This window comes from Cryobacterium sp. TMT1-2-2 (assembly GCF_004403505.1).
Lineage (GTDB): Bacteria > Actinomycetota > Actinomycetes > Actinomycetales > Microbacteriaceae > Cryobacterium > Cryobacterium flavum.
Genome location: NZ_SOGS01000016.1, coordinates 112783 through 228125, shown reverse-complemented (window position 1 = coordinate 228125; position 115343 = coordinate 112783). Strand labels below are relative to the sequence as shown.

General features: G+C 66.1%; 102 protein-coding genes, 2 tRNA genes, 1 pseudogene and 1 riboswitch (2 of these 106 only partly in view). Of the genes and pseudogenes, 56 read left to right on the top strand and 49 right to left on the bottom strand.

The window, feature by feature from the left end; genetic code table 11:
* Positions 1 to 275, top strand: the end of a protein-coding gene (locus tag E3T35_RS10970) for a class II fructose-bisphosphate aldolase (protein WP_134379083.1). Its footprint begins 559 nt before the window's first position; 275 of the gene's 834 nt are visible here — the last part of the coding sequence; the start codon falls outside the window, past its left edge; the stop codon is at positions 273 to 275.
* Position 276: 1 nt separating this feature from the next.
* On the opposite strand, the gene E3T35_RS10965 is transcribed toward E3T35_RS10970, so the two are convergent.
* The 4 genes from E3T35_RS10965 to E3T35_RS10950 form a co-directional block, all read right to left on the bottom strand.
* A complete protein-coding gene (locus tag E3T35_RS10965; RefSeq protein ID WP_134345240.1) occupies positions 277 to 1113 on the bottom strand; it encodes a carbohydrate ABC transporter permease in 837 nt (278 codons plus the stop codon).
* Positions 1110 to 1934, bottom strand: coding sequence for a carbohydrate ABC transporter permease (locus E3T35_RS10960; protein WP_241988815.1), 825 nt, complete (start codon positions 1932 to 1934; stop codon positions 1110 to 1112). The genes E3T35_RS10965 and E3T35_RS10960 overlap by 4 nt, the downstream gene beginning before the upstream one ends.
* Before the next feature lie 167 nt (positions 1935 to 2101).
* Positions 2102 to 3406, bottom strand: a complete 1305-nt coding sequence (locus E3T35_RS10955) for a sugar ABC transporter substrate-binding protein (protein ID WP_241988814.1) — start codon at positions 3404 to 3406, stop codon at positions 2102 to 2104.
* A gap of 47 nt (positions 3407 to 3453) precedes the next feature.
* Positions 3454 to 4689 carry an aminotransferase class V-fold PLP-dependent enzyme gene (locus E3T35_RS10950; RefSeq protein WP_134345237.1) on the bottom strand — a complete coding sequence of 412 codons (1236 nt, stop codon included), beginning with the start codon at positions 4687 to 4689 and terminating at the stop codon, positions 3454 to 3456.
* A gap of 228 nt (positions 4690 to 4917) precedes the next feature.
* Between E3T35_RS10950 and E3T35_RS10945 the strand changes: the two genes are divergently transcribed.
* The 8 genes from E3T35_RS10945 (at position 4918) to E3T35_RS10910 (ending at position 14630) form a co-directional block, all read left to right on the top strand.
* On the top strand, positions 4918 to 5607 hold the full coding sequence (locus tag E3T35_RS10945; RefSeq protein WP_134345236.1) for a FadR/GntR family transcriptional regulator: 690 nt from the start codon (positions 4918 to 4920) through the stop codon (positions 5605 to 5607).
* 173 nt (positions 5608 to 5780) lie between these two features.
* The gene (locus E3T35_RS10940; protein ID WP_134345235.1) at positions 5781 to 7082 is read left to right on the top strand and encodes an ROK family transcriptional regulator; all 1302 of its coding nucleotides are present in this window, start codon (positions 5781 to 5783) and stop codon (positions 7080 to 7082) included.
* A gap of 29 nt (positions 7083 to 7111) precedes the next feature.
* A complete protein-coding gene (locus tag E3T35_RS10935; protein WP_134379077.1) occupies positions 7112 to 8389 on the top strand; it encodes a sugar ABC transporter substrate-binding protein in 1278 nt (425 codons plus the stop codon).
* A complete protein-coding gene (locus tag E3T35_RS10930; protein WP_134345233.1) occupies positions 8386 to 9348 on the top strand; it encodes a carbohydrate ABC transporter permease in 963 nt (320 codons plus the stop codon). Before E3T35_RS10935 ends, E3T35_RS10930 begins: the two co-directional genes overlap by 4 nt.
* Positions 9341 to 10183, top strand: coding sequence for a carbohydrate ABC transporter permease (locus E3T35_RS10925; RefSeq protein WP_092339186.1), 843 nt, complete (start codon positions 9341 to 9343; stop codon positions 10181 to 10183). The genes E3T35_RS10930 and E3T35_RS10925 overlap by 8 nt, the downstream gene beginning before the upstream one ends.
* A gap of 13 nt (positions 10184 to 10196) precedes the next feature.
* On the top strand, positions 10197 to 11186 hold the full coding sequence (locus tag E3T35_RS10920; RefSeq protein WP_134379075.1) for a Gfo/Idh/MocA family protein: 990 nt from the start codon (positions 10197 to 10199) through the stop codon (positions 11184 to 11186).
* The gene (locus E3T35_RS10915; RefSeq protein WP_134379073.1) at positions 11183 to 12304 is read left to right on the top strand and encodes a Gfo/Idh/MocA family protein; all 1122 of its coding nucleotides are present in this window, start codon (positions 11183 to 11185) and stop codon (positions 12302 to 12304) included. Before E3T35_RS10920 ends, E3T35_RS10915 begins: the two co-directional genes overlap by 4 nt.
* Positions 12305 to 12416: 112 nt before the next feature.
* Positions 12417 to 14630: an acyltransferase family protein gene (locus E3T35_RS10910; protein ID WP_134379071.1), complete on the top strand. Its 2214-nt coding sequence runs from the start codon at positions 12417 to 12419 to the stop codon at positions 14628 to 14630.
* A gap of 42 nt (positions 14631 to 14672) precedes the next feature.
* Here E3T35_RS10910 and E3T35_RS10905 read toward each other — a convergent pair whose 3' ends face one another.
* Entirely contained in the window at positions 14673 to 15299 is a 627-nt protein-coding gene (locus E3T35_RS10905) for a flavin reductase family protein (protein ID WP_134345229.1), read from the bottom strand.
* Positions 15300 to 15382: 83 nt separating this feature from the next.
* On the opposite strand from E3T35_RS10905, the gene E3T35_RS10900 reads away from it, so the two are divergent.
* The 7 genes from E3T35_RS10900 (at position 15383) to E3T35_RS10870 (ending at position 23364) form a co-directional block, all read left to right on the top strand.
* Entirely contained in the window at positions 15383 to 16150 is a 768-nt protein-coding gene (locus E3T35_RS10900; protein ID WP_092339174.1) for an HAD-IIB family hydrolase, read from the top strand.
* 224 nt (positions 16151 to 16374) lie between these two features.
* Entirely contained in the window at positions 16375 to 17430 is a 1056-nt protein-coding gene (locus E3T35_RS10895) for an acyltransferase family protein (protein WP_166789924.1), read from the top strand.
* A complete protein-coding gene (locus E3T35_RS10890) occupies positions 17427 to 18344 on the top strand; it encodes an alpha/beta hydrolase (RefSeq protein WP_166789923.1) in 918 nt (305 codons plus the stop codon). Before E3T35_RS10895 ends, E3T35_RS10890 begins: the two co-directional genes overlap by 4 nt.
* Before the next feature lie 105 nt (positions 18345 to 18449).
* A complete protein-coding gene (locus E3T35_RS10885; protein WP_134379065.1) occupies positions 18450 to 19925 on the top strand; it encodes a polysaccharide biosynthesis tyrosine autokinase in 1476 nt (491 codons plus the stop codon).
* A gap of 87 nt (positions 19926 to 20012) precedes the next feature.
* Positions 20013 to 20999, top strand: a complete 987-nt coding sequence (locus tag E3T35_RS10880) for a glycosyltransferase (RefSeq protein WP_198421021.1) — start codon at positions 20013 to 20015, stop codon at positions 20997 to 20999.
* Between the two features lie 23 nt (positions 21000 to 21022).
* The gene (locus E3T35_RS10875) at positions 21023 to 22105 is read left to right on the top strand and encodes a polysaccharide pyruvyl transferase family protein (protein ID WP_134379063.1); all 1083 of its coding nucleotides are present in this window, start codon (positions 21023 to 21025) and stop codon (positions 22103 to 22105) included.
* Positions 22102 to 23364, top strand: a complete 1263-nt coding sequence (locus E3T35_RS10870; protein ID WP_134379061.1) for a glycosyltransferase family 4 protein — start codon at positions 22102 to 22104, stop codon at positions 23362 to 23364. The genes E3T35_RS10875 and E3T35_RS10870 overlap by 4 nt, the downstream gene beginning before the upstream one ends.
* Here E3T35_RS10870 and E3T35_RS10865 read toward each other — a convergent pair.
* From E3T35_RS10865 to E3T35_RS10795, 16 genes are all read right to left on the bottom strand, one after another.
* On the bottom strand, positions 23359 to 25272 hold the full coding sequence (locus E3T35_RS10865; RefSeq protein ID WP_134379059.1) for a right-handed parallel beta-helix repeat-containing protein: 1914 nt from the start codon (positions 25270 to 25272) through the stop codon (positions 23359 to 23361). The two genes, E3T35_RS10870 and E3T35_RS10865, sit on opposite strands and share 6 nt — an antisense overlap.
* 503 nt (positions 25273 to 25775) lie before the next feature.
* Positions 25776 to 27179: a right-handed parallel beta-helix repeat-containing protein gene (locus E3T35_RS10860; protein WP_134379057.1), complete on the bottom strand. Its 1404-nt coding sequence runs from the start codon at positions 27177 to 27179 to the stop codon at positions 25776 to 25778.
* A 562-nt stretch (positions 27180 to 27741) separates the two neighbouring features.
* A complete protein-coding gene (locus tag E3T35_RS10855; RefSeq protein ID WP_206750659.1) occupies positions 27742 to 28728 on the bottom strand; it encodes a glycosyltransferase family 2 protein in 987 nt (328 codons plus the stop codon).
* A 47-nt stretch (positions 28729 to 28775) separates the two neighbouring features.
* Entirely contained in the window at positions 28776 to 29825 is a 1050-nt protein-coding gene (locus E3T35_RS19290; RefSeq protein ID WP_166789921.1) for a polysaccharide pyruvyl transferase family protein, read from the bottom strand.
* Positions 29822 to 31051 (bottom strand): glycosyltransferase, encoded by a 1230-nt coding sequence (locus tag E3T35_RS10850; protein ID WP_134379053.1) that lies wholly within the window; start codon positions 31049 to 31051, stop codon positions 29822 to 29824. The genes E3T35_RS19290 and E3T35_RS10850 overlap by 4 nt, the downstream gene beginning before the upstream one ends.
* Positions 31048 to 33963: an oligosaccharide flippase family protein gene (locus E3T35_RS19285; protein ID WP_166789920.1), complete on the bottom strand. Its 2916-nt coding sequence runs from the start codon at positions 33961 to 33963 to the stop codon at positions 31048 to 31050. The genes E3T35_RS10850 and E3T35_RS19285 overlap by 4 nt, the downstream gene beginning before the upstream one ends.
* Positions 33960 to 34997: a GDP-mannose--glycolipid 4-beta-D-mannosyltransferase gene (locus tag E3T35_RS10840; protein WP_134379051.1), complete on the bottom strand. Its 1038-nt coding sequence runs from the start codon at positions 34995 to 34997 to the stop codon at positions 33960 to 33962. The genes E3T35_RS19285 and E3T35_RS10840 overlap by 4 nt, the downstream gene beginning before the upstream one ends.
* A 112-nt stretch (positions 34998 to 35109) precedes the next feature.
* Positions 35110 to 36549, bottom strand: a complete 1440-nt coding sequence (locus E3T35_RS10835; RefSeq protein WP_134379049.1) for an O-antigen ligase — start codon at positions 36547 to 36549, stop codon at positions 35110 to 35112.
* Positions 36550 to 36692: 143 nt separating this feature from the next.
* Entirely contained in the window at positions 36693 to 37259 is a 567-nt protein-coding gene (locus tag E3T35_RS10830; RefSeq protein ID WP_134345217.1) for a YdcF family protein, read from the bottom strand.
* Complete coding sequence (locus E3T35_RS10825; protein ID WP_134379047.1) at positions 37256 to 38350, bottom strand: acyltransferase family protein; 1095 nt, start codon at positions 38348 to 38350, stop codon at positions 37256 to 37258. Before E3T35_RS10825 ends, E3T35_RS10830 begins: the two co-directional genes overlap by 4 nt.
* Positions 38351 to 38397: 47 nt before the next feature.
* The gene (locus tag E3T35_RS10820) at positions 38398 to 39276 is read right to left on the bottom strand and encodes a hypothetical protein (protein WP_134345215.1); all 879 of its coding nucleotides are present in this window, start codon (positions 39274 to 39276) and stop codon (positions 38398 to 38400) included.
* A gap of 46 nt (positions 39277 to 39322) precedes the next feature.
* The gene (locus E3T35_RS10815; RefSeq protein WP_134345214.1) at positions 39323 to 39796 is read right to left on the bottom strand and encodes a VanZ family protein; all 474 of its coding nucleotides are present in this window, start codon (positions 39794 to 39796) and stop codon (positions 39323 to 39325) included.
* A 30-nt stretch (positions 39797 to 39826) separates the two neighbouring features.
* The gene (locus tag E3T35_RS10810; protein ID WP_134379045.1) at positions 39827 to 41320 is read right to left on the bottom strand and encodes a DHA2 family efflux MFS transporter permease subunit; all 1494 of its coding nucleotides are present in this window, start codon (positions 41318 to 41320) and stop codon (positions 39827 to 39829) included.
* A 135-nt stretch (positions 41321 to 41455) separates the two neighbouring features.
* Positions 41456 to 41529, bottom strand: a tRNA-Pro gene (locus E3T35_RS10805).
* A 63-nt stretch (positions 41530 to 41592) separates the two neighbouring features.
* Positions 41593 to 42585: a metallophosphoesterase gene (locus E3T35_RS10800; RefSeq protein WP_134379043.1), complete on the bottom strand. Its 993-nt coding sequence runs from the start codon at positions 42583 to 42585 to the stop codon at positions 41593 to 41595.
* Positions 42582 to 45203, bottom strand: a complete 2622-nt coding sequence (locus tag E3T35_RS10795; protein WP_134379041.1) for a transglycosylase domain-containing protein — start codon at positions 45201 to 45203, stop codon at positions 42582 to 42584. The genes E3T35_RS10800 and E3T35_RS10795 overlap by 4 nt, the downstream gene beginning before the upstream one ends.
* 50 nt (positions 45204 to 45253) lie before the next feature.
* Here E3T35_RS10795 and E3T35_RS19280 point away from each other — a divergent pair, with 50 nt between their 5' ends.
* Together E3T35_RS19280 and E3T35_RS10790 are read left to right on the top strand one after the other, a co-directional pair.
* Positions 45254 to 45421, top strand: coding sequence for a DUF4177 domain-containing protein (locus E3T35_RS19280; protein ID WP_166789918.1), 168 nt, complete (start codon positions 45254 to 45256; stop codon positions 45419 to 45421).
* 2 nt (positions 45422 to 45423) lie between these two features.
* A complete protein-coding gene (locus tag E3T35_RS10790) occupies positions 45424 to 45894 on the top strand; it encodes a RidA family protein (protein WP_134379039.1) in 471 nt (156 codons plus the stop codon).
* Positions 45895 to 45900: 6 nt separating this feature from the next.
* Here the strand turns inward: E3T35_RS10790 and E3T35_RS10785 are convergent, their stop codons facing one another.
* Both E3T35_RS10785 and acs read right to left on the bottom strand, forming a co-directional pair.
* Positions 45901 to 47130 carry an acyltransferase gene (locus E3T35_RS10785; protein ID WP_166789917.1) on the bottom strand — a complete coding sequence of 410 codons (1230 nt, stop codon included), beginning with the start codon at positions 47128 to 47130 and terminating at the stop codon, positions 45901 to 45903.
* Between the two features lie 197 nt (positions 47131 to 47327).
* On the bottom strand, positions 47328 to 49301 hold the full coding sequence (gene acs / locus E3T35_RS10780; RefSeq protein WP_134379037.1) for an acetate--CoA ligase: 1974 nt from the start codon (positions 49299 to 49301) through the stop codon (positions 47328 to 47330).
* A 763-nt stretch (positions 49302 to 50064) separates the two neighbouring features.
* Between acs and E3T35_RS10775 the strand changes: the two genes are divergently transcribed.
* From E3T35_RS10775 to E3T35_RS10755, 5 genes are all read left to right on the top strand, one after another.
* Positions 50065 to 51021 (top strand): TadA family conjugal transfer-associated ATPase, encoded by a 957-nt coding sequence (locus E3T35_RS10775; RefSeq protein WP_370449150.1) that lies wholly within the window; start codon positions 50065 to 50067, stop codon positions 51019 to 51021.
* 42 nt (positions 51022 to 51063) lie between these two features.
* Positions 51064 to 52083: a type II secretion system F family protein gene (locus E3T35_RS10770; RefSeq protein ID WP_134345207.1), complete on the top strand. Its 1020-nt coding sequence runs from the start codon at positions 51064 to 51066 to the stop codon at positions 52081 to 52083.
* Positions 52084 to 52168: 85 nt separating this feature from the next.
* The gene (locus tag E3T35_RS10765) at positions 52169 to 52372 is read left to right on the top strand and encodes a DUF4244 domain-containing protein (protein ID WP_092339129.1); all 204 of its coding nucleotides are present in this window, start codon (positions 52169 to 52171) and stop codon (positions 52370 to 52372) included.
* A complete protein-coding gene (locus tag E3T35_RS10760) occupies positions 52353 to 52709 on the top strand; it encodes a TadE family type IV pilus minor pilin (protein ID WP_198421020.1) in 357 nt (118 codons plus the stop codon). Before E3T35_RS10765 ends, E3T35_RS10760 begins: the two co-directional genes overlap by 20 nt.
* Positions 52706 to 53122, top strand: a complete 417-nt coding sequence (locus E3T35_RS10755; protein ID WP_134379033.1) for an Rv3654c family TadE-like protein — start codon at positions 52706 to 52708, stop codon at positions 53120 to 53122. The genes E3T35_RS10760 and E3T35_RS10755 overlap by 4 nt, the downstream gene beginning before the upstream one ends.
* Positions 53123 to 53135: 13 nt before the next feature.
* On the opposite strand, the gene E3T35_RS10750 is transcribed toward E3T35_RS10755, so the two are convergent.
* Complete coding sequence (locus tag E3T35_RS10750; protein ID WP_092339125.1) at positions 53136 to 53372, bottom strand: hypothetical protein; 237 nt, start codon at positions 53370 to 53372, stop codon at positions 53136 to 53138.
* A gap of 206 nt (positions 53373 to 53578) precedes the next feature.
* Between E3T35_RS10750 and topA the strand changes: the two genes are divergently transcribed.
* The 6 genes from topA to E3T35_RS10720 all read left to right on the top strand — a co-directional run bounded on the left by topA (position 53579) and on the right by E3T35_RS10720 (position 60885).
* Complete coding sequence (gene topA, locus E3T35_RS10745; protein WP_134379031.1) at positions 53579 to 56572, top strand: type I DNA topoisomerase; 2994 nt, start codon at positions 53579 to 53581, stop codon at positions 56570 to 56572.
* The gene (tmk, locus tag E3T35_RS10740; protein WP_233197358.1) at positions 56569 to 57189 is read left to right on the top strand and encodes a dTMP kinase; all 621 of its coding nucleotides are present in this window, start codon (positions 56569 to 56571) and stop codon (positions 57187 to 57189) included. Before topA ends, tmk begins: the two co-directional genes overlap by 4 nt.
* A 75-nt stretch (positions 57190 to 57264) precedes the next feature.
* On the top strand, positions 57265 to 58467 hold the full coding sequence (locus E3T35_RS10735; protein WP_134379029.1) for a DNA polymerase III subunit delta': 1203 nt from the start codon (positions 57265 to 57267) through the stop codon (positions 58465 to 58467).
* A gap of 92 nt (positions 58468 to 58559) precedes the next feature.
* On the top strand, positions 58560 to 60095 hold the full coding sequence (locus E3T35_RS10730) for an alpha/beta hydrolase (protein ID WP_134379027.1): 1536 nt from the start codon (positions 58560 to 58562) through the stop codon (positions 60093 to 60095).
* Positions 60096 to 60124: 29 nt separating this feature from the next.
* A complete protein-coding gene (locus E3T35_RS10725) occupies positions 60125 to 60763 on the top strand; it encodes a TetR/AcrR family transcriptional regulator (protein WP_134379025.1) in 639 nt (212 codons plus the stop codon).
* 46 nt (positions 60764 to 60809) lie between these two features.
* A tRNA-Thr gene (locus E3T35_RS10720) sits at positions 60810 to 60885 on the top strand.
* A 633-nt stretch (positions 60886 to 61518) separates the two neighbouring features.
* Here the strand turns inward: E3T35_RS10720 and E3T35_RS10715 are convergent.
* Positions 61519 to 61947: a GNAT family N-acetyltransferase gene (locus tag E3T35_RS10715; RefSeq protein WP_134379023.1), complete on the bottom strand. Its 429-nt coding sequence runs from the start codon at positions 61945 to 61947 to the stop codon at positions 61519 to 61521.
* A gap of 123 nt (positions 61948 to 62070) precedes the next feature.
* Here E3T35_RS10715 and E3T35_RS10710 point away from each other — a divergent pair, with 123 nt between their 5' ends.
* Both E3T35_RS10710 and E3T35_RS10705 read left to right on the top strand, forming a co-directional pair.
* Positions 62071 to 62559 (top strand): hypothetical protein, encoded by a 489-nt coding sequence (locus E3T35_RS10710; protein ID WP_134379021.1) that lies wholly within the window; start codon positions 62071 to 62073, stop codon positions 62557 to 62559.
* 145 nt (positions 62560 to 62704) lie between these two features.
* Positions 62705 to 62959, top strand: coding sequence for a GNAT family N-acetyltransferase (locus E3T35_RS10705; RefSeq protein ID WP_241988813.1), 255 nt, complete (start codon positions 62705 to 62707; stop codon positions 62957 to 62959).
* 149 nt (positions 62960 to 63108) lie between these two features.
* Here E3T35_RS10705 and arsM read toward each other — a convergent pair whose 3' ends face one another.
* Positions 63109 to 63873, bottom strand: coding sequence for an arsenite methyltransferase (gene arsM, locus E3T35_RS10700; RefSeq protein ID WP_134379017.1), 765 nt, complete (start codon positions 63871 to 63873; stop codon positions 63109 to 63111).
* A 95-nt stretch (positions 63874 to 63968) separates the two neighbouring features.
* Between arsM and arsD the strand changes: the two genes are divergently transcribed.
* Both arsD and arsA read left to right on the top strand, forming a co-directional pair.
* Positions 63969 to 64343 carry an arsenite efflux transporter metallochaperone ArsD gene (arsD, locus tag E3T35_RS10695; protein ID WP_134379015.1) on the top strand — a complete coding sequence of 125 codons (375 nt, stop codon included), beginning with the start codon at positions 63969 to 63971 and terminating at the stop codon, positions 64341 to 64343.
* 20 nt (positions 64344 to 64363) lie between these two features.
* Positions 64364 to 66118, top strand: a complete 1755-nt coding sequence (gene arsA, locus E3T35_RS10690) for an arsenical pump-driving ATPase (protein ID WP_134379257.1) — start codon at positions 64364 to 64366, stop codon at positions 66116 to 66118.
* A gap of 10 nt (positions 66119 to 66128) precedes the next feature.
* Here arsA and E3T35_RS10685 read toward each other — a convergent pair whose 3' ends face one another.
* Entirely contained in the window at positions 66129 to 66398 is a 270-nt protein-coding gene (locus E3T35_RS10685) for a hypothetical protein (protein ID WP_134379014.1), read from the bottom strand.
* 48 nt (positions 66399 to 66446) lie between these two features.
* Here E3T35_RS10685 and E3T35_RS10680 point away from each other — a divergent pair, with 48 nt between their 5' ends.
* The 6 genes from E3T35_RS10680 (at position 66447) to E3T35_RS10655 (ending at position 73233) form a co-directional block, all read left to right on the top strand.
* A complete protein-coding gene (locus tag E3T35_RS10680) occupies positions 66447 to 67829 on the top strand; it encodes a DHA2 family efflux MFS transporter permease subunit (protein WP_134345196.1) in 1383 nt (460 codons plus the stop codon).
* Complete coding sequence (locus E3T35_RS10675; protein WP_134379012.1) at positions 67826 to 68812, top strand: Gfo/Idh/MocA family protein; 987 nt, start codon at positions 67826 to 67828, stop codon at positions 68810 to 68812. Before E3T35_RS10680 ends, E3T35_RS10675 begins: the two co-directional genes overlap by 4 nt.
* 32 nt (positions 68813 to 68844) lie before the next feature.
* Positions 68845 to 70323 carry a D-alanyl-D-alanine carboxypeptidase/D-alanyl-D-alanine-endopeptidase gene (locus E3T35_RS10670; RefSeq protein WP_241988812.1) on the top strand — a complete coding sequence of 493 codons (1479 nt, stop codon included), beginning with the start codon at positions 68845 to 68847 and terminating at the stop codon, positions 70321 to 70323.
* Positions 70324 to 70342: 19 nt separating this feature from the next.
* A complete protein-coding gene (locus E3T35_RS10665) occupies positions 70343 to 70933 on the top strand; it encodes an isochorismatase family protein (RefSeq protein WP_134379010.1) in 591 nt (196 codons plus the stop codon).
* Positions 70930 to 71661, top strand: coding sequence for an alpha/beta fold hydrolase (locus tag E3T35_RS10660; RefSeq protein ID WP_241987740.1), 732 nt, complete (start codon positions 70930 to 70932; stop codon positions 71659 to 71661). The genes E3T35_RS10665 and E3T35_RS10660 overlap by 4 nt, the downstream gene beginning before the upstream one ends.
* Before the next feature lie 129 nt (positions 71662 to 71790).
* Positions 71791 to 73233 carry an aldehyde dehydrogenase family protein gene (locus tag E3T35_RS10655; RefSeq protein ID WP_134345193.1) on the top strand — a complete coding sequence of 481 codons (1443 nt, stop codon included), beginning with the start codon at positions 71791 to 71793 and terminating at the stop codon, positions 73231 to 73233.
* Between the two features lie 51 nt (positions 73234 to 73284).
* On the opposite strand, the gene E3T35_RS10650 is transcribed toward E3T35_RS10655, so the two are convergent.
* Complete coding sequence (locus E3T35_RS10650; RefSeq protein ID WP_134379008.1) at positions 73285 to 74814, bottom strand: plasmid pRiA4b ORF-3 family protein; 1530 nt, start codon at positions 74812 to 74814, stop codon at positions 73285 to 73287.
* Here E3T35_RS10650 and E3T35_RS19810 point away from each other — a divergent pair.
* Positions 74783 to 75226 (top strand): annotated as a pseudogene (locus tag E3T35_RS19810) (GMC family oxidoreductase N-terminal domain-containing protein); the annotation flags it as partial. The gene E3T35_RS10650 and the pseudogene E3T35_RS19810 overlap by 32 nt on opposite strands.
* Positions 75227 to 75396: 170 nt before the next feature.
* Positions 75397 to 75747 carry a GMC oxidoreductase gene (locus tag E3T35_RS19805; RefSeq protein WP_241987739.1) on the top strand — a complete coding sequence of 117 codons (351 nt, stop codon included), beginning with the start codon at positions 75397 to 75399 and terminating at the stop codon, positions 75745 to 75747.
* Between the two features lie 62 nt (positions 75748 to 75809).
* Here E3T35_RS19805 and E3T35_RS10640 read toward each other — a convergent pair whose 3' ends face one another.
* From E3T35_RS10640 to E3T35_RS10605, 8 genes are all read right to left on the bottom strand, one after another.
* Positions 75810 to 77156, bottom strand: a complete 1347-nt coding sequence (locus E3T35_RS10640; protein ID WP_134345191.1) for an MFS transporter — start codon at positions 77154 to 77156, stop codon at positions 75810 to 75812.
* Between the two features lie 304 nt (positions 77157 to 77460).
* Positions 77461 to 78222, bottom strand: coding sequence for an IclR family transcriptional regulator (locus tag E3T35_RS10635; protein WP_134345371.1), 762 nt, complete (start codon positions 78220 to 78222; stop codon positions 77461 to 77463).
* A gap of 26 nt (positions 78223 to 78248) precedes the next feature.
* Positions 78249 to 79073: an HpcH/HpaI aldolase/citrate lyase family protein gene (locus E3T35_RS10630; protein WP_134379006.1), complete on the bottom strand. Its 825-nt coding sequence runs from the start codon at positions 79071 to 79073 to the stop codon at positions 78249 to 78251.
* Complete coding sequence (hpaH, locus tag E3T35_RS10625) at positions 79058 to 79843, bottom strand: 2-oxo-hept-4-ene-1,7-dioate hydratase (protein WP_134379004.1); 786 nt, start codon at positions 79841 to 79843, stop codon at positions 79058 to 79060. Before hpaH ends, E3T35_RS10630 begins: the two co-directional genes overlap by 16 nt.
* 12 nt (positions 79844 to 79855) lie before the next feature.
* On the bottom strand, positions 79856 to 80932 hold the full coding sequence (gene hpaD / locus E3T35_RS10620; RefSeq protein WP_134379002.1) for a 3,4-dihydroxyphenylacetate 2,3-dioxygenase: 1077 nt from the start codon (positions 80930 to 80932) through the stop codon (positions 79856 to 79858).
* Between the two features lie 139 nt (positions 80933 to 81071).
* Positions 81072 to 82586, bottom strand: coding sequence for a 5-carboxymethyl-2-hydroxymuconate semialdehyde dehydrogenase (gene hpaE, locus E3T35_RS10615; RefSeq protein WP_134345187.1), 1515 nt, complete (start codon positions 82584 to 82586; stop codon positions 81072 to 81074).
* 2 nt (positions 82587 to 82588) lie between these two features.
* On the bottom strand, positions 82589 to 83296 hold the full coding sequence (locus E3T35_RS10610; RefSeq protein ID WP_134345186.1) for a GntR family transcriptional regulator: 708 nt from the start codon (positions 83294 to 83296) through the stop codon (positions 82589 to 82591).
* The gene (locus E3T35_RS10605; protein WP_134379000.1) at positions 83284 to 84735 is read right to left on the bottom strand and encodes a fumarylacetoacetate hydrolase family protein; all 1452 of its coding nucleotides are present in this window, start codon (positions 84733 to 84735) and stop codon (positions 83284 to 83286) included. The genes E3T35_RS10610 and E3T35_RS10605 overlap by 13 nt, the downstream gene beginning before the upstream one ends.
* A 279-nt stretch (positions 84736 to 85014) precedes the next feature.
* Between E3T35_RS10605 and E3T35_RS10600 the strand changes: the two genes are divergently transcribed.
* The 7 genes from E3T35_RS10600 to E3T35_RS10570 all read left to right on the top strand — a co-directional run bounded on the left by E3T35_RS10600 (position 85015) and on the right by E3T35_RS10570 (position 92489).
* Positions 85015 to 86496: an NAD-dependent succinate-semialdehyde dehydrogenase gene (locus tag E3T35_RS10600; RefSeq protein ID WP_134378998.1), complete on the top strand. Its 1482-nt coding sequence runs from the start codon at positions 85015 to 85017 to the stop codon at positions 86494 to 86496.
* Positions 86497 to 86749: 253 nt separating this feature from the next.
* Positions 86750 to 87304 carry an RNA polymerase sigma factor gene (locus E3T35_RS10595; protein WP_241987737.1) on the top strand — a complete coding sequence of 185 codons (555 nt, stop codon included), beginning with the start codon at positions 86750 to 86752 and terminating at the stop codon, positions 87302 to 87304.
* Positions 87291 to 88118: an anti-sigma factor gene (locus E3T35_RS10590; RefSeq protein ID WP_134378996.1), complete on the top strand. Its 828-nt coding sequence runs from the start codon at positions 87291 to 87293 to the stop codon at positions 88116 to 88118. The genes E3T35_RS10595 and E3T35_RS10590 overlap by 14 nt, the downstream gene beginning before the upstream one ends.
* 102 nt (positions 88119 to 88220) lie before the next feature.
* Positions 88221 to 89531 carry a DUF4397 domain-containing protein gene (locus E3T35_RS19800; RefSeq protein WP_241988811.1) on the top strand — a complete coding sequence of 437 codons (1311 nt, stop codon included), beginning with the start codon at positions 88221 to 88223 and terminating at the stop codon, positions 89529 to 89531.
* Positions 89532 to 89605: 74 nt separating this feature from the next.
* Positions 89606 to 90469 carry an RNA methyltransferase gene (locus tag E3T35_RS10580; RefSeq protein WP_134378994.1) on the top strand — a complete coding sequence of 288 codons (864 nt, stop codon included), beginning with the start codon at positions 89606 to 89608 and terminating at the stop codon, positions 90467 to 90469.
* A 9-nt stretch (positions 90470 to 90478) separates the two neighbouring features.
* Entirely contained in the window at positions 90479 to 91663 is a 1185-nt protein-coding gene (locus E3T35_RS10575; protein WP_134378992.1) for a thiolase family protein, read from the top strand.
* A gap of 43 nt (positions 91664 to 91706) precedes the next feature.
* The gene (locus E3T35_RS10570) at positions 91707 to 92489 is read left to right on the top strand and encodes a 3-hydroxyacyl-CoA dehydrogenase (RefSeq protein ID WP_134378990.1); all 783 of its coding nucleotides are present in this window, start codon (positions 91707 to 91709) and stop codon (positions 92487 to 92489) included.
* Here the strand turns inward: E3T35_RS10570 and E3T35_RS10565 are convergent.
* Together E3T35_RS10565 and E3T35_RS10560 are read right to left on the bottom strand one after the other, a co-directional pair.
* Positions 92449 to 92793: a transcriptional regulator gene (locus E3T35_RS10565; protein ID WP_134378988.1), complete on the bottom strand. Its 345-nt coding sequence runs from the start codon at positions 92791 to 92793 to the stop codon at positions 92449 to 92451. The genes E3T35_RS10570 and E3T35_RS10565 overlap by 41 nt on opposite strands.
* On the bottom strand, positions 92790 to 93641 hold the full coding sequence (locus tag E3T35_RS10560) for a hypothetical protein (protein ID WP_134378986.1): 852 nt from the start codon (positions 93639 to 93641) through the stop codon (positions 92790 to 92792). Before E3T35_RS10560 ends, E3T35_RS10565 begins: the two co-directional genes overlap by 4 nt.
* Positions 93642 to 93795: 154 nt before the next feature.
* Here E3T35_RS10560 and E3T35_RS10555 point away from each other — a divergent pair, with 154 nt between their 5' ends.
* Positions 93796 to 94101, top strand: coding sequence for a hypothetical protein (locus E3T35_RS10555; RefSeq protein WP_134378984.1), 306 nt, complete (start codon positions 93796 to 93798; stop codon positions 94099 to 94101).
* The gene (locus E3T35_RS10550) at positions 94101 to 94394 is read left to right on the top strand and encodes a hypothetical protein (protein WP_092339055.1); all 294 of its coding nucleotides are present in this window, start codon (positions 94101 to 94103) and stop codon (positions 94392 to 94394) included. Before E3T35_RS10555 ends, E3T35_RS10550 begins: the two co-directional genes overlap by 1 nt.
* Here the strand turns inward: E3T35_RS10550 and E3T35_RS10545 are convergent, their stop codons facing one another.
* From E3T35_RS10545 to E3T35_RS10535, 3 genes are read right to left on the bottom strand one after another with little or no spacing between them, the layout of a single operon-like run.
* A complete protein-coding gene (locus E3T35_RS10545; protein WP_134378982.1) occupies positions 94395 to 95426 on the bottom strand; it encodes an agmatine/peptidylarginine deiminase in 1032 nt (343 codons plus the stop codon).
* Complete coding sequence (locus E3T35_RS10540) at positions 95423 to 96394, bottom strand: nitrilase-related carbon-nitrogen hydrolase (protein ID WP_134378980.1); 972 nt, start codon at positions 96392 to 96394, stop codon at positions 95423 to 95425. The genes E3T35_RS10545 and E3T35_RS10540 overlap by 4 nt, the downstream gene beginning before the upstream one ends.
* A 57-nt stretch (positions 96395 to 96451) precedes the next feature.
* Positions 96452 to 97894, bottom strand: coding sequence for a helix-turn-helix domain-containing protein (locus tag E3T35_RS10535; RefSeq protein ID WP_134345672.1), 1443 nt, complete (start codon positions 97892 to 97894; stop codon positions 96452 to 96454).
* 178 nt (positions 97895 to 98072) lie between these two features.
* Here E3T35_RS10535 and E3T35_RS10530 point away from each other — a divergent pair, with 178 nt between their 5' ends.
* Positions 98073 to 99923, top strand: coding sequence for a phosphoenolpyruvate carboxykinase (GTP) (locus E3T35_RS10530; protein ID WP_134378978.1), 1851 nt, complete (start codon positions 98073 to 98075; stop codon positions 99921 to 99923).
* A 194-nt stretch (positions 99924 to 100117) separates the two neighbouring features.
* A complete protein-coding gene (locus E3T35_RS10525; RefSeq protein ID WP_134378976.1) occupies positions 100118 to 103162 on the top strand; it encodes a glycoside hydrolase family 38 C-terminal domain-containing protein in 3045 nt (1014 codons plus the stop codon).
* Between the two features lie 89 nt (positions 103163 to 103251).
* Here the strand turns inward: E3T35_RS10525 and E3T35_RS10520 are convergent, their stop codons facing one another.
* Complete coding sequence (locus E3T35_RS10520) at positions 103252 to 105177, bottom strand: ABC transporter ATP-binding protein (RefSeq protein ID WP_369827307.1); 1926 nt, start codon at positions 105175 to 105177, stop codon at positions 103252 to 103254.
* Between the two features lie 67 nt (positions 105178 to 105244).
* Between E3T35_RS10520 and E3T35_RS10515 the strand changes: the two genes are divergently transcribed.
* Genes E3T35_RS10515 through E3T35_RS10505 form a run of 3 tightly spaced genes read left to right on the top strand, consistent with a single transcriptional unit; the run spans position 105245 to position 107882 of the window.
* Positions 105245 to 106186 (top strand): ABC transporter ATP-binding protein, encoded by a 942-nt coding sequence (locus E3T35_RS10515; RefSeq protein ID WP_134378974.1) that lies wholly within the window; start codon positions 105245 to 105247, stop codon positions 106184 to 106186.
* Positions 106183 to 107046: an ABC transporter permease gene (locus E3T35_RS10510; RefSeq protein WP_134378972.1), complete on the top strand. Its 864-nt coding sequence runs from the start codon at positions 106183 to 106185 to the stop codon at positions 107044 to 107046. Before E3T35_RS10515 ends, E3T35_RS10510 begins: the two co-directional genes overlap by 4 nt.
* A gap of 11 nt (positions 107047 to 107057) precedes the next feature.
* A complete protein-coding gene (locus E3T35_RS10505) occupies positions 107058 to 107882 on the top strand; it encodes an ABC transporter permease (protein ID WP_241988830.1) in 825 nt (274 codons plus the stop codon).
* 53 nt (positions 107883 to 107935) lie between these two features.
* On the opposite strand, the gene E3T35_RS10500 is transcribed toward E3T35_RS10505, so the two are convergent.
* From E3T35_RS10500 to E3T35_RS10470, 7 genes are all read right to left on the bottom strand, one after another.
* A complete protein-coding gene (locus E3T35_RS10500; protein ID WP_134378970.1) occupies positions 107936 to 109288 on the bottom strand; it encodes an MFS transporter in 1353 nt (450 codons plus the stop codon).
* A gap of 142 nt (positions 109289 to 109430) precedes the next feature.
* Positions 109431 to 109787, bottom strand: coding sequence for a hypothetical protein (locus E3T35_RS10495; protein WP_134345678.1), 357 nt, complete (start codon positions 109785 to 109787; stop codon positions 109431 to 109433).
* A gap of 33 nt (positions 109788 to 109820) precedes the next feature.
* Complete coding sequence (ribH, locus tag E3T35_RS10490; RefSeq protein WP_104089679.1) at positions 109821 to 110297, bottom strand: 6,7-dimethyl-8-ribityllumazine synthase; 477 nt, start codon at positions 110295 to 110297, stop codon at positions 109821 to 109823.
* Positions 110297 to 111556: a GTP cyclohydrolase II gene (gene ribA / locus E3T35_RS10485; RefSeq protein WP_092339034.1), complete on the bottom strand. Its 1260-nt coding sequence runs from the start codon at positions 111554 to 111556 to the stop codon at positions 110297 to 110299. Before ribA ends, ribH begins: the two co-directional genes overlap by 1 nt.
* On the bottom strand, positions 111553 to 112200 hold the full coding sequence (locus E3T35_RS10480; RefSeq protein WP_134378968.1) for a riboflavin synthase: 648 nt from the start codon (positions 112198 to 112200) through the stop codon (positions 111553 to 111555). The genes ribA and E3T35_RS10480 overlap by 4 nt, the downstream gene beginning before the upstream one ends.
* 7 nt (positions 112201 to 112207) lie before the next feature.
* Complete coding sequence (gene ribD / locus E3T35_RS10475) at positions 112208 to 113242, bottom strand: bifunctional diaminohydroxyphosphoribosylaminopyrimidine deaminase/5-amino-6-(5-phosphoribosylamino)uracil reductase RibD (RefSeq protein ID WP_241988810.1); 1035 nt, start codon at positions 113240 to 113242, stop codon at positions 112208 to 112210.
* A 90-nt stretch (positions 113243 to 113332) separates the two neighbouring features.
* Positions 113333 to 113469: riboswitch (FMN riboswitch) on the bottom strand.
* Between the two features lie 59 nt (positions 113470 to 113528).
* Complete coding sequence (locus E3T35_RS10470) at positions 113529 to 114503, bottom strand: sugar-binding transcriptional regulator (RefSeq protein ID WP_370449326.1); 975 nt, start codon at positions 114501 to 114503, stop codon at positions 113529 to 113531.
* 110 nt (positions 114504 to 114613) lie between these two features.
* Here E3T35_RS10470 and E3T35_RS10465 point away from each other — a divergent pair, with 110 nt between their 5' ends.
* A protein-coding gene (locus tag E3T35_RS10465) for a glycerol-3-phosphate dehydrogenase/oxidase (RefSeq protein WP_134378966.1) crosses the window boundary here: on the top strand, positions 114614 to 115343 show its 5' portion. Its footprint extends 1013 nt past the window's final position; the window shows 730 of its 1743 coding nt (coding positions 1-730); its start codon is at positions 114614 to 114616; its stop codon lies off the right edge, out of view.

Here is a 115343-nt window from a genome sequence, read left to right as displayed (position 1 = left end):
ACTACAGCTTGATCGCGCGACTGCGGGCCGCTCTCGACGTGCCCTTGGTCCTGCACGGGTCATCCGGCATTGCCGATGAGAACATCGTGAAGGCGATTCGAGCCGGCATGACCAAGATCAACGTCTCGACGCAGCTGAACAAACACTTCACCGAGGCGATTCGCGGTTATCTCGCCGCGAATGCCGCGGTTGTTGACAGCCGCAGGTACGGGGCAGCCGGACGTGCCGCCGTTGTACAGGAAGCAGCCCGCCTGATGCGACTTTTCGCCGCGTAGGTTATCCCTTGACCGCCCCAGCAGTCAGCCCCTGCACGATGTATCGGCTGGCGAAGGCGAACAAGACCATGGTCGGAATGATCGTCAAAACCGCTGCCGCTGACATCGAGCCCCAGTCGATGTTGAAGCTTGAGATGAACCCATTCAGGGCAGTCGGAATCGTCTTGTTTTGGTCACGGTTCATCAGCGTGACCGAGAGAAACAACTCGTTCCAGCAGTTTACGAAATTGAAGATGAACGCGGCGACGATCCCGGGCTTCATAACGGGAACGATGACTCTGAAGAGTGCGCCCAGCCGGGAGCATCCGTCGATCATTGCCGCTTCTTCCAACGCATCCGGCACGTTGGCGAAGAACCCGCGCAGCATCACCGTGCAAAACGGTATGCAAATCGCGATGTAGACGAGCACGAGTCCGAACTTATTGTCGACCAACCCCAGCTGCGACATCATCAGGTAAAGCGGGCCCAGGGCGATGAACGCCGGGATCATCTGGGTGACCAGAAACGCCATCATCAGCGCGCCCTTGCTGCGAAATTCGAACCGGGCAAGGACATATGCCGAGAGCAAAGAAATGAGCGTCGCGACGGTGGCGGCCACCGCAGCGATCACGAGGCTGTTGGCAAGATAGGTGCCGAACTGCGCCTTGCTAAAGAGGTTCACGTAGTTCTCGAGCGAGAAGACTTCTGGCCAGTAGGTCAGCGGAAAGCTGAAGATCGCCCCGGGGCCTTTGAACGACGTGATCGTGATCCAGTAGAGCGGAAAGATCGTGATGACGAGCCAGATCGCGAGAAAAACGATGCGAATGGTGCGGGCCAGCCTGGTTTCCCTGTCGATCATGTGATGACCGCTTTCTTCTCGCGAATCGCAAGGAGATAGAAGATGGAGAAGATAAGCAGGATCCCCACGACAATGAGTCCCAGAGCGGATGCCTGCCCGTAGTCGCCGCGTTGGGTCGTCGCAATCATCCAGGTCGTGATGATGTGGGTCTGATTCGCTGGACCGCCGCCGGTCATGCCGAAGATGATGTCGGGAAAGTTGAAGATCCAAATCACACGCAGCAGAACCGTCAGCGCGAGCGTGGTGCGAATGTAGGGAATGGTGATCTGAAAGAGAGTTCGCGTTTTTCCTGCACCGTCGAGGGCTGCGGCCTCGAAGAGCTCCTCCGGAACGGATTGAAGAGCTGCAAGGATCATGATCGTGAAGAATGTAACGCCGTACCAGACGTTCGCGATGATGATGGCGACCATGGCCGTCGTGGGGTCAGCGAGCCACGGTATCGCTTGATCGGTGAGGCCGACTTTCGACAGTAGGTCATTGATCACGCCGAATTCACTGTTGAACATCCACCGAAACAAGATGCCGATCAGAAAACCGGAGATCGCCCACGGGAAAAAGATCAGGGCTTGGTAAAGTCCTCGAAAGGCAAATTTACGTCGGAGCCAAAGCGCGAGAGCAAAACCAATCACGAACTGCGGCACGAGAGAAGCCACGACCCAGACGACTGTATTTCTCAGCACGGTGTAGAAGACCGGATCGGTCAGAATCGCCGCGAAGTTTTTGAATCCCACCCAGGAGGTGTCGGTGAGATTGCTCAGGTTCCAATTGCGGAAGGCCATCTGGCTGCCCGCGATCATCGGGTAATACACAAAGATGATCACGAATATCAGGGCGGGGGAGAGAAACGCCAGAATAGTCAGGCTTTTGCGAACGGTGAAAGTGCGCCGTTGCGAACGTCGTGTTCCCGGGTCCGGCCGTCGTGGAGCGTTCGGCGAATTCGCCGCGCGCTCCAGTGTTTCGGTACGTGGAGACGTCATAGAAGTTCCGCCTAGGCGTTCTTCCACTTTTCGACCCAGTAGGCATCCCAGCTGGCGAGAAGTTCCTTCTGAGTCATCTGGCCGATGAGCACCTGCTGTAGTTCAGAGTCGGACTTCTGGATCCAGTCGGTCCACCATGAAGAATCGCGCGGCTGGACTGCAGTGATGTAGGTATCGGGATTCTCGTTCATGGTTACGTAGCTGGCCCACGCGCCGGTCTTGTAGAAGTCGCTGTCTGCGGCGTCCTTCAGAATGGGAACGAGGCTGTTCTTCTGCGTGAAGGTGGCCGACGCATCGCCTTCCGACAGGAAGGAGATCAACTTGGCCGACTCGGCCTTGTGCTCGCTGGACTCTGCAGTGCCCCAGCCGGCGGTGGCCATGGGCTGAATCGCCTTACCCGTCGGTCCGGTCGGCATCGGGGCCGTTGTCCACTGATCGACGCTGATCGACTGCGCTTGTTCGAGGGTCGCGATTACTTCCGGATCCTGTAAGAGGAATCCCGTGGAACCGTTGGCGAACCCCTCCACCATTTCTGGGTACCCCCAGGCGACCGACGAGGGTGGCGACGCATTCTCGAAGAGAGCGAAGTAGGTCTCGAGGGCGTCAGCAGCTTCTGGCGCGGCAAAGATCGTGCTGCCGTCGGTGAGCTTGAAAGCATTGTCCTGGTCGATCTGGTCGGCTACGTAAGCCTCGATCGCCAGTACAACGTTAGTATTGCCGTTCTTGCCGCCGCGAAAAGCGTAGCCGAACTGACTCTTCGACTCGTCCTGCAAGGCCGTGGCCTGCGTGAGAAGTTCGTCCCAGCTGGTGGGTGGTGCCGAGAAGCCGGCCTCCTTGATGAGGTCGGTTCGGTAGAACAGGCTCGCACCATAAAAACCGTAGGGAATGTAATAGGACTTGCCGTCCGCGTTGGTCGCGTACTTGGCAGCGTTCACGGTCAGGTCGTCCCAGCCGGCCCAGCCGGCAAGTTCATCGGACATGTCGGACAGCCAGCCGTTGGTGGAAAACGGTCCAACCGTGATGTCGCGCACCTCAAGAACGTCGACCCCGGTACCAGACTGAAGCATCTGCTGAATCTTCTGGTCGGCCTGCTCGGTGGGAGGGGAGATCAATTCCACGGTAATTCCGGGGTTCTTCGCTTCGAAATCTGAGATCAGACCCTTGAGTACGTCGGTTCGGGCCGGGTTGGTCAGGCTTTCAACCATCTGCAGGTTGACGGTGCCATCCGCAGCATCCGAGGCGGCAGAGCACCCCGAAAGCGCCAGGGCCGTAGCGAGCCCCAGGCCGATCCATGCACACGTTTTCTTGTGAATCACAGCATTCCTCTTTTCATTGAGATCGGACGATTCTTGAGGCCAACGCCCTATGGCGATGGTGTAGCAGAAGGGACCTGGGCCCATTCGGTGAGTGCGGCAACGCAGTGCTCAACGAAATAGTCAAAGTCGGCAGCAGTGTTGTAGACATGCACCGACAAACGGAAGTAGCCGATCCCGCCGAAGCTCGTAAAGGCACCTTCGACGCCCAGTTCACGTAAGACTCGATCGCGGAGCGCGTCCGCTTCGTCGTGGGTCGTGGCGATCCCGTCGGGCAGACGAACGAGTCTGAGCGCGTTGACCGGCATGCCGACATCTACGTGATGGTCTTCGCCGGTAATCGCACCAAAAGCAGCGGTGATGGTCTCTTCGGCGTAGTCCGCAAGATCCGACATGTAGGTGCGCACGGCATCCCATCCCCAAGTTCGCCCGATGAAATCCAGGGCCGTCGTCGTGGCGAGGTAGCTCGTGAGGTCTAGGGTGCCTTGAGTGTCGAAGCGGTCGGGGAAGGGTTCGGTAGCGCCCCAGGAATCAATGAGTGGATATAGCTCAGCCGCCAGTGGGCCCCGGGCGACCAGAACGGATGTGCCGCGCGGGGCGCAGCCAAATTTATGAAGATTCCCGATCCAGAAGTCACAATCCAGCTCATTGAGCGGGTCCTCGTACAGCCCTGGCACGTGCGCTCCGTCGACGAGGAGCGGGATTCCACGACGGCGCGCCTCGCGGGCGACGGATTGTACCGGCAAGAATCGGGCGGTGGGAGAAGAAATATGGTCGACAATAATCAGCCCGGTGGCAGCGCTGAGTTCGGCCACAATGGCCTCATGAGCCTCGGCTGCGGTGGCATCCAGCGGAATATGCGCCGTACGTACCGTGCCGTTCCAGCGGCGGGCCAACCGCTCGGCACCCATGGTGACAGCTCCGTACCCGTGGTCGGTGACGACGATCTCCAGTCCGATCTTCGCCGGAAGGCTGGAGAAGACCACGCTTGCTCCGGCACTCGCATTGGGCACGAGGGCGGTGTCGTTTTCGCTTACGCCGAGAAACTTGGCAACTTCGCGACGGGTGCTTTTCACCATGGCCGGCAGCGCTGGAAACCACGCCACCGGGTTGGCATCCATCTGCGCGCGGAGTTGATTCTGATGTTCCTGGGCGACGACGGGCACAGCACCAAACGACCCGTGGTTGATGTGGATGGTTCGTGGATCGAGAGACCAGGCGGCCCGGGCTGGACGGCCGTCCGAAAGTGTCAATCCACGCGGTGGCGCGACTGGAGAGGTCAGCATGTGCTTCCTATTTCAATGTTCGTGGCTCGCAAACCATGACAAGACGTGTGATGACTCTCTGGATCACCCCACTTTCATGGCTGTTTTCAGGACTCTATCGGGATTGTTCCAAAAAGTCATCAGATGAGTTGAGATAAAGTGTTGTCGGGTGAGGAACGTGTCAGCTCGCCTCCGGCTTAGAATTAGGTGGGGTTATCGGTAGTGGCGATTGGACGAAAGGATCCACGCATGTCGGCAGTAGACATCGCGTTCCACGGATTGCGTCACATGATCGCGTCCGGACGTCTCGGCGCTGGAGAGAAATTCCCACCGGAGACCGCTCTCTTGAGTGAACTCGGCGTATCGCGCGGGTCTCTTCGTGAAGCAGTGCGCATGCTGTCGGCCCTGGGCGTGATCGAGTCACGGCATGGGTCGGGAACATACGTTTCTCAGTTGCGTCCCGAGGAAATCATGGGGAGTTTGGCGCTGACCGTCGACCTTCTGCCGCTGTCTGGACTCTTGGACATGTACGAATTGCGAGGTGTCCTCGAGTCGCATACTGCGGCCCAGGCGGCTGCTCGAATAAGCCCGGAGCAAACCGCGGAGCTTTTCGACTTGGTCGAGGCCATGGAGGCCGCCGCCGACCCCGAAATTGCCCCCGAGCTTGATGCTCAATTTCACGCGTTGATTGATCGGATCAGTGGCAACCCCACGCTGACCGTTCTGCTGGGCGTCTTTCGCGCCCGTTCGCGCGCCTATCAACTGTTCGCGCTGCCGGAAGGCGCGGAAATCCGGCGCGTCAGCGACCATGGCCATCGGACCATCTTCAACGCAATCGTCTTGCACGATCCTGCTGCGGCATCTGCCGCCGCGGCGTCCCACGTGGCCCAAACGGTCGAGTGGCTGCGCTTTTATCAGCCGGCCGTGCGCACTCCGTAGCGGGTCGCCCTCACTCCGCATTCCACCGTTGCTGAGTGGAATATTGCAGCGCGCCGCAGCCAGCAACGGTGCCCGAGTCGTTGACAACACCGCGCCAACGTGCCTACTCTGAACTCAGACGTAATTATGCAAATGACTTGCATAATGCTCACTACGAGGTGAGGGGGACCGCCATGGCACTGCATGAACGTGAAATGCTGGCCTTTCGCCGGCGCAATTCCGCCGCCTGCATCGGCGCCCTGCGCGACCACGGCGTGCTCACGGTCAGCGAACTGGCCAGCCTCACCGGACTCTCCCGCCCCACCGTCGAGTCGATCGTCGCCGAATTCGAAACCAACGGCCTGGTCACACACGAGCAGCAGACCACCACCGCAGCCAAGGGCCGTCCCGCCCGCCGCGTCGCGTTCAACGCCTCCGCCGGCTACGTCGCCGGCCTCGACCTCGGCCTGCACCGGGTTACCGTGCTGGTCAGCGACCTCGCCGGCACCATCGTCGCCACCGCCCTGCACGACATCACGACCGACATCACCGGCTCCGAACTCCTCGCTCTCGCCGCCGCGACCCTGAAACGCGCACTCGCAGAACTCGACGCCAGCAGGCTCACCTCCGTCACGGTGTGCATTTCGGGCATAGTGGATGCCTCCGGCCGCGTTCTGCAGAGTAACGTACTGCCCGAATGGAACGGCCTCGACCTCGCTGCGAGCCTCAGCGAACAGCTCGGCTGCCAGGTGTCCGTCGAAAACGATGTCAATATGGCCGCCCTCGGCGAACTGCACGCCGGCGCGGCACAAAACGCCGACGATGTCGTCTTCATCATGGTCGGCCACCGCGTGAGCGCCGCCATCATCCTCGGCGGAGCGTTGCACCGCGGCCGCAACTTTGCCGCCGGCGAGGTCGGCGACCTCGAATCCACCGGCTGGGGCTACCAGGACGTGCACGAGACCAGCGTGCTCGGCGCGTTCCTCGGCCAAAGCCCCGAAGACGTCTTCGCGGCAGCACAGGTCGGCGACCCCGACGCCCTCGAGCTGGTCACCCGGTTCGCGCGCCGCATCATCCGCGGTATCGCGGTCGTCGGGCTGACCGTCGACCCCGACCTCATCGTGATCGGCGGCGGGCTGTCCGCCGGGCCGGTGTTGCTCGGCGCGCTGCAGGCTGAACTGGCCCTGCTGGTCACCCGCAGCACGCAGCCGCCGCTCGTCTCCTCGGCGCTCGGCCGCACCGGCGTTGCCCTCGGTGGCCTCGTGCGCGCCCTCGAAGTCGTCTCGGAGCGGCTCTACGGCGCGAAAGACATCGCCGTGCCGCGCTTCAGCCTGCCCGCCATCCCTGTCACAGAAGCGGATGCCGAAGCCGCCCGGCCCGAATCAGCCCGGCCCGACCCGACCACCTTCGGCGCCCGCCTCGCAACCCACGCGGCCAGCGCGAACGGCAGCAGCTCGAACGCCAACACCGGCACCGCCACCCACCCACATTCCTGACCATCCATTAAACACGGCAGGGGAACCCAATGAGAAAAATCACCAGACTGGCGCCGCTCGCGCTGGTCGCCGCGCTCGCGCTGACCTCGTGTTCGGCACCCGTAGCATCCGATGAAGCCGTCACCGCAGACTCGGTAGCATCGATCAGCTACGCCATCTGGGACGAAAACCAGATTCCGGCGCTCGAGGCGAACATTGCCGCGTTCAACGAGATTTACCCGAAGATCGAGGTGAAGATTGACATGACCCCGTGGGCGCAGTACTTCACCAAGCTGCAGACCCAGGCGTCCGGCGACACCCTGCCCGACGTGTTCTGGATGAACGGCCCCAACTTTCAGCTCTACGCCGCCAACGACCAGCTCGAACCGATGACCGACCTCATCGACGACGGCGATGTCGACCCGGCCAACTACGTCGAGGTGCTCAACGACCTCTATTCCTTCGACGGTGTGCAGTACGGCATGCCCAAGGACTTCGACACGGTCGCACTCTGGTATAACAAGGCGATTCTCTCCGAGGCCGGCGTCGCAATTCCCGACGAAACCTGGACCTGGGACGACTTCGCTACGGCCGCCAAAACCGTCAGTGACACCCTCGCCGACCAGGGCGTCTACGGCGTCGCGACCGGCCTGACCGGCGGCCAGGAGGGCTACTACAACACGATTCTGCAGGCGGGCGGCAGTATCCTTTCTGAAGACGGCACGTCCAGCGGCTACGACGACCCGAACACGATTCGCGGCCTGCAGTTCTGGGCTGATCTCATTGCCGACGGTTCCAGCCCAAACCTGCAGCAACTCTCCGACACTCCTCACAACGCGTGGTTCACCAGCAGCAAGACCGCGTTCTTCTGGTCCGGCACCTGGAGCGTCGCCGAACTCGCGTCGGCAAGCAACACCCTCGACCTGAACGTGGCCCCGCTGCCTCAGGACGAGAAGCAGGCCACTGTCATCCACGGCCTCGCCAACGTGGTCTCGGCGGGCAGCGAGCACAAGTCGGCCGCACAGGCTTTTCAGGCTTACCTCGGCAGCGAAGAAGCGCAGACCCTGCAGGCCGAAATGGGAGCGGCCAACCCCGCCTTCATCGGCGCCGGCCAAGCCTTCCTCGACTCGGTCGAGCACTTCGACCTCGAGGTGTTCATCGACGAAGCCGACAACTATGCCTACCCATTCCCCATCTCGAAGGACACCGCGGCTTGGACCACGATCGAAAACGAGCTGCTGCCGCAGGCCTTCTCCGGCACTCGCACCGTTGAAGATGTCGCTGACGAGCTCGCCACTCGAATGAACGAAGCGCTGGCCAAGGAATGACCCTGCGCACCGGGAGCGCGGTCGGCGAGAGCCGTGCTCCCGCCGACCTCCCGGTGCCCGTAGCAACAACACCGCAAAAGAAGCCAAAGGGCTTCGACGGCTACTGGCCGTGGCTGTTCGTGCTGCCGACCCTGCTCGGTGTGCTCGGCTTCTACATTTGGCCGATCATTCAGACCGGCTACCTGAGCTTCACCGAAACCGGCCCGTTCGGCGGCGAAGAATTCGTCGGCATCGACAACTACCAAACCATGCTGGCCGACGGAAACGTGGCCCAGGCCCTGATCAACACCCTGATCTACACGGTCATCGTGCTGGCCGGCATTCCGATCGCGCTGCTCATGGCCAACCTGGTCAACCAGCCCGGCCTGCGCTTCGCGTCGTTCTATCGCGTGCTGTTCTTCATGCCCTACATCGCGATGCCCACTGCGGTCGCCCTGGTCTGGCGCATGATTTACAACGGTGATTTCGGCATCCTGAACTGGATGCTCTCGCTCGTCGATATCGATGGCCCGTACTGGACCTCGACCCCCGGCTTCGCGATCGTCTCGGTCGGCGTTGTCGGTATGTGGGCGTCGCTCGGGTTCGGGATCATCATTCTCGGTGCTGCCCTGAAAAACATCTCACCGGAGTATTACGAGGCGGCGCAGCTCGACGGCGCCACCAAGTGGAAGCAGTTCACCTCGATAACCGTGCCGCTCGTGACGCCGAGCCTGTTCTTCGTCACGATCATCTCGGTGATCAACGGGTTTCAGCTGTTCGACCTGCTCTACGCCATCATGGGCCAGTACAACCCGGCCCTGGTGCAGAGCCAGTCGCTGGTCTACATCTTCTACAACCAGGCCTTCATTCAAAACGACAAGGGCTATGCCGCGGCGATCGGCATGGTCATTCTCGTAACGATCGGCATCGTCACCTTCTTCCAGTTTCGGATGCAGAAAAAGTGGGTGAACTATGTCTAAACAGTCCCTCTCCCCGGCCCAGCAGGGCGCGAACAGCGTGCGCACCCACCTGGTGCTCGGCATCATCGGCTTCATTATGGTGTTCCCGTTCATCTGGCAGCTCGTCATCTCGCTCTCCACCAACGACCAGGTGATGAGCGTGCCGCCCACCTTCTGGCCGGGCGACCTGCAGTGGGGCAACTTCGTCGACGTCTTCACCAAGCTGCCGTTCTTCGACCAGTTCGGCGTCTCGGTCGGCATCACCGTCATCCGCGTGATCGGCCAGGTCGTGCTGTGCTCGATGGCCGGCTACGCGTTCGCCCGTATGCGGTTTCGCGGCCGCGGAATCTTTCTCGGCGTCATCCTCTCGATTCTCATGGTGCCGCCGCAGGTGTACCTCATTCCGCAGTTCCAGATCATCCAGAACCTCGGCCTGCTCAACACCATCATCGGCATCGCCCTGCCCGGCATCTTCAGCGCCTTTGGCGTGTTCCTGATGCGGCAGATCTTTCTCGGCCTGCCGATCGAACTCGAAGAAGCCGCCCGGCTCGACGGCGCCAACCCGGTCCAAATCTTCTACAAGATCATGCTTCCGCTAGCCACCCCGGGCATCAGCGCCCTGGTCATCATCACGACCCTATGGTCGTGGAACGACCTGCTCTGGCCACTCGTGGTCACGACCTACGCCGAGAAAATGCCGCTATCGGCCGGCCTGGCGACGCTCGCCGGCAGTATCACGACCGATTACCCGGTCATGATGGCCGCGAGCGTACTCGCGATGGCGCCCGTGCTCATCCTCTTTATTGTTCTGCAGCGTCGCGTCGTCGAGGGCCTCGCCTTCAGCGGCTCGAAGTAGCACCACCCCTTATATGTCTGGACTTCTCGTGAACATTGGCCTCATCGGTGCCGGCGGCATCACCCACGTGCACATTCCGGCCTGGCTCGCCCTCGGCGCGCGGGTCACCGTGTTCTCGCTCGAGGGCGGCGCCGAGGTCGCCGCGCAGTACGGCATCACCGCGGTCGGCTCACTCGATGAGCTGCTCGACGCGTGCGACGTGGTCGACATTTGCACTCCCACTCCAACGCACTATCGCCTCGCCGAACGCGCCCTCCGCGCCGGCAAACACGTCATCTGCGAAAAGCCCATAGCGCTCCACCCAGCGGATGCCGCCGCTCTCGCCGAGCTCGCCGCCTTCGTCGGCAAGCAGCTGCACCCGGCCCACGTTGTGCGCTACTTTCCCGAGTACGCTCTGGCCCGAGGCGCCGTCGCCGCCGGAACGATCGGCGAGCCGGCCATTTTGCGGTTCAGCCGCATCGGCGAGTTTCCCACCTGGGCGAGCTGGTTCGCCGATGAGGAACAGTCCGGCGGAATCGTGCTGGACCAGATGATCCACGACCTCGACATTGCCCGCTGGATCGCCGGCGAGGTCACCGAGGTGTACGCCGTGAAGTCCGTGGGCGACGGATGCGAGACCGCCCAGGTCGTGCTCACCCACGAAAGCGGCGCGCTCAGCTACGTCACCGGAGTCTGGGGCGCGCCCGGCACCACCTTCGCCACGTCCTTCTCGATCGCCGGCTCGACCGGGGTGCTGAAGCACGATTCCCGAGCGGATGCCTCGCTCCGCTTCGACCTCGGCGCGCCCGTCGCCGGCACGCAGTCTATGCGCCCGGACACGTCGCTGGGCGAAAGCCCGTACCTGAGCGAACTGCGGGACTTCGCCGCCGCGACCCTGGGGGGACCTGCCCCGCGGGTCAGCCTCGCCGACGCCACCCGCGCGGTCGAACTAGCCGCCGCCGCGAACGCGTCGATCGCGTCCGGGCGAAGCGAGTCCGTCGTGCGTGAGGCGGTGGGGGCATGAGAGCCGTCGCGAATGCCCGACCGAACGCGTCCGTGCAACCGACCTCCTCGTTGTCCGAGCAAGCCGCGTCGAGCGCGGTCGCGCCGCAGCATCCGTTGTCTGAGCGCCCCCTGCGCGTAGCCCTGATGTCGTTCGCCCACGTGCACGCCGCTGGCTATGCGGCACTGCTACAGTCGATGCCGAACGTCGAGTTGCGCGCCTCCGACCCCGACGGCGGCAACGAGCCGGCCGAACGGCGTGGCCGGGGCCTAGCCGACGACCTCGGCGTCAGCTACGTCGACAGCTACGCCGAACTGCTCGCCTGGCAACCCGACGCCGTCATCGTGACGAGCGAAAACGCCCGGCACCGTCCGTTGGTCGAAGCCGCAGCCCTGGCCGGCGCGGCCGTGCTGTGCGAGAAGCCGTTGGCCACGACCCTGGCGGATGCCGTCGCCATGCAGGCTGCCTGCGACGCGGCCGGCGTCACGCTGATGACCGCTTACCCGGTGCGGTTCTCGCCCGCCTTCGCCCGGCTGCGCGAACTCGTTCAGGCCGGTGGGCTGGGCGCGCTGCTCGCGGCGACCGGCACGAACAACGGTCAGATTCCGGTCGGGAACCGGGCTTGGTTCACCGACCCGGCACTCTCTGGCGGCGGTGCAATAGTCGACCATATCGTGCACGTTGCTGACCTGCTCGATGCCCTGACCGGGCTGACAGCCCAGTTCGTGCGGGCAGTGTCGAACCGCATTCTGCACGCCGACAAGCCCGAGGTTCGCGCCGAAACCGGGGGACTAGTCACGATCAGCTATGCTGGCGGCTTCGTCGCCACGATCGACTGCTCCTGGAGCCAGCCCGACAACGCGCCGACCTGGGGCGGACTGACCCTTCAGGTGGTCGGCACGCGGGGGATCGCGGACATCGATCCGTTTGCGCAGCACGTGGGCGGCGTCGGGGCCGATGGGGCCGTGTTTCTCGGCTACGGCAAGAACACCGACGAACTGCTCCTGAACGAGTTTGTGCACGCGGTGCGTGCCGGGCGGGCGGGGCAGCCCGACGGGGCCGCGGGCATCCGCTCGCTGAAAATCGTGCTTGCCGCGCAGGAGTCGGCGCGCACCGGCGAGGTTGTGTCAATCAGGTAAAACTCGGCCGACAGGTTTGCCCCGATAGCTGAGCTTGCGTCATAATCGCAAGGCGTGCCCGAAAGTCGGGCCGAACAGGTACCAGTTCCGAAACCCGAGTCGGAGGCTATACATGTCCGTTCAGTCCACCTTGGAGCGCCACGAGCGCGCACCCGACCCGGCCGGGTCCACCGGCGGAAAGTCTGCCACGCGCACCTTTCGTGGCGACATCGAGGGCCTGCGCGCGGTCGCCGTGATCGTCGTCATCTTCGATCACCTGCTCGGCTGGCCCTCCGGCGGATTCATCGGCGTCGACATCTTCTTCGTCATCTCCGGTTTTCTCATCACGAGCCTGCTGCTCAAGGAACATGCCCGCACCGGCCGCATCTCCCTCGTCGACTTCTACCGCCGCCGCATCCGCCGCATTCTGCCGGTCTCGCTCCTCGTACTCGTCGTCACCGTGGCCATTGGCTACCTGCTGCTGCCCGGCGCCCGCGCCCTCAGCACCCTGTGGGACGGCGTCTACTCGGCCCTGTTCGTGGCCAACTGGCACTTCGCCGCCGTCGGTACCGACTACCTGCAGGCCACCAACGCCGTCTCCCCGCTGCAGCATTACTGGTCGCTCGCGGTCGAGGAACAGTTCTACTTCGTCTGGCCGTTCCTGCTCATCGTGATCTTCGCCTTCGCCGGCCGCCGCACTCTCAGCGCCAGAGCCCTGATCACGACGGTTGCCGTCACGACCGGCGTCATCACCCTCGGATTTCTGGCCTGGAGCTTCTTCGAAACCTCGACCAGCCCGGCCATCGCCTACTTCTCCACCGGCGCCCGCGCCTGGGAACTCGGCATCGGCGCCCTCCTGGCCGCAGCCGCTCCCGGCATCGCCAAGCTGCCGGCTCTGATGCGCCCACTGCTCGCCTGGCTCGGCCTGGCTCTCATCGTTGCCAGCCTGCTCCTGATCAGCCGCGATTCGCCGTTCCCGGCGCCGTGGGGGCTGCTGCCCGTCGCGGGAGCCGCCCTGGTCATCGCCGCTGGAATCGGACAGCCCGAGCAGCGCCTGCTGTTTCTGCTGACCAACCCGGTCAGCCGCTATGTCGGAAAAATCTCCTACTCCCTCTATCTGTGGCACTTTCCGGTCGTGATTCTGCTCGCCACCGTCTTCGCCACCGACTCACCGGTCTACCTGCCACTCGCCGTGGTACTCATGGTGGCCCTGTCGGTGTTCTCCTTTCATTTCGTCGAGGACCCCATCCGCCACTCGCTCTGGCTCGAAACTGCCCAAACCCGAAAGCGAGAACGGATGCTCCGCCCCGCCACCACACGCCACTTCGGCATCACCCCAGCCCAAGCCTGGATCGGTGCCCTGGTCGTCGTGACCCTCGTCATCGTCTCGGTGTCGTTCATCGCCCTGAAGGGCGGAACGTCCTCCACCCCGCAGGCCGACCCGGCCCCGGTCGGCGCGGACGTCGGTCCCGAAACGCCCGACGCACCGGCTACCCTCTTGGCCACGCGGCAGTCCGACATCGCCGCAGCACTGGCGTCGACCGCCTGGCCGGCGACCACCCCCGCTTTCGGCGCCCTCGGCGACAGCTCCGGCGCCCCGGAATGGGTCGACGACAACTGCCTATCGGTCAGCGAGAAGAACGCCGCGGGGTGCGTCTACGGAGACCCTGCGGCCGCCAAAACCGCAGTTCTGCTCGGGGACTCCATGGCCATCAGCTACATGCCCGCCATCCGCGCCGCCCTCGAACCGCTCGGCTACAACGTGCAGTCGCTGACCATGTTCTCCTGCCCGGCCGTCAACATCTCGGTGGCGCCCAAGAACGCCTCCGACGCCTCGGCCGCCACCTGCGACGACCACCACTCCTGGGTCTACAACGAGGTCGCGCGGCTCTCGCCCGATCTCGTGATCATGTCGAGCCTGGCCGGATCCATCGTGCGCCTGGCCAGCGGCAACGAGGGAGTTGCAGCCCTCACGGAATGGCAGACCGCGACCGCCGACACGATCACGGCCCTGCAGGGGGCGACCGACCACGTCGCTGTGCTCTCCCCGCCGCCGGCCAGCACGCCGTTCGCCGAGTGCAAGACCCTCACGAGCGCCCCCGCCGACTGCACCTACAGCCCCTCGAGCCTCTACCAGAAGGTGGTCGCGACCGAGCAGGGAGCCATCGAAAAGTTCGGCGACTTCGCCCAGTACGTCAACGTCGTGCCGTGGCTCTGTGTCGACAACACCTGCCCGGCTTTCATCGACAACACGCCGGTCTTCTTCGACGGCCAGCATTTCGTGCGCGAGGCGAGCAACCAGCTCGGCCCGCTGCTGGCGGAGGCCCTGTTCCCGCCGGCCGCCTAGCCGCTCGGCGCGCGCATCCGCTTGGGCCGCGTCACCCCGTGGTCAGTGCTCGCGCGGCCGAAACTCGCGCGGCCACTCGCTCGCGCGAATGCGGCGGATCTCCTTGACCTCACCGATCGTGCCCCACTCGTCGAGGCCCAGGCGCGACAGCGGCCGCAGCTTGTCGATGAGCGGATGCCCGGCCTCGTCGACCACGTTGGTCGCGATGGCAATGTGGGTGACCTCGCCGAAAACGAGAGTGCAATCACCCATCGACAGCGTGGAATGCAGACGGCACTCGATCGCCGCGGGGGACTCGGCAACCCGCATGGCGGCCACGGTCGCACTCGGCTCGCGGGTGAGCCCGGCGCGATCGAATTCGCTCTCCTCCGGCCCAAAATCGGTGCCGGTGGCGTTGACTTCCGCAAACAGCGACTCCGGCGTGAAGTTCACCACGAAATCCCCGGTCGCGATGATATTGCGCACGCTGTCCTTTACCCCCACCGAGGTGAACTGCACGATGGGCGGCGAAACGGATGCCACGGTGAAGAACGAATGCGGCGCCAGGTTGTCGACACCCTCCGCCGACCGGCTCGATACCCAGGCGATCGGCCGCGGCACCACGAGCGAGTTGAGCAGGCGGTAGAAGTCGCGGCGGGGCAGGGTCTCTGGGTCGAAGTCAGTACGCATCCGCTCAGGCTAACAACTCGTTTAGCCCGCGTGGCCGGCGCCGCGCCCGGCCGGTAACCGGCCCGCGCCGATAGAGTGGCCTGATGCCTACTCTTCCCCGCCTGGTGGCCTTCGACCTCGACGATACGCTCGCGCCGTCCAAGTCCGCGCTCGACCCGACCATGATCGACCTGCTCGTGAAGCTGCTCGGCGTCACCGAGGTCTGCATCATTTCCGGCGGCCAGTTCGGTCAGTTCCAGGCCCAGATCATCGACAACCTGCCCGAGATCAGTGCAGAGAAGCTCGCCCGGCTGCACCTCATGCCCACCTGCGGCACCCAGTACTACCGGAGCGACGCCCAAGGCTGGACCCAGGTCTACGCCGAGAATCTCAGCGACGACCAGAAGGCGCGGGCGCTCCAGGCCGTCGAGCAGACCGCCCGCGACCTCGGGTACTGGGAAAGCGACACGTGGGGTCCGATCCTCGAAGACCGCGGGTCGCAGATCACCTTCTCCGCGCTCGGCCAGGCTGCTCCGGTTGCGTCCAAAATCGCCTGGGACCCGACGGGCGAGAAGAAGAATGCCCTGCGGGAAGCCGTGCAGGCTCTGCTGCCCGACCTCGAGGTACGCTCCGGCGGGTCGACATCCGTTGATATCACCCGGCAGGGCATCGACAAGGCCTACGGCATGAAGCGCCTGGCCGACCTCACCGGGGTTACCCTCGACGACATGCTGTTCGTCGGCGATCGCCTCGACGAGAACGGAAACGACTACCCGGTCAAGGTTCTCGGCGTGGAGTGCGTTGCCGTCGAAGGCTGGCCAGACACGGCCGCCCTGCTCGATGACCTGATTCCCCGCTACGTAGCCGTCTGAACCGCCTCCTGAGGCGCTCTACGTTGAACGCCCGGCATAACTCCTGCGATTTCTGACCTCCGAAACGTACTTTCGCATGTTTCCGGGGGTGCGCCGTCGGGCCCGGCGCGAATTGCAGGAGTTATGCCGAATGGCGTGGTGTGAGGGTCGGGTTATGGGTCCGCAGCGGCCCGACAACCGAGGTCGAGATACCATCCTGAGTTTTTCTCGTGTACATTTCGCTTGTGAAAGAGATACGGGCGGAGAACCGCGAGTGGATCAACTTCGCCAAGGGCGCGGCGATCATTCTCGTCGTGCTCTACCACTCGTCGCTGTTTCTCAACGACCTCGGCCTGGCCGGCAGCACGCCGCGACTGCGCCTCGTGCTCAGCTACTTTCCGATGCCGGTGTTCTTCTTCATCGCCGGTCTCACCGCACGGCGCATGCTCACCTGGAACTTCAAGGATCTCTGGCGTCGCCGCCTGCTCACCCTGGTCTACCTCTACCTGCTCTGGTCGGTCATCCGGGTGGTCTTCTACCTCGTCGTGCCGCACCTGCGCGGCACGGAGCGATCCCCGACCGACCTGGTCAACATCGCACTCCTCCCGGTCTGGCCCACGAGCAGTTACTGGTTCATCTGGGCTCTGGCCATCTTCACCCTGCTCGCCTGGCTGCTGCGTAAACTGCCGGTCCCGGCGCAAATCGGGCTCGCCGGGGCCGTGGCCGTGCTGTCGACCACGCCGGGAGTGCTCGACCTCGACAACGTCGGCTGGGACCGCGTCGCGGCCAATTTCATTTTCTTCATCACCGCGGTCTACTTTCCTCACGCCGTCTACCGCTTGGCGGCTCGGGTACGGGTGTGGCACGCCATCGTGCTCGTGGCCGCGTATATCGGCCTCGCCGTGCTGCTCGTGCCGCTGCACCTTTCCCGAGTTCCCGGGCTGATTTTGCTCGAAAGCGCGGTCGCCGTGGCGATGGGCGTGGCCTTGGCCACCCTGCTCGTGCGCGTGAAATGGCTGAACTTCATGAACACCCTCGGCCAATACAGCTTTCAGATCTACCTGCTGCACCTGTTCCTCGTGGCCGGCGCCCTCGCGCTGCTCGCGCCCTTCGCCGAATCACCCTGGCTCGAACGGGCCGGCAACGCCCTGCCGTTCCTGCTCGCGGCCATCGTGCTCGTCGCCTCGCTCTACCTCGCCAAGCTCCTGCGCCGGTTCTCGTTCCTCTGGGTCAGCCTGTTCCGCAAACGCCAGACCACATCGGTCTCGCGTCGGGCTCATCTGAACGGAGACCTGTTGTGAAGAAATCTCGCCTGATCGGGGCATCCGCTGTACTGCTGGCCGCTGGCCTGCTGCTCAGCGGATGCTCAGCCACCCCCACCAGGCCAGTCACCGACGCGCACAGCGACTCGGTAGCGCTGCAGAACGACCTGCAATACGGTACCGCCCGTGGCCAGAAGCTACTGCTGAACGCCTGCCTGCCGAAGGGCAAGAAGAGTCCCATTGCGGCCATGATCCTCATTCACGGCGGCGGCTTCGACAGTGGCACCAAAGACTTCGGCGGCATGACCGCACTCTGCTCAGAGCTGGCCGACGGCGGCATCGCCGCCTTCTCGGTTGACTATCGCCTGGCCCCGCGATTCGCCTACCCGGCCCAGGTGAACGATGTCACCGACGCGCTCGAATGGTTGCGGGAACCCGCCCAGGTCGCTGAGTTCGGCATCGATCCCGAACGCATCGGATTGTTCGGCAGTTCGGCTGGTGCGATCATCGCCGCCTCGATCGGTACCAACGGCACCGGCAGCCTCACCAGTGGCGACCGGGTCGCGGCGGTCGTGGCGATGTCGCCGGCGGTCGACCTCACCGAGAACGGGCTCCTGCTCGGCGACCCGTCAAAAACGGCGATCGCCTCTATTCTGCAATACCTCGGCTGTTCCGACTTCACCGACTGCCCGAATTCCCGCGAGGCGTCGCCGTTGTACTCGGTGGACAAGACCGACCCGCCGTTTTACATCGCCATTTCAAAAAAAGAACTTGTTCCCGTCGAACAGGGGGAGGCCATGGCCCTCGCGCTCAAAGCGGTCGGTGTACCGGTCACTCTCGACGTGAAACCCGGTAAACGACACGCATTGGAGCTCCTCGACGAGACCACGCGCGCGAGTATTCGTCAGTTTCTGATCGACAATCTAGTTAACTCCTCGTCACGGACTGATTAAATCCTCAATACTGACGGTCCAAAAGTGAGGATTTTTATGCCAACATAGGTTTCTGTCATCGTGCACCCGAAGCACGATGCGTCGATCACGCGGGGAGAAGTGCCCATGGAACTGAAACGACTGGTTCGAATACTCCAAAAGCGATGGATTCTCATTGTTGCTTTCGTCCTGCTCGGCGTGGTCGGTGGAGCAGCAGCCGCGCTGATCACCCCCGTGCAGTACCAGGCCTTCACCCGCGTGTTCGTGGCCGCCCAGATTCAAACTGGCTCAACACCCGGTGACCTCGTGCAGGGCAACAACTTCGTCGTGCAGAAGCTGCCGTACTACCTTGACGTCGCCACGAGCCCCCGTGTGCTCGACCCGGTGATCGCAAGCCTTGGCCTCGATGAGAGCGCGGTCGACCTGGCCAAGCGGGTCACGGCCACCACCCAGCCCGGCTCAGCGGTCATTGAGATCGCAGCGCTTGCCTCCACAGCGGATGCCGCCCAGCAACTCGCGCAGGCCGTCTCGGAGAGTTTCACCGACGTCGTCATCAACCAGCTGGAGAAGCCCGCTGACGGCGGTGCCAGCCCGGTCACGGTCGGCGTGCTCGACCCCGCAGTCGCCCCCGACCACCCCGCGCTGCCTCAGCTCTACCTCAACCTCGCCGTCGGACTGCTGATCGGGCTGCTGGTCGGACTAGTCACCGCGCTCATCCTCGGGCTGCTCGACCGCCGCATCTACAACCGCGACGACATCGAACGACTCACCGTCGTTCCCATGCTCGGCGGTATTCCGCTGGAAGCGCGCGCCAACCCGATTATCTCGCCCGACGGTGCTTCCACCGCCCGCGCTGAGGCGTTTCGGGTGTTGCGTACCAACCTCGAGTTCGCCGACGCCGACACCGGTCGTCGCAGCCTCGTCGTGACCTCTTCCGTCTCGGGCGAGGGCAAGACCACGACGCTCGTGAACCTGGCCATCGTGCTGGCCGAGAGCGGTGCGACCGTCGCCGTCATCGACGCCGACCTGCGCACGCCCCGGCTCGCCGATTACCTTGGCCTCGACGCCGATCGTGGCCTGACCGAGGTGCTCCTCGGAGACGTGCAGCTCAAGGAATCCCTGCAATCGTGGGGTACGCAGCATCCACTCACCGTCTTGTCGTCGGGCAAAATTCCCACGAACCCGAGCGAACTGCTCGGATCGACCGCCATGGGCACCGTGCTCGACGTGCTCAGCAGCAGCTACGACTACGTGCTCATCGACGCCCCGTCGGTACTCGCGGTGACCGACGCTGCCGTGCTCAGCCGCTGGACCGGCGGCACCATCCTGGTCGTCGGCGCGAACCGGGTGCGCGAACCCGAGCTGCTCGCCGCCTTCGACGCCCTCGAAGCGGTCGGCACGACGCCCCTCGGTGTCGTGCTGGCCATGGTTCCCACTCGCGGTCCCGACGCGCTCGTGCAGGGCGCCGGGTTCGCGGCTACTTCCCACCCGGCACCCCGTGCCACCACCGCGATCGACGCGGAGACGAACGACGCGAGTCGCTCGACCCCGCCCGCCAGCGAGTCTGCCCCGGCAGACACACCCACCCGCGTCACCTGGTAGATCCACCCGTTCCATTTACGTGTGGCGCACGTTCGAAGACGCACGTTCGAAACAGTTCCGCAAAGGCTTTACCCGAAGGGAGCCTCAGTGTCCGTGCACTCGTCTAACCCCATCGATTCGTCGCCCTCCCAGCAACGAAAGCTTCTGCTCGTCGCCTCCACCGGCGGGCACCTGGCCCAGCTGGTGCGGCTGGCGCCCGGGCTGGGCGCGTCGCCCAGTTCGCTCTGGGTCACCTTTGATTCCATGCAGAGCCGGTCATTGTTGGCCGGCCAGCGCCGCATCCATGTGCCGTACGTGCGTCCCCGCGACTACCTCGGAATGATGCGCGCGGCCGGCATCGTTCGCCGTGTGCTCAGGCACGAAACGTTTGAGGGGGCAGTGAGCACCGGCGCCGGTCTCGCCGTCGCGGCGCTGCCTCAGGCCGCGATCAGCGGCGTGCCGAGCCTCTACATCGAGAGCGTCTCCCGCGTCGAGGGACCATCGCTCAGCGGGCGGATGCTCGCCGCCAGCCACCTGGTCAGCGTACGCACCCAGCATCCAGCCTGGGCTACCAACCGGTGGCGAACGCACCCGAGCGTGCTGTCCACCTACCATTCGTTGATTCGGCCAGCGCCGGAGCGCCCCAGCCTGTTCGTCACCCTCGGCACCATCGAGGGTTACCGCTTCGACTCCCTCGTCGACGCCGTGCTGGCCAGCGGCCTGGCCGATGAGCGCACCGTCTGGCAGCTCGGTTTCACCACCAAGCGCACCGACCTTCCCGGCCAGGTGCACCAGATGATGCCGACCGCACAGTTCGTCGATGCGGCCCTGAACTCCGACGTCGTGATCACCCACGCCGGTGTCGGCACCTTCATGGGACTGCTCGAAATGGGCATTTTTCCGGTGCTCGTGACCCGCCGCAAGCACCGCGGTGAACACGTCGATGACCACCAGATGCAGATCGCGGAGCTCGCCGAATATCTCGGCGTCGCCCGAGCCGTTGACTCGCCCGACCTCACGGCCGACGTCATCCGCTTCGCTGCCGGCCGTGCCATCGACACCGGTGTGCGCATTCCGCTGCCCAGCGACCGATGAGCCAGGGGAGCTCCCCCCAGCGGATGCTGCGCGACATCTTCGTGCCCGCCCGCGGCCAGTACGACAACATCGGCGATATTCTGCTGCGCCGCCAATTGCTCGACTGGTTGCGGGCGAGCGGCCCGCTGCACGTCTATGTCGGCGAGGCGCCTGACGGGTATGCCGAGGGGCTCGGTCTCACCCCGGTCGACGTGCAGTATCGTTCGTTTCGCCGGTGGTATGCCGCGGCGCTGGCCAGTGCGGCCCGAGGCCGGGCCTCGTACGTGTTCAAACCGGGCGAGATCCAGCTGACCCTGATCGGCATGAAAGAGCACCTCGCCATGTTGCCGGTGCTCGCACTCGTGCGTGCCCGACACGGTCGCGTCGCCCGGGTCGGAGTGGGCAGCCGAAACTTCGCACCGCTGCCGCGAGCATTGATGGGGCCGTCCATCGCACTGTCGAACGTGTCGTTGTGGCGGGATGCGGCGACGGCCGGGTATCTCGGGCAGGGCAGCATCATGCCCGACCTGGCCTTCGCCGGCAGCAGCGCTGATTCAAGCGGCGCTGATGCCGGCGGTACCGCCGGCCGCGACGTGCTCGTCGTGTCGATGCGCTCCGATCTCGAATACCCGAGCGCCGCCTGGCTCGCCGGGGTGCGTGCCGTCGCGGCCGACAACGGCCTGCAGATCTGGTGCGTCACCCAGGTGTTGCGCGATGACGACAAGTGCGGCCAACTTGCCGCCGACCTCGGCGGCTCGGCGCTGCGCTGGAACGGCACCGGGCATGACGAGCAGGAACAACGCCTGCGTGCCCTGTATCGGCGGGCGGCGCTCACCGTGAGTGACCGCCTGCACGTGCTCGTCGGCGCCCTCACCGAGGGGGCGGTTCCGGCCGCGCTCCTGGTCGACGCCAAGTCAGACAAGATCGCTCGGCATTTCGCCGCCGCCGGACTGCACGACGTGAGCATTGTCAGCGCGGGCCTGGCTGCCGCCGAGATCGCTGCACGGCTGCAGAATCTGCTGGGCCGTCGCACGGCTATTCTGGCCGGCCTGGCCGAGGCCCAGGACGAATTGCAGACCGTGCGCCGGCTGCTGGACCAGGTGCTGCGCGACGAGAGCGTGCGGTGAACCTCGCCGAAGCGGGCGACACGGGTCCGATCAACACCGTCTCGAACGACGTCGAGTCCGACGATGCCGTGGTCGTTGCAGCCGAGTCCATCGATTCTGAACCGGGCGACACCGAACCGATCGAGACCGAGCCGATCGCCATCGTGCACTCGTCCCCTGCAGCGGTCAGTGCCACCAGTTCCACGTCCATTCCCGGACCGACCCGTGTTTCGTTCGCTCCGGCTGCGCAGTCCGAACGCCTGCTCGCCGTGCACATCGGGCGCAGCGGCGAAGTCGCCGGCGGTATGAGTCAGGTCGTCAATGGCTATCTGGCACATTCTTTCGCTGACTTCGATCTGCGCATGGTCTCGTCGCGGGACGGCAGTGGCGGGGTACGAGCAGCTGGACTGGCGGCATCCGCTTTTTGGAAGGTGCTGCGCCTGTCCACGCCCGAGCGCACCGTGGTGATCGCGCACCTGTCGCAGGGCGGATCCTTCGCGCGCGAAGGCGCGCTGCTGGCCCTGGCCCACGCGCGCGGGTTCGCCACGGTCGCTCAGCTTCACGGCAGCTCCTTCGCCGACTTTGCCGAGAAACGGCCCGGCCTGGTCGGGCGTGTCCTGCGGGCGGCCGACGTGGTGCTGACCCTGTCCGCCGAGTCGCGGGCCGCGGCCGCCGAGTTCGTACCGCTCGAGCGCGTCGTGCTCGTGCCGAATGCCGTCGCCGACGGGGCGCGGCGCGAGATCGAACCGCTCGTGGTCTTCGGCGGTGCGGTCAGCACGCGTAAGGGCGTCGATGTGCTGGTCGCGGTCTGGCAGCGGCTTGCGCCGCAGCATCCGTTCTGGAAACTGGTCATTGCCGGCCCCATCGTCGACCAACCCGCAGTGCCGCTGACCCGCGGCGAATTCGTGGGGGCGCTCAGCCACGAGGCACTGATGAAGCTGCTGGAGCGGTCGGCGATCGCCGTACTGCCCTCCCGCGACGAGGCGATGCCCATGTTCATTCTCGAAGCAATGGCCCGGAGGAACTGTGTTGTGGCGACGCGGGTCGGCGGCGTGCCGGCCGTACTGGCGAACGGTGTGGGCATGATCGTGGAACCCGGCGACGCCGACTCGCTCGAGGCAGCCCTGCGGCACGCGATAACGGATGCCGCCTGGCGCGCCAAAAAGGCGGATCTGGCCAGATCCGCCTTTGAGACTACCTATTCGGCGGCCGCTGTCTTTCCGCTGGTCGAGCGCAGCTGGCAGGCTGCGCTCGACCGGCGAGCAGAACGTTTGTTATGAAATGCAGGCCTGGTTCGAGAAGCCGGAACCGGCGGCCGTGACGGTGTTCGAGCAGTAGACCTTGGTGCCGCTGGCACCCTTGCTGCCCTGCTCGTGCACGAAGAAGCCGTAGCCGGCGGCACCGACCGGGGCGGTGTTGCCGAAGAAGACGTTGCGCAGTCCCCAGCCGGCGACGCTTCCGTTGACCGCAAAGCCGTGCATGGTGCTGTTCTTGCCGGTGTTGTTGTAGATGCTCCAGTCGTTGCCCTTGACCTTGACCCATTCCTCGGCGCGCGGCATGGCGTTGGAACCGTCGATGACGTTGTCGCGGATGATGCCGTTCGACGTGCCTTCCTTGACCTCGATCGGCTGGGCGCCCGTCAGGCTGATGTTGTTGGCCATGAGCAGGGTGCGGTCGGTGTTGTCGGGCTGGCAGTTGGTCTGAGCGCACCAGTTGGTGTCTGAGGTTCCGATGTAGATGCCCTCGCCGTAGAACGGGTCGCGCTTTCCGGTGTTCTTGATGGTGTTGCCGACGATGGTGTTGTCGGTGCTGAAGGCGCGAACGTGAACGCCCTCGTAACCGATGTTGTCGACGAGAGTGTCGGCAACGGTGACGTGGTTGCTGCGGATCACGCTGATGCCCTTGAGGCTGTTGGTGACGGTCATGCCGGCTACCACGAGGTTGGACGAGTTGGTGATCTGAATGCCGTGGTTGTCCTGGATACTGCCGACGTTGATCACGGCGCTGCGCGGTCCGCAGACCCAGATCGGGTTGGAAGCGGTTCCATTGACGGTCATGTTGATCTGCGCGTTGTAGGTGCCGGGGGCCAGCTTGATGACGGTTCCGGGCTGGGCCTGGGCGAGCGCGGCCATGAGCTCCCTGGCCGTGGCCACGTTCACGGTGGCAGCGGGGCAGTCAGCGTAGCGGTGGGTGCTGATCGGAGCCGGGGTCGGCGCGGTGCTCGGCACGGCCGACACGATGAACGCGTCGACGATGCTGCTGGTACCGGTGGAGCGGGCATCCTTCTGGCCGGTGCGGGTCACCGTGATGGTGTGGGTTCCTGCCGAGAGGCTCGTGGTGCTGAACGCGTTCTGCTTGTAGGCCGTGGTCGCCGAGTAACCGTTGACCGTGGCAACGGTCTGGCCGTCGATCGCGATGGTGCTCGTACCCGAGCTGCTGGTCAGACGGGTGATGAAGGCAACGCTGGTGCCCTGAAAGGTGAACGCGGCGCTGCCTGAGGTCGTGGTGAACTGCACTCCGCCGCCCGAGTCATTGGCCGAGCCGGAGGTGCGCCAGGTACCGGCATACGAGACCGATGCCGAGGCGCTGTCGAAGGTGGTCGAGCCGGCCGGGGCCTGTACCGGAGCCGTGGTAGCAACCGGAGTCGAGGTGGGCTCAGGGGCCGGTATCGTCGTCGTGCCTGCCGGGACCAGGGTGACGAAGGCGTCGACGATGCTGCTGGTTCCGGTCGAACGGGCATCCTTCTGGCCGGTGCGGCTGACCTTGATGGTGTGCGTTCCGCTGGAGAGGTTCGAGGTACTGAACAGGCTCTGCTGGTACTTCGTCGAGGCTGAGTAGCCGTTGACCGTGGCGACGACCTTGCCGTCGATGGCGATGTCACTGGTGCCTGAGCTGCTGGTCATACGTGTCACGTAGGCCACGGTTGACCCGGTGAAGGTGAGTGAGGCGCTCGACGTGGCCCCGGCGTACTTGATCGATGCGCCGTTGTCGGACGGCGAGCCCGTCGTGAGCCAGGTGCCGGAGTACTTGACCTGCGAGGAACTACTGTCGACCACCGTGGTGCCGGCGGGCGCAGTGGCGGCGGAGGCTGAGGCGACGCTGACGGGGATCATCGCGGTGAGGGGAACCAGCGCGGCGATGGCGACGGCGGCGATGATGGCGCGGCGTGAGATGCGGGGGAACAGCATTGTGGACCTTCCGGAAATTCATGGACAGTTGGTGGCGTCCATGAACCCGGGGGATTCCGACGCACATGATCTTCGTGAACTTCGGCTTCGTGCTGCCGTGATCACTTTGTCAATTAGCAGTCTGAACTGCTGCGCGTTACCCGTGTGTAAATGGGTTTGTGGGCGCAATCTGAGCGGATGCCTCGCCTAGCCTCGCGCGAGCGCGCGCGGGAGGGCTCGGGGTGCTCCCGTGCGGCCGGATGGCCGAAACTGAAAAGACCTCGACGATTTCGCCCTGATCAGTGCTATTGCCCATTGTGGGCTATGCCCCGCAAACGGGGGCGTGTCCTGCGGGCCCCCGAGCGGGGTAGCCGCGGCGCGGCATCCGTCATTCCTGTGAAAGTGCCTAGAGAAAATATGAAACTGTTGAGTCTTTTGTCAACCTCGAAAATCGTGAAGCTGAGCGCGCGACAAACGGCCCTCAACGCGCTCCCTGAGCGCATTGAGGGCCGTGAGAATTTCGGCTATCGAGTGCAGGCGATGTTGGAGAGACCTTCGCCAGCGCGGGTGACCGAGTTCGAGCACGACACGTCGGTGTCGCTCGACCCCTTGGGGCTCTTCTCGTGGATGAAGAAGGCAAAGCCGCCGGCGTTCACCGCCCCGGAGTTGCCGGTGAAGGTGTTGCGCAAGCCCCAGCCGGAGACGCTGCCGTTGACTGCGAATCCGTGCAGCGGGCTGTTGGAGCCCCGGTTGCCATCGATGGTCCAGTCGTTGCCCTTGACCTTGACCCACTCTTCGGCATCGCTCATGGCATTGGCGCCGTCGATCACGTTGTCGCGAATGACGCCGTCTGACGTGCCCTCCTTGACCTCGATCGGCTGGGCGCTGGTGAGGCTGATGCGGTTGGACAGCACCCGGGTGCCGTCGGTTCGATCGGGCTCACAGTTGGTCTGGGCGCACCAGTTGTTCTCCGAGGTGCCGATGTAGATGCCCTCGCCGAAGGATGCGTCGCGCTTACCGGTGTTCGAAATGGTGTTGCCGACGACCGTGCTGTCGGTCGTGAAAGCGCGCAGGTGGATGCCCTCATAGCCGATGTGGTCGATGCGGGTGTCGGCGATGGTCACGTTCGTGCCGCTGATTACGCTGATGCCCTTGAGGCTGTTGGTCACGGTCATGCCCGCGATCACGAGGTTGGAGGAGTTCTTGACCTGGATACCGTGGTTGTCCTGGATGCCGCCAACGTTGATCACGGCGTCGCGCGAGCCGCAGACCCAGATCGGGTTGGAGGCGGTGCCGTTGGCGTGCATGTCGATCTGGCCTCTGTAGGTACCGGGGGCCATCCTGATGACGGTGCCGGGCCGTGCGCGGTCGACGGCCGCCATGAGCTCGTCGGAGGTATGCACCGTCGTCGTCGCGGCGGGGCAGTCGGCATAGCGGTGCACTCCGGTCGACGGCGCGAGCGCGGGGACGGGCGCGGGTTCCGGAGCCGGGGCCACGCTGGTCGTGGCGTTCACGACGAAGGCGTCGACGATGCTGTTGGTGGCGCTCGAGCGGGCATCCTTTTTGCCGGTGCGACTGATCTTGATGGTGTGGCTGCCGCTCGACAGGGTGGTCGTGCTGAACGCGGTCTTCTGGTGCACTGTTCTCGCGGAGTACGCATTCACCGTGGCGACGACCTTGTCGTCGATCGACACGGTACTCTTGCCCGAGCTCGTGGTGGTGCGGGTGATGAAGGCCACACTGGTTCCCGTGAACGTCATCGACGCGCTGCCCGCACTGAACTGAAACCGCACGGAGCCACCCCGGTCGGCGGCATCGCGGGTGCTGCGCCAGGAGCCGGTGTAGGCGATCTTGGTCGAGGAACTGTCGATGATAGTTCGGGCCGGTCCGGCGGCGGCGGCCTCGATGCCCGGGATGGGGGCGGTCATCGGGACCAGAATAGCCACGGCGGCCGCAGTGAAGGCGGCGACAGTAGTCAGAGCGTGGCGAGTGGATGCGCGCGGGTGGGGGAGTGTGCGGGAAGTCGGCGTGCGGTCAGCCGGTGTGCGTTGGGGGCGGTTGCGGAACAGGTGCACGGTGGAGTCCTCCGGAGAGTCAGGGTCGCGAATGGACAGCTGGTGCGCGAGCGGCGCGGATGCTGGCAGAGCCGTATCGCAGAGCCGTATCGCAGGGCAGGCGCGGGTGAATTCTCGCCCGAGAATCGGTTCGTCGATCTCTGCGATTCGGTCAGGTTGGAGATATTCCGGTGATCTGTAGCGGGCGAGTCTTTCGACGGTTCGCTTCGTGCCGGATGCTGGCCGAGTCGTTGGGGTGCGATGCGTATTCAGCGTTCGAAGACCGAGATCGTAGGGGACTATTCGGATTGAACTGTGGTCCCGAGCCTATCGAGAGCCAAAGTCGAATCCGTTTCACTTTCCTGTGAAAACGCCCAGAATGGCGCCCCTCCGCGTGACGTCTCTGCGCAGCTCGCCCGCTGCAGCCTCCACAGGCTCAGCGCTCACCCTGCTCGGCGGCCAGGCGCAGCACCCGGCGGTGCAGCGGCACACTGACCTTCGCCGAGCCGGCCAGCGCGAGGCGCTTCCAGTCGCCACGACGCGCAGCGAGCAGCACCAGCCGCCAGGTGAGCCGGGAGCGCAGCTCGGCGACGATCTCGTCGCGTTCGTCGGCGTCGTACGGGCCGCTCAGGGCGTCCTTCAGTCCGGAGAGCAGCACGTAGCGCAGCCGAAAGTACCCGTACGAGTTCGATCCGATGATGCGGGTGTCGAGGGTGATCGCCGCAGTGGTGACGGCCTGCTCCACCAGCAGCAGCGACTCCGCTCGGCGCGACCCCGAGCGGATGATCGACCCACCGCGCACGACGTAGGAATACAGCACGTCACTGATGACGGCCACGTGAGCGGCCGCAGCGAGCAGTTGGGCGACCATGGCCAGGTCGGAGTGCACCCGGGCCGGGGTGAACTCGATCTCGCGCGTGAGCTCCCGGCGGAACAGCTTGTTCCACAGGTGCCCGGTGAGCTCGCCGTCGAGCAGCATTCCAAAAGCCTCGGCGCCGCTGATCGGACCATTCAGCGGCGGCGCAGCTAACGGGCGCCGCTGGCCGGGATAGACGTATTCGGCGCCGCAGACGATCACGTCGGCGCCGGTCGCCCGGGCCGCCGCCACGAGTTTCTCGAGCGCCGACACCGCCCAGTCGTCATCACAATCGACGAACCACAGAAATTCGCCGCGGCTCTCAGCCACCGCGCGGGCCCGGGCGCGGGCGACTCCGCCGTTCTGCTCCTGTCGAAAATACGAAACGCTGGCGTGGGCGGCTGCAGCCCGCGCGCCGATCTGGGCCGTCGCATCCGTTGATCCGTCGTCGACCACGATGATCTCGACCGACCCGGCGGCGGAAACGGTGAGCGTCTGCTGCAGCAGGTTCTTGATGGCGTCTTGAAGAAATTCCTCCGCGTTGTAGGCCGGAACAATGACGCTCACGACCGGATGCGCGACCGCCTCTGACCGCCCGGCGGCGTGCCCCCCGTTCACGCCGTGAGCTTTCGAATGGTGTCGGTCAGCTCCCGCAGAGAAGCGCGGGCCTCCACGACGTGGCGCAGGATCGGCTCCCGGCGGCTGATCACGTCGCGAGACCGGCGCTCGAGCGCCGCCGGGTCGGGCAGCGTCCAGCCGATCGTGGCGCCCTTGATGCCGACCGCGTCGAGGGTGCGGGCCGCCTTCGACGGCCCAGCGTCAGCGATCACGAGCGGCAGTACGCCCTCGGTCAGCCCGATCACGGCGGCGTGCAGCCGGTCACTCACCACGAGCAGCGACCGCTGGTACACCTCGCGCAGGCGAAGCTCCTGTGTTGCATGGTCCGGGCCGTCCCAGACCAGGGCGGTGCCGCCGAGTGAGACCGCGAGTTCTTCGGCGAGTGGCCCGTCGCGTTCAATCTGCGACACGGTGACGATCTCGAGCCCGAGAGTGTCGGCCAGACCGCGGAGCGCCGCGAGCCAGGCCGCGTCGGGGCGTCGCCCGTTGTAGCGCACCGAGACGGCGAGCAGCGGGCGATCCGCGGTGGACGCGATCAGGTCGGCATCCGCTGCTCCCGTGGCGAAGGCCCAGTCGGGAGCGATACGGCCGAGCCCCATCGCGGAACGGCTGTAGGCGTCGCGCCAGGCCACCAGGTCGCACAGGCGCAGGGTAGCCGCTACCGGAATGCGCCAGCCGGTCTTCTGCCGCACGCCGAACCCGGCGTGCACGGCATGGCCGCCGCGCAGCCGGTTGAGCGCCAGGTGTGGCGCCAACCGCAGATAGCGCAGCGCGTAGGCACATTGCAGCTCCATTTCGCCGGCGTTGAAGGCATACACGGATGCCTCCCGCAGCGTCGACCGCGAAATCTCTCGTCGCCACTCGGCGCTGGTGCGGTAGACCCGGTCTTCGTCGTGCAGGCCGAGCCCACTCAGATAGGCATCCGATCGGGCGCCCACGAACACCTGCAGTTCGCCGGCCCCGCGCAGCGCCTCGAGAAAGGCCCGCCGCAACACGGTGTCGCCGACATTGTCGATCTGGCCCATGGCCGAGGCGAAGATTCTCATGTGCGCTCCACAACCCGCAGCAGCACTCGTTCCAGGTCGGAGCCGCTGGCTTCCTCCGAGAATCGGGCCAGCCAGGGTTCGATGTTGTCGAGCGGCAGCTCGGCTGCCCGCAGGATGGCGTCGGCGAGGTCAACCGGATGAGCGGACAGCGCGAGTTCCCCCGTGATACCGGGCACAATCGCATCCGCTACCCCGAGTGCCCCCGACACGGCGACCGCCGGATAGCCGGCCGCCGCGGCCTCCACGAGCACATTGCCGAAGCCTTCCCGGCTCGAGGTGAGCAGGGCCACCGCGTTGTCGCCGAAGTGGTCGAACCAGTTCTCGACCCAGCCGCGGTGGTGAAAGACGACGTGCTCCTGCCGGGCCGCGGCCTGCACGTCGTCGAGCAGCGGGCCGCCGCCGAAGGAGACGACCTCGACGGCCACGCCGCGACGGGCGAGCTCCGCTGCGGCCGCGATGGCGAGCAGCGGACGCTTCTGCGCCACCAGCCGGCAGGCCAGCACGATTTGAATGCCATTGGCCGACCCCGGCCGGCGTTCGGATCGCTCCAGGATGGTGGTGCCGCCCGCTTCGGCCGGAGCGGTACCGTCACCACTCACCTCGACCCGCGCCGCGGTCGTACCCGGCCCGCGCGGGGTTCCGCGCAGCTTCGCGGTCGCCGGGTTGGCGACGACGGTGATGCGGTCGCCGCGCACCCCGAAAGCCGCGACCATTTCCGCGGCGACCGGATGTGAGATGGCGATCACGTGGTCGGCCCACCGATACAGGCGCTTGGCGAACCAGATCTTCACCCGGTGGGCGAGGCCCGATCCGGGCAGTCCGAGCGACACCAGGTTGCGCTCGCTCACCAGCACGCGCGGCCGCAGTCGCACCGGAATCAGGCGGGCTGCCGTCAGCAGCACCAGATTGGGGTGCGCCTGCAGGGAGATCGCCACGTCGGGCTGCCAGTCGAGCAGGCGGCGGCGCAGCGCGGAGGCTTTTCGCACATGGCCGTGCTGGGCAGAGAGTGAAATGGCTTCAACCCCGTCAGGCAGGTACTCCGGCTTCACCTCGGCGGCGGTGAGCACGACGCTGACCTCGTAGCCCTGGTCGGCGAGCCAGCCCATCCAGGTGCGGGCTACGAATTCTGCCCCGCCACCGTGCAGTGACGGAATAACAAAAAGGATGCGGCGCAGGGCTGGGTGCCCGCGCGCATAGTCGGGCGGGGTCGGTGAGGAGAGTGTCATGCGGGGCCTTGTCTGTGGGGAGTCGGGCTCGGGGCCGTCAGGGCAGGGGAATGGGAACGCGTTGCACTCGGCAATCCCGAAAAGTTCAGGGCGGCCAGGCGCTGCACCTCGGGCAGCCGCGCGGCAAGCCGATCGCGATAGCTCTCTCGCTCGGCCAACACGGCCAGGGCCACCGGGATCATGCGCTCGGCTAAGCCGACGCCCGGTTCGACGCACAGTTCCTGCGTGTCAAAGAGCCGCATCATGCCGGCGACCTTGCCCTGGGTTGACAGGGCAACGGCGGGCACCTCGTGGAACATGGCCTGCACGGCCAGGTGCATGCGACCGGTCAGCACGATGTCGGCGCCGGCGCACAGCCCGCGCACTTCGGCCGGGCTGAGCAGCCGGTTCACCAGGACCACTCCGGAATCCGTCAGCCCGCCAGAGGCGGCCAGCCGGTCGAACACGGCTCGGCAGGCGGCCGCGTCGTCACCGCTGGTGCGCACGACGTGCGGCAGTAACACCACGCGGAGCCCCGCCTCTAGCAGTGCGGTGACGATTCGGGCGTACTCCGTGGTCTGGTCGAAGCTGCGGCCAACCAGCGCGCTCGCGTTGACCACGGCGTACCGGGCCGGTGTGGCCCCGAGATATTCCGTCACGGCCAGGCTACAACTGGTGCGGGCGGCGAACACGGCGTCGGCGACATCCACCACGTTCTCGAAGCGATCGGTGCGGGCGCGCTCGCTGGAGACCGGGTCGCGCAGCTGCAACCGCGTGCCCATCCGGCCGGCCCGGGCGAGCGACCGGCGCACTCCCGCATTGGCGTGGCCGTTCCAGCTGAAGCCGAGAATGCGCGCTTCGACGCCGATGCTGCGGGCCAGGCTGGCAACATCCGCTCGGCGCGACGAGGCGCGCACGCTGTAGGCGCCGTCCATGATGTCGGCGCCGATCACGGTCAGCGACCGGGCTCCGTCGAGTACCGGAGCCAGCAGGGCCATGGCCTGGCGGTGTACCCGTCCGGTACCGTAGATCAGGTGCGGAATCGGTACGAGCTGCGCCCGCGAGGCATGCTGCGTGGGAATCCGTACGTCCGCCGGCCGGCGCACGAGCACCTGCACCGGTCCCTCCACGTTCTCAAGAAAAGCTTCGACCATGGCTTGGTCGCCGATATTGCCTTCGCCGGGCGGTGCAACGAGAACATGCCACCGCTGGGCGCGCAGATCGAACGGGCGCAGCTGGTTGGTCGCGTGTTGCAGCGCAGCGCGGTCGCGCAGATACGGCAGAGCGGATGCCGCGGCCAGGCCGTGCACGACCCGGTCCAACCGGCGGATGATGCGCAGCCGGGTGCGGCCGGCCGTGCGGTTCCGCGCCGGGATGCGGGCGGGGGACAGCTGGTCGGTGTCGATATCAACGCTGGGGCTGCCCGATTTCGACGCCTTCGCGGTGCGCAGAAAGCTGCGGGCCTGGGTGATCGAGCGCACATCGCGGCGAAAAATCGGCCAGATCAGCATGACCAGGCCGATCGCGGCGAGCAGCGCGACTCCGCCGAGGGCGACGCGCGCGAACGGAAGCTCGATCGGAATCCACTGCACGGCGGCCCAGCTGACGCCGGTGGCGAAACCGTAACCGAGAATCGCGCGCACGCCAGCCAGGAACATGGCCCGCGCCGGCGCATCCGTTACCCGGCTGATCCACCAGAGGCCGATCGGCCAGATCAGCGCGACGCCGATCGAGTACCCGGCGGCGACGCCGTAGACGCCCCAGAGCGAACCGACCAGCACGAAGGCCACCAGCAACGGCCGAGTGGTGAGGGCGAAATACAGGTTCTGCTTGGTGGCATCCTTCGACAGGAACACCCAATAGGTGGCGTAGGCGGCGGCTTCGAAGAACCCGGCGACGGCAAGAATCTGAAAGATCGGTGCGGAACCCAGCCACCGGCTGCCGAGCGCGATGCTGATGATCGGCAGGGCCTGGGCGCAGGAGAAGGCGAGCACGATGGTGACCGCGTGCAGCATGATCGTCTGCCCGAGCAGAATGAACCGGTCGTACTTGGGCGGGTCGTCCTGCAGCCGGGCCAGCACCGGCAGGGCCACCCGGGTGGACGGACCGTTGATCTGGTTGAGCGGCAGCAGCAGCAGCTGGAACGCCCGGTTGTACAGGCCGAGCGGGCCGGCACCGAGGGTGGCACCGATCACGATCGTGTCGGTGTTGCGACTGGCGTAGCCGAGCAGCTGGGTACCGGCCAGGTTCGACCCGAACACGATCAGGTGGCGCATGGGCGCGGCGCGGTGATACCAGCCGGGAAACCAGGTGGTGACCGGAATGAGAATGATGATGGTGAGAATGCCCTGGCTGATCTGCTGCCCGGCGAGAGCCCAGTAGCCGAAGCCGTTCAGGGCCATCACGATACCGACGAAGAGGGCGCCGACCTGCGCGCCGATCTCCGACCCGGCCAGGGCCACGAAGTGAAAGTTGCGGTTGAGGTCCGCGCGAAATTGGGTGGCCAGGCCGTTGAGCAGAAACGTTCCGGCGAGCACCTGGGTGAGCAGCACGAGCCGGTCGTCGCCGTACAGGGTGGCGATGAGCGGGCTGAACAGTACCGCGAGCAGCATGAGCGCGAGCCCGATCAGGCTGTTGATCCAGAACAGGTTGTCTTTTTGGTGCCGGCTGAGGTCGCGCACCTGAATGGCGGCCGACGACAGCCCGAAGTTGCGCAGCACCTCGCCGACGCCGATGATGGCAGCGACCGAGGCGACGAGGCCGTAGTCGCTCGGGGCGAGCAGCCGGCCGAGCACGACGATGCCGCCGAGCTGCACGCCGATGCGAATGAGCTGGCCGACCAGGGTGGTCGATGCTCCGCGCCCCGCGGTGCGGCCGAGTCCGGCGGTCGAGCGGGGTTTCTCGGGGGTTCCCGGCTGAATCGTGGCGGTCAATGGATGCTCCGCCCGGCAGCCACGGTGCGACCGGTCAGTTGCAGGGCCCGCAGGTAGGTGTGATAGCTCTGCAGGCCGAGCGTTTTCCAGTCGCGCCCGGAGAGCTGCGGGCGCGGTCGCGGGCCGGCCGCGCGCATCCGCTCGAGGGTGCCGAGCAGGATCTCCGGAGTGAGGTCGCCCTCGTAGAGGTAGATCCAGTCGGGGCCGACCTCCTCGGACAGCGCCTGGTTCGAGGGTGTCGACGGCACGAGAACCGGTCGATCGAGCGACAGTGCCACGAGCAGCACGCCCGAGTTGTGCATTTCGCGGTAGGGCAGCACGACCAGTTCGGCCCCGCCGACCTCGATCACCAATTCCTCGTCGGAGACGAAACGCAGCACGGAGCTGATCCTCGCATCGCGGGCGGTTTCGGTGCTGATGATCTCACCCAGCCCGCTCGACGGCCGGCCGACAATGCGCAGCGTCAGGTCGGGCCGAGGCAACGCTCGGAACACCTGCAGCAGCGTTTCGACACCCTTGTACGGGCGGATCAAACCAAAATAGAGGATGCGCCCCGTCACCGAGTCTGGCAGCGGCATGCCGTTGAAACGGTCGCGATAGTGGCCGTGCAAAATGGTGACCGCCCGGGACTCGGGCTCGACCGGTGTGGTGGGGTTGAGCCGGATTACGAGGGCCGTGCGAGCGTCGAGCGCGTCCAGCGCGCGAGTTTCGGCATCGTGACCGGCCTCGTGCGGGGTCAGGTTGTGCGCGGTGCGCACGATCGGAATGCGCTGCAGCTTGGCGCGCAGCAGCAGGGCGTACAGCGCACCGCGGCGCAGCCGGGCCTTCAGCGGCCTCGGCGCGCGGATGAGCAGCTCCGGCCAGTGCACGTGAAAGACGTCATAGCGGCCGAGCAGCGCGGTGCGCCAGGAGAAGAATCGCATGGTCACCGCATCGGGAGCGCCCTCGACGACCTGGTTGACGTACCGGGTGGTGCCGTCGGGCGGACTCAGCGATTGTAAAACTGTCAGGTGTCCATTAAATGCTGTCATCATGCCCATTCCCCTTACGGGCCGGTGAAACGGATCGGCTAAACAGAACGGCTAAACGGATCAACTCAAACGTGAGAATCTGTCGGTTTAGCGTAGCGTGCACGGAGCTCCTGCGTCAGAGTCGTGCATACCCCCGTTTGGGGCGCACGGATGCCCGCCGCGCGGTGGGTGCGCGGCCGGATTCGAGCGGGCCGGCGGCATCCGCTCTGCTGGGATTCAGCGCCAGAATCAGCAGCAGGCCCAGCAACAGGTGCATCGGGCGCAGCGCGTCGATCGCGTTGAAGCCGGCGATGCACACCGTGTACGCCATCAGGGCGGCGGCAGCGCCGACCGCCCGACGGGTCAGAGCGTGCGCGACGGCCGAACCGATCATCAGCAGGAACAGCACCAGGCCGGGCAGGCCGATACTGATGAGCAGCTGCAGCAGCGAGTTCTCAATGGTGACCTCGTTGAACAGACGCCCGGTGATGCCGGAGGTGCCAGGGCCCGACCCGATCCAGCCGGTGAGATTCGCGGCCTGCACCGACACCCACACGCCGAGGTCGCGGGCCTGCGAAGAGAGCTCGGCTTCGACGGAGTTGTTGCGAGCGGTGAAGGCATCGAACTGGAACAATCCCACCACGGCAATGACAAAGAGCCCGGCCAGCAGGGCGAATTTGCCCCAGCGCTTTTCGCCGCGCAGCACGAGCGACACCGCGTAGGCGAAACCGATGGCGATGGCAGCGGCGAGAATCGCCCCGCGCGAGACGGTGGCGACCAGGCCGAGGCCACTGAAGACGGCGGCGGCGAGCGCGGGCTTGGAGTTCTCCCGCAGCCAGATGCCAATGGCCAAGGCGCAGGCGACGGCAAAAAACAGGGCCGCGAAGAGCGGATGCCCGAATGACGCGTCGGCCCGATACACCGACCAGTGCTGGTGGTCGGTCAGCCCGAGCACCGAGAACAGGGTGCCCCAGATCGGGTTGAAGCGCAGAACCCCTTCGACGACCGCGTAGGCGCCGAGCCAGGCTCCGAGCAACAGCCAGGTGCGGCGAATCCAGTACGCCTCTCGGGTGCTGGTTCCGATGCATAGCGGCAGCAGAACGGCGGCACTGAAACTGATCATCCAACCCAGGCTCGCCTGCAGGTCGGTGGTGCGCGCGAGGGTGAACAGTGTCCAGACCAGAAACAGCAGGGCGAAGTAGCGGGTGGCCGACCGGAAGGGGGCCGACGGGGTCGCGGAGCCGGCATCCGTTTTCGTCGGCAGCAGGCGTCGAATGGCCCAGATGACGATGATCATGGTGGTCAGCGGCAGAGCGCCGATCGGGCCGTCCTGCGGCAGGATGCGCGCCGGAATCAGCGCGAAGGTGACGAGCGCGACGGCCGGAAGGATGTGCGCCGGCAGCAGGAACAAGGTGACGACGGCGGCAAAGGCCAGCAGGGTGAGTGGAATCAGAATGATGCCCACTGTGGTGATGAATCGGGGCAGCACGACGCTGGACACAATGACGAACAGTGCGGCGAGCACGACCAGGACGACCGGCGTGCTGCTCAATCGGCGCAGGGTGGAATCGAACATCGGCCGCCTCGGGTAGTAGTGGCGCAGTGTTGGCGCAGTGAATAGTTCGGGTATTGCGCAGCACTATTGGTGCGAATAGCCGCAACGATAACACGTGAATTTTCCTCAGCGCCAGCCGAACGGTGTGAAAATCGGAATTTGGGTCAGCACGGCGGTGTGACAAGGGCCTTCACGAATCCGGCGCTCTGGTAGACGAACTGGTAGGCCCACTTGACTGGATCCATCGGCTGTGCGGCACCGATCATGGCGAGTTCCCCCGCGTAGCACCGGCTGATCTGCACCCGGGCCCGGCTCACGTGATAGCTCGAGGTGACCACGATCACCCGGTTCCAGCCGCGTTCGGTCGCAAACGCCGCGATGGCCTCGGCCTCACCGCGGGTCGTCGTGGGGTGCGGATCGAAACACTCCACGGTAATCGCCGTGCCCGGTACCGGCACCGCTCGCGCACACAGATTCGCCGGTCGGGTATCACCGCCGAACGCGTCGGAGATGAAGATCTTTCCGCTGTAGCCGGCCTGGGCGAGGTGCACGGCCTTCGCCACCACGGCGGCGCTGCCGAGTCCGCCGAGCACGACGATAGCGTCGGCGGCGACCGGTTGGTCCTCGCGCGGAAACATGACCGTTCGCGTGGTGACGGCCAGGAAGCCCACGGTCAGCAGCACGAGGCCGGTGAGCACGATCAGCGCGCGCTGCCGACGGGGGTGCCTCACTCGCTGCGCGGCAGCATCCGCTCTGCTGGTCGGGATTTCACCGCCGCGACCGGAGGGCGACCGGAGAACCAGGTCGGCACGGCGAATCCGTAGCGCAGCACCGGGAGGTCGCGCACCAGGCGCCAGAACAACAGCGAGGCAGCGACGGCGCCTCCGGCGACGATCAGGGGCAGCGCCGGGGCGAGGCGGTCGAGCCAGGCCTGGCCGCGCGCGAGCAGCAGCAGGCTGGTGATGGCGGAGACGAAGAGAACGTGCACCACGTAGATCGGCAGGGTGTTGCGGCCCACATAGGTCAGCCAGTTGAACGCGCGAAAGCCCACCAGAAACCGGGCCAGGAGCAGGCCGGCCCCGAGGGCGGCGAGGCTTACCACGACGAGCGTGCCGGTGATGAACGGCACCCGGGCGTCGACGGTGAGAATCACTCCGGCCAGCACGAGGAAGCCCGCACCGAAACCGAGCCCGAGCGAGAGAGCGCCGAACCGGCTGGGCCGGTCGACGAAGGCCAGGATCCATTCGCGCAGGTAGCAGCCGAGCAGAAAGAACACGAAGTAGCGGCCGATTCCGTTCCAGGCGATGTTGCCGGTGTCGGCACGGGCGAAGAACAACACCGACAACGCGGCGGCAACACCGATCTGCACCCGCCAGTCGACGCGATTGCGCATCAGTTTCGCGGCCACGAAGAACAACGCGAGGGCGTAGAGAAACCAGAGGCCATTGCTCGGGCGCACGGGGGCGAGCAGCAGGTCGATCGGGTTGGTCTCATCGAAGCCCGCGGGGTTCGGCAGCAGCGAGAAATACGCGAAACGGATGACCGTCCACAGCAGCAGCGCCCACACCAGCAGGCTCAGCCGGGTACGCCAGAGCGCCGGCCAGGTGCGTTTGATGATGGAGCCGGCAAACAGCCCGGAGGCGAGGAAGAACAACGGCATGCGAAACACGATGAACATCAGGTTGATCTTGTTCCACAGCTCGGGGGCCAGGCCGGAGAGAACTGTCCACTGCACGGCATGCGCCAGGGCCACGAGCAGAATGGCAATGCCCTTGGCACCGTCGACCCAGTCGACCCGGGTGTGATCGATTGTGCTGGCCACAAGTGCCTCCCTGCTAGACCGTCCGGTGTCTCAGACCGACCACGGTGTTATACCGACCACTGGGCGAAGGTTTTGATCATGTCGGTGTGGGCGAAGCCCGGCGTTTCGTGGCCGAGCGTGTGGTACATCACCTGGGTGTCGGCGGCGACGAGCTTGATCTTGTTGACCAGGGCGAGACCGTTTTTGCTCGGCACGACGACGTCATCGGGGTGGGCATCATCGGAGACGAGCACCTTGACCCGGCTATTGGTCCACGGTGTTGCGCTGATGCGCGCCGGGTTGGTGCCCTTGATCAGGGTGGGGTCGTTGCTGTAGGCGTCGCCGACGTGCGCCTGATTCTTGGTGTCGTAGGCGTAGAGCCACTCGTTGTCATAGAGGCCGTTCACCATGTACAGGCCGCGAATGTAGGGGATGAGCTTCTTGCCGTAGGTGTAGCAGGCCAGCGACCCGCCAAAGGAGGTCGCGCGCAGAAAATTGCGACGCACGGTGTAGAGCGAGTTCAGGTAGGTCCAGGCGTTCTTCTGAGCAGTCGTGGCGATGGAGTTGGTGTACTGGGTGCCGCCGGCATTGATGCAGATGGCGATGCTGTTCTGGTCGACCACCAATTCGCCCGGGTATTTGAAGCCGCCGTTCAGCGCGTTGTGGGAGCTGGAGGCCGCGTGATAGAACCACACGGCACCGATGGCGGCGGTCGAGTTCATCGAGATTGTCTGCGGAATGAACAGGCGGGCACGATCGCCGCCGATGTCCACCTCAACGTTGTCGTAGAGCTTCCGTCCCTTCTGGGTGAGCACATTCGACAGGCGCGACACCTCCCCGGGTAGTTTCGGGGCGGTGGCAGCGAACGCGGCGGGTGCGCCGAGCGCACCCAAGCCGAGCGTGGCTGCGCCAGCAGTTGACAAAGTGAGAAACTCTCGACGCTTCATTCTGCCGAAGGTAGCAGAGAGAAACGACGAGGTCCAACCCGAAATGTTAGCGAAGGTGGATCGGGTGGGGCGTCTGGCGCGGTCCGAGGGCGAATCGCAGCACGACGAGCGCGAGACCCGTGCCGAGTAGTGCCCCGAGACTGTTGGCGACAACGTCGTTCATGGTCGCGAACCGTTCCGGCAGAAAAATCAGCTGGCCGAGCTCGATCATGGCGCTGATCAGGGCGCCAGCCACCAGGCCGAGCCACCAGCGGCGCGCTCCTGCGAGCACGACGACGAGCAGGCCGACCGGAACGAACAGCGCGATGTTGGCGGTGAACTCAATGGTGTCGTAACCGAACCGGTTCGGAATCCCGTGTGCGTGCAACCAGGTCACGAAAGCCCCGATTGATCCGTGCATGTCGCGGTCGACCGGCGTGGGCCAGAATGCGATAAGCGCGAGCAGCACCAGGTAGACCAGCGTGATCCACAGGGCACCGCGGCGCAGCAGGCTGTGCCGACGTCGTCGAATCACGGTCATGTCAGGTCCTGCATACTCGTCAACTCTGCCTTACCCGGCGGCAGCGGCCGGGCCGTTGCCGGCGACGCGTTTCGGCAGGGCAAAGACGAGCACGAGCGCGAGCAGGGCGAACCCGACGCTCACCGCCATCGCCATGGTGGCGCTGTGGGTGAAAGCCGTGGCGAGGGCATCCGCTCCAGGGCCGGTCACGGTCAGGGTTCCGAAGAAGACGCTGCCGATCACGGCGATACCGACCGCGCTGCCGACGCGCTGCATCACGCCGACCACGCCGCTCGCGCCGCCGGCCTCGGCGCGGTCGACGGTCGCGACGATGAATGACACGTTCGGGGCGATGAAGAATCCGCTGCCGAGGCCCGCGATGAACAGAGGCGGCAGCAGGTGCCAGTTGGTCAGATCGCCCGGGGTGGTCAGGAGCATGACCAGCCAGATCCAGGTCAGGCCGATCGTGACGAAGGCAACGCCGACCACGAGAATGGTGCGTCCGAGGCGTTTGGCCAGTCGGTCGCTCTGTGAGGCCCCGAGAATCGTGCCGATCGCGAAGGGGATGGAGACCAGGCCCGACTCGAGGGCGCTGTGCCCGAGGCCAGCCTGCCAGAGGATGGAAATGGTGAAGAAAATGCTGGTGAACGCCGCGAAATAGACCAGCGCGAGAATGACACCGCCGGTGAAGGCCGGGTGGGAGAACAGGTGCGGAGGCACGAGCGGGCTGCCGCTGCGCTTGGCGACGGACACCTCCCAGGCACCGAACGCCACCACGAGCAGCACGCCGGCCGCCAGGGTGAGAAAAGTCCAGAGCGGCCAGCCCTGGTCTTGACCCTCGATCAGCGGCACCAGGAGCGCCACGAGACCGACCGAGATGAGCACGAGTCCCAACCAGTCGATGCCCGCCCGCGAGCTCCGGGTCTTCTCAGGGAGCGCGGCGCCGCCGGGCAGGAGAAAGACCGTGGCGATGAGGGCGAGAACACCAATCGGAAGGTTCACCCAGAACACCAGTCGCCAGCCGTTCTCCACACCGAAGGCTTCGATGATCAGTCCGCCGACGATGGGGCCGAGGGCCGTCGAGACACCGATGACCGAGCCCATGATGGCATAGGCCTTGCCACGGGACAGCGGCGGGAACATCAGTTGGATGACGGCGGTCACGGCTGGCACGAACATGCCGCCGGCCAGGCCCTGAATGACCCGGGCGACGATGAGCTGCAGGTCGTTTTGTGCGAGTCCGCAGGCGAGGCTCGCCAGGGTGAACAGGGCCAGGCCGGTGAAGAAGACCCACTTGTGGCCGTACCGGTCGCCCACCCGGCCCGCCGGAATGAGCGCGAGGCCGAAGGCCAGGGCGTAACCGGAGATGATCCACGACAGGGTGGCTTCGCTGGCATCGAGGCTCGTGCGGATGCTCGGCAGCGCCACGTTCACGATGGTCGTGTCGAGCAGGGCCATGAACATACCGGCCAGCAGCACGATCAGGGCCTGCCAGGCGCGGCGGGGAACGACGGAAGTTGTTGGGGTGGCTGGCGTAGAAGTCATGCGCGAGATCCTTTTGCGCCGGTCTCCCGGCGATCCTCGGCAGGAGTGACGCTGATGCCGACAGGCGATCCTACAACAAAACCCCCACTCGATTGGAGTGGGGGTTTTGTGATGTTTCTGCTGATTTTACTGCTGTCGGGGTAACAGGATTTGAACCTGCGACCTCGTCGTCCCGAACGACGCGCGCTACCAAGCTGCGCCATACCCCGATGGCCCGTGGGCCTCCATCAGTATAGGCGCTCCAAGCCTCCCGCGACGAATTGAGTCGGCAGTTAGGCTGCGGTCAGGGTCAGCAGGGTCGCCTCGGGCGGGCAGGCGAACCGAACCGGCGCATAAATCGAGGTGCCGAGACCGGCCGAGACGTTCAAAAAGGCGGTGCGCAGGCCGTGGTTCCACAGGCTCAGACCCTTCACCTGGCGGCGCGGAATGTCGCAATTGGTCACGAGCGCTCCGAAACCGGGTACGCAGACCTGACCGCCGTGGGTGTGGCCGGCCAGAATGAGCTGGGCACCGTGGTTCACGAACGAATTCAGCACGCGTTGGTAGGGCGCGTGCGCCACGCCGACCGTCAGGGTGGAGCGCGGGGCAGCGGCTTCTTCCGGGTCGGGCCAGACGTCATCGCCGAGCGGATCGTTGGCCCGCAGGTCGTCGATCGCGCGAGTGATCAGGTCGAGCCGGTCTCGGCCGATGTGCGGGTCGTCGACGCCGAAGAACTCCACGTGGGTGCCGTTGAGGTCGAGAGCCTCGGCGGCGTTGTTGATGTCGGTCCAGCCAAGATCGGCGAACACCCGGCGGAGGGCATCGGTGTCGAGCTCCTCCCGGCGCACAGTACGCCGGCTGGACGGCCCGCCGAAGTACGTGAACGGGTTCTTCAACTGCGGACCAATGTAGTCGTTGGAACCGTTCACGAACACGCCGGGAATTCCCCGGAACGGTGCCAGGGCATACTCGATGCCCGTGACGCCGTCGTCATGCCCGAGATTGTCGCCGGTGTCGACCACGAGATCGGGCTTCAGGGCGGCGAGACTGCGCACCCACTCCTGCTTGTTCTTCTGCCACGGAGCCATGTGCAGATCGGAGAGGTGCAGCACCCGGATGGGCGCCGATCCCGGCGCGAGCACCGGCACACTCACCTCACGCAGGGTGAACCTGGTGCGCTCCACGAGCGCGCCCCAGGCGAAGGCGGCCAGGCCGATGGTGCCGGCCGCCGCGAGCGATGTGCCGACGAGCCGCCCGCCCTCGCCCAGGCGACGGAGCGCGGTCATCCGTTCTTCTTATCGGGGGCGGCCGTGGCGGGGGCTGGCTCGGTGTATTTGCCGATGACGATCGTCACCCCGTCGCCGGGACGGCCTACCGCGCCGACCCCCGGCTGGATTGCCATGACCTTGCCGTCTTGCGCCTTGTCGGCGGTGGCCTCTTCAGTCTTGGCCACGCTGAAACCGTAGGGAGCGGCCGTCAGAGTGGCGCGGGCATCCGCTTCGGTCTTACCGATCACCGCGGGAATCACCACTCCGGTGCCGTCACTCGAGAAAGCCGTGACGGTGGCACCGCGAGTGGATGCCGCACCGCCGGCCGGATCCGTGTTGGCCACGGTACCGGCGGGCATCTCGGAGCTGGTCACGCCGCCGTCGACGAACAGGAACCCGGCCGCCTCAATGGTGGTCTTGGCTTCAGCCATCGATTTGCCGCGCACGTCGGGCACCGGAACGGCGACCGCGTTGATCACGCTGGACGAGGCCTCGGGGAACTCGTCTCCGCCGTACTTCGCGTTGGCGGCCGACATGATCTTCGGCCAGATGGTGTGCCGCACGTTTGAAGCCTGCTTCCCGAAGAAGGTGTGGGTGCGCTGGTTCTTCCAGTTCGACCCGCCCACGTTGACCACGCCGACGACGGTGGCCACCTGGGTGGTGGCACCGCTCATCCAGGTGTCCTTGGCGGAGTCAGTGGTTCCGGTTTTACCGATCATGGGCAGTCGGGGAGAGGTAGCGCCGTTAGAGGAGCGCGCCGTTCCGTTCGTCATAACCGTCTGCATGGCGTACTGCATGCCGGCGGCCACTGCGGGCTCGACCGACTGGGTGCAGGTCGATTTCGGAATCGGCAATTCGGTGCCGTCGGAGCTGAGCATCTTCGTAATGGCGATTGGGCTGCAGGTCATGCCGTTGTTGGCGATTCCGGCGAAGGCCACCGCCATGGTCAGCGGGGCGATCTCGTTGGTGCCGATCACTGACGAGGCACCCTGGTCGAGGACAGATCCGTCGGCGCGGTGCACGCCAAAGTTTTCGGCGGTCTTGCGGATTCCGCAGAGATCGAGTTTCTTGGCCATGCCGATAAAACCAGTGTTGATCGAGCCTGTTGTCGCCTGCAGGGCAGAGTAGTTCGGGTTCGATTCGCTGCTGCCGCCGTCGTTACGGGGGTTGAATGGCGGGCTGTCGTTGTCGTAGTTCTGCACCCCGTTGCAGCTGTCCTGGAAATTGCCCCAGTTGGACTTGCGCCGGGAGTCGACGCGCTCGGTGAGCGCGTGACCTTCCTTGAGCCACTCGGCCAGGGTGAACACCTTGTAGGTAGAACCGGGCTGGAACCCGTTCGATCCGCCATAGGCGTGGTCGGTGTTGTAGTTGAGGCTCGTGTAGTTGGTACCGGTTGCCTGCACGGCCGGATCCTGGCTGTAGTCCTTGTTTTGGGCCATCACGAGAATGGCTCCGGTGCCGACCTTTACGCTCGACACCACGCCGCCAACGTTCCAATCGTCGACAACCTTCGGAACGCTCGCGTTGAGTGCGGCAACCGAGGTTGCCTGCAGATCAACGTCAAGGGTCGTGTACACGTCGAACCCGCCGCGGGTGAAGTTGTCGATGCGTTCTTCTTCGGTCGCGCCGAAGGTCGGGTCGTTCTTGAGCACCTTGGTCACGTAATCGCAGAAGAACGCGTTATCGCCGGCGGTCTGGCAGCCGGTGCTGGGTACCGTGATGACCGGCTCGATCGGCGCTGCGATGGCAGCGTCGTAGTCCGCCTGCACGATCTTGTCGTACTTGAGCATCTCGTCGAGTATGTAGTCCCGCCGCACCTTGTTGGCAGCGTAGCCGTTGGCCGCGCCGTTCGTTTCGCTGTCGGGGTGGTCGAGCTGAAACTTGACCGGGTTATTCACGATCGCCACCAGGCTCGCCGCCTGCGGCAGGGTCAGATTGAGTGCGGTCGTGTTGAAGTAGTAGTTGGCTGCGGCTTCAATGCCATAGACCGTTCCGCCATACCCGGCAATGTTGAGATAGCCGCGAAGAATGTCTGCTTTTTCGTACTTCTTCTCGATGCCGATGGCGAGGCGCATCTCGCGCAGCTTGCGGTCGGCGGTGGGCTTGGTGGCATCGGCGTAGCACGACTTCGCCGCATCGGCGTCGGTCATCACCTCACACTTTTGAATGAGCACGTTCTTCACATACTGCTGCGTGATCGATGAGCCACCGCGGGTGCCGCCGCCGGCCAGGGTCTGCACGGCACCGTTGAAGCTGGACTGAATGTCCACACCGCCGTGCTCCATGAAGCGCGGGTCTTCACCGGCAATCGCGGCATCCTTGGCGAACTGGCTGATCGCGTCAGAGGCGACGTCTACCCGGTTCTGCTCGTAGAACGAGGCCAGAAGTACGCGGGTACCCACCGGATCCTCGGAGTTGGTCGACGCGTAGATGTTGCTCTTCTGGGAGAGCCGATCGATGGAGAGATACTCGGGCAGGCTGTCGAACACGTTGATGGTGTTCGTAGCGGCCATACCGGACAGGGCAACGGCGGGGGCGACGGCGGCGGTCACGAGAATGCCGGCAACGGCGCTCATCCCGACGAGACCCAGGAAACCCCCCAGAGCCCCGCTCACGGTTCGATTTTTGGCAGACATACACTTGAGCGTAAGCGACAAATCTGAATGACCGCCTCAATAGGAGACTTATGCCCGCCTGGGAGTACCTCACAACGCCGTTGATGATCCATAACACGGCCGCTATTTTGAACAACTGGGGCACTGACGGGTGGGAACTCGTGCAGGTTGTCCCCGGCCCCGAAGGCGGCCTGGTTGCCTATCTCAAACGCCCGCTCGCCGGCAAGGAAGAGGCCTAAGCGTGGCGAAGATCGAAGCCCGACTGGCCGAACTGGGTCTTGAATTGCCCAGCGTCGTACCGCCGGTCGCCGCCTACCTGCCCGCCGTGATCAGCAACGGGTTCGTCTATACCGCCGGCCAGCTGCCCATGGTGTCCGGCGCGCTGCCCGCCGCCGGCAAGGTCGGTGACGGTCACGGCCTCGTTCCCGCCGCTGACGCCCAGGAATATGCCCGCACCTGCGCCCTCAACGGCCTCGCCGCCATCAAGAGCGTCATCGGTTCGCTCGACCGCATCACCCAGGTGGTGAAGGTCACCGGCTTCGTCGCTTCCGATCCGTCATTCACCGGCCAGCCGACCGTGGTCAACGGAGCCTCCGACGTTCTCGTGGAGATCTTCGGAGACATCGGCCGCCATGCGCGTTCCGCCGTCGGCGTCGCGGTGCTGCCGCTCGACGCTCCGGTTGAGATCGAGTTCGTCGTCGCGTTCGCCTAACCGCCGTTATCTGCGCGGCGCGAGCCGGAGCATCCGCTCTGAAACGGATGCCCCGGCTCGCGTTCCGTAGACCTGCGCCGGTCGCTCGACCCACCGGGTCATCGCTTGCGCCATCAGCAGGCTGAGCGGCACCGACACCAGAGCGCCCAGCCACCATCGACCCGGTCCGGCGAGCAGTGCGAAGGCCACCACTATCGGAAAATGCACGAGGTACAGGCTGAAGCTGATCGAGCCCAGCCAGGTGAGTAGTCGGCGCGGCCAGTGCCCGCTGAGCCGCGGCCCGCTGACCCGCTGCGCAGCTGGCCAGAACGCCACGGTCGCCACGATCACGAACGCGCCGGCCACTCGCAGCGACAGGGTGACGTCGCTCCACGCGCCGTTGGTCAGCGGGCGCAGCATCCAATAGGCCACGAGCAGGAACGGGCCGAGCGCGGCCAGCGCGAATCCGAGCAGGCGGCCGCTGGCCCGTTCGGCCAGCCGCTCGCTGCACCGCTGCAGTTCATCAAAGTTGGCAGCGAGCAGGGCGCCGAGCGCGAACGGCGGCAGGTACATGAGCGCCTGAGTGGTCGTGACGTAGCCGAGGCCGGCGAGGGCACACCAGAAAGCGGCCCAGAGCAGAACACGGCGCACCGGCGCGCTGACCAGACTGCGGGTGAACGCGGCGAGGGCGACGAACACCGGCAGCAGCAGCGAGAACCACATTTCCCAGACCAGGGACCACAGGGGCGGGTTGATGTCGGGGCGCCGGGTCTCTCCAATGATGCTGGCTTCCCGCAGCAGATTGCCAAGGCCCAGGTCTGGTGTGTCCTGCCGGGCCAGCCACGGTCCGCCTGCCGCGCCCACCGTGCGCGGCACCAGCACGATCCAGATGACAGCGAGGCCCACCGACACCAGCACGGGTACGGCCAAACGGATGACGCGGCGCACGTAATAGGCCACCCAGTCGTACCGCGCGCCGTTCCAGCGGGCAGCCAACGGGGACCGCACGAGCACGAAGCCGCTCAGCACGAAGAACACCAGCACGAACTCGGGGCCGGCCAGCAACACCTTGAGCGGGGACAGGGTGGTCCACCAGCCAACGGAGTACACGGTCACGCCGGCACTCGACTCGTAGGCTGCAGCGATCTGCGGCACCGTCATCGACACGTGGTGCACCAGCACAACAACGGCGGCCACCCCGCGCAGCGCATCCAGCCGGCCGAGGCGACCGCGCCCGGGTGTCGCGGCTGAAGTCATGTCCACACAGTAGGGCCCCTTGCTGGTTCCCGGGCGGGAGCCTGCACAACTCCTGCAATTTGTGGGGGTCGCGCGAAGCATCCGCGTGAAATCAGGGGCCAGATCTGCGGCGGCGGTGAATTGCCGGAGTTACGGTGCCGGGGGAACGGCAACGGCCGACTTCCGGAGGGAAGACGGCCGTCGCTGGTGTTCGCTGGCTACTTCTTCATCTGCGAGGTGATGGTGTTCATGACCATCGTGTCGGCGAGGGTCGTGACGTCGCCGACGTCGCGTCCCTCGGCCGCGTCACGCAGCAGACGGCGCATGATCTTGCCGGAGCGGGTCTTCGGCAGCTCGTCGACGATGTAGATGTCGCGCGGGCGGGCAATGGCACCGATCTGCTGGGCAACGTGCTTGCGCAGAATATCGACGATGTCCTCGTGCGAGGCAATCTCAGCCTGGCTGAACTTGATCACGACGAACGCGACGACCGCCTGACCGGTGGTCTCGTCGGCGGCACCGACCACAGCGGCTTCGGCCGTGAGCGAGTGGGCAACGAGAGACGACTCGATCTCGGCCGTGGACAGGCGGTGGCCGGACACGTTCATGACGTCGTCGACGCGGCCGAGCAGCCAGATGTCACCGTCGTGGTCGAGCCTGGCGCCGTCGCCGGCGAAGTACAGCGGGCCGTCCTTCGCGCCGGTTGTGCCCTCGAACTTGTCCCAGTAGGTCTCCTTGAAGCGCTCGGGGTCGCCCCAGATGCCGCGGAGCATGGCTGGCCAAGGCTGGGTGACGACGAGGAGCCCGCCATTGCCGTGGCCCACGTGCACGCCGTCGTCGTCGAGCACGTCGATGGTGATGCCGGGAACCGGAACCTGGGCGGCGCCCGGCTTCGTCGAGGTTAAGCCGGCGAGGGCCGAGACCATGATCGAGCCGGTCTCGGTCTGCCACCAGGTATCGACGATCGGCGTGATGTTACTGCCGATGACCTCGCGGTACCACATCCAGGCCTCGGGGTTGATGGGCTCGCCCACCGAGCCGAGGACGCGCAGGCTCGACAGGTCGAACTGCTGCGGAATCTGACGGCCCAGCTTCATGAACGTGCGGATCGCGGTCGGCGCTGTATACAGAATCGAGACCTTGTACTTCTCGATGATTTCCCACCAGCGACCGGTGTGCGGGGAGTCGGGGGTGCCCTCGTAGAGCACCTGGGTGGCGCCGTTGGCGAGAGGGCCGTAGACCACGTAGCTGTGTCCGGTGATCCAGCCGACGTCGGCGGTGCACCAGTAGACATCCGTTTCAGGCTTGAGGTCGAAGACGTTCTGGTGGGTGAACGCGTTCTGAGTCAGGTAACCGCCGCTGGTGTGCAGGATGCCCTTGGGCGCGCCGGTCGTGCCCGATGTATACAGAATGAAGAGCGGGTTCTCGGCCGGGAAAGCCTCGGCCTCGTGATCGGGAGACGCCGTCTCCATGGCGTCGGACCACCAGATGTCGCGGTCGTTCCACTGCACGTCCTGGCCGGTGCGCTTGACCACGAGTACGTTCTTCACCGAGGAGTCGTTGGACTGCAGGGCGGCGTCGACGGCCGGCTTGAGGGCGCTGATCTTGCCCTTGCGATAGCCGCCGTCGGCCGTGATCACGAGCACGGCATTGGCATCGTCGATGCGCGAGCGCAGGCTTTCGGCGCTGAATCCGCCGAAGATGACGGAGTGCACGGCGCCGATGCGGGCCACGGCGAGCATGGAGATGACAGCCTCTGGAATCATCGGCAGGTACACGGCCACGCGGTCGCCGGCTGTCACGCCGAGGCCGAGCAGCACGTTGGCGGCTTTTTTGACCTCGGTGGTGAGCTCGGCGTAGGTGTAGCTGCGGGAATCGCCGGGCTCGCCCTCGAAGTACAGAGCTACGCGCTCGCCGTTGCCGGCCAGAACGTGGCGATCGAGGCAGTTGTAGGCGACATTGAGTTCGCCGTCTTCAAACCACTTCGCGAACGGCGGGTTGCTCCAGTCGAGGGTCTTGGTGAACGGCTTGTGCCAGTGCAGCAGATTGCGGGCCTGATCAGCCCAAAAGGTGGTCGGGTCGTTTTGCGCTTCGGTGTACAGGTCTGGTGTCGCTGCTGTCTGCGCGGCGAACTCGGGAGTGGGCGCGAATCGACGCGATTCGTGCAGGAGGGTGTCAATTTTAACCGTCATATGTGTAATTCGCTCCTTTGCGGTACGTGCATGCAGGACATTGCCAGCTCACCTGAACCCTACCGGTTTCAGGCCAATCTCTGTATACACAAACGAAATACTGAGAAATGGACCCCTGTTTCAGGGTGATTTTGTACCCCCCGCCCGAGTGTCCTCTCTAATGAGGACATCGGACTTGCATTTTGAGCGCGGCTGCGTAAACTGAAACACGTCTGAACGAAAGTTTTGACCAGCATCGCGTACGGTTCCCCCCAATCTGCGCGATGCTAGGCGGCACCTGTTCCCCCCAATCGGTGCCGCCCCTTCTATTTAAGCGGTTCCATAGTTTATGGCGGGTGCGCGGAGTTGATGTGGGTGAAAAGTCGTGCCGATGCGGCTCCTCCCCTGCTTCCTCGGCCCGCCGGTTGTCCACAGATTGTGCCGGCCGAGCCGGCGCCGGCACGGCTCGCCGTACCGTCGAAGCATGGGCCAGCCTTTCGTTGCCGTTCCGTCGTACGCCGTTCCGGCCGCGGCCGTTGCAGTGTCGGCCATTCCGAGTGCTGCCGGTTCGGGCGCTGCCGTCTCGGGCGTTGCCTATTCGGGCTCGCCAGCTGTGGCAGATCCCTGGGCGGCGCCGCCGGTCGGCCCGGCGGTGGCACTGTCGGGCACGTCGGGCACGTCGGGTTCTGGAGCCGCACCGCCGCCTGTGAACTCCGCCCGGCACCGTTCGGCGACAGCGGATGCCGCTGGCGCGAGACCGCAGACCACCCCGGCGACCCCGTCGCTGGTGGGCAACGAGCGACTGAATGTGCGGGCGCTGGGCCCGCTGGCCAGCTATGCTGCCGCCCCGGAGACCACTGACCTGTTCGTCAACGGAGATGCCGGTCTGTGGATCGACGCCGGGCACGGTCTCGCATTCGCGCCGGCCTGGCAGCTCGGCGAGGCCGAAGTGCGCGAGCTGGCCGTACGGCTGATCGCTCTGGGCGGGCGGCACATTGACGAAGCGAGCCCGTGCGTCGACGTGCGACTGGCCGATGGCATTCGGGTGCACGCCGTGCTTCCACCGGTCTCGAGCACCGGAACCCTGCTCTCGATTCGGCTTCCCCACGCTGCCGACCGCAGCCTTGGTGCACTCGCTGACGCCGGTTTGTTTGGCGTGGGGGAGGCAGCCGCTGCCCGATTAGGGCGGCTGCGCGCCGCGGTGCGCGGCCGCCAGAATCTGCTGATCACCGGTGCTGCCGGGAGTGGAAAGACCACGCTGCTGGCAGCGCTGCTCGGCGAAGCGCCGGACAACGAGCGCATCGTCGCGATCGAAGATGTCGCCGAGTTGCGCATCCGGCATCCGCACGTGGTTGCCCTCGAGGCCAGGCAGGCCAATCTGGAGGGGGCCGGGCGCATCGGCCTGGAGGCGCTGCTGCGGGAGGCGCTGCGCATGCGGCCGGATCGGCTCGTGCTCGGCGAGTGCCGCGGGTCGGAGATTCGGGAACTGCTCGCCGCGCTCAACACCGGTCACGACGGGGGAGCGGGCACGCTGCACGCGAATTCGCTCGAAGACGTTCCGGCCCGTCTGGAGGCGCTCGGTTCTCTCGCCGGCATGAGCGCTTCCGCCGTGGCCCGGCAGACCGTGAGCGCGATCGGCCTGGTGCTGCACCTGGAACGCACCGACGGGGTACGCCGACTCGACGCCGTCGGCCGTTTCACGCTCGACGGCCGAGACCGGCTCTCGATCGAGGCGGTCTGATGCGGGGCGATCAACCAGCCACGATTCGGCCAGGGGACAACCGTGCGCCGAGCTGATGCTGTCCCGCCGATCGAAGAGGTCGCGGCGGTGACCCAACGGCTGGCGGTATTGCTGTCGGCGGGTGTGTCCCCGGTGTCCGCTTGGGGCTACCTGTTACCGCCGTCACTACTGGTGGATTCGGGGACCACGGGCATCCTGCGTGCTGCAGCGCGCGCCGCGACTCGGGGCGACAGCGTGGCCGATGCGATCGCCGGTCAGGCGCGCCGGCTCGGCAGCGAGAATTCTTCTGCGGGCGGTGCCGCACGTGCGGCGACTGCCGCACCCGGGCGACGCCGGAACGGCGCGGCCGCTGAGGCCGAGCACGCCTGGCTCGGACTCGCTGCGGCCTGGCAGGTAGCGACCCAGGCCGGTGCCCCGCTGGCCGGCTGCCTGCGCGAACTCGCCGCCTCGCTGCGCGAACTCGCCCAGGTGCAGCGCGATCTCGAGGTGGCGCTGGCGGCTCCGCGCGCGACCGCCCGGCTGGTGATGGTGCTGCCGCTGATCGGGGTCGTCTTCGGCAGTCTCATGGGCTTCGACTCCCTGCACACCCTGTTCGCGACCGTGCCGGGGTGGGTTTGCCTCGGCGGCGGCGCTCTGCTGATGCTCGCCGCCGCAGGCTGGAACCGGGCGTTGGTGCGTCGGGCCGGCCCGACCGACCTCACGCCGGGGCTGCGACTGGAACTCATGGCCATCGCTATGAGCGGCGGAGGTTCCATCGACCGCTCCCGTGCACTGGTGCAGGCTGCCGCCGAGCGCTACGGCATTGCAGCGGGCGACGTCGGTGACCCGGTTGACCGGGTACTCGACCTCTCGACGCGTGCGGGAGTTCCTGCGGCGGAACTACTGCGCAGCGAGGCCGAACAGCTTCGGCGCGATGCCCGCAGCGCGGGGCAGCGCCGGGCCGCGACACTCTCCGTGACGCTCATGCTGCCGCTCGGCCTGTGCGTGTTGCCCGCGTTCATGCTGGTCGGCGTCGTGCCGTTGTTGCTCAGCGTGCTCTCCTCCACCCTGACAACGTTCTGAAACTGTCCACAGAAAAGCGGATGCCGCTGCCCGCGCCGGCGGATCGGAGCAGAGTGAACGTGCTCGTGCCGCCCAACCCGCGTCGATGGACGCCGAAGGAGACGAGTCTGTGTATACAAAGACCACCCTGAAAAAACTGGCCGACGAGGCCGGAGCAGCGACGGCGGAATACGTTGTCGCCACGATGGCCGCGGTCGGGTTCGCCGGGCTGCTCATCGTCATTCTGCGCAGCGACGAGGTGCGCGGAATGCTCACCGATCTGGTGCGACGTGCCCTCAGTATCGGGTAGCCAAAGTGGGCGAAGTAGCCGGGGCAGCACGACCGCTGAGTTCGCCACGGCACTGCCGGCGGTGGTGCTGGTGCTGGCCTGCTGCCTCGGTGCTGTTCAGGTCATCGGTGTGCAGGTGCGGTTGACGGATGCTGCCGCCAGCGCCGCGCGTGCGCTCGCCCGCGGCGACAGCGCGGTACGGGCTGCGGGACTCGTGCATCAAACCGTGGCGGGCGCGAGACTTGCTCCGGAGCGCCGCGGCGAGTTCGTCTGCGCGCGCGTCGTCACGCGTGCGCCGGGAATCTTCGCGGGCCTCACCCTCGAAGCACAGTCCTGCGCTCTGGCCGGCGGCCAATGAGCCCGGGAGTCGGTACGGCGAACGGCCGGGCCGCCCGGACCGAAACCGCCGGCCCTGGAGTCTGGCCCGAGACCGGGCCTGGCTCGACCGAGCGGGGAGCCGGGTCGATCCTCGCGCTCGCCGTGCTCGCTGCCACCGTGCTGCTGACAACCATCGTCCTGTCGGTTCTCGGGCTGCTCACCGCGGGCCGGTCCGTCGCGAACGCGGCCGATGCGGCCGCGCTCGCCGCCGCCGACACAGCCTCCGGTGCCATCCCGGGCTTCCCCTGTGAGGCAGCGGATGCCGTCGCCACGATGAACGAGACCACCGTCACAAGCTGCACGGTAACGGGACTGATCGCATCGGTTTCGGTGCGGCGGCGGGTGCACGGCATCGACATCTCCGCGAGTGCTCGGGCCGGGCCGCCAGCCTGATCTGACGAGCTAACTAGGAGAGGAGCACCTCGAGGTAGCGGTACTCGACCGCGCTCGGGCGGCCGGGGAAGTCGGAGCCTTCGAATTCCAGGCCGGCACCGCGCGCGTAGAGATAGCGCTTGCCGGAATCGGCCGGAATCTCGATGCGCGGCTGCGGATCACCCGAGTCGAGAAAAGTCGTCGTGATTGTCTTGCCCTGAAGGGGCCCGTCCGTCAACTTCGCGGTGTATGTGGCCGTCATTGTACCCATGGGTCTATTCTGCACCGGGGCGGGCAAACAGCAAGGGTTTGGGATTGTTGTGGTGCATGCTCTGAGCGAACTGAGCACGGGCTGGGAGTGCCGTGTGTGCGAGCGGGACGCGCCGAGACGTGCCCGTCGATTAGGCGCGCACTCCATTCCGGTGTGTATGGTGTGCCTTGGCCCACATTTGGTCACTACGTATAAAGAGGAGTCTGGTGCCAGGCACTAAGAAGCTGGTCATTGTTGAATCACCGACCAAGATGAAGTCGATCGCCGCGTATCTCGGCGACGGCTACGAAGTTCTGTCTTCGGTCGGTCACATTCGCGATCTGATCGAGCCGAAAAACCTGCCGCCTGAGCTCAAGAAGGGTGCACTCGGCCGATTCTCGGTCGATGTGGAGAACGGTTTCGAACCGTACTACGTGGTCAGCGACGCCAAGAAGAAGACTGTCAGCGAACTCAAGCGGGCCCTCAAGAATGCGAACGAACTCCTGCTCGCAACTGATGAGGACCGCGAGGGCGAGGCCATTGCCTGGCACTTGCTGCAGGTGCTGCAACCCAAGGTTCCGGTCAAGCGCATGGTGTTCCACGAGATCACCAAGGACGCCATCCTCGCCGCCAAAGACAATACCCGCGACCTCGACACCGCCCTCGTCGACGCGCAGGAAACCCGCCGCATCCTCGACCGCATCTACGGCTACGAGATCTCCCCGGTCCTGTGGCGCAAGGTCGGCCCCGGTCTGTCCGCCGGCCGCGTGCAGAGCGCCGCGACCCGCCTCGTCGTCGACCGGGAGAAGGAGCGCCTCGCGTTCGTCTCCGCCGGCTACTGGGACCTGCTGGCGCGACTGGCAGCATTCGCTTCAGAAACAGAGCAGGCGTTCGACGCGAAGCTCGTTCGACTGAACGGTGAGCGCATTGCCACCGGTGGCGACTTCGACGACTCCGGTGCGCTCAAGCCCACCGTGAAGGCCGTCACACTGGACGCCTCCGCCGCCCAGGCACTGACGACCGCGCTGCGGGCCCCCGGTGTGAAGCTCGAGGTCACCAAGGTCACCTCCAAGCCCTACCGTCGCAGCCCCACAGCCCCGTTCACCACCTCGACCCTGCAGCAGGAAGCGGCACGCAAGCTGCGCTTCACCGCACGGCAGACCATGAGCGTCGCCCAGTCGCTGTACGAAAACGGGTACATCACCTATATGCGTACCGACTCGCCGTCGCTCGGGCAGCAGGCCCTCACAGCTGCCCGCACCCAGGCCGCGGCACTCTACGGAGCCGAGACGGTTCCGGATGCCCCGCGCGCCTACAAGGGCAAGAGCAAGAACGCCCAGGAAGCGCACGAGGCAATTCGCCCCTCCGGCGACACCTTCCGCACCCCGACCTCGCTTGCCTCCAGCCTGCGCGGCAACGACTTCAAGCTGTACGACCTGATCTGGAAGCGCACCGTCGCCTCGCAGATGAAGGACGCCACCGGCTCGACCGCCTCGGTGACCATCGCGGCCGGCCCGACCGGCACGTCGGAGCACCCCTCCGCCTCGGGTGCGCTCGCCGAATTCGGAGCCAGCGGAACGGTCATCACTTTTCGCGGCTTCATGCTTGCCTATGAAGAGTCCAAGGACGAGGAGCGCAACGCGTCGACGGATGCGACCGAGTCCAAGCTGCCGCCGCTCGAAGAGGGCCAGACACTGACCCTGCTCGAGCTCGAAGCCAAGGGCCACGAGACCACCCCGGCCGCCCGGTACACCGAGGCCAGCCTGGTGAAGAAGCTCGAAGAGCTCGGCATCGGGCGCCCCTCGACGTTCGCCTCGATCATCTCGACCATCACCGAGCGCGGCTATGTCACGCCGCGCGGCCAGTCGCTCGTTCCCAACTGGATCGCTTTCTCGGTCGTGCGCCTGCTCGAAGAATTCTTCGGCGACCTGGTCGAATACGACTTCACCGCCGAGATGGAAGACGACCTCGACCGCATCGCCGGCGGCGAAGCCAACCGCCTGGACTGGCTCACCAGCTTCTACTTCGGCAGCGACAAGCACCGCGGCCTGCGCCAGGTCATCGACAACCTCGGTGAGATCGACCCGCGCGTGATCAACTCGGTCGCCATCAGCGACGACATCACCCTGCGCATCGGAAAGTACGGCCCTTATCTCGAGGTCGTCGACCCCGATGCGGCAGCGGATGTCCCGCCCCGCCGAGTAAACATCCCGCCGGAACTCGCGCCCGACGAACTGACCGCCACCAAGGCTCGCGAGCTCATCGACGCCCCGGTCGTCACCGACCGCGTGATCGGCCTCAACCCCGACAACGGCAAGGAAATCGTCGCCAAGGACGGCCGCTTCGGGCCGTACGTTACCGAGCTCGCGCCGGCACCGGCCGAGCCGGTTGCTCCGGTCGTCGTCGTGGCTCCGGTCGAGACGATCGACCCCGTCACCGGCGAGGTCACCGTGGCCAAGCCGAAGCGCAAGCCGGCCGCGAAAAAGGTGGCCGCGGCGGACAAGCCGCGCACAGCATCCATTTTCAAGTCAATGGACCTGGCCGCCGTCGACCTCGAAACGGCCCTGCGCCTGCTCGCGCTGCCGCGCGTCGTCGGGCTCGACCCAGAGACCGGTACCGAGATTCTGGCCCAGAACGGCAAGTTCGGGCCGTACCTCAAGAAGGGCATCGACACCCGGTCGCTCACGAGCGAAGACCAGATCTTCGACATCGACCTGCCGGGTGCGATTGAGCTGTATGCCCAGCCGAAGTACGGCGCCCGCCGGGCGTCGAGCGCACTGAAAGAGTTCGAAGCGCCCGACCCGGAGAGCGGCAAGGCGATCAAGATCAAGGACGGCCGGTTCGGAGCGTATGTGACCGACGGGGTCACCAACGCGACGATTCCCAAGTCGGAGGACATCGAGGAGATCGACTTCGACCGGGCCGTGCAGCTGCTCGCCGACAAGCGGGCCAAGGGTCCGGCGGCTCCCCGCAAGAAGGCACCGGCCAAGAAAGCCGCTGTCAAGAAGCCGGCAGTCAAGAAGGCGCCGACCGCTGCGGCCAAGGCGGCGACCGCGAAGAAGGCAGCCGCTACCCGCGCCAAGAATGCGGCGGCCAAGGCCGCGCTGACCGGCGCACCCGTGGTCAAGAAGCCGGCTGCGAAAAAGCCTGCAGTGAAAAAGGCGGCCAGTTCGGCCGCTGAATCCGCCGCCACGACAACGATCGCGCCGAAGGTCTCGTGACCGGTCTGTTCATCACCCTCGAGGGCGGCGACGGATCCGGCAAGACCACTCAGGCGCAGTTGCTCACCGACTGGCTCGAAGCGCGGGGGCGCACCGTGGTGCGCACCCGCGAGCCCGGCGGAACGGATGTCGGAGTCGAGATTCGCCAGATCGTGCTGCACCACCGCGGCGAGGTCGACCCGCGCGCCGAGGCCCTGCTCTACGCCGCCGACCGTGCCCAGCACGTGGGCACCAAGCTGCGGCCCGCGCTCGCCCGCGGCGACGTGATCGTGCAGGACCGCTACCTCGACTCCTCCGTGGCTTACCAGGGAGCCGGCCGCGTGCTCGGCGCCTCCGAGGTGCGCGACCTGTCGCTCTGGGCTGCCGAAGGACTGCTGCCCGACCTGACCGTGCTTCTCGACCTCGACTCGCGTGCCGCCCGGGCCCGGCTCGACGCCGACGACAAGGTCTTCGACCGGCTCGAAGCGGAGAAGAACGACTTTCATGCCCGCGTGCGCGCCGCGTTCCTCGACCTGGCCGCCGCCGAACCCGACCGGTTCCTGGTAGTGGATGCCGCCGCTCCCGTCGCCGAGATCGCCGCCACCATCCGGTCCCGCGTCCTCCCCCTCCTTCTTTAAGGGACGGGGCCTGGGCCCCGTCCGGTTACGGGAGTGCGGACGCGGCCTGTCGGCGGCGCGGGTTACCCTTGACTCATGGCAGTGTGGGACAACCTAACGGGACAGGCCGACGCGATCGCCATCTTCCGGGCGGCGGCGCAGCGGGTGCCGTCGACGACCGGTGCAGCGGATGCCGGGGGAGCGGCCGGCAGCACCGCCACCGCCGAATCCAGTTCCATGACGCACGCCTGGCTCATCACCGGCCCGCCCGGCTCCGGCCGCTCCAACCTCGCTTTCGCTTTTGCGGCGGCCCTGCTGAGCCCGGGCACCCCCGACGGCGACCTCGCGGCCGCCCGTCAGGTGGAGGCGCGCACCCACCCCGACCTCAGCGTGCTGACGACCGAGGGCGTCATCATCCCGATGAAGACCGTCAAGGAGGCCGTCGCCCGCTCGCAATACTCGCCCTCGGTCGGTCGTTACCGGGTCGTCGTGGTCGAAGACGCCGACCGCATGGTCGAGCGCACCTCGAACGTCCTGCTGAAAGCCCTCGAAGAACCGCCCGAACGCACGGTGTGGATTCTGTGCGCGCCGAGCGAGGCCGATCTGCTCCCCACCATCCGCTCGCGCGTGCGCACGGTTCGTCTGCGCGTGCCGAGCGTCGCCGACGTCGCCGACCTGCTCGTACGCCGCAACGGCGTCGACCCCGTCATCGCCGAGCTCAGCGCCCGCCTCGCCCAGAGCCACATCGGTATGGCTCGGCGGCTCGCCACCAACGCTGATGCGCGGGCACGACGCGAGGAGACCCTGCGCGCGGCTCTCGGCATCCGCTCGGTGTCGTCTGCCGTCAACGCTGCCGCTCGACTGCTCGCGATCGCCGGTGACGACGCGAAGGCGATCACCGTCGAGCTGAATGCCGCCGAGCGCGACGGCATGCTGCGCTCGCTTGGTGTCGAAGCCGGGCAGTCCGTGCCACCGGGGCTGCGTAGCCAGATCAAAGACCTCGAAGACGACCAGAAGCGCCGGGCGAAGCGCAGCCTGCACGACGGCATCGACCGCATTCTGGTCGACCTCGCCTCGCTCTATCGCGATGTCTGCATGGTGCAGCTTGGACGGGAACACGCCGTGATCAACCTCGAACTGCTCGCCGAACTGCGCACGGCCAGTGTGGCCGGCAGCCCAGCAACCACGGTCGCCACGATGGACGCCATCGCCGTGGCCCGCCAGCGCATTCAGGGCAACGTCGCCCCGGCTCTCGCCCTCGAGGCAATGCTCGTGTCGGCGATCCGCCGCCCCCAGTGAGACGCCCGCAGTGCCACGATGCGCAGTGACTCCCAGCCGCTTTCGGTAGCCTGAACCGCAGCATCTGCTTCACGCTATGAAAGAGGAACCCGTTGAACCGACGCACTCGCGCCACCAGCATCACCGCCACAGCCCTGGCCCTCACCCTCGCGCTGAGCGGATGCGCCTCCTGGTTCGCGACAAATGCCGGCCCGACCGAGTCCACCCCCACCGGCGAGCAGGTGACCAACGACCTCGACCCGTTCTACAGCCAGGTGCTGCAGTGGAGCGACTGTGGCGACGGCCTGCAGTGCACCGATGCTTCAGCGCCGCTCGACTACACCGATCCGGCTGCCGGCGATGTATCGCTGGCCCTGGTACGCCATGTCGCCACCGGCAATGACCGAATCGGCTCGCTGCTCGTGAATCCCGGCGGGCCGGGCGGTTCCGGCTACGACTTCATCAAGGATTCCCTCGACTACGCCACCGACTCCACCCTGCAGGCGAGCTTCGACATCGTCGGGTTCGACCCTCGGGGCGTCGGGCGTTCCTCGGCGGTTGCCTGCTACGACTCCGCGGAGATGGATGAGTACGTCTACGGGCTCACGACCGCCGAGCGCGGAACGGATGCCTGGATCGCTGAGCTGAAAGCCTCCTCTGACGCCTTCGCTGCGGCCTGTGCCCAGCGCACCGGGCCGCTGCTCGGCACGGTCGACACCAAGAGCGCCGCCCGCGACCTTGACCTGCTGCGCGCCGTACTCGGCGACACCCACCTGAACTACCTCGGCTACTCCTACGGCACCTTCCTCGGAGCCACCTACGCCGAACTCTTTCCCGAGAAGGTCGGCCGCCTCGTGCTCGACGGCGCCGTCGACCCCTCGACCAGTAATTTCGAGGTCACCAAGACCCAGGCGGTGGGCTTCGAAAACGCCCTGCGCGCTTACCTCAGTGACTGCCTGGCGGGCGAGGACTGCCCCTTCCGTGGCAGTGTCGACAGCGCGATGACGACGATCGGTGCGCTGCTGAAATCCGTCGACGCAAGCCCGATCACCGCCACAGACGGCCGTCAGCTCGGCGGAAACGCGTTGCTCACCGCGATCATCTACCCGCTCTACCAGGCCACCGCGTGGCCGCAATTGAGCACGATGCTGGACACCGTGCTGCACGGCAGCGCCGAGGGCGCGTTTCAATTTGCGGATGCCTACAACGGCCGGAACGCAAACGGTGACTACACCGACAACTCCACCGAGTCGTTCATGGCGATCAACTGCATCGACTATCCCTACAACGCCGACCCGACCGTGATGCGTACTCAGGCTGCCGAGCTCGAGGCTGCGGCCCCGGTGATCGGCCCGTTCATGAGCTTCGGCGACATCGGCTGCGCCGACTGGCCGTACAAGTTCACCGGCGAACGCACCGAGATTCATGCGCCGGGCGCGGCACCAATTCTCGTCGTCGGTACCACCAACGACCCGGCCACCCCCTACGTCTGGGCGCAGCAGCTGGCCGAGCAGCTCGACAGCGGCAGCCTCGTGACCTACACCGGCGAAGGACACACCGCCTACAACAAGTCGAACTCCTGTGTGAACGATGCCGTCGACTCGTATCTGGTGGACGGAATCGTGCCCGCCTCCGACCCCCAGTGCTAGCATTTTTCGTGCTGTGAAATAATTGCGGCATGTCGATCGATACTGAACTGCCCGGACTGCGCGAGCGCAAGCGCCTCGCCACCCGGCGGGCCATCCAGCACGCCGTGCTGACCCTATCCCGCGAGCGCGGAATCGACCACGTCACCGTCGAAGACATCAGCCGCGTCGCCAACGTGTCCCCGCGCACGTTCTTCAACTATTTCTCCTCCAAAGACGCCGCCCTGATCGGGGACGCGCCGGGACTGGCATCCGCTGAAGATATCGAGGTGTTTATCGCTGGCGGTCCCGACAACGACGTGCTGGCCGATCTGGCCGTGCTGCTCTCCAAGAGCCTGCAGCGCACAGAGGCCGACCGCGAGATCCACCAGCTGCGACGCGCGGTCATGAGGGAAAATGCCTACCTGTTCGGCATGCGCATGGCCACCCTGCGCGACTTCGAAGACCAGTTACAGCAGATCATCGAGCAACGCTTCAAAGCGGATGCCCCCGCCCCCGCTCACGACGCAGCCGAGCTGCACCAGCGCGCCCTGCTGTTCACTCTGGTGGCCGTGGCCGCCATCCGTCATGCCTGGCGGTGCTGGGCCGAGGGGGACGGTGCGAGCCCTCTCTCGGAGCGCGTGGACGCCTCGTTCGCCGAGGTGTACAGAATCACTCGCAGAAACGACTAGGCTTGGCTGCTGTGTCACCGAGTGCCTTATGGGGTGTTCTGGTATCGCCGCCTTAGCTCAGTTGGTAGAGCATCTCACTCGTAATGAGAAGGTCGTCAGTTCGATTCTGACAGGCGGCTCCACTAAAACTTGTGGTCAGAGTTGGTTTCCAAAACTGGCTGAGTGGTATGTTTCTCCGAATTTGCCGGATTTGCCCACAATTTGCCCACGCCCAGGTGCTTTTCACATTCTTCGTGGAGTTGAACTGGGTCGAGCAGCACACGCGGTGCTGAAGTGTCTAGAACTTGGTAGCTGAGAAGGCCGCTCTCCTGAGGGAACTGCCAAGGAATCGATGTCGAGCGTGTGGCTGAGGCGCCGTTTGGCGCGCATGAGGCGTGCTCGGACTGCGCCGGGGGGCGATTCCGAGGATCTCGCCGACGTCTGGTGCCGAGAGCTCTTCGAGAACACAGAGTGAGAGGATTTCCCAGCCTGAAGCTGTAGCGGAAGACCCGGTCGCGCTGCCGGTCGAAGAGCACCCCGAACAACTGGCCGTTGCCCGCGCGCACCTGCAACCACACGTCTGCATCGCTGGCGTCTGCGTCAAAGTCAGTCATACCTAATAATGTCCGGCCGCAGTCAGAGTGTTACACGCTTCGGTTCATTTTGCCAAGGGGTGCAGGATTTCAGCGCGAAAGACATCTTCTGTATCGCGAAGGCGGTTGTAGATCCCACGTCTCCGGGGGGTTGCACGCGCGGAGCAGATAGTCGTCTCTTGGCTACACGCCGGGGTTGACGATGCGCTCCATCCACGTCTCCGGGGCGATCAAAGCGGAGAACCCGAGATTGGAATACAGGCCGTGTGCATCGTTGGTCGAGAGGGCGATGCGCCTCAGTCCCAGGGGATCGCACTCCTCGAGAATCCCCGCGATGAGGGCCTTGCCAATGCCGTGGCCACGAACGGCCGGGTCGACGAAGACATCGCAGAGCCAGGCAAACGTGACGCCGTCGGTGATGACGCGCGCGTAGGCGACCTGCCGGTTGGACACGGTGTCGTACATGCCGAAGTTGCGTGAGCCGTCAATGGCTGCGTCCTGCCGTGAGCGTGATCGCTCGGGCGCCCAATAGGACTGCTCGCTGATCCAGCGGTGCACCTGGTCGCGGTCAATCTCGGCAACGTCAGATGAGAACCGATAATTTGCATTCATCGTCCCATCTAATCGTGTTGACACAAATCGCGCAGAGTGCGCGCTCGGGTGCCTGTTTTGCGTGAAGCTGATGGTATGCATCTTCCAACTCTTCTAGAACCGCTCAGTTTCGAGACCGGCACCATGACCCGACCGCAGTTGCGGGAAGCTCTGGGCAAAGCGGGTGTGCAATTGAACGACTGGGCGACCGTCTTGCTCGACGACCCCATCTTCGACAGCCCGGAACGCGAGACCATAACCGTCGTCGAACACTCTTTGATCGAACTGGGGCTGGAGGACGGTGCTGTGCTCTCGCGCATCTTTCAGACAGCCCGCGAGGGCGGCCTCCACCTCTGCCCATCGGGTGCCGCCCCCTACCTTCGGTTGGCGCTCGGCAGCCAGGGGGCAGCTCCCGACACGGTCATGTCCAATGGCCACGCACCGTCCGGATCGCTCACCGTCGCCGCCCCACCGCTTCGATTAGAGGCCGCTTTCCCGAAAGGCTTCTACCTTCGCGTCGTCGACGGCCAGCCGTGGCTGCGCGGTTACCGTTGCGACGACGAGTACGAATGGGATCCACACGACAGGTTCGTATTCACGTCGACCGGTCATCGACAGCGGCCATGTCGATGACAATAGCGTTGTAGTCATCTGATCCTGCCTAAGTGCTCGAACCGGCCACGGTACGTTGTGGCATGACAATTTATCTGCGATTCGCAAGTGCTGCCGCCTAGACTCGACACGTAAACCACTGCCCGCATCCGGTGCGGAGATGCCGTTGAGTACCTCTGGTGAGATTGAGATCGGTTGGCATCTGCACCCCGACGCGTGGGTGCACGGTTATGCGAGTGAAGCGGCGCGAGCCGTCCTGGCCCACGCCTTTGTGATGGGACTCGATCGGATCTCTGCCGTGACCAACAAGGACAATGTCGAATCACAGGCTGTGGCCCAGCGCATCGGAATGACGCACAAAGGGACGACCTCTGACTACTACAACGCGGAGTGTGAGCTGTTCAGCGTCGAACGGAAGTAGGGAACGGGCACGTCCTCGGCTGTCCGCAAGCGCTCGCTGCACGTTGTGCGGAAGCTGGCCCGTGTTCAAACCAGTGCCAACTTCTCAAAGGCGTGCCACGACGGGCGGGATAACCGGCCACCTACCTGCAGCCGCAGAACCAGCCGCAGTCAGGCGTCGGAGGGAACGCCGGGCTTGACGGCCTTCACGATGGCTCCGTGCATTTCGGCGGCGACCTCGTGGGTGTAGTCCACGGCCCCGTCGACGAAGCCCGCTGCGGCCAGGGCGTCGAGGTACTCCTGGTTCGAGAGGGCACCAGCGATGCAGCCGGCGTAGCTGCCGCGCTGGATACGATCCGCGGTGCTCAGGTGGTTTTCGGCCACGACATCGGAGATGCCGAGGCGCCCGCTGGGCTTCAATACCCGGAACATCTCGGAGATCACGGCATTCTTGTCGGCGGACAGGTTGATGACGCAGTTGGAGATAATCACGTCGATGCTGTCGTCGGCCAGGGGGATGGCCTCCATCTGCCCCTTGATGAACTCGACGTTAGTGGCTTCGGCCTTGGCGGCGTTGGCCCGGGCGAGCGCGAGCATCTCATCGGTTATGTCGAGCCCGTAGGCGAAGCCGGTCGGACCCACTCGGCGGGCGGAGAGAAGCACGTCGATGCCGCCGCCAGAGCCCAGGTCGAGCACAGTTTCGCCCGGGTGCAGGTCAGCGACCGCCGTCGGGTTGCCGCAGCCCAGGCTGGCCAGGAACGCTTCCTCGGGGATCTCGTCGTCCTCACCCTGGGTATACAGCACCCGCCCGAACACGTCGCCGTTGCCGAGGTCGGTGGGCACGCAGCAGGACGTGCTCGAGACATCGCTCAGCTGCAGGGCGGCCGCCGCGTAGCGCTCGCGAACGAGCTCGGTGATCTCAGATTTCTCGGTCATCGGCTGATCCTCTCGGTAGGTGGCGGCACCAGCCTACTGCTACATTGATACTGATCGATATAGCGAGTGTGACTGAAGTTTAGAGGGAGATCGACATGGCTGCCATCCGAATCTACGAACCGGCATTGTGCTGCGACACCGGCGTCTGTGGCGTCGACGTCGACCAGTCCCTGGTGGAGGTGACGGCCGCCGTGCGCAATCTGCAGGAGCTCGGCGCGGACATCCAACGCCACAATCTGGCCACCGATCCGCTCGCTTTCACGACGGATGAGACCGTGCGCGCTTTCATGCACGTCGTCGGTTCCGCTGGGCTGCCGCTCACCGTCGTCGACGGCGTCACCGTCGCGACCGGCTCCTACCCCTCCAAAGATCAGCTGCTCGCCTTCGCCGGCCTGGCTGAGCGCCCGCAGCTCGGGTTGACCGCACAATCTGACAGCGGATGCTGCGACGCCGACTCGGCCTGCTGCTGACACCACGGACAGCTGACACCATGAAGTTCCTGCACAACCCGCCCCGCTTTCTGTTCTTCACCGGCAAGGGCGGCGTGGGGAAGACATCCGTTGCCTGCGCCGCCGCCATGGAGCTGGCCGAACGCGGACGCCGAGTGCTGCTGGTGAGCACCGACCCGGCCTCCAACATCGGCCAGGTCTTTGGCCTCACCATCGGCAACACCGTCACGCCGATCGTCGCGATTGCCGGCCTGAGCGCTCTCGAAATCGACCCGGAGCAGGCAGCGGATGCCTACCGCGAACGCATCATCGCTCCGGTTCGCGGACTGCTGCCGGAGCGCGAGCTCGCGAGCATTGCCGAGGGGCTTTCGGGCTCTTGTACTACCGAAGTCGCTTCGTTCGACGAGTTCACCAACCTGCTCACCGACGACAGCCTGCTCACGACCTACGACCACATCGTGTTCGACACTGCGCCGACCGGGCACACGATTCGCCTGCTGCAACTCCCGGGTTCCTGGACCGAATTTCTCGACGCGGGTAAGGGCGATCCGTCGTGCCTTGGCCCGTTGTCCGGGCTGGACAAGCACAAGACGGTCTACGCCGCGGCGGTCGCCGCCCTGGCCGACCCCGCGCGGACGCGACTGGTGCTGGTGGCGCGGGCGCAGGCATCCGCTGTGGCCGAAATCGATCGCACCTTCGGCGAGCTTGAGCAGATCGGCATTCTCGGCGGCTACGTCGTGATCAACGGCGTACTGCCGAATCAAGCCGGAACCGAGCCGATAGCGACAGCGGTGCGCAACCGGGAGGAGGCCGCGCTGAGCGGAATTCCCGCACGCCTGGCAGCCTTGCCGCGGGACATTCTCGAGCTCAAAGCGGGCAACATGGTGGGCGTCGCGGCGCTGCGCACACTGTTTCGGCCCGGTGCTGACAGAGCCGATTCGCAGACTCGGGTTGACGTGCCGGATGCACCGCTCGGCGCGTTCGTCGACGAGCTGGAACCGACCGGGCACGGCCTGATCCTCTGTATGGGAAAGGGCGGCGTGGGCAAGACCACGATTGCGGCGGCCCTCGCCGTGGCTCTCGCCCAGCGCGGCCACGCCGTGCACCTGACGACGACGGATCCGGCCGCCCATCTGGCCGCGACCCTGCACGGGAGCCTGCCGGGGCTGCGCGTCTCACGCATCGACCCGGAGGAAGCGATTCGGGAGTATCGGGATCACGTCATGGCCACCAAGGGTAAGAACCTCGACGACGATGGCCGAGCTGCCCTGGCCGAAGACCTGCTCTCGCCGTGTACCGACGAGGTCGCGGTTTTTAGGCAGTTCTCGCAGGCGGTGCACGAATCACGGCACGAATTTGTCGTGGTCGATACCGCGCCGACCGGTCACACCCTGCTGTTGCTCGACGCCACCGGGGCGTATCACCGGGAAATCGCCCGCCAGATGGGGGAGGGCATGGCGTTCGTGACCCCGTTGATGCGGCTTCAGGATCCGGCGCTGACCAAGGTGTTGCTGGTGACCCTGGCCGAGACTACGCCGGTGCTCGAGGCCGCGGGGCTGCAGGACGACCTCGTTCGCGCCGGAATCCAGCCCTGGGGCTGGGTGGTGAACAATTCCATCGCCGCAGCGCACCCGGAGACGCCTTTTCTACGGGCGCGCGCCGCCAACGAGGCCATCCAGATCGACGAGGTGCACGCCCGTGCCGATCGGGTCGCGATCGTTCCGTTGCTGGCCGACGAACCGATCGGTGTCGACAGGCTCGCCGCGCTGACCGCCCGAGCGCCGCAGACCGCCTGAGCGGTCGAGGTTAAACGGCCATTCCGGGGTGCACCTTCACGAACGTGATGTTCTTCGTGGGGTGCACGGTTTTCGCGGGCGCCCGGGAGAAGCCTTTGGCGCCCTCGAGACGGTTCTGCCCGCGAAACTCGGCCAGGGCGTCGTCGAAGATGGCGTTCAGCTGGGTTCCGGTGAATTCCTTCGCGGCCCCCTCGGTGAAGCTGATGCTGATGAGTGAGTTGTCGGGAAAGTGCCGGTTCATGCGGATGAAGCCATCGGCATCCTGCTGCAGGGTGATCATTGGTCTAGTTTGACCTATATATTGCGGCCGGTGGAGTTAACTCGGATCATGACAAGTTCTTCGGCCGGCACCCAAAGGCTCGTTCTCGTGGTCGCGGTGCTCGCCTCGTTCATCGCATTTCTCGACGGCACCGTCATCAATGTGGCCCTGCCAGCGATCACTCGTGAGCTCGGCGGCGGCATTGCCACCCAGCAGTGGGTCGTCGATGCCTACCTCATCACCCTGGGCGGCATCATCCTGCTCGCCGGTTCACTCTCCGACGCGTTCGGGCGTAAGCGGGTGCTGTTCTGGGGCCTCGTGGGGTTCGCCGCGGCATCCGTTCTCTGCGCCCTGGCACCGAGCGCCTTCTTTCTGATCGGCGCGCGTGGATTGCAGGGGGTGGCCGGTGCCCTGCTGGTGCCGAGTTCCCTGGCGCTTATCTTCAGCACGTTTTCCGGCGCCGGCCAGGCTCGCGCGATCGGCACCTGGACTGCCTGGACCAGTACCGCCTTCATCGCCGGCCCGCTCATCGGGGGTCTGCTGGTCGATCTCTCGTCGTGGCGGCTGGTGTTCGCCATCAACATCGTGCCCATCGCGGCGACCCTGTTTCTGCTGGCGCGCCTTCCCCGCGACCCTGCAGCGGATGCCGGCACCCGCGTCGACATCGTCGGCGCGGTACTCGGGGTGCTCGGCCTGGCCCTGCCCGTCTTCGCACTCATCGAACAGGGCAACTTCGGGTGGGGCAGCCCGGTCATCCTGATTCCACTCGTGGTGGGCCTCGTGTGCTTTGCCGCGTTCATCGCACACGAGCGCCGCACCCGGCAACCGATGATGCCGCTCAGCCTGTTCCAGGTGCGCAACTTCTGGGTGGGCAACGTGGCCACGACCTTCATCTACGCGGCCCTGTCGCTCGGCTCGTTCATTCTCGCGGTGTTCCTGCAGCAGGTCGGCGGGTATTCCGCGACGCTGGCCGGCCTGGCGTTGCTGCCCGTCAGCATCCTGAGCATTGCGCTGTCGGGTCTTGTCGGCCGGCTCGCCGGACGGTTCGGGCCGCGGCTGTTCATGTGCGTCGGCCCGATCACCGCCGGAATCGGCTTCTTCACCATGCTGCGGGTCGATCAGAGCGTCACCTACTTCAGCAGCGTGCTGCCCGGCGTCGTTATCTTCGGCCTGGGCCTGACCATCACCGTGGCCCCGCTCACCTCCGCCATCCTCGGCGCCATCGATCCCAGCCGGGCCGGCATCGCCTCGGCCGTCAACAACGCCCTATCACGGGTGGCGGGACTCGTCGCGATCGCAGCGGCGAGCATCATCGTAGGGCCGGTGCTCGACGTCGAGGGGTTCCATCGGGCCGCGATTGCCACCGGAATTCTGCTGGTTGGCGGCGGAATCGTGTCGGGCCTCGGCATCCAGAACGCAATGTCGGCGCCCGTGGATAAACTGCAGGCATGACGGCTCTCATTCGCTGGGGAATCCTGGCCACCGGCGGCATCGCCCACCTGTTCACTAACGACCTCGTGCAGAACGGCCACACGGTGCAGGCGGTCGGATCGCGCAGCCAGGCCTCGGCCGATGCTTTTGCTGCCGAATTCTCTATCCCCACCGCGCACTCCAGCTACGCCGATCTCGTGAACGACCCCGAGGTCGACGCCATCTACGTGTCGACCCCGCACCCCTTTCATGCCGAGCACGCACGTCTCGCGCTGAACGCCGGCAAACACGTGCTCATCGAGAAGCCCTTTGCGCTCAACGCTCGTGAAGCCCGGCAGATCGTCGACCTTGCCGCGAGCCGCGGAGTGTTGGTGATGGAAGCCATGTGGACGCGGTTTCTGCCGCACATGGCTCGTATCCGCGAGGTTCTCGCCGCCGGAACGCTCGGTGATGTGCGCAGCCTGCTCGCCGACCACACCCAAGATCTTCCCGACGACCCCGCGCATCGGCTGAACTCGCTCACCCTCGGCGGCGGCGCGCTGCTCGACCTCGGCGTCTACCCGGTGAACTTCGCGCACGCCGTGTTCGGGGTGCCCGACACGATTCTGGCCAGCGCCTCGTTCAAAGCCACCGGAGCGGATGCCCAGGTCGCCACCATCTTTCGCTACGCCGGCGGCCAGATCGCCACGACGTTCTCGGCCAGCGACACCCTCGGCCCCACCACGGCCTCCATCATTGGCACGAGCGGGCGCATCGATATCGACTCCGTTTGGTATGCACCGACCGGGTTTCGCGTGCTCGACAATCTTGGCGCCGTGCTCGAGACCTTTGTGCCGGCCGAGTTCGCTGGCCGCGGTATGCACTTCGAAGCGGTCGAGGTTGAGGCGCTGATTCGGGCCGGCAGAATTTCGAGCGACATCATGCCGGCCGAAGAATCCGTTGCGATCCTGGAGACCCTCGATGCCGTGCGCGCCCAGATCGGCTTGCGCTACCCGGACGAATAGCCTGCCAGAGGCCAGTCGGATACCATACGGAGGTGGACGAACCAGTGCAGACACCCGAACCCGCCACGGCTTCTACGGCCCCGCGCGGCGGCATCGCGGCCGTCTTCTTCCGGCACCGCCGGGCCTGGTTGATCGCCGCCGGCGCCCTGGTGTTCGTACTGCTGGGCAGTGGAGCAGTGTTCGCTGGAACGCAGACCGGCGGGAACGAGCCGGCTGCGGCATCCGCTGTTTCATCGTCGACGGCCACTCCGAGCCCGACGCCCACGGTGGATCCGGCCCGGCCGGTGCCCGCCGAGGCAACGACGGCCAGCCGTCTGCGCACCTGCTCGGTCGCCGGGCTCGCCGCCGACACGCGCCTCGCCGATTTTCAGGCGCAGGTCGTCAACGCCACCACCGGCGAAGTTCTGTTCGACCGCGGCGGCACGACGTCTTCCCGAACGGCGAGCGTTATGAAGGTGCTCACCTCGGCCGCCGCGCTCAACGTGCTGGGCAGCGACTACCGCGCCACCACCCGCGTCGTGAAGGGCGCCGAACCCGGCCAGATCGTGCTCGTCGGCGGCGGAGACCTGACGCTGTCGCGCCTGCCCACAGGCCAGGAGCCGTTCTATACCGGGGCAGCCCACCTCGACGACCTCGCCACCCAGACCATGGTCGCCTGGGCCGCCGACCCGGCCAACCCGCCGATCACCTCCCTCGTGCTCGACTCCTCCTACTTCTCCGGCCCCGACTGGGACGACGGCTGGGCCCGCACCGAACTCGGCCTCGGCTACATGCCCGAAATCACGGCCCTCATGGTGGACGGCGACCGCAACGAACCCACCCGCAGCACCTCCGCTCGTAGCGAAGACCCGATTGCCCGGGCCGGGCAGGCCTTCGCCGACGCCCTCGGCGGCGGACTCACGATCAGCCAGGCCACGGCCCCGGCCGGCGCCGCCCAGCTCGGCGCCGTGCAGTCCGCGCCGGTGTCCACGCTCATTCAGCAGTCCCTCATCGTGAGCGACAACACCATCGCCGAAATGCTCGCCCGCCTCGTCGCCATCGAAAACGGTGCCGGCAACTCCTTCTCCGCACTGCAGCAGGGCATCGTTGGCGGGCTTGCCGCCTATGGCATCGACACGACCGGCATGATCATCAAGGACGGCTCCGGGCTCAGCCCGAACAACGCCGTATCGCCGGCCTACCTCACCGCCCTGTTCGTGAAGGTCAACGCGCGTGAAGGCAACCTGGGCGTACTGTTCGACGGCCTGCCAGTCGCCGGCGGTCCGCGCGGATCCCTCTCCTACAGCGACCGTTTCGCTGGCGCGAACTCCGCTGCCGACGGCGCCGTCTTCGCCAAAACCGGCTGGATCGACACCGGCTACACACTCGCCGGCGTCATCCACTCCGCCGACGGCACCCCGCTTACCTTCGCCGTCTACGCGATCGGTAACGTCAGCTCGAACGCAAAAATCGCCATTGACACCCTGACCACCGGCTTTTATCACTGCGGCGATAATCTGTCCAACAACTGACCATTCGTAAGGAGAACTCGTGACCCGTGCACTGTTCATCATCGACGTTCAGAACGATTTCACCGAGGGCGGTGCGCTCGGGGTTGACGGCGGTAGCGCGGTCGCGGCGGGCGTGAGCGCGCTGTTGGCGCAGCATCCGCTCGCCTATAAATATGTCTTCGCCTCGCGCGACTGGCATGACATCGGCAACGACAACGGCGGTCACTTCGCCCGCGATACCGCTCCCGACTATGTCACGACCTGGCCGGTGCACTGTGTGGCTGGAACGGCGGGCGCCGAATATCACAAAGCTCTCACAACGGATGCGGTGACCTTTCACATTCGTAAGGGCCAGGGCAAGCCCGCGTACTCCATCTTCGAGGGCACTACCGAGGCCGGGCAGACCGTGGGCGCACTGCTTAGCGAGCACGGAGTCACCGACGTTGACATCGTCGGCCTCGCCACCGACTACTGCGTGCGGGCTTCCACCCTCGATGCCCTCGAGCACGGCCAGCACGTGCGCGTGCTGACTGACCTCGTGGCCGGGGTCGCCGCCGAATCCACCCAGGCCGCCCTCGCCGAGATGGCGCACGCCGGCGCGGTGTTCGCCACGAGTGACGCCGTCGAGTGACGGAGTTCGCGAGACGGCTCGACGGTGTGCGCATCGCCTTCGACGCCACGCCGGGAGAGCGGCCGGTGCTGCTCGTGCACGGTTTCGCCTCGACTGCCGCGGTTACCTGGGGCGGTTCCGGCTGGGTGCGCGCGCTAGGCGAGGCGGGGCGCGGGGCGATCACACCCGACCTGCGCGGTCACGGGCGCAGCGACAAGCCGCATCGTGCCGCTGATTACGCGCCCCGGCAACTCGCCGCCGACCTCGTGGCCGTGCTCGACGCCCTCGAACTTGACCGGGTCGACGTGATCGGATATTCCATGGGATCGCGGGTGGTCGCCGGCCTGGCCCGGCTGGCGCCGGAGCGCGTGCGGCGACTCGTGCTCGGCGGAGCGGGTCCGCTCGAACTGTTCGAGACCTGGGACCAGGGTGAGGTCAACCGGTTCGTTGTCTCGGGTCAGCTGCCCGCCGACCCGACCATCGCAGCGGTTCTCGGCCCGGCAATCGCGGCCGGTGCCGACCGCGAGGCGCTGTTGGCGTGCGTGCAGGGGGTCGCGGGTTTCACGCTCGACGTGCCCGCCGGCATCCCGCAGCTCTTTGTCGCCGGCGGTGCCGACCAAATTCCCGCCGGGGTAGCCGCACTCGCGGTCGAGCGCGGCGCGCAGTACCTCGAGCTGCCTGGCCGCACCCATGTCAACGCGCTGACGTCGCGTGAGTTCAAGCAGGCGGCGCTGGAGTTTCTGGCCTGACCATCGGCTCGTGCACGATGTGCGCGGGATGGCGAGTGGGCAGCGCTCTCGTGCAAGTGGATGTCGGTGCTCGCGCATACGGTGGAGCCACGGCGGGACTGAAGACGCCGCACTCAATGTGGAGGACTCATGACAACGAACGACACCCTGGCCACCCCGACACTCGACACCTTCGACGGGCTGCTCGCCGCCATCACTCCCACAACGGGTGAGACGCGCGAGATTCTCGACCCCGCGACCGGCGCGGTGGTCGGTCTCGCCCCGGTGCACACCGTCGACGACCTCGAAGCCGCCATCGCCGCGGCAACGCTGGCCCAGCCGGCCTGGGCCGCGCTCGGGCACACCCAGCGCAGCGCCGTCATGGTGCGCGCCGCCGACGCGATCGATGCAGCAGCCGAGGCCCTCGCCCAGCTGCTCTCCCGCGAACAGGGTAAACCCCTCAACGGCCCCAACGCGCGGTTCGAGGTGGGCGGAGCATCCGCTTGGCTGCGCACGGCCGCGGCGACCCCGCTGGAGTCTGAGGTACTCATCGACGACGGCACCACCCACGCCGCGATCACCTACCGCCCAATCGGCGTCGTCGGCGCGATCGGACCGTGGAACTGGCCGATGATGATTGCTATCTGGCAGATCGCGCCCGCGCTACGCATGGGCAATGCCGTCGTGGTGAAGCCCTCCGAGTACACGCCGCTCAGCGTGCTCGCTCTCGTCGCAGTGCTCAACCAGGTTCTTCCCGAAGGCCTCGTCACCGTCGTCTCCGGCGGCCGTGCGATCGGCGCTGGCCTCGCCGCGCACCCCGGCATCGGCAAGGTCATGTTCACCGGCTCGACCGCGACCGGCAAAGCCATCATCAAGAGCTCGGCCGACACGGTCAAGCGCCTCACCCTCGAGCTTGGCGGCAACGACGCCGGAATCGTACTCCCCGACGCCGACCCGGAGGCCATCGCCGAAGGATTGTTCTGGGGCGCGTTCATCAACACCGGCCAGACCTGCGCAGCGCTCAAGCGCCTCTACGTGCACGATGAAATCTACGACGCGGTCTGCGACGCACTCACAGCGGTCGCCGCGAAGATGCCGATGGGTGTCGGAATCGAGGAGAACAACGTGCTCGGCCCGCTGCAGAACCAGGCCCAGTTCGACATCGTTGCCGGCCTCGTGCAGTCGGCGAAAGACTCCGGAGCGCGCGTGCTCATCGGCGGCAACCCCGACCTGGCGGCGCCCGGCTTCTTTTACCCGACAACGCTCATCGCCGACATCGACGACGACAACCCGCTCGTGTGTGAGGAGCAGTTCGGGCCGGCACTTCCGATCATCCGCTATACCGACCTGGACGATGTCATCGCCCGCGCCAACAGTGTCGACGTTGGGCTGGGCGGTTCGGTCTGGTCGAGCGACCTCGTCGCCGCGCGCGCGGTCGCCGCTCGCCTGGAAACCGGCACGGTGTGGATCAACGCGCACGGCGCGGTGCACCCGATGATTCCGTTCGGCGGAGCCAAGCAGTCCGGCTACGGACTCGAGTTCGGTGTCGAGGGCCTCAAGGCGCTGGGTGTGCCGCAGGTCATCAACGGCTAGCCGTCCGCTGAAGAAACAGGGCCCTCGCTACCGGCGAGGGCCCTGCTGTTGTCAGGCCCAGGTCATGAGCGCAGCGCGCGCCAGCATCCGCGCGCGTGCGGTGTCGAGCCCGCTCGAATCCGACCCCACCGGCGGCAGAAGCTGTCCCAATCCGGCCCAGCCGAGCACTTCCCGAGTGTCGAAGGCATCCTGGAGGGCATACAGATTGCCGTACTGCCCACCTCCCCCGTAACTCCAGCCGATCATTGAACTCAGCTGGTCGATCTGCTCCATCACGTGGTGCAGATTCTCGGTCTCGCCGGCCGCAACGATCAGGAGCAACAGCAGCGCTATTTCCGAGCCCGCTGCGGTGCGCTCTGCCGGCAAGGACGCGGCCAGATACTTCAGCAAGGCCACCGGATCATCTTGCAACTTTCGGCCGCGCGCCGAGAGCCGTAATTCCCCCTTGAACTTGCGGGTCAGCCCCAGCAGAGTCACGGTCTCGCGTAATTGCAGCACCGGGTAGGTCTGCACCTCACGATTAGCCGGGCCACGCCACCGATGCCCCGGGTCCATGGTCGTCATGATCGTACGCACCGCTCGGGGAGGCAAATAGCCGGCCTCGGTGAAGCGGATGCCGTCGCCCACCAGCCCGAGAAACGTGCGGATCACTGCCGTGGCCGCTTCTGCCTCGCCGAGGTCGATCGGCAGCGACACGTCCGCGGCGGCCAAATAGCCCGCGAGAACCTGCTGCGCTCCAGGGCTTTGACCTGCCACAAGAAGGGCGAGCGCCGACGGCCCCTTCGGGCCAACCGGCTGGGCGCGCAACCAGTCCAGGGCGGCTGTCGAACCCGCCAGGCGGTCCAGACCACGATTGATGCTGTCGAGGTCGATCTCGTCGACGAAACCGGTCAGACCAAGAAAACGCACGGTCTCCCACTGCTCCGGGTACCCGTGGCCCGGACCATCGGCAACCAGCGCGAGCACTTCCTCCCAGCCATTCACTCCGCCTACGTCTTCGGCAGGCCCCTGGCGCGCTCCGGCGACGCAGCGAGCCGCAGTCGAGGCATCCGCTTGCGGCTCGACGGACTCCAGGGTGAGCAGGTGCTCCCAGTCGTCGCCGAAATCATAGGTATAGAGGAGGGTGTCGCCAGGAGCAGTCAACAGCTGGTCGACGCGCACCTCGCTCTCGAGAATGCCGATGTCACCTTCGGTCACATCGAACGGAGTGAGGATACCCTCGAACTCGCGGCCGAGCGGGTCGTGGGTGAGCGCGAATCGGTGCAGGTGGCTATTGGTGAAGCCGAAGGCCACCTGCAAGACGTCGTGCAGCACATCGAGGGTGAGGTGGGCCGGAACGACCAGCTTTCGCCAGAGCGGCGACGTCGTGCCGACCAAGTCAACGCGCAGGCGAAATTGCGTTGGCCCGGCGGTCACCGGGTGTAGTGGAAGGGGTTTCGTGCCTCGGTCACCCCAGGAGAGGTCGGTGGGCACGGATTGCACACTGGCGTCGTGGTCGTCGGCAGCAATCCGGTACGCAGCCTGCGCGCGGAACGCGGCCAGATCGGTGATGTTGTCCGGGTCAGAGGGCAGGTTCGGCATCCACCGACGATACCCCGACCTGGCCCGCCACCCCTACTCACTGGGATTACGCGCGCGTTTGCCGGACGGGTGCCGTTGGCGAGAAGCGAAACGCCGCCAGGGCGAGTTGTGGCTGAGCCCGGACGACTGGGGGTACTTCACCACTCCGCAAAAGCAAGCCTTCGAGCGTCGGCTGCACTGGCCCCGAGGTCGGGCGCTCGGGGGATCGCTCTCCCTCAACGCGTCGATCTACGTGCGCGGTGCGGCCCACGATTTCGACCAGTGGGAAGCCCAGGGTAATCCAGGTTGGGATTGGAATGACGTACTGCCGATCTGCCAGCGACTGGAGAACTGCGACGGACCAGCATCGGCTACTCGCGGTGTCGGCGGCCTGCTGGATGTCACGACGGATTATCCCAAACACCCGATTCAGGATGCTGTACTCTGCGGCGGCGACGTTGTGCTGGCCGGAGGCGCCTTGGATTCCCCGCGCATTCTGTTGCATTCGGGCATCGGACCCGCTCGTGACCTCGAGGCCCTCGGCATCCCCGTGGTGTTCGACCTGCCGGGAGTGAGCGAAAACCGGTCGCCGAGGTCGGGGAAGTGGGCCGACAGGCGGCGCTCGCCGAAGAGGGGGGTGCCGAGGAGGTCTACCCCGGTCCCCGGGTGCCGGCCGACGACATTGAGGCGTACGTGCGTCGCACCGCGATCACGTACCACCACCGGGTCGGTACCTGCAAAATGGGCGTGGACCCGATGGCCGTCGTCGCACCAGATCTGCGCGTGCACGGGTTGGCGGGGCTGATGGTTGCCGACGCGTCCATCATGCCGACGGTGACCACGGGGAACGCGAACGCTCCGTCCATGATCATCGGTGAAAAGGTGGCGACCTTTCTGATCGATTCGAGCCGCCGGGTGAAGCGCCACGAGGAGGATGCCGGGGTGCGGGTCTAACCCGAAATACACCGTGCCGCCCGGGATGAAACCCGGGCGGCACGGTCAGGATGAACGGGTGGTTACTCGTGGGTGCTGACGCCCAGCGGAACCCCGCGGGTCTCCTTCACGAGGGTCACCGCGACAAAGGAGATCGCGGCGAGCACCATGAGATAGACGCCGATCGAGACGGACTGGCCGGTCTGATCGAGCAGCAGCTGGGCGATCAGCGGGGCGAAGGCTCCACCGAGAATCGCGCCGAGGGCGTAACCGATCGACACGCCGGAGTAGCGCACCTGGGCCGGGAACATTTCGGCGTAGAGGGCGGCCTGTGGGCCGTAGGAGAGGCCGAGTCCGCTCGCCAGAATGATGAGCGAGAGCGCGAACCAGACGATGTCGCCGGTGTCGATGAGCAGGAACATCGGGATTGCCCAGATGAAGAGAAACGCGTAGCCGATCTGAAAGGTGCGCACTCGGCCGATTTTGTCTGAGAGGATGCCGCCGGCCATGGTTGACGCGAGCCAGAACACGGCCGCAACGGTGCTCGCGATGAGAACCGGGGTGCGCTCCATGCCGAGTCCGCCGGCCTCGGCGGGCTTGGTGGCGTAGGAGCTGAAGAATGCGATGAGCATGTAGCCGGCCGCGTTGTTGGCGATGAAGATGAGTGCGGTGAGGATGACCTGACGAGAGTGGTTCTTGAACAGCTGCTTGAGCGGTGCTGCGGACTCTTTTTTGCGGGTCTGCATTTCCTTGAAGACCGGGCTCTCGGCGACAGCGCGGCGGATGACCCAGCCGACAACGATGAGCAGCACGGAAACCAGGAACGGGATGCGCCAGCCCCAGCTGAGGAACGCTTCCTCGCTCATCGAGGTGGTCACGGCGATCATGACGCCGGTGGCGAGGATGAGGCCGACCGGAACACCGATCTGCGGGTAAGCGCCGAAGAATCCGCGCTTTTGGATCGGTGCGTGCTCGACGCTCATGAGCGCGGCACCACCCCATTCGCCGCCGGCCGAGAAGCCCTGCAGGATACGCAGCACGATGAGGAGGAGGGGCGCCCAGACGCCGATCTGGTCGAAGGTCGGCAGCAGGCCGATGAGGGCGGTGGCCGCGCCCATCATGACGAGAGTGAAGACCAGCATTGCCTTGCGGCCGATCCGGTCGCCGAGGTGGCCGGCGACGATCGCGCCGAGCGGTCGGAACAGAAAACTGATGCCGAGCGTGGCCCAGGAGATCAGCTGCGCGAGGCCAGCATTTTCGCCGGCGAGCGGGGCGAAGAACAGGCCGGCCAGAACGAGGCCCGCGGCCTGGGCGTAGATGAAGAAGTCGTACCACTCGATGGTGGTACCCACCATTGTGCCGGCGAGTACCCGCCGTTCTTCGTTCCGTTTAGCGCTGGTTGCCTGCGTGCGCTCGGTCGTTAAAGCCATGGAATACTCCCTCGTATCTCACTGCGGTGCTGGGTCGGGTGCTGCTGCAAAGTGTGTGGATCGTGCGGAGAAAAACCGGCACTGGGGCAGTATGGCAGGAAAATCAAGGATTACCTACCTTTTGGTCAGTATTGTTATTTTCGCGGGTGCCGGTACACCGGAGTGTGCGCTGTTCGGGGTTGTGCTGAAGCATGCCGGGTGCTGCGCGTTAGTTTGAAGGGAATGTCCTCCCAGAAATCCGCCGTGATACGGGCTCGCACCCCACTCGGCGTGCTGATCGCCGGCGGTAGTCGTTCCAGGGTGGTCAGCGCAGCTCGGCGACGATCGTGCGCGCGGCCTCGGCGAGTACAGCGCCAATGTCGGTGGGGGAGTGCAGACTCGAGATGTAGACGACGGCGAGAGAGGCGGGTGATTCCCCGGGAACGGCCAGTGGCACGGCGATCGACGACAGGCCGGGAATGACCTCGTCGTGGCTGGAGGCATAGCCGAGAGCTGCGACCTCGCCGGCCTCGCTGCGCCGGGTTTCGGCGTGGCCGAGCGCGGACCACTGGGCGGCGTTCAGGCCGGATTGGATGGCGATTCCCGGTGCGCCCATGTGCAGCGGATGCCGCGTGCCTGGCCGTTGCGCGACCGTCGCGTGGGCCTGCCGCGACTCGACGCTGACCAGAGTGACCACTTCGCCCTGGTCGAGCACGGCGACGAACGCGGTCATACCGAGATCATTGGCGATGCGGGTGAGCACCGGCAGCGCCGCCGCCTGCAGGTCGCGGGACACCCCGCGGGCCAGGGCCGCCAGACGCGCACCGAGCCGTACCAGTCCGGCCGAGTCGCGAAGGACGAGGCCATGATCTTCCAGCGTGCGCAGGATGCGATACGCGATCGAACGATGCACGTCGAGGGCGGCGGCAAGAGCGACGATGGTCATCGGCTCGTCGGTTTCGGCGAGAATCTCCAGCACCCGGATGCCGCGCGACAGGGTTTGCGAGTGGGCGGCGGGCGCGCGGGGCGAAGGCGCCGGCGCATTTGCTCTCGTACTGCTGCCGCCGGTCTCGGTGAATTCAGGAATCGACACCCTCTTATTCTCGCAGTCGGTCAATAACTCGGCCGCTGACCGGCCTCATCCGCCGACTCCGTGTCGGGCCGGATGAACGTGGCGGCGAGCTTCTCCGAAGCCCGGGCGAGGATGGCCACGTCGGCACCCACAAGCACGAAACTGGCGCCGGCCGCCAGATAGCGCTCGGCGGTGGCCGGAGCGAAGGCATTCACTCCCACGGGTTTGCCGAGCGCCGTTACGGCGCGAATGCAGCGCAGGGCTGAGGCGACGACGTCGGGATGGTCCTGCTGGCCGAGCAGGCCCATCGAGGCGGCGAGGTCGGACGGGCCGATGAACAGGCCGTCGATGCCGTCGACGGCGGCGATCTCGGAAACGTTGGCCACGGCATCCGTCGTCTCGATCTGCACGAACAGTGCGATCGTCTCGTTGGCGCGTGCCAGGTAATCGTCGATGCGGTTCCACCGGGAGGCCCTGGCGAGGGCGCTGCCGACGCCGCGAACCCCGTGTGGCGGATAGCGCACGGCGGCCACCATCTCGCGGGCCTGCTCGGCCGTGTCGATCATGGGAATGAGCAGGTTCTGCGCGCCGAGGTCGAGCAGTTGCTTCACGATGACGCGCTCGCCGGTCGGAGCGCGCACCAACGGCACGATCGGGTAGCCGTGCACGGCCTGCAGCTGGCTGAGGGTCGACTCCAGTCCGTTGGGGCTGTGTTCGGTGTCGATCAGAAGCCAGTCGAGGCCGCTGCCGGCGCAGATTTCGGCCATGAGTGGGCTGCCGGAGCACACCCACATGCCGACCTGCGCACGATCGGAGCCCGCGAGAACGTCGCGGAAGGTCGGCTCTGCGGCTACTCGAATCGGCATGTGATTGCTCCCAGGGGTCCATAGTCGGCGTGCACGGTGTCGCCCTGCTCCACCCACATCGGGCGGGTGAACGAACCGGCCAGGATGATCTCCCCGGCCTCGAGGCTGGTGCCGTGCTGGGCGAGCTTGTTCGCCAGCCAGTAGACGCCGGCGGCGGGGTGGTTCAGCACGGCCGCGGCCACCCCCGATTCTTCGATGGTCTGGTTGCGGTAGAGCAGCGCAGACACCCAGCGCAGGTCCACGTCGCCGACCTTCACCGGCGTGCCGCCCAGCACCATGCCGCCCATCGCCGCGTTGTCGGAGATGGTGTCGACGATGGTGCGACCGGGCATCTCGATGCGCGAGCTGAGAATCTCGAGCGCCGGAACCACGTAGTCCGTGGCGTCCAGCACATCGAACAGGGTGCAGTTCGGCCCGGACAACGGCTTGCCGAGCACGAACGCGAGCTCGACCTCGATGCGTACGTTCGAGAAACTGTCGAAGCGGATGCTCGTTCCATTTTCGTAGATCTCGTCCGCGAAGATCACACCGTAGTCGGGCTCGGTGATGCCGGTCGCAACCTGCATGACCTTGGAGGTCAGACCGATCTTGCGGCCGACCAGCCGGCGGCCGGCCGCGATGCCGCGTTCCTTGCACAGGCTCTGCACGGCGTAGGCGTCTTCGACGGTCATGCCGGGGTAGCGGGTGGTCAGCAACGGAACCGTTGACCGGGTTCGGCCGGCCGCGATGAGTTCGTCGGCGATCTCTTCAATGACTGACTGGTCAAGCATGCGCGCTGCTCTCTAGAGGGTCGTGCCGAGTTTGAAGCCGGCGAGCTCGTCGTCTTTGCGGGTGTACGAGAAGCCGTCGGCGCCGACGGTGACGGCCATTTCGCTGGATTCGGTACGCTCGATGACCGGTTGCGGATTGCCGTCGAGGTCGAGCACGAGCGAGGCATCCGTGTACCAGCTCGGCACGACGGGGTTGCCCCACCAGTCGCGGCGCTGGTTGTCGTGCACGTCCCAGGTGACGACGGGGTTGTCGGGGTCGCCGGTGTAGTAGTCCTGCGTGTAGATCTCGACGCGGTGGCCATCGGGGTCGCACAGGTACAGGTAGAACGCGTTTGAGACGCCGTGGCGGCCCGGTCCCCGCTCGATCAGGTCGCTCTTGCGGAGAGCCCCGAGCTTGTCGCAGATGTAGATGATGTTGTGCTTCTCGTGGGTCGAGAACGCAATGTGGTGCATGCGCGGCCCGTTTCCACCGGTGAGCGCAGTATCGTGCACGGTGTCCTTGCGGCGCATCCAGGCGGCGTAGGTGACGCCGTCGGAGTCCTGGATATCTTCGGTGACGCGAAAGCCCAGGTCTTCGAGGTATTTGCGGCCGCGGCCGACGTCGGGGGTGACCTGGTTGAAGTGGTCGAGGCGCACCAGCGCGCCCGGGCCCTGCAGGTCGTAGCGCCAGGCGAGGCGTTCAACGTGGGTGGTGGCGAAGAAGAATTCGTAGGGGAAGCCGAGCGGGTCTTCGACGCGCACGCTGTCGCCGATTCCCTTGACAAAGCCCTCGGTGCGGCGTTCGGTACGGCAGCCGAGCTCCTTATAGTAGGCCTCGGCGAGGTCGACGTCTTCGGGGCTGCGCACCCGGAACGCCATCGCGGCGACGGCGGCAATGGGCCCCTGGCGCAGCACGAGATTGTGGTGGATGAATTCTTCGAAGCTGCGCAGGTAGATCTCGGTGTCGCTCTCCTCGGTGACGACGAGGCCGAGAATGTCGACGTAGAACTCGCGGGAGCGGGCCAGGTCGGTCACGACGATGTCCATGTAGGCGCAGCGCAGGATGTCGGGCGGGGTTGCGGTGGGGGTGGGGATCGGGCTGAGTGTCATGGGGTTCTCCTCGTTGAGGTTTCTACAGTGGATGCGTGGGGCTGGCTATCAAGACCGCCAGCGCTGGTCCTGCGGCCGGGCCCACCTTATGAACGCGGGCCCAGTTTATAAACGGGCCCCGTCCCTGGGTGGGGCGGGACTAGTTGCCGCCGAAGCGGGGCGTGTGCACGGGGGCGAGTGTGATGTGCACGGCCTGTGAGTCGGTGTAGAAGTCGATCGACCGGTAGCCGCCCTCGTGCCCGAGGCCGGAGGCTTTGACGCCGCCGAACGGGGTGCGCAGGTCGCGTACGTTGTGCGAGTTCAGCCACACCATTCCGGCATCGACCGCCTGGGCGAAGTTGTGGGCGCGAACGAGGTTAGTGGTCCAGATGTACGCAGCCAGCCCGTACTTCACGCCATTGGCCAGGGCGAGCGCTTCGGCATCCGTTTCGAAGGGGGTGATGGCCACGACCGGGCCGAAAATCTCCTCCTGAAAGATGCGGGCGGTCGGCGCGACATCCGCGAAGACCGTGGGGGAGACGTAGTTGCCATCGGCCAGCCCTTCGGGGCGGCCGCCGCCGGCCAGCAGCCGACCCTCGGTCTTGCCGATTTCGACATAGCTCATGACCTTCGCGTAGTGCTCGGGGTGCACGAGCGCGCCGACCTCGGTCTTCGGGTCGTGCGGGTCGCCGACCACGATTGCCTGGGCGCGGGCCGCATAGCGGGCGCAGAAGTCGTCGTAGATGGAGCGCTCAACCAGGATGCGGCTCGACGCGGTGCAGCGCTCGCCGTTGAGTGAGAACACGCCGAACAGGGTGGAGTCGATCGCGGCGTCGAGGTCGGCGTCGGCAAAGACGACGGCGGGCGACTTGCCGCCGAGCTCCATCGACATGCCCTTGAGGTTCGCGGCGCAGTTGCGGTAGATGGTCTGGCCGGTCGTGGTCTCGCCGGTGAAGGAGATGAGGGGCACATCCGGATGCTTGACCAGCGCATCGCCGGCCTCCTCACCGATGCCGTTGACCAGGTTGAAGACGCCGTCGGGCACCCCGGCCGTGCGGAAGATCTCGGCCCAGAGGCTCGCCGACAGCGGCGTGAATTCGGCCGGTTTCAGCACGACGGTGCAGCCGGAGGCGAGCGCGGGTGCGAGCTTCCAGCTTTCGAGCATGAACGGGGTGTTCCACGGGGTGATCAGCCCGGCCACGCCGACCGGCTTGCGGTTGACGTAGTTGATCTGGCGGCCTGGCACCTTGTAGGTGTCGTCGGCCTGCGCCACGATCAGGTCGGCGAAGAAGCGAAAGTTCTCGGCCGCGCGCTGCGCCTGGCCGAGTGCCTGGGTGATCGGCAGGCCGGTGTCGAAGGTTTCGAGTTCGGCGAGCCGGGCGTCCTGCGCCTCGACGGCGTCGGCGATCGCGTGCAGCACCCGGGCGCGGGCGCGGGGCAGCATACGCGGCCAGGGTCCGTTATCGAAGGCGTCCTTGGCGGCGGCGACGGCCAGATCGATGTCGGCCTGCTGGCCGGCGGCCGCGGTGGCGTAGGTCTGGTTCGACACCGGATCGAGCACGTCGAAGGTTTCGCCGCCGACACTGTCGACAAATTTTCCACCGATGAAATGACGGATGCTGGTGGGCAGGTCGGCGGGGACGTAGTGCGTGGTCTGGACAGACGTCTGCGTCATCGTCAGGCTCTCTTTCTCGGGGACGGTTCGGGGGCTGAGTGGGGGTGATGCGATTTCTGGTAATCGAGGAAGGCATCCAGTGTGCCGGTGCGGTGTGCGCGCGCGGCCAGCTCGAGCGTGAGCGCGTCGGAGCCCGACTCGATCAGCTGCAGCAGGTTTTCGTGCTCCGCAACGGAGTCGCGGGCGCGGCCGGGCACAAAGCTGAAGGTCGAGTCGCGCAGCACTTTCATGCGGTTCCATCCGCGGTGCACGAGGTCGAGGATGTGCGGGTTCGGGCAGTTCTCGAACAGGATCGAGTGAAAGTCGAGGTTCAGTTCGGTGAACCGGTGTGGGTTCAAGTCTTCGAGGGAGGCGGCCATTGCCTGGTTGACCGAGCGGGCGCGTTCGATGTCGGCGGCGGTGATGAACGGTGCCGACAGCGCGGTCGCGACCCCCTCGACGACACTCAGGGTCTGCATCGTGTAGAGATATTCGGTCTCCTCGAGCATGGCGACCTGCGCGCCGACGTTGCGCTCGAAGGTGACCAGCCCCTCCGCTTCGAGGCGACGAATCGCCTCCCGCACCGGGACGACGCTGACACCGAGCTCCTTGCCGATTGCGCCCAGCACCAGGCGGTAGCCCGGCGTGAAGGTTCCATCGGAGATGCGCGCCTTCACCCACTGATAGGCGAGTTGCGACTTGCTGACCGACGGCGCTGTTACTGCAGCCATTGCTGGTACCGTCCCTTCCACTTCGCGTTCATCGGGTACAGCCCGTCGACGCCCTCGCCGGCGGCGACCATCTCGGCGATGAAGGTTTCCTCGCGCTCCTGCTCGATGGCGTCGGCGACGACCTCCTCGATCAGGTGCGGCGGAATCACGAGGATGCCGTCGGCGTCGCCGACGATCACATCGCCCGGCTGCACGGCCGCGCCGCCGCAGGCGATGGTGAGGTCGGTGTCCCACGGCACATGCTTGCGGCCGAGAACGGCAGGATGCGCGTTGGCGAAGTAGGTGGGAATTTTAAGGGCGGTGACGGCGGCGACGTCGCGCACCCCGCCATCCGTCACCAAGCCGGCCGCGCCGTTCACCTGGGCGCGGAGGGCGAGGATGTCGCCGACGGTGCCGGTGCCGGTCTCGCCGCGGGCCTCGATCACGAGCACATCGTCGGGGCGGAGGGAGTCGAAGGCGCGCTTTTGGGCGTTGTAGCCGCCGCCATGAGAGATGAAGAGGTCTTCCCGGTTGGGAATGAACCGCAGGGTGCGAGCGAGACCGACCAAACGTTCGCTCGGACGAGTGGACTGCAGCCCGTCGATTGAGACGTTATTCAGACCGCGTTTGCGCAGCTGGGAGCTGAGCGTGGCGGTGCCGACCGAGTTGATTTTCGCCTTGAGCTCATCGGTCAGAAGTGTCTTCGTGGGCAGCCCGGCGGCCTCCGCTGATCCCCACGCCTCGGCCCGTTGCAGATCGTCGATCTTCGGGCCGGCGCCGTATTCGGCCATCGCGACAATGCCGGCGACGACGGGCGTGACCAGTCGACCGGTGCTCGGCGCGCCGGGCGCGGTGGGGGCATCCACTTCGACCTCGACCACGTCGCCGGGCTGCACGACGGAGGAACCGGCGGGGGTTCCGGTGAGAATCACGTCGCCCGGTTCGAGTGTCATCAGCTGGGAGAGGTCGGCGACCAGACGGCCGAACCCAAAGGCCAGTTGCGCCGTGGTGTCGTCCTGCACCAACGCGCCATTGACCCAGGTGCGCACCCGGAGGGCATCCGGTTGAATGTCCGTGGCGTTGATCACGTTCGGGCCGAGCGGGGTGAAGCCGTCGCCGCCCTTGGACTTCAGATTCGAGCCCTTGTCGGCGTAGCGCAGGTCGTAGACACCGAAATCGTTGGCGGCGGTGACGCCGGAGACGGCCGCCCAGCCTTGCTCTGGAGTTACCCGACGGATGCTGCGGCCGATGATCAGGGCGATCTCGCCCTCGAAGGCCAGCAGTTCGGTGCCGGCCGGGCGTTCGATCGGGATGCCGGAGGCGCTCACCGAGCTGCCGGGCTTCAGAAAGTACGACGGCTGCTCCGGCGTGCGACCGCGCTGGGCAATGCGGGAGGGATAGTTGAGGTGCAGGGCGATCACCGTGCCGGGGGTGCCGGTGAATGGTGCGGGGTTCTGCATGTGATGTCCTCTCGCGGCGCTGCGTGTGTATTTGAAATCATATACGATCACTCGAAAGATGCAACCCCTTCTTCAGCGTGAGGGTGCGCCGTTACGCCCCAACCGTGCGCCGGTCGACAAGCCGGCCATAAGGGTCGCGCGTAGCGTGGCCGCGCACCACGCCAGCATGATCGTTCCCGTGATGTTCAGCTGAACCACAAGCGCTCAGCGCCCCTGTTGGTGGGCGCAGCTAGGCTATTACCGTCAGATAGACGGGCAGACAAAGTATTGGGAGATGCAATGACGGTTGTTACCGAAGCGCCAACGAACGAATCCGAGCTGCTCGCTCGCGTCCCGAACCAGCTCTACATCAACGGCAAGTGGGTCGCCGCCACCGGCGGCCGCACCCTCAATGTCACTGACCCGGCCACCGGCCGCGTCATCAAGACCATCGCCGACGCGAGTGTGGCCGACGGCACTGCAGCCCTCGACGCCGCCGACGCCGCCCAGGCCGACTGGGCTGCGACGCCGGCCCGGGTGCGGGGTGAAATTCTGCGCCGCGCCTTCGACCTGCTGCAGGAACGCAAGCAGGAGTTCGCTCTGCTCATGACCATCGAAATGGGCAAGCCGCTGCCCGAGGCGCTCGGCGAGGTCGCCTACGGCGGCGAATTCCTGCGCTGGTTCAGCGAAGAAGCGGTGCGCATCAGCGGCCGCTACGGCACCAACCCCGAGGGCACCGGTCGTATGATCGTCACCCAGCATCCGGTGGGCCCGTGCTTTCTGATCACCCCGTGGAACTTTCCGCTCGCCATGGCGACGCGCAAAATTGCCCCGGCGCTCGCCGCCGGCTGTACCGTCGTCGTCAAGCCGGCCGCGCTCACCCCGCTAACCACCCTGCACTTCGTGGCCCTGCTCGAAGAGGCTGGCCTACCCGCGGGCGTCGTCAACGTCATCACGACGTCGCAGTCCGGCGCGGTGTCCGAACCGATCATCGCCGACCCGCGCCTTCGCAAGCTCAGCTTCACCGGGTCGACCGCGGTCGGCAAGTCGCTGATCAAGCTCTCCGCCGAGAACGTGCTGCGCACCTCGATGGAGCTCGGCGGCAATGCACCGTTCGTCGTCTTCGCCGACGCCGACCTCGACAAGGCCGTCGATGGCGCGCTCATCGCCAAGTTCCGCAACATCGGCCAGGCCTGCACAGCGGCCAACCGCTTCATCGTGCACGAGTCCGTCGCCGCCGAATTCGCCCGCCGCATCACCGAACGCGTTGAAGCGTTCCAGATCGGCCGTGGCACAGAGGCCGGCATCACCATCGGCCCGCTGATCGATGGCAAGGCCGTCGCCAAGGCCGATTCCCTGGTGCAAGACGCCCTCACCCGTGGCGCGACCCTGCTTACCGGCGGCGCCGCCATCGAGCGCGAGGGAACCTTCTATGCGCCCACGGTACTGACCGACGTCAAGGCCGGCAGCGTTATTCTGCGCGACGAAATCTTCGGCCCTGTGCTGGCAATCAGCACGTTCACCGACGAAGCGGATGCCGTGCGCCTCGCCAACGACACCGAGTTCGGCTTGATCAGTTATGTGTTCACGACCGATCTCGCGCGCGGCCAGCGCATGATCGAGAAGCTACAGACCGGCATGATGGGCCTGAACACCGGCGTCGTCTCCAACGCCGCCGCACCGTTCGGCGGCGTCAAGCAGTCCGGCCTCGGCCGCGAGGGCGGGCTCGAGGGAATCCAGGAGTATCTCTCGACGAAGTACACGCTCACGCCGACGCCGTAGAGCCGTGAGCTGCGGCAGGGTGCATCCGTTTCGCCCTCGAGGAGAGAAATAAAGGAGTAAGTGGTTTCCCGCCCCGGGAAGGGCCACAGCAAGCGACGTCGGGTTTGCTGCTGTGGCCCCTTTGCTCGAGCGGGTACCGCAACCGAGTCGAAGGAAACTCACTATGCTGGTGCGCGCGGAGGTTGACACCCGGAGTGTCCGGCCGAAGCGCCCCTGCCCGGTTCGTGTTTCGGCCCGAAGGACCCACACTCACGTGAGCGCACCCACCGACGATGACGCGGCTCTGGCCCGCGCCTTTCAGGACGGTGATGAGCGTGCCCTCGCTGCGGCTTACGCGCGCTGTTCGGCCCTGGTCTTCACGATCGCCGTGCGCTCCCTCGCCAATGCGGCTGACGCCGAGGACGTCACCCAGAAGGTGTTCATTGCCGCCTGGCGGGGGCGATCCGGGTTCGACCCGGCCCGTTCCCGCCTGCCGGCCTGGTTGATCGGAATCACGAGGCATGTGGTCGCCGACACCCACGAGGCCCGTAGCCGACAGCGACGGCTAGAAGAGTCCATCGCGGCGACCATCCCCGCCCATCGGGTCGACGACAGCGTGAGCGTGGTCAACCGGGTGCTGGTCGGCGACGAAATCGACCGGCTCGAACCGGTGCCACGGCAGGTGATGCGCCTGGCCTTTTTCGACGATCTCACCCAGGTGCAGATCGCCGACAGTCTCGGGCTGCCGCTCGGCACGGTCAAGAGCCACATGCGGCGCAGCCTGACCCGCCTCCGCACCCGGCTGGAGGTGTCCGATGACTCCTATTGATTGCGCCCACATCGCCGCGGACGACTTGCACCTGCTCGCTCTGACCGAACAGGGCGCGAGCGCCGGCGAGCGTGCCCACCTCGCTGCCTGCGCCGAGTGCGCGGAGGAGTACCTCTCCCTGCGGCAGGTCGTGCAACTCGGTCGTGCCGCCGGGTCCGATCCGCTGCTCACGCCGCCGGCGGGGGTCTGGGCGGGCATCCATGCCGAGCTGGGGCTGAGCGATGCTGTGCGCAGACCGCCGTCGTTCGCGAACACCCCTGAGTTGATGGATGCTGCGCCCCCGCCCCGCGCATCCGCTTCGCCGGTCGTCGCGTCCCTGCCGGTCGAATCGACGCCCGAATCGTTGAGCGCGCCAGCACCGGTTCGGCTGCTGCCCCGCCGCCGCTGGGTGCCGTTCGCGGCGGCCGCCGGCGTGATCGGCCTGGTCGGCGGCATCGCCATCGGTGTCGCGAGTACCACCGGCCCGCCGCCCGAGCAGGTCGTGGCCGAAGCATCCCTGGACGCCCTGCCCGGCTGGACCGCGAGCGGCTCGGCCCGGGTCGAGCAGGCCGCCGACGGCCGCCGCTCGGTTGTGGTTGACCTCGACGCGGCAGCCATCCCGGGCTCGGGCCTGCGCGAGGTCTGGCTGCTCAAAGCGGATGCCTCCGGCCTGGTCAGCATCGGTTTCCTCGACGGTTCCACCGGCCGCTTCACCATCCCGGCGAGCGTCGACCTCACCCAGTACCCGCTGGTCGACGTGTCGGCCGAACCCGCCGACGGCGACCCGGCCCACTCCGGCGACTCGATCGTGCGCGGAGCGCTGCACAGACTCTGATTGCGAAATACTTGCTGCCGGTGCATCCGAAACGCGCCCGGCCGGAGAAGTTGTTACCAGGAAGGCACAGCCGCCTTCCGTAACGACCCACTGGAGGTAGCAATGCGCAAGTCCCTCGCCGTCGGAATCTCCGCCGGCCTTCTCGTCGCCCTCGCCGGGCTCGCGCCGGCGCAGGCGGCCGTGCCGGCAGCATCCGCTTCGCCGGGTACGGCATCCGTCTCGGTGCTGCACGCCATTCCCGGGCTCTCCCTCGACATCTCGGTCGACGGCCGCGTCGTCGTCGACGACTTCATGCCGGGAACCCTGCTCGGCCCGCTGAAGATCGCGGCCGGCACCCACACCGTCGACATCTCCGCGTCGAACCCGCTCGAGGTGGGCGTGGGCGCGAACGGCGTTCCGCTGCCCGCGATTGCGATCAGTGGTTCAACCACCGTGACGGTCACGGCCAATCGAAGCTTCACGGCCGTGGCCCACCTGAGTGACGCCGGCCTCCCCACCGCCACCCTGTTCAACGACGACACCACGCCGTTGGCGCCCGGGCAGGGTCGCCTCACAGTGCGGCACGTTGCGGCCGCACCCGCCGTCGACGTGCTCGCGAACGGCGCGGTCGCCGTCGCCGGCCTGACCAATCCGTCGCAGGCCGTGCTCGACCTGCCGGTCGGCTCAATCAGCGCCGTCGTTGCCGCCGCCGGAACCACCGCGCCGCTGCTCGGCCCGGCCGACGTCACGATCGCCCCGCGCACCAACACCATCGTCTATGCGTGGGGGAGTCTCGCCGACAGCAACCTCGCATTGTTCGTGCAGACGGTGCGCACGCGGGCCGCAGCGCCGGCATCCGTTTCGGTGCTGCACGCCATTCCGGGTGTCGTCGTCGACGTGTATGTCGACAACACCAAGGTCATCAACGACTTCGAACCCGGCACCCTCACCAAGACGTTCCGCATTCCGGCCGGCAGCTACACCCTCGCCATCACCGCAGCGGATGCCGTCGACGCGAGCGCTCCGGTGATCGGCCCGGTCGACCTCGTGGTTGCGTCCGGTATGAACTACACGGCTGTCGCCCACCTGAGTGAGGCCGGAGTTCCGACCGCTACCCTGTTCACCAACGACACCTCGGCGCCCGGCGCCGGCCAGGGTCGGCTCACGGTTCGTCACGTCGCGGCCGCACCCGCCGTGGACGTGCTGGCCAACGGCGCCCCGGCCATCACCGGCCTGACCAATCCGAACGAGTCAGTGCTCGTGCTGCCGGTCGGCACCATCTCGGCTGCGGTTGCCGCTGCCGGAACGACCGCAGCGCTCATCGGCCCGGCCGATGTGGTCATCGCCAAGAGAACCAACACGATCGTCTACGCCTGGGGCAGTCTCGCCGACGGTACCCTCGCGCTCGCCGTGCAGACGGTGGCCACGAAGTAATCCGAGCCACACGTGCAGCAGAACTCCCGCAGGCTTCGGCCTGCGGGAGTTCTGCCTTTCACTAGACTTTGCGGATGCCCCTGATCGCGATCGACGAGCTGAGCGACCCGCGACTGGTCGACTTCGCCCACCTCACCGATGTCGCGCTCAAGAAGGCCCGCGGCACCGAGCACGGCCTCTACATCGCCGAATCGGCCCTTGTGCTTGAGCGCGCGCTGCGCGCAGGTCACATTCCGCGGTCGGTGCTGGCGCTCGGCAATACGGCTGATGAAGCACTCGCGGTGCTCGGCGACTACGCGGCCGAGGTTCCGGTGTTCGTCGGCCCAGGAGAAATGCTCGCCGACCTCACCGGGTACATTCTGCATCGCGGCCTGATCGCGTCGATGAACCGGCCCGCGCTGCCCAGCGCCGACACCCTGCTAGCCGGTGCGCGCCGCATCGTGATCCTCGAAAACGTCTCGGACCCGACCAACGTCGGCGCCATCTTCCGCTCGGCCGGTGCCATTGGAGCGGACGCAATTCTGGTCACACCGCGCTGCTCCGACCCGTTCTACCGCCGCGCCATTCGCGTGTCGATGGGCACGGTGCTGCAGGTGCCGTGGACCCGCGTCGGGGACTGGACCGACACCCGCGCCTTGCTCACCCGGCATGGTTTTCACCTGGCCGCCCTCGCGCTGACGCCTGATGCGGTCAGCCTGCGCGACTTCGACGGCACCAGCCACGAGCGCCTGGCCCTGCTGCTCGGCGCCGAGGGGGAGGGGCTCACGCCCGAGGCGCTCGCCGCGTCGGACAGCGTCGTGCAGATTCCGATGAAGCACGGCATCGACTCGCTCAACGTCGCCGCAGCGAGCGCCGTCGCGATGTGGGCGCTGTCCGGGGAACGCTCGGCGGGCATCCGCTCACCGGCCGGTGGGCACGCGCCCGCCGAGCGGGCCTAGGCTGGGGTCATGAGCAATGAGGCTGTCATCATCGATGTTCTGCGCACCCCCTCGGGCCGGGGTAAGCCCGGGGGAGCCCTCGACGGCATCCATCCGGCCGACCTCCTGGCCACCGTGCTGCACGAACTGGTCAACCGTAACAACCTCGACCCGGCACTGATCGACGACGTCATCGGCGGCTGCGTCAGCCAGGCCGGAGAACAGGGGAACAACGTTACCCGCACCGCCCTGCTCAGCGCCGGATTTCCGCACACCGTACCCGGCACCACCATCGACCGCCAGTGCGGGTCCAGCCAGCAGGCCGCCACCTTTGCCGCCCAGGCCGTGATGAGCGGCAACGCCGACGTCGTCATCGCCTGCGGCGTTGAATCGATGAGCCGGGTGCCGCTCGGTTCCACGGCCGGCGGACAGGACCCGTTCGGCACCCTCATGCACGAGCGTTACCCCGACGGCCTGGTCAACCAGGGAGTGTCCGCAGAGCTCATCAACCAGAAATGGAATCTCGGCCGCGACGCCCTCGACAACTACGCGGCCCGCTCGCACCGGCTCGCCGCAGCGGCCGCCGAACGAGGCGACTTCAGTGGCGAAATCGTGGCCGTCACCCGGCCAGACGGCAGCGTCTTCAGCGAGGACGAAACCATCCGCCCCGGCACCTCGCACGCCGGGCTCGCCGGCCTGCGCCCCGCCTATCGCACCGACGCGCTCGCCGCCCGGTTTCCGAAGCTTGGCTGGCATGTCACGGCCGGCAACTCGTCCCCGCTCACCGACGGCGCCTCGGCGACCCTGATTATGAGCGCCAAGCGGGCCGCGCAGCTCGGCCTGAACCCCCGCGCCCGCTTCCATAGCTTCACCGTTGTGGGAAGCGATCCGATGCTCATGCTGACCGGCGTGATTCCGGCGACCCAGCGCATCCTCGCGCGGGCTGGCCTCGGCATCGACGACATCGACGCCTACGAGATCAACGAGGCGTTCGCGAGCGTGCCGCTGGCCTGGCTGCGCGAGACCGGTGCTGATCCCGACTGCCTCAACCCGCGCGGCGGTGCCATCGCCCTCGGCCACGCGCTCGGTTCCTCGGGCACCCGACTGCTTGGCACCCTGCTCAACCACCTCGAAATGACCGGCGGTCGTTGGGGCCTGCAGGCCATGTGCGAGGGCGGCGGCATGGCCAATGCCACCCTGATTGAGCGGCTCTAATGCGCGATTTCGCGATTGTCACACCTTTGATGGAAAGGCTCTAATGCAGATTGACGGATGCTCCGCCCTCATTACCGGAGGTGCCTCCGGCCTCGGCTTGGCCTGCGTTCGCACGCTGCACGAGGCCGGGGCCTTCGTGGTGCTGCTCGATCTGCCAGGCGCGCCCGGCGAACAAATCGCGGCCTCCCTGGGCGACCGCGCCCGGTTCGTAGCCGGCGACGTCACGAGCGCGGGCGACGTGCAGAGTGCCGTCGACGCCGCAGTGGCGCAGGGGCCGCTGCGCATCGTGATCAACTGTGCCGGTATCGCGCCCGGCGCTCGCACGGTCGGCCGCGACGGCCCACTGCCGCTCGAGGACTTTGAGCGGGCCATCCGTATCAACCTCGTCGGTACCTTCAACGTCGTGCGCTTGGCCGCCGCCGCAATGCAGCGCACCGAACCCGTGGGCGTCCCTGACCGTCAGGGCGGCGCCGAACGCGGCGTCATCGTGAACACGGCCTCGGTCGCCGCATTCGACGGTCAGATCGGGCAGGCGGCCTATGCCGCGTCCAAGGGCGGCGTCGCAGCGATGACCCTGCCGCTGGCTCGCGAATTCGCGCAGAGCCTGATTCGGGTGATGTCGATTGCACCCGGCATCTTCGACACGCCCATGCTGCAGGGACTGCCGCAGCCGGTGCGTGACTCCCTCGGCGCCCAGGTGCCGCATCCGTCCCGGCTCGGCGACCCAAAGGAGTTCGCATTCCTGGTGCGGCATATCATCGAGAATCCCATGCTCAATGGAGAAACTATCCGTCTTGACGGTGCGATTCGGATGCAGCCGAAGTAGTCAGCCCGCCGGCGATGGCCTGCAGGGCGCTGACGTGCACGCGCATGGCTGCCCGGCCACTTAGGGTCGCCCGAAGCCAGGTGCGCGGACGGTTGGCCACGTATCCCTTGCGCACGCCAACATAGCCCGCCGCCCTAAGGGTCGCGATGGCCTTGCTGAGCGCCGAATCGTCGGTCTCGAGCAACTGGCGCAGCGTCGCGAAGTCGATCTCGGCATCAGGCCCGAGCGCGGCCATGAGCGAGAAGCGCAGGGGGGTCAGCAGCGCGTCGTCGAGCCCATGGCGCGGATGGCGCCGTTCGGTCATGACCGTGCGCCGCGAACGGCCGCGACCACCAGCGGCGCAGCCACGAGCAGGCCGCCGAACACGCCGACCAGCGGCGTGTTCCACGGGGTGCGGGCGAGCACCACGGCCAGGGTGACCAGCAGGGTGAACGAGACGGCGTAGGCGGTCCATTCGCGGGTGCTCCACGCGGCTCCGAGGCTGGGCAGTCCCCAGCGGGACGAGAACAGGGCGAGCAGCACGATCAATACGATGATGAGGCCGAGCCCGGTGACGGCGAACCAGTTGAAGGCCGCGAGCATGCCGGTGAGTCCGAGATAGAGGCCGAGACTCGCGGTCATGATCCGGGCGGGCCGGCCCGGTTCGGTGTGTGCGACCGTCGTAGCTGGCGGGTCCGCTCGGCGGGCCGATTTCAGGCCCAACCAGACCATTATAACGGCCGGTGCGGCGGCAGCGACGAGGTTGAAGCCCCATGGATAGCTCACGCCGAAAACACTCAGCACGGCAAGAGCGAGGAACGGAATCAGCCCAATCAGGGTGAAGACGAGGGAGGGCCGATGCGCGCGCAGAACGCGCACCCGATCGCGCACTCCCATGACCAGCTGCGTGAGTACGAGAAAGGGAATGAGTAAGACGTTGGCGTAGGCATAGCCGCCAGCTGCTGCTCCCGACACAGCCTCCTGCGTCTGGTTGCCGAACAGCAGCAGGAATGCGCTGATGTAGATGAACATCGCAGCCGCGATACCGCACTGCGTCCAGGCCAATACTCGATGGTCAACAGCGCCGTCGGCCCGGGCGCTCGCGACGGCGCCGGCGTCGAGCAAGCGCGCGGCTCCCGCTGCATCGAGACGGTCCGTGTCGTTTGGCTTCATGATGGTTCCTCGCTTCACGCCGGTGCGGCGAGCGGGTGCCGCGCCATGGCTCTGCGGGAAGGCTAGCAGGTACTTTCCAAATAGAAAGTAACGCGTGACCGGCGTTACCCTGCGGTTAGGCTTGTAGGAACGACTCGTCAGGGGGCACGACCGCATGGCAGTGATATTCGGCGCGATTTTCGTTTTGGCCGGGTTCGCCTGTGGCATCGTTTACGCGGTCTGGCTGTCCCGCGCCAACGCCGGGGTCGTGATCCCGCTGATGCGCACGGCCCCGACCCAGCCACGGGCATCCACTTTGTTGAATATCGGTGCGGTCGCCCTGGTGATCTGGGGTGCCAACCTCATGACGGCCCAGGTCGGCCCGTGGGCGTTCGTGCTGCTCATCATCGCCGTCCTGGTGCCGTTCAACCTCGTGCGGTTCTGGCCTAATCGGCGGGTCGCTGCAGGCGTACAGCGCTGATGGAGCTTCTGCTCGGCGTCGTTCTCATTGCTATCTCGACGGCCCTCGGTCTCGTGGAAGCCTCGAGGATATCGGGGCCGAACCGTGGCTCGGGAACCTTCGTGAAATTCAAGGGGCGCCAGCGGCTTCCAGCATTGGTCTGGAGAATGCTCCAGATCGCACTCCTGGTCTCCGGCGTCGGGATCCTGCAGAACGAGCTTGGTGGGTGGGCCTATCTGATTTTCGGGATCGTTCTCGTTCTGCCGCTCATCTTCGGCTTGTGGCGCAACGCACGTCGGCCGGCTGACGCCTGATCAGGCCATTAGTGCAGACGGCTGCTGCTGCGTGATGCAGTGGATGCCGCCGCCGCGCGCGAACAACGGCCGCGCGTCGACCGACACGACCCGTCGCCCCGGGTAAGCGGCGGCGAGCAGGTTGCGGGCTATGGCATCGGCCCGTTCCTCACCGAAGCTGCAGGCAATGACGCCGCCGTTGACCACGAGGTGGTTGACGTAGTTGTAGTCGACGAAGCCCTCGTCGTCGCGCAGCACGGCGGGCGCCGGCAGATCGATAATGGTGAACGAGCGCCCGGCCGCATCGTGTTCGGCGGCCAGGAGGGCCCGGAAATCGCGGGTCAGCGGGTAGTCGGGATGCCCTGGATCGTTCTGCGCGTGCAGCAGAATCGTGCCCGGCGACGAGATCGTGGCGACCATATCGATGTGCCCGCGGGTGCCGAACCGGGCTTGGTCGCGGGTGAGACCGCGCGGCAGCCAGACGACGTGCTCGGAACCGATCGTGCGCTGCAATTCCACCTCCACCGACGCCCGTGTGGCGCCGGGATTGCGCCCGGGGTCCAACTGCACGCTCTCCGTCGCCAGCACTGTGCCCGCGCCATCGACGTGGATGCCGCCGCCCTCGTTCACGAGCGACGACGTTACGAGGGCTGCGCCGGCGGCATCCGCTACAAACCGCCCGACCGACTCGTCTTTGTCCCAGCTGGCCCAGTCCTGGCCGCCCCAGCCGTTGAAGGTCCAGTCGACGGCGCCGAGCCGGCCATCCGCGTCGTGCACGAAGCTCGGACCGATGTCGCGCATCCAACTGTCGTTCAGCTCGGCTTCCACGACCTCGATCTCGCTACTCAGATAGCGGACAGCGTCGGCGCGGGCGGCCGGGTCGACGACCATGGTCACCGGCTCGAAGTCGGCGATCGCATGGGCGACGGCGGTCCAGGTGCGGCGTGCCTCGTGCGCGTCGGCTGCGGTGTCCCCGAGAGTGTAGCCGCCAGCCGGAAAAGCCATCCAGACCCGGTCCTGCGGCGCGGTTTCGGCCGGCATGCGCCAGGTCATGCGCGCGCCGATCCAAACGGATGCGCCGGGTCGACCGCCGCCGTCAGCGCCGCGTAGCTGTCTGGCCGGCGGGTGGACAGGAATGGGAACAGGGTGAGCCACTCCTCGCGCTGCGTCAGATCGAGGTCGGCCACGAGTGCCACGGATTCGCCGCGCGGCGCCTGCACCAGCACGCGTCCGAACGGATCGGAGATGAACGAGGAACCGTAGAAGGTGAGGTCGCCCTCGTCGCCGTGCCGGTTGGGCACGACCATGAACAGTCCGCTGGTGATGCCGTTGGCCACGATGACCTGCTGCCAGATCGGCTGGGTGTCGAACTTCGGAAAAAGCGGCTCAGAGCCGATCGCGGTGGGGTAGGCGAGAATCTCGGCACCGCCGAGCCCGTACAGTCGGGAGACTTCGGGAAACCATTCGTCCCAGCAGGTCGGCAGGCCGAGGCGGGAACCCGCCACCTCGTAGACCGGGTAGGCGTCCTCGGCGGGACCCGGCCGAAAGTAGGTGTCCTCGTAGTAGCCTGCGGTGACCGGAATGTGCGTTTTGCGGGTGCGGCCGAGCAGCTCGCCGGCCGGCGATACGAGAATGGCCGTGTTGTAGCCGCGCGGGTCGGTCGGTTCGTCGGTGTCAGCCGGCCGTTCGAACAGGGACGCGTGCACGATGACATTGTGCAGCCGCGCCTGGGCCGCGGCGAATTCGTAGGTGGGGCCGGTCAGGAGCGGCTCGGCATCCGCTTTGGGAATTCCTGTAGCCTGCACGTTGCCGGGGTATTTGCTGAGGGTCAGTTCGGGCAGAAAGACGATGCGCGCGCCGGCTTCAGCCGCCAAACGGATGCCGTCGGCCAGCTCAGTCTCGAGCGTCGCCGCCTCGGCGTGCCAGCGATGCTGCACGAGGCCGACGCGCAGGGGGAGGCGGTCGGGCTCGCTGGCCCGGGTGGGCGACGCGGGGCTGGACGGGGCCTCGATCAGGCGCATGCGGTTCTCCTGTGAACTCTAAGCGGTCAACTACCTGCTTCAAACTATATGGTCCCGTTACTCCGCGGCGTGCGCCTCCAGAAACGCGTACACCTCGGAGTCGTCGACACCCGGAAACGTTCCGGACGGCAACGGCGACAGCACGTGCGCGTGCAGCCGGGCGCTCGGCCAGGCCCGGCCGGCCCAGCGCGCGGCGGCATCCGAGTTGGGGCGGCGGCAGCATGACTCGTCTGGACAGCGTGACACCGTGCGTTGGGTGGTCTCGCGCCCGCGAAACCACTTGGCCTGCGCGAACGGAACGCCGACGCTGATCGAGAATTCACCGGCATCCGTTGACCCGGTCTGGGTGGCTGACCAGAACGTGCCGGCCGGGGTGTCGGTGTACTGGTAGAACTCGGTGGTGCGGTTGGTGTGGGTGAAGGCGCTGCGGGCGCTCCACTGCTTGCAGACATACTGGCCCTCGATCGACCCGGTGACGTCCACCGGAAACGGCAGGTCGTCGTTTTCGTACCCTTTTTGCAGGGCGCCGTCGCCGTTGACCCGTAGAAAGTGCAGCGTCATGTCGAGGTGACTCGTGGCGAGGTTGGTCAGTCGCAACGCCGCCGCCTCGTGGGTAACGCCGAAGGCGTCGCGAAAGTCTTCTACGGCCAACTCCCGCTCCTGCTTGGCATGTGAAAGAAAGGCAACGGATGCCTCGCGCGGCATCAAACACGCCGCCGCGAAATAGTTGATCTCAAGTCGTTGCCACAGGAACTCGGCGTAGCTGCCCGGCCGTTCGTGCCCGAGCAACCGGTGGCCCATCGCCTGCAACGCCATCGACCGCAGTCCGTGCCCGCCGGGAATCGAGGCCGGCGGCAGGTAGATGCGGCCGTTGGCGAGGTCGGTGACCGACCGGGTGGAGTTGGGCAGATCGTTCACGTAGATCAGGTTGAAACCGAGCTGATCGGCCATAACGCTCACCTCGCGGTGCGTGAGCGCGCCGGAGATGTGGCCGCTCGCGCGCACCCGTTCCTCCACGAGCTCTTCGATGGCCGGCAGGTAGTTGCCCTGCTCGCGCATCCGCTCGCGCAATTCCGTATTGGCGCGGCGGGCCTCCTCCGGGGTGGCGATGGCCTCGCTGGCCCGGCGGGACAGCTCGCGGTGCAGGCCGAGCAGCGATTCGATCGCGGGCAGCGGCATCCCCTTGGTCACTTTCACGACCGGCAGGCCGAGCGCGCCGTAGAGCGGATTCTTCTGCGCCCGGTCGAGTTCGATCTCGAGCGCCGCTCGATTGTTCGGCGCTTCCCGGCGCAGCAGCTCGGCCAGGTCGACCGACAGCGCGGTCGCGAGTTCCTGCAGCGTCGAGAGTTTCGGCTCCCGGCGGCCGTTCTCGATCAGTGACAGCTGGCTGCCCGCGAGACTGACCCGCTCACCGAGTTGGTCGAGCGTGAGGCCGCGTTCGCTTCGAAAATGGCGGATGCGATGGCCGAGGGTGATCAGATCAGAAGCTTGAGGCGACATTCCTTAACAATATCTAAAGAATGAACATTCTTAACTGGCAATATCGCCGGTTCTCGTCTGCAGAGAGGACCATCCTTGATTTGTGGCCGAAATTATGGCCGTACGCAACGTCAAGTAAGCAACGCAGCCCGACGTTCCATAAATTTGCACCTACCCGAACAACCGGAAAGGCCAGAATATGACTCTCACCAACTCTTCCCTCCAGACCAACGGGGATGCGTACCCGTCGCGTACGGGCAGCACTGACCCCAACCTGCAGGCTTGGGTCGATGAGGTTGCTCGCCTGACCGAACCCGACGCCATCGTCTGGTGCGACGGTTCCAAGCGCGAGGCCAACGAGCTCTCCAAACTGCTCGTTGCTTCAGGCCAGCTCATCCGTCTCAACCCGGAATGGCGCCCGAACAGCTTCCTCGCCCGCACCAACCCGAAGGACGTTGCCCGCGTCGAGAACCGCACTTTCATCTGCTCCAACGATGAAGCGGATGCCGGCCCCACCAACAACTGGGCCGAACCGTCGGCCATGCGCGCCGAACTGCGCGGCGTCTTCGCCGGCAGTATGCGCGGACGCACCATGTACATCGTGCCGTTCTCGATGGGCCCGCTCGGCGGCCCCATCTCGCAGCTCGGCGTCGAGATCACCGATTCCCCCTACGTCGTGCTCAATATGGGCATCATGACCCGCATGGGCGAGACCGTACTGACCATGATCGAAGCTGGCGACCCGTGGGTGCACACCGTGCACAGCGTCGGCTACCCGCTCGTCGACGCATCGGGCATCACCCGTCCCGACATCGAATGGCCCTGCAACGACGACAAGTACATCGTGCAGTTCCCCGACACCCGCGAGGTCTGGTCCTACGGTTCCGGCTACGGCGGAAACGCCCTGCTCTCGAAGAAGTCCTTCGCCCTGCGTATCGCGTCGGTCATGGGCCGCGACGAGGGCTGGCTGGCCGAGCACATGCTGCTCATCAAGCTGATCTCGCCGGAGGGCGGCGTGTTCCACGTGGCCGCCGCGTTCCCGTCGGCCTGTGGCAAGACGAACCTGTCGATGCTGCGCCCGACCATTCCCGGCTGGACGGTCGAGACCATCGGCGACGACATCGCCTGGCTGCGTCAGGGCGAAGACGGCCGTCTCTGGGCCATCAATCCAGAGGCCGGCTTCTTCGGAGTCGCCCCCGGAACCGGTGAAACCACCAACCCGACCGCCGTCTCCACCATGTGGGGCAACACCATCTTCACCAACGTCGCCCTGCGCGACGACGGAGATGTCTGGTGGGAAGGCCTCACCGACAAGGCTCCCGAGCACCTGATCGACTGGCAGGGCAAGGACTGGACGCCCGGCTCCGGCCGCACCGCCGCCCACCCGAACTCCCGCTTCACCGTTGCGGCCGCCCAGTGCCCGTCGATCGCCGACGACTGGGAAGCTGCCGGCGGCGTGCCGATCGACGCCATCGTCTTCGGCGGCCGTCGCGCCACCAACGTTCCGCTGGTGGCACAGGCCCGCAGCTGGAAGCACGGCGTGTTCATGGGCGCGACGATTTCGTCCGAGAAGACCGCAGCTGCTGACGGCATCGTCGGCGAGCTGCGCCGCGACCCGTTCGCGATGCTCCCGTTCTGCGGTTACAACATGGCCGACTACTGGGGTCACTGGCTCAAGGTCGGCAAGGAGCTCGGCACCAACGCCCCGGCGATCTTCCAGGTGAACTGGTTCCGCAAGGGCCCCGATGGCGGCTTCATCTGGCCCGGATTCGGCGAGAACTCGCGGGTTCTCGAGTGGATGATTCGCCGTATTCAGGGCACCGTCGACGCCGTCGACACTCCGATCGGCCTGCTCCCGGCCGAGGACGGCCTGAACCTCGACGGTCTCGACCTGTCCAAGGAAGCCGTCGATCAGCTCTTCGCGATCGACCAGACCAGTTGGCTCGCCGAGTGCGACCTGACCGAGGAATACTTCGACAAGTTCGGTGACAAGGTGCCGCCGGCACTGCGCGCCGAGCTCGCGAGCGTGCGTTACCACCTCAAGGACTAGTCCCGGCAACGCGAACGGCCCCGCCACCCCTGGTGGCGGGGCGGCTTCGCGTTCCCCACCGCGGTCGGGGCCCGGGCCCCGTCCCTGGGCCCAGTTCATGAACTGGGCCCAGGGACGTAAGGTGGGCCCCACCATGGGGATGCTCGTCAGCACACCGCCTCGCTCGACGACAACCACCGTCGTAAGATGCGAGCATGCATGACGACAGCGCACTCGTCGAGGCTCGACTGAACCGGTTCGTTCGCGAACGACTGCAACCGGCGATCTACCGGGCCACCACACCGCTCGAGGTCACCGCGTGGGTGGTGCCGGGGGAGCCGGTCTCGTTTGCGGAGGCTGTGTCGCGTCCGTTCACGCCGTTTGCCGTGGGCGAGGCGTGGGGGCGGCCCTGGGGCACCGTGTGGTTTCACCTGACGGGAACGGTGCCGCCCAAGTGGGCCGGCCTGGCCGAAACCCGCATCGAGGTCGTGGTCGACCTCGGGTTCACGGTCGCCGTGCCGGGGTTTCAGGCCGAAGGCACGGCCTACAACCCAGACGGGCGACTCCTCAAAGGCGTCGAAGCGCTGAACCGTGCCGTCACGGTCACCGGCGAAATTGTCGATATGTACATCGAGGCGGCCGCCAACCCCAATATCGCCGCCGACTTCAGCTTCACCCCCACCCCGCTGGGCGACCTCGCCACCGCCGGCACCACGCCGCTCTACACCCTGCGGCAAGCGGATGTCGCAGCGCGCGACACACAGGCTTGGCACCTTCTGCAGGACGTCGTAGCGCTAGACGGCCTGCGCCGCGAGCTGCCGGCCGCCTCGCCCCGACGGGCGAACATTCTGCGGGCGCTGGAACGCTGCCTCGACCTTCTCGACCCCGACGATGTCGGCGGCACGGCGGCGGTTGGTCGGGCCGCCCTCGCCGACGTGCTCGCGAGCCCGGCGAATGCCAGCGCGCACCGGGTGCACGCTGTCGGGCACGCGCACATCGACAGTGCCTGGCTGTGGCCGGTGCGGGAGACGGTGCGCAAGGTCGCGCGCACCTTCTCCAACGTGCTCGACCTGATTGACCGGTACCCCGATTTCGTGTTCGCCGCCTCGTCGGCGCAGCAATACGCCTGGCTGCAGGACGGCTACCCTGAGCTGTTCGAGCGGGTGCGGCGGGCCGTCGCGGCCGGCAACTTCGTGCCGGCCGGCGGAATGTGGGTCGAATCCGACACGAACATGCCCGGCGGTGAGGCGTTGGCGCGGCAGTTCGTGGCAGGCAAGGGGTTTTTCCTGCGCGAGTTCGGGGTAGAACCACTCGAGGTCTGGCTGCCGGACTCGTTCGGATACTCGGCGGCGCTGCCCCAGATTGTGCAGGCCGCCGGCAGCCGCTGGTTCCTCACCCAGAAACTCTCCTGGAACGACACGAACGTGTTTCCGCACCACAGCTTTCTCTGGGAGGGCCTCGACGGCAGCCGCACCTTCACACACTTTCCGCCGGTCGCCGACTACAACGCGCAGCTCTCCGGGCTCGAACTGGCCAGGGCCGAACGCCTCTACAGCGAAAAGGGTGTCGCGAACACCTCGCTCGTGCCGTTCGGCTGGGGCGACGGCGGCGGCGGACCGACCGAGGAGATGATCGCCGCCGCCCACCGCACCGCGTCCCTCGAGGGATCGCCCACGGTCGAGCTGTCGAGTCCGCGGCGGTTCTTCGAGGCGGCGGAGGCCGAATACGCGGCGCCACCGGTCTGGTCGGGGGAGCTGTACTTGGAGTTTCACCGCGGCACGCTCACCTCGCAGGCCCGCACCAAGCAGGGCAACCGGCGCTGCGAACACCTACTGCGGGAGGCCGATTTATGGGCGACGACGGCATTCATTCGGTCAGGAGCGGAGTATCCACGCGCGGCACTCGAAAACGCGTGGCAGACGGTGTTGCTGCAACAGTTTCATGACATTCTTCCGGGATCGTCGATCGCCTGGGTTCACCAACAGGCCGAGCGTGAGTATGCGCGGGTCGCGGGGGTGCTCGAAGGGGTGATCGAGGCATCTGTTCGAGCGCTGTGCGGACCGGGCGACGACGCGATTCTGCTGAACGCGGGGCCCTACGCCCAGGAGGGTGTGCCCGCACTCTGCGGTGTCACGCAGGTTGCGGATTCCCTTCTTGGCGCCACGATCGCGCGCTCCCCCGCCGGCTGGGTACTGTCGAACCGGCACGTACGCGTGACCATCGACGCCGACGGTCTTTTCACTTCGATCTACGATCGCCACGCCGAGCGCGAGGTCGTGCCGCCCGGAGCCAGGGCCAACCTGCTCACCCTGCACCGCGACACCCCCACCCAGTGGGATGCCTGGGACATCGATACCCCCAACGCACGCCTGTTCGAGGCGCTCACCGACGCCGAGACGGTGGAGCAGCTCGACCACCTGCCCCACGGTCAGGTCGGCGTTCGCGTCACGCGGCGCTTCGGTGCCTCGACTATCACCCAAGACGTCACCCTGGCGCAAGCCTCGAGTGCCATCGACCTCACGTTCAACATTGACTGGCACGAGCGGCAGAAACTGCTGAGGCTGAACTTCGCGCTCGACGTCGCTGCTGACCGGGCCGCCTCCGAAATTCAGTTCGGCCATATATTCCGTCCGACGCATGCAAACACTTCGTGGGATGCGGCCCGCTTCGAAACCGTCGCCCACCGCTGGGTGCACGTCGGCGAACCCGGCTTCGGAGTGGCCGTCGCTAACGATTCCACCTACGGGCACTCGATCACCCGCACCGCCTTCGCTTCAGAAGCGGATGCCGCACCCCGCATCGGCACGACCGTGTCGCTCTCCCTGCTGCGCGCGCCGCTTTTTCCCGATCCGACCGCCGACCAGGGGCGGCACGAGCTACGCGTTGCTCTGCGCGTGGGCGCGAGTATTCCCGACGCGGTATATGAGGGCTATCGATTGAATCTGCCGATCCGCAGCCTAACCGGCGTCGGTTCCACGCCAGTGGAGCCGCTACTCACTGTCGACAACCCGGCCGTCGTGATCGAGGCGGTGAAACTCGCCGAAGACGGCAGCGGCGACGTCATCGTACGGGTCTACGAGGCGCACGGTACCCGGGCCCTGGCCCGCGTCATCCGCTCATTCGAATCTGCCGCCGTGGTTGAGACCGACCTGCTGGAGCGCCCGGTCATCTCGGCGGCCGTCATCGAGGCCGATGACGCCGCCCTGACGCTGGAGCTGCGCCCGTTTCAGCTCGTGACACTGCGCTATCGGCGCATGTAACCCCGGTAGATTTCGCGACACGCCGTAATCGCGCTTCAATCTGTGCGGCGTATCGCATATTTACCGGTAAAACATACCGGCATGGCGGGCTAGACCAGCAGCTGGTGCTTCGCCAAGTCGCGATAGAGAGGAGTCGAGACGACGAGCTCGGAGTGCGTGCCGACGCCGACGACCTGGCCGTGGTCGAGCACCACGATCTGGTCGCTGTCGACCACGGTCGACAGGCGGTGCGCGATCACGATCAGGGTGCGGTCGGCCGCGACGGCGTCGATGGCCTCCCGCATCATCTGCTCGTTCTTGCCGTCGAGGCTCGAGGTGGACTCGTCGAGCAGCAGAATCGGTGGCGCCGCGAGCAGCGCCCGCGCGATCGCGAGCCGCTGGCGTTCGCCACCGGAGAGTTTCACTCCCGATTCGCCGACCGCAGCCCCGAGTCCGGCCGGGTCGCGGTCGAGTACCTCGCCCAGGTTGACCGCGTGCAGCACGGTGATGCAGTCCTCGTCGGTGGCGTCGGGGGTCGCGAGAGTGAGGTTGTCCCGCAGCGACCCGGCGAGCACCGGGGCGTCCTGTTCGACGTAGCCGATCTGGGCGCGCAGCGCGGTGCGATCCAGCGAGCGGATGTCCAGCCCGCCCAGTCGCACGGTGCCGTCCGAAACGTCGTAGAACCTCTCGATCAGGGCGAGGATGGTGCTCTTGCCCGCGCCGCTCGGCCCGACGAGCGCCGTGCGCAGTCCGCGCGGGGCGGCGAAAGAAACGCCGTTGAGCACCGGCCGCGGGTCTGTTGACGGGGGAGCGGTCTCGATATCGGCGGCGGCAGCATCCGCTTCGTTGGAATCAGCGTCGACCGGAGCGACCGCATAGCCGAAGTGCACGTTCTCGAAGCTGATCGCGGCGGCTTCGGGGCGCACCTTTTCGTTGGCGGCGCCGACCGTCATGGCGAGCGGGGCGATGTCCCGGTCGAACTGATCCTCGGCGGGCAGGTCGATGATCTCCTGGATACGGCCGAGCGCGCCGAGCGCGGAGTTGACCGAGGTGATCGCGCCGAAGAACTGTCCGAGCGGCATGATCATCATGAACAGAAACAGAATGAACGCGACCAGGTCGGCGATGGTGATGGCGTCGCTCGCGACCCGAAAACCGCCGACGCCGAGCACCACGAGAAACGACACCTGCATGGCGATGCCGGCGATCGGTACGACGAGGGCGCTGATCTTGGCAACCTTGATACCCATGCGCCAAGCGCCGCGGGCGTCTTCCTCGATCACGGCGACTTCACGGTCGGTGGCATTGGCGGCGCGCACGGTGCGAATGGCGCTGATGGCGCGTTCGACGCTGGCCGCGAGGTCGCCAACCTTCACCTGGGCGGCCGTGCTGGCGGTGCGAATGCGGCGGGACAGCAGGATGACGGTGACCACCGACACTGCGATGACGAGCACGGTCAGGCCGAGCAGTACCGGGTCGATGATGAGCATCGCCACGAGTGCGCCGATGAAGGTGAGCGACCCGCCGATCGCTTCGACCAAGCCCTGGGTGAGTACCGCGCGCAGCAGGGTGGTGTCGCTGCCGACGCGGGAGACGAGGTCTCCGGTGCGGCGGGCGTCGAATTCGCTGATCGGCAGTCGCAGCAGTCGCCCGACCAGTTTGCGCCGGCTGGAGAGCACGACGCCCTCGCCGGTGCGCTGCAGCAGATAGTGCTGGTAGCCGCTGATCAGGCCCGAAATGACCACGAGCGCAATCAGCACACCAACGAGCGACCCGAGTGGGTCATTCGCCTGCACGATCGTGATGACCTGGCTGACGAGCAGCGGCTGGGCCAGGCTCGCGGCGGCGCCCAGCACGCTCAGAACGATGACGACGCTGAGCACCTTTTTGTGCTCGAACAGGTAGGGCAATAACTGGCTGAACGTGGCGCGGGGACCGGCGGGAACGGGTCGGCCGCGTCGGCCGCGCGGCGTCTTCCCGGCGCTCGGGGAAGCGGATGCAGCAGCGGATTCGGGCACACGGGTAGCGGTAGTCACCAGAGAATCGTAGCTGCCGAAGATGCGAACAATCCCCAGTGTCACCGGTGCGGTCTAGGTTAGAACTGTGCCAGAGCCTGTCATCGCCACCCAGAATCTCGTCAAAAGTTATCCGGTCAAGAACGCAAGCGATTTCGTCGCCGTCGACGGCATCAGCTTTGAGGTTGCGCCGGGGGAGTCCTTCGGGCTGCTCGGGCCCAACGGCGCCGGTAAATCCACGACGATGCGCATGATCGGTGCGGTCTCCACGCGCACGAGCGGCGACCTGACTGTGCTCGGCCTCGACCCCAATCGGAATGGTCCCGAGATTCGCTCCCAGCTCGGTGTCGTTCCGCAGGAGAACAACCTCGACATGGAACTCAAGGTGCGGGAGAACCTACTGGTCTACGGCCGCTACTTCGGGCTGCCGCGCGCCCGGGTGGCCCGTCGGGCCGACGAACTGCTCGAGTTCGCGCAGCTCGCCGACAAGGCCTCCGCCAAGGTCGACGACCTGTCCGGCGGCATGAAGCGTCGCCTCACCATCGCCCGGGCCCTCATCAACGACCCGCGCATCCTGCTCCTCGACGAACCGACCACCGGCCTCGACCCGCAGGCACGCCACATTCTCTGGGACCGCCTCTTCCGCCTGAAAGAGCAGGGCACGACGCTGCTCCTCACCACCCACTATATGGACGAAGCCGAGCAGCTCTGCGACCGCCTCGTCGTGGTCGACAAGGGGCGCATCATGGCCGAAGGTTCCCCGGCCGACCTCATTCGCCGCTACTCCTCGCGCGAAGTGCTCGAGGTGCGGTTCGGGTCCACCCAGAACGCCGAGGTCGCGGGCCGCATCGAGGGCTATGGCGAGCGGGTCGACGTGCTGCCCGACCGCATCCTGGTCTACAGCGACAGCGGCGAGAATGAATTAGAGCGGATGACCGCAGCCGGCCTCCACCCGATCACCAGCCTCGTTCGTCGCTCCAGCCTCGAAGACGTGTTCCTGCGGCTCACCGGCCGAAACCTGATCGAATGAGCACGCTTTCCGATAACACGAGCGACGGCATCCGCTCTGATACGCTCGCGGCGGCGGTCGCGCAGGCCGCGCGTACCCGCCGTTACGGCTCCTGGTACGTGGCCGAACACCGATTTCGCGTGATGCGGTCGTATGCCCAGACCGTGCTGTTCACAGCAATCGGCAGCCCGCTGGTCTACCTGTACGGGATGGGGGTAGGCCTGGCAAGCCTGGTCGACGGCAATCTCGGCGACGACGCCGTCAACGGGGTGAGCTACCTCTCCTTCCTCGCCCCGGCGTTGCTCGCCAGCAGTGCGATCGCGGTGGCATCCGAAGAGTTCACCTACCCGATCATGCTCGGCTTCAAGTGGAACCCCACCTTCTTTGGCATGAACGCGAGCTCGATTCAGCCCGGCCAGATCATCAACGGCATCGTCATCTCGGTCGCCGCGCGCATGCTGCTCACCTGTGCTATCTTCTTCGTCTTCATGCTGGTCTTCGGGGCGGTACCGGGGCCACTGGGGTTCGTCGCTGTGCTCGTGGCGCTGCTCACCGGCCTGGCCTTCGGGGCGCTCGTGATGGCCTACACGGCCACCCTCAAAGACGACACCGGACAGCTCGCCATGGTGCAACGCTTCGTCATTTTGCCAATGACCCTGTTCTCGGGCACGTTCTTTCCCCTCGATGTGCTGCCACCGTACCTGCAGTGGATCGGCTGGATCTCGCCACTCTGGCACGGCACCGAACTCTCTCGAGTCTTCGCCTACGGTATGCCGGAGCCGATCTGGCTGAGCCTCGTGCACGTGCTCTATCTCGCCGCGCTGCTGGCCGTCGGCTGGATCTGTGCCCGCCGCCTCACGGCCGACAGGTTGAACAAGTGACCGGGCCGCAGCTGTCTCCGTCGACGATCGCGGCGGGCGCTCGCCCGCCGCGCGCGTTCGGCCACCTTTATGCTGGCAACGCGCGCAGTGTCATGGCGCGCGGCTGGCGAGCGACCCGCAGCACTAACTCCCTCGTCGTACTGAGCGGCTTCGTCGAGCCCATCTTCTACCTGCTGTCAATGGGCCTCGGCCTCGGGGCACTGATCGGGCAGGTGCAGACCGCCGACGGCACCCAGGTACCCTACGCAGCGTTCATTGCCCCGGCCCTGCTCGCTGTCGCCGCGATGAACGGCGCGATCTACGACTCGACCTGGAACGTGTTCTTCAAGATGCAGTTCGCCAAGCTTTACGAGGGGATGCTGTCGACCTCGCTCGGCCCGCTCGACGTGGCACTCGGCGAGATCTCGCTCGCCCTGCTGCGCGGACTGCTCTACGCGACCGGATTCATGCTCGTCATGCAGGCCCTCGGCCTGAACCTGTCCTGGTGGGCGCTGCTCGCCCTGCCCGCCGTGTTGCTCATCGCGTTCGGCTTTGCGAGCGTGGGTATGGCGGTCACAAGCTACATGAAGACCTTTCAGCAGATGGACTGGATCAACTTCGTGTTGCTGCCGATGTTTCTGTTTTCGGCCACGTTCTACCCGCTCAGCGTCTACCCGCAGGGAATCCAATATGTGATCCAGGCGCTGCCGCTCTGGCACGGTGTCGAGCTCGTGCGGGCACTGACCACCGGCCAGGTCAACCTTGGGCTGCTCTGGCACGTGCTCTACTATGCCGTGATGATCGTGGTCGGCCTGTTCGCGACCACCCGCCGCCTCAAAGCCCTCTTCCTGAACTGACAACGCTCCCCCCACGCCGAGCGTGAGGGAAGCGGATGCCGTACCGAAAGAACTCAGCGGTGCAGGTCGAGATCCTTGGTTTCGCGGCTCAGGATCAGCGCGATCAGGGTGATGACACCCATCACCGAGAGGTAGATGCCGACCCAGAACGGGCTGCCCTCGCCGATCGTCCAGAGCCAGACGGCGATGAACGGGGCAACTGCGGCACCCAGAATGGAACTCATGTTGTAAGCGAACGCCGAGCCGGTGTAGCGCACATTGGTCGGGAACAGCTCGGGCAGCAACGCGCCCATCGGGCCGAAGGTCATGCCCATGAGCGAGAAGCCCACAATGAGGAACAGCATCACACTGAGGTCACCGGCACCGAGCAACGGCACGAAGAGGAACCCGAACACGATGATGAACAGGGTCACGATGATGAGCGTCTTGCGACGTCCGTGCTTATCCGCCCAGGGGCCGGAGGCGAGGGTGAAGATTCCGAAGAACACCACGCCGAGAATCATCATGAGAATGAAGCTGTTGTAGGTGAAGCCGAGTCCGGGGACCTCGGCATCGGTGGCGGCACGACCGTAGCTCAGCGTGAAGGTGGTCATCAGGTAGAACAGCACGTAGGTGGCCAGCATGATGAACGTGCCGAGGATGAGTTCGCGCCAGTTGGACTTGAACACGGCAGCGAGCGGCAGCTTCTCAACCTTGTCAGCCTTGACGACCTTGGTGAAGACGTCACTTTCGACTAGGCGCAGACGCACCCAGAGTCCGACGATGACCATCACGGCCGAGAACAGGAACGGCACGCGCCAGGCCCACTCGAGGAACGCCTCCGACGGACGGGTCGGGTCGGTCGACGGCAGCGCGAGGGCGAGGCCGAGAAACAGGCCGTTGGCAATGATGAAGCCGAGCGGGGCGCCGACCTGCGGGAAGGTGCCGTACCAGGCGCGCTTGCCGACCGGAGCATTCTCGGTCGCAACCAGCGCCGCGCCGCTCCACTCCCCACCGAGGGCGAAGCCCTGGGCGAGACGCAGGATGACGAGCATGAGCGGTGCCCACCAGCCGATCATGGCGTAGGTCGGCAGCAGGCCGATCAAAAAGGTCGCGATACCCATCGTGAGCAGAGCGCCGACCAGGGTGGCCTTGCGTCCCTTGCGGTCACCGAAGTGGCCGAAGAACAGCGCGCCGATTGGGCGGGCGACCATCGCAGCGCCGAAGACGGCGAAGGAGGCGAGCAGCGCGGTGGTGTCGTTGCCGGTCGGAAAGAACAAGTGCGGGAAGACCAGAACGGCTGCCGTCGCGTAGACGTAGAAGTCGTAGAACTCAATGGTCGTGCCGATGAGGCTCGCCATGATGACGCGACTCTTCGGATTGAGAGGTGTAGTCGGCGTCGATACTGACGCTGTGCTTGTTGACATGAGGATGGAACGCTTTCGAAAGGATGGCTGAGCGCCGACGAAACCCGCAAGTCGATCTGACTTCCCGCGGAAGCGTTTACGCACGAATGGTGGTGTGGCCGCGTGTAGAGGTCACAAAATACTTTAGCCCGCTTTCGCGCAGTTACTTCCAGAGCACCGCGATGGCAACGTTGGCCAGGGTCAAGGCGCCAATGGCCCAGAGCACGAGCGATGAAACGCTCGGCTTCTTGCGGTTGACGATCACGAGCACGGTGATCACGATGAGCACGACCAGCTTGACGCCGATCTTGGCATTGTCGATGTGGCCGAGCGAACCCATCTCGATGATGCCGACGAGCAGCACGCCGGTGACCAGCTGCGTCAGCGCACCGTGGAACATTGCGGCGACGATCGTGCCCTTGCCGGCAATGATCGGCTTGATCTGCACGAGAAAGCCGCCGAGCAGCGAAGCCAGTCCGACGAAGTGCAGAATGAGCAGAATATTGCGTATAAGGTCCATGCGTTCAGCCTAGAGACACAAAGACGCCGTCCCCTACCCGATGTGCCCGCGCAACTCCCGAAGCACCAACGCGGTCGAGAGGGCAGCGGATGCCGCCTCCTCGCCCTTGTCTTCCTTCGACCCGGGCAATCCGGCCCGGTCGAGGCCCTGCTGCTCGTCGTCCAGCGTCAAGACGCCGAACCCCACAGGCTTGCCGGTGTCGAGGGCGACGCGGGTGAGGCCATCCGTTGCCGCATTCGAAACGAACTCGAAGTGGGGGGTACCGCCGCGAATGATCACGCCGAGCGCAACGACCGCGTCGGCACCGCTATCGAGCGCGACCTTGCAGGCGACGGGCAATTCGAAGCTGCCCGGAACGCGAACGAGTGAGAATTCGGCGTTGCTCGCTTCGAGCACCCGGGTCGCGCCGGCGATGAGGCCGTCGGTGATGCCGGTGTGCCACAGACCGGCAACGATGACGAGCCGAAGGCCGCGTCCGTCAACGCTGATTGTGGGTCCTGTTCCAGCCATTAGGCGATTCCGTTCATGATTTCGATGTTGGAAATGTGGTGACCCATGCGGTCACGTTTGGTGGCGACGTACTCCTCGTTGAACTCGCCGATACCCACGACGAGCGGCACCCGTTCGGTCACGGCGACGCCGTGCAGTTCAAGTTGACGCACCTTCTCCGGGTTGTTGGTGAGCAGCCGCACCGACTGCAAACCCAGATCGTGCAGGATGCTGGTGGCCGCGCCGTAATCGCGGCTGTCGCCGGGCAGCCCCAGCGCGAGGTTGGCGTCGAGGGTGTCGAGGCCGTCCTCCTGCAGCTCGTAGGCGCGCAGCTTGTTGATCAGGCCGATGCCGCGCCCCTCCTGGCCGCGCAGGTAGACGACGACGCCCCCTTCCGCCTGGATGATGTCGAGGGAGGCGTCGAGCTGCGGTCCGCACTCGCACTTGAGCGAGCCGAAGGCCTCCCCGGTGAGGCACTCGGAGTGCACCCGCACAATGGCGCCATTGACCGGGGTTCCGGCGACGAAAGCGACGTGGTCGGCACCGGTGGAGCGGTCCCGGTAGGCGCGTACCCGGAAGGCCCCGTGCCGGGTGGGCACCGTGGTCTCCACCTCGAAGTCGACCCGCGGGGCCTCGATGATCGGGGCGATCGTCGGCAGCGCCTCGTTCGGGTGGAACTCGTCCAGGTAGCTGATCAGGTCTTTGATCGTGATGACGAGCAGCCCCTCGCGCTCACCGAGTTCGAGCAGGCCGGGCAGGCGCATCATTTCGCCGTCCTCGGCGACGATCTCGGCGATCGCGGCGACCGGAACCAGGCCGGCCAGTTTCATGAGGTCGACGCCGGCTTCGGTATGGCCGCCGCGCTCTCGCACGCCGCCGTCGCGGGCCCGCAGCGGCAGGATGTGGCCGGGGCGGTGCAGGCTGGCCGGGGCCGACTGCGGGTCGGCCAGCACCCGCAGGGTGTGGGCGCGGTCGGCGGCACTGATGCCGGTCGACAGCCGGTCGGCGGCATCGACACTCACCGTGTAGTTGGTGCCGAGTGGGTCCTCGTTGTTGAGCACCATCACCGGCAGGTCGAGCTGGTCGGCGATCTCGTTGGTCATCGGCGCGCAGATGAATCCGGAGGAGTAGCGCACGGTCCAGGCGATCCACTCCTGCGTGGCCAGCTGGGCGGAGATGATGACGTCGCCCTCGTTTTCGCGGCCCTCGTCGTCGGCGACGATGACCGGTCGGCCGAGGCGCAGGGCGTCGAGTGCGGAGGGAATATCGGCGAGGCTCATGATGCGCTCCTTGTTGCTGCTTCGGGCTGGGAATTGTGGGTGGTGAGGGCCAGCATCCGTTCGACGTGGCGCGCCAGAATGTCGGTCTCGATGTTGACCCGGTCGCCGACGGCGCGTTCGCCGAGGGTGGTGGCGGTGAGGGTCTCCGGAATGAGCGACACCTCGAACCACTGGTTCACATCGGTGGCCGGGCTGATGTTGCTCACGGTGAGGGAGACGCCGTCGATGGCGATCGACCCCTTACCGACCACGAGCGGCGCCAGCTGGGCGCTGAGGCTGAATCGCAGCACCCGCCAGGCCTCGCCGGGGGTGACGGCGAGTACGGTGCTGGTGCCGTCGATGTGGCCCTGCACGATGTGGCCGCCGAGTCGTCCGCCGACGAGGGCGGCGCGTTCGAGGTTGACCGTGGAGCCGACTTTGGCGTCAGACAGGGTCGACATCGACAGGGTCTGGGCCATCACGTCGGCGGTGAACGTGTCGGGGGTGCGTTCGACCACGGTGAGGCAGACGCCGGCTACGGCGATGGAGTCGCCGTGACCGGCGCCGTCGACCACGAGTGGGCCGCGGATGGTGAGGCGGGCGGCATCCGCTGTGGTCTCGATGCGCTCGATCTGGCCGAGCTCCTCGATGATTCCGGTGAACATGGGTTCCTTAGGGTGTGAGCGGTCGGGCCACGATGAGAACATCGTCGCCGAGGCGGTCGAGGGAGTGGATAGAGAGGCGGCGCTGCTCGCCGATTGCGGCTACGCCGATGTCAGTGAGGGCCAGTCGCGGGCCGCCGATCAGCGTCGGCGCGAGGTAGACGAGGTATTCGTCGACCAGCCCGGCGGACACGAACGCGCTCGCCACGGTTGGGCCGCCCTCGATGAACACGCTGCGCACGGCGCGTTTGTGCAGGTCGGCGAGTAGGCCGGGCAGGTCGAGGCCGTCGAAGAACAGCGGCTGCTGCGGGTGCGCAAACAGGGCAGAGGATGCCGGCGCCTCGCGTCGCCCGACCACCACGGGCACGGGCTGCCGGGGGAGCAGCCCACCATCGGCGTCGCGCGCGGTCAAGGCGGGGTCATCGGCGAGAACGGTGCCGGTGCCGATCAGGATCGCATCGGAGGCGCTACGACGTCGGTGCACGTCGAGGCGGGCCGCATCGCCGGTGATCCAACGGCTGGAGCCGTCGGCGGCGGCGGCGCGCCCGTCGAGGCTCGACGCCCATTTGAGAGTGACGAACGGGCGACCGAGGCGGGCGGCGACGAGCCAGTCGGCGAGAAAAGCCTCGCCGACATTGGCGCACAGCCCGCCCTGCACCTCGATGCCGGCGGCGCGCAGCCGGTCGGCCCCGCCGCAGGAGTGCTGGCCCGGGTCGGTCACCGAGTACACGACGCGGGCCACGCCGGCATCGATCAGGGCCTCTGCGCACGGACCGGTGCGGCCGATATGGTTGCACGGTTCGAGCGTGACAACGACGGTGCTTCCGCGAGCGGCGCCGGGGTCGAGCTGTGCGAGCGCGTCGACCTCCGCGTGCCGGGTGCCGGCGCCGCGGTGCCACCCTTCGGCGAGGGTCTCGCCGTTGGCATTCAGAATTACGCAGCCCACACGCGGGTTGACTCCGGTGGCGAGGCCCTGGGCGGCAAGCTCGAGGGCGCGGCGCATGGCGCTCTGCAGGCCCACGTTCACTGCCGCGTTGTTGGTCATCCCGCCCTCATCCGTGTCGGACGAGCTCCGGGGGCGTGGGTGTGCATCATCATGCCTAAAACCCGTCGGTCAACCGTAGGGGCCAACCAACTCGTGCGCCTCCCGTCCGGACTTTAACCGTCGGTGCTGGAGTTTCACCAGCTCAACCGTTAGTCCCTCGTCAAAGGGACTAACGGGTCGCGGACTTTAACCGCCGGTTCGGAATTACACCGACCCCGGAGCACGTGTAGTACTTCTAGTTATAGTGCAACAGCCTGCGCGCCGTGGTATTCCGTTCAATATCCGATCAGTTTGCCTCGACCAGGGCGCGGGCTGTGCTCTCGTCGACGAACAGGTCGGTGATGAGGTGTGCGGCCAGAGCGCCGCGCAGGCTCGCGAGCTTGGAGCGACCGGCCACAACGCAGATGCGGCGCGGGGTGCGGCGCAGCGCGGTGAAGTCCGGACCGGTGGAGCGTTCGTTCATGGCGATATCGTCGGCCGAACCGTCGGCGCGGTAGAACACTGTCGCGACGTCGCCGACCACGCCGGCCGCGCTGAGGGCGTCGAATTCGGCCTGCTCGAGGTAGCCGCCGGCGTAGACCCGGCTGATCACGCCGGAGAACGGAGAACCGAGGCCGAACAGGGCGATATCCATGATGGACTGCATATCGATCAGGCGACTGATGCTGCGCTCGCGCCACAGCGCCTGCTTGGTCGCGGGGTCGTCGAAGAAGGCCGGCACCGGAAACTGCTGCACATGCGCGCCGAAGGCCGTTCCGAAACGGCCGAGAATCTCACTCGCGTAGCCGAGACCGGTCGTACGCATATTCCCGGCGCCGTTGAGCTGCACGATCTGCGAGTTGTGCGTCTGCTTGGGCGTCACGTGCCGGCTGATCGCGTTCATGGTCGAACCCCAGGCGATACCCATGGTCATATTCGAGTCAAAGTATTGGCCGAGAATCCGTGCAACAGACAGGGCCACACGCTCGAGCCGATCGACATCGCTCGCGCTGTCCGGAACCGGAACGACGTGCGCGGTGATCTGAAATCGAGCCTCGATCTGCTGCTCGAGGTGACTCGGGGCATCGAGTGGGGACTTGATTTGGATGTCGACCAGGCCGGTCTCTCGAGCGTGGCTGAGCAGGCGGGAGACGGAGGAACGGGAGGTATGCAGCTCCTGGGCGATGGCATCCATTGTGAGGTCCTGCATGTAGTACAGGTGCGCGGCGGTGAGGGCATCGCGGCTGCGGTCGGACTGCAGGGGGTCGGTCTCGAAGGTCACAGCGGCTCCTTGCACGTATGTTCAATCCGGTTGAGAAATTATGTGGGACTGTCAGAATGAATCTATTCACATGGCTTGTCGAGTGCAAGCCCGAGACAGAGGTGACAACAATGTCGTTCTTAAACTCACAGACTTCGACCGCGATCTCCGCTCATCCGAACGCCCAGGTGCTCATCATCGGCGCAGGCATCAACGGCATCGCGACCTTCCGCGATCTGGCACTGCAGGGCGTCGACGTGGTCATCGTAGAAAAGAACGACTTCGTCTCCGGCGCCTCGTCGGCCAGCTCGCACATGATCCACGGCGGCGTGCGCTACCTCGAAAACGGTGAGTTTCGCCTGGTGAAGGAGTCGGTGACGGAGCGCAACAGCCTGCTCAAGATCGCGCCGCACTACGTCAAGCCGCTGCAGACGACCATTCCCATCTTCTCCACCTTCTCCGGTGTGATGGCTGCGCCGCTCCGGTTCCTGACCCACAAGCAGGGAGCCAAGCACGTTGAGCGCGGCGCCATGCTCATCAAGCTCGGCATGATGATCTACGACGCCTTCTCCCGCGACGGCGGCACCGTGCCGCGCCACGAGTTCAAGGGCCGTGCCAAGGCGCTCGCCGCCCTGCCGCTGCTGAACCCCGGCCTCAAGTACACCGCCACCTACTATGACGCCGCCATGCACGACCCTGAGCGTCTCGCCCTCGATGTGCTGCGCGACGGCCTCGACGCCGGTCCCCACGCCCGCGCCGCCAACTACGTCGAAGCCGCCGGAATGGATGAGAACGGTGTGCTCCTGCGCAACACCATCACCGGCGATGAATTCCGATTCCAGGCGGATGTCGTCGTCAACA

What these genes read in the sequence shown, in the direction of transcription:
- E3T35_RS10965 (WP_134345240.1), bottom strand. Translation starts at nt 1,113, where the DNA reads ATGATCGACAGGGAAACCAGGCTGGCCCGCACCATTCGCATCGTTTTT.
- E3T35_RS10950 (WP_134345237.1), bottom strand. Translation starts at nt 4,689, where the DNA reads ATGCTGACCTCTCCAGTCGCGCCACCGCGTGGATTGACACTTTCGGAC.
- E3T35_RS10945 (WP_134345236.1), top strand. Translation starts at nt 4,918, where the DNA reads ATGTCGGCAGTAGACATCGCGTTCCACGGATTGCGTCACATGATCGCG.
- E3T35_RS10940 (WP_134345235.1), top strand. Translation starts at nt 5,781, where the DNA reads ATGGCACTGCATGAACGTGAAATGCTGGCCTTTCGCCGGCGCAATTCC.
- E3T35_RS10935 (WP_134379077.1), top strand. Translation starts at nt 7,112, where the DNA reads ATGAGAAAAATCACCAGACTGGCGCCGCTCGCGCTGGTCGCCGCGCTC.
- E3T35_RS10930 (WP_134345233.1), top strand. Translation starts at nt 8,386, where the DNA reads ATGACCCTGCGCACCGGGAGCGCGGTCGGCGAGAGCCGTGCTCCCGCC.
- E3T35_RS10925 (WP_092339186.1), top strand. Translation starts at nt 9,341, where the DNA reads ATGTCTAAACAGTCCCTCTCCCCGGCCCAGCAGGGCGCGAACAGCGTG.
- E3T35_RS10920 (WP_134379075.1), top strand. Translation starts at nt 10,197, where the DNA reads ATGTCTGGACTTCTCGTGAACATTGGCCTCATCGGTGCCGGCGGCATC.
- E3T35_RS10915 (WP_134379073.1), top strand. Translation starts at nt 11,183, where the DNA reads ATGAGAGCCGTCGCGAATGCCCGACCGAACGCGTCCGTGCAACCGACC.
- E3T35_RS10910 (WP_134379071.1), top strand. Translation starts at nt 12,417, where the DNA reads ATGTCCGTTCAGTCCACCTTGGAGCGCCACGAGCGCGCACCCGACCCG.
- E3T35_RS10905 (WP_134345229.1), bottom strand. Translation starts at nt 15,299, where the DNA reads ATGCGTACTGACTTCGACCCAGAGACCCTGCCCCGCCGCGACTTCTAC.
- E3T35_RS10900 (WP_092339174.1), top strand. Translation starts at nt 15,383, where the DNA reads ATGCCTACTCTTCCCCGCCTGGTGGCCTTCGACCTCGACGATACGCTC.
- E3T35_RS10885 (WP_134379065.1), top strand. Translation starts at nt 18,450, where the DNA reads ATGGAACTGAAACGACTGGTTCGAATACTCCAAAAGCGATGGATTCTC.
- E3T35_RS10875 (WP_134379063.1), top strand. Translation starts at nt 21,023, where the DNA reads ATGCTGCGCGACATCTTCGTGCCCGCCCGCGGCCAGTACGACAACATC.
- E3T35_RS10865 (WP_134379059.1), bottom strand. Translation starts at nt 25,272, where the DNA reads ATGCTGTTCCCCCGCATCTCACGCCGCGCCATCATCGCCGCCGTCGCC.
- E3T35_RS10860 (WP_134379057.1), bottom strand. Translation starts at nt 27,179, where the DNA reads ATGACCGCCCCCATCCCGGGCATCGAGGCCGCCGCCGCCGGACCGGCC.
- E3T35_RS19290 (WP_166789921.1), bottom strand. Translation starts at nt 29,825, where the DNA reads ATGAGAATCTTCGCCTCGGCCATGGGCCAGATCGACAATGTCGGCGAC.
- E3T35_RS10850 (WP_134379053.1), bottom strand. Translation starts at nt 31,051, where the DNA reads ATGACACTCTCCTCACCGACCCCGCCCGACTATGCGCGCGGGCACCCA.
- E3T35_RS10840 (WP_134379051.1), bottom strand. Translation starts at nt 34,997, where the DNA reads ATGATGACAGCATTTAATGGACACCTGACAGTTTTACAATCGCTGAGT.
- E3T35_RS10835 (WP_134379049.1), bottom strand. Translation starts at nt 36,549, where the DNA reads ATGTTCGATTCCACCCTGCGCCGATTGAGCAGCACGCCGGTCGTCCTG.
- E3T35_RS10820 (WP_134345215.1), bottom strand. Translation starts at nt 39,276, where the DNA reads ATGAAGCGTCGAGAGTTTCTCACTTTGTCAACTGCTGGCGCAGCCACG.
- E3T35_RS10815 (WP_134345214.1), bottom strand. Translation starts at nt 39,796, where the DNA reads ATGACCGTGATTCGACGACGTCGGCACAGCCTGCTGCGCCGCGGTGCC.
- E3T35_RS10810 (WP_134379045.1), bottom strand. Translation starts at nt 41,320, where the DNA reads ATGACTTCTACGCCAGCCACCCCAACAACTTCCGTCGTTCCCCGCCGC.
- E3T35_RS10800 (WP_134379043.1), bottom strand. Translation starts at nt 42,585, where the DNA reads ATGACCGCGCTCCGTCGCCTGGGCGAGGGCGGGCGGCTCGTCGGCACA.
- E3T35_RS10795 (WP_134379041.1), bottom strand. Translation starts at nt 45,203, where the DNA reads ATGTCTGCCAAAAATCGAACCGTGAGCGGGGCTCTGGGGGGTTTCCTG.
- E3T35_RS19280 (WP_166789918.1), top strand. Translation starts at nt 45,254, where the DNA reads ATGCCCGCCTGGGAGTACCTCACAACGCCGTTGATGATCCATAACACG.
- E3T35_RS10785 (WP_166789917.1), bottom strand. Translation starts at nt 47,130, where the DNA reads ATGACTTCAGCCGCGACACCCGGGCGCGGTCGCCTCGGCCGGCTGGAT.
- acs (WP_134379037.1), bottom strand. Translation starts at nt 49,301, where the DNA reads ATGACGGTTAAAATTGACACCCTCCTGCACGAATCGCGTCGATTCGCG.
- E3T35_RS10765 (WP_092339129.1), top strand. Translation starts at nt 52,169, where the DNA reads ATGGACGCCGAAGGAGACGAGTCTGTGTATACAAAGACCACCCTGAAA.
- E3T35_RS10755 (WP_134379033.1), top strand. Translation starts at nt 52,706, where the DNA reads ATGAGCCCGGGAGTCGGTACGGCGAACGGCCGGGCCGCCCGGACCGAA.
- E3T35_RS10750 (WP_092339125.1), bottom strand. Translation starts at nt 53,372, where the DNA reads ATGGGTACAATGACGGCCACATACACCGCGAAGTTGACGGACGGGCCC.
- E3T35_RS10735 (WP_134379029.1), top strand. Translation starts at nt 57,265, where the DNA reads ATGGCAGTGTGGGACAACCTAACGGGACAGGCCGACGCGATCGCCATC.
- E3T35_RS10725 (WP_134379025.1), top strand. Translation starts at nt 60,125, where the DNA reads ATGTCGATCGATACTGAACTGCCCGGACTGCGCGAGCGCAAGCGCCTC.
- E3T35_RS10715 (WP_134379023.1), bottom strand. Translation starts at nt 61,947, where the DNA reads ATGAATGCAAATTATCGGTTCTCATCTGACGTTGCCGAGATTGACCGC.
- E3T35_RS10710 (WP_134379021.1), top strand. Translation starts at nt 62,071, where the DNA reads ATGACCCGACCGCAGTTGCGGGAAGCTCTGGGCAAAGCGGGTGTGCAA.
- arsM (WP_134379017.1), bottom strand. Translation starts at nt 63,873, where the DNA reads ATGACCGAGAAATCTGAGATCACCGAGCTCGTTCGCGAGCGCTACGCG.
- arsD (WP_134379015.1), top strand. Translation starts at nt 63,969, where the DNA reads ATGGCTGCCATCCGAATCTACGAACCGGCATTGTGCTGCGACACCGGC.
- arsA (WP_134379257.1), top strand. Translation starts at nt 64,364, where the DNA reads ATGAAGTTCCTGCACAACCCGCCCCGCTTTCTGTTCTTCACCGGCAAG.
- E3T35_RS10685 (WP_134379014.1), bottom strand. Translation starts at nt 66,398, where the DNA reads ATGATCACCCTGCAGCAGGATGCCGATGGCTTCATCCGCATGAACCGG.
- E3T35_RS10680 (WP_134345196.1), top strand. Translation starts at nt 66,447, where the DNA reads ATGACAAGTTCTTCGGCCGGCACCCAAAGGCTCGTTCTCGTGGTCGCG.
- E3T35_RS10675 (WP_134379012.1), top strand. Translation starts at nt 67,826, where the DNA reads ATGACGGCTCTCATTCGCTGGGGAATCCTGGCCACCGGCGGCATCGCC.
- E3T35_RS10655 (WP_134345193.1), top strand. Translation starts at nt 71,791, where the DNA reads ATGACAACGAACGACACCCTGGCCACCCCGACACTCGACACCTTCGAC.
- E3T35_RS10650 (WP_134379008.1), bottom strand. Translation starts at nt 74,814, where the DNA reads ATGCCGAACCTGCCCTCTGACCCGGACAACATCACCGATCTGGCCGCG.
- E3T35_RS10640 (WP_134345191.1), bottom strand. Translation starts at nt 77,156, where the DNA reads ATGGCTTTAACGACCGAGCGCACGCAGGCAACCAGCGCTAAACGGAAC.
- E3T35_RS10630 (WP_134379006.1), bottom strand. Translation starts at nt 79,073, where the DNA reads ATGCCGATTCGAGTAGCCGCAGAGCCGACCTTCCGCGACGTTCTCGCG.
- hpaH (WP_134379004.1), bottom strand. Translation starts at nt 79,843, where the DNA reads ATGCTTGACCAGTCAGTCATTGAAGAGATCGCCGACGAACTCATCGCG.
- hpaD (WP_134379002.1), bottom strand. Translation starts at nt 80,932, where the DNA reads ATGACACTCAGCCCGATCCCCACCCCCACCGCAACCCCGCCCGACATC.
- hpaE (WP_134345187.1), bottom strand. Translation starts at nt 82,586, where the DNA reads ATGACGCAGACGTCTGTCCAGACCACGCACTACGTCCCCGCCGACCTG.
- E3T35_RS10610 (WP_134345186.1), bottom strand. Translation starts at nt 83,296, where the DNA reads ATGGCTGCAGTAACAGCGCCGTCGGTCAGCAAGTCGCAACTCGCCTAT.
- E3T35_RS10605 (WP_134379000.1), bottom strand. Translation starts at nt 84,735, where the DNA reads ATGCAGAACCCCGCACCATTCACCGGCACCCCCGGCACGGTGATCGCC.
- E3T35_RS10600 (WP_134378998.1), top strand. Translation starts at nt 85,015, where the DNA reads ATGACGGTTGTTACCGAAGCGCCAACGAACGAATCCGAGCTGCTCGCT.
- E3T35_RS10590 (WP_134378996.1), top strand. Translation starts at nt 87,291, where the DNA reads ATGACTCCTATTGATTGCGCCCACATCGCCGCGGACGACTTGCACCTG.
- E3T35_RS19800 (WP_241988811.1), top strand. Translation starts at nt 88,221, where the DNA reads ATGCGCAAGTCCCTCGCCGTCGGAATCTCCGCCGGCCTTCTCGTCGCC.
- E3T35_RS10580 (WP_134378994.1), top strand. Translation starts at nt 89,606, where the DNA reads ATGCCCCTGATCGCGATCGACGAGCTGAGCGACCCGCGACTGGTCGAC.
- E3T35_RS10575 (WP_134378992.1), top strand. Translation starts at nt 90,479, where the DNA reads ATGAGCAATGAGGCTGTCATCATCGATGTTCTGCGCACCCCCTCGGGC.
- E3T35_RS10570 (WP_134378990.1), top strand. Translation starts at nt 91,707, where the DNA reads ATGCAGATTGACGGATGCTCCGCCCTCATTACCGGAGGTGCCTCCGGC.
- E3T35_RS10565 (WP_134378988.1), bottom strand. Translation starts at nt 92,793, where the DNA reads ATGACCGAACGGCGCCATCCGCGCCATGGGCTCGACGACGCGCTGCTG.
- E3T35_RS10560 (WP_134378986.1), bottom strand. Translation starts at nt 93,641, where the DNA reads ATGAAGCCAAACGACACGGACCGTCTCGATGCAGCGGGAGCCGCGCGC.
- E3T35_RS10555 (WP_134378984.1), top strand. Translation starts at nt 93,796, where the DNA reads ATGGCAGTGATATTCGGCGCGATTTTCGTTTTGGCCGGGTTCGCCTGT.
- E3T35_RS10550 (WP_092339055.1), top strand. Translation starts at nt 94,101, where the DNA reads ATGGAGCTTCTGCTCGGCGTCGTTCTCATTGCTATCTCGACGGCCCTC.
- E3T35_RS10545 (WP_134378982.1), bottom strand. Translation starts at nt 95,426, where the DNA reads ATGACCTGGCGCATGCCGGCCGAAACCGCGCCGCAGGACCGGGTCTGG.
- E3T35_RS10540 (WP_134378980.1), bottom strand. Translation starts at nt 96,394, where the DNA reads ATGCGCCTGATCGAGGCCCCGTCCAGCCCCGCGTCGCCCACCCGGGCC.
- E3T35_RS10535 (WP_134345672.1), bottom strand. Translation starts at nt 97,894, where the DNA reads ATGTCGCCTCAAGCTTCTGATCTGATCACCCTCGGCCATCGCATCCGC.
- E3T35_RS10530 (WP_134378978.1), top strand. Translation starts at nt 98,073, where the DNA reads ATGACTCTCACCAACTCTTCCCTCCAGACCAACGGGGATGCGTACCCG.
- E3T35_RS10525 (WP_134378976.1), top strand. Translation starts at nt 100,118, where the DNA reads ATGCATGACGACAGCGCACTCGTCGAGGCTCGACTGAACCGGTTCGTT.
- E3T35_RS10510 (WP_134378972.1), top strand. Translation starts at nt 106,183, where the DNA reads ATGAGCACGCTTTCCGATAACACGAGCGACGGCATCCGCTCTGATACG.
- E3T35_RS10500 (WP_134378970.1), bottom strand. Translation starts at nt 109,288, where the DNA reads ATGTCAACAAGCACAGCGTCAGTATCGACGCCGACTACACCTCTCAAT.
- E3T35_RS10495 (WP_134345678.1), bottom strand. Translation starts at nt 109,787, where the DNA reads ATGGACCTTATACGCAATATTCTGCTCATTCTGCACTTCGTCGGACTG.
- ribH (WP_104089679.1), bottom strand. Translation starts at nt 110,297, where the DNA reads ATGGCTGGAACAGGACCCACAATCAGCGTTGACGGACGCGGCCTTCGG.
- ribA (WP_092339034.1), bottom strand. Translation starts at nt 111,556, where the DNA reads ATGAGCCTCGCCGATATTCCCTCCGCACTCGACGCCCTGCGCCTCGGC.
- E3T35_RS10480 (WP_134378968.1), bottom strand. Translation starts at nt 112,200, where the DNA reads ATGTTCACCGGAATCATCGAGGAGCTCGGCCAGATCGAGCGCATCGAG.
- ribD (WP_241988810.1), bottom strand. Translation starts at nt 113,242, where the DNA reads ATGACCAACAACGCGGCAGTGAACGTGGGCCTGCAGAGCGCCATGCGC.